Genomic DNA, 115,343 nt, shown 5'->3' on the forward strand with positions numbered 1-115,343 from the left:
TTGCTGAAGGAGGCGAGGTTGACCTTGACGCGCTGGAGCGGGGTGAGCGGCAGACTCCGCTGCGAACCGCGCGCGTACCGGCGCTCCAGGTAGTACTGGCCCACGCTGAAGACGCTGGTCATCACGATGTACCAGATCGACGCGACGAAGAGCATCTCCATCACGGCGTACGAGGTCGAGCCGATCTGCGACGTCGAGCGCAGCAGTTCGTTGTAGGTGACCGCGTACACCAGCGACGACGTCTTCAGCATGTTGATGAACTCGTTGCCGGTCGGCGGAATGATCACGCGCAGCGCCTGCGGCAGGACGATCCGTCGCATGGTCTTCGCCTGGGTCATCCCGAGCGCGTGCGACGCCTCCGTCTGACCCTCGTCCACCGACTGGATGCCCGCCCGGCAGATCTCCGCCATGTACGCGGCCTCGTTCAGCCCGAGACCCAGCAGGGCGCACATGAACGGCGTCATGACGTCCGTCATCTCGTCCTTGTAGATGAACGGGATGTTGAGGATCGGGAAGATCAGGGCCAGGTTGAACCAGAGCAGCAGCTGTACGTAGACGGGCGTGCCGCGGAAGAACCAGATGTAGAGCCAGGACACCCAGCTGGTCACCGGGTTCTTGGAGAGCCGCATGACGGCCAGGACCACGCCCAGGACCACGCCCAGCACCATCGCGAGCACGCTGATCAGCAGGGTGCGGCCGGCGCCCGTCAGCACGGTGCGGTCGAACAGGGTGCCCGAGACCGAGTTCCACTGGATGTTGCCCTGCGAGAAGGCGAAGACCAGCGAGGCGAGCAGGAGGATCACGACCACGCCGCTGACCCAGCGGCCGTAGTGCCGGACCGGGACGGCCCTGATGAGATCCGGGGGCGGGCCCGCGGCCGGGTCCTTCGAGAGGGAGGTGGAGGTGGAGGCGGTGGCGGTCGACGGCGATCCGTCGGCGGGTGCCACCGATGTCTTCGTCCGGGGCACCTCTGCCTGAGACGCCTCTGCCTGAGGAGCCTTCGCCTGCGGCACCTTTGCCTGGGGCGTCTTGTCAAACTTGTCAGTCACGGTGACTGCCCTTCAAACACGTCGGCTTCAGCGGAGCGTGCGGTCGTGTGCCGCCCGTGCGGTCACTTGCCGCCGTTGACGACGGCCTTGTCGATCGCTCCGCTGGTCGCGCCCCACTTCTCCAGGACCTTCTGGTACGAACCGTCCTTGATGATCGCGTCCACGGCTTCCTTCAGCGCGTCCCGGAGCCCGGTGTTGTCCTTGTTCACCGCGATACCGAACGGGCCGGCGTCGACCTGCTCGCCGATGACCTCGAACGCCTTGCCGCCATCCGCCTTGCGGGCGAGGTCGACCGCGACCGGGTAGTCGTTCACGCCGGCGACGGCGCCGCCGGACTTCACCCGGGTCTGGGCCTCGGTGTCGTTCTCGAAGGACTGGATGGTGATGGCCTTCTTGCCACCGTCCTTGCACGCCTTCGACTGGTCCTGGAGCGCCTTCTCGTACGTGGTGCCGCGCTGGACGGCGGCGGCCTGGCCGCACAGGTCCTCGATGGACTTGAGGCCCTTCGGGTTGCCCTTCTTCGTGTAGACCGCGGTACCGGCGAGGAAGTAGTCGACGAAGTCGACGCCCTTGCCGAGCTTCTTGCCCTTGTCGTCGAGTCCCTGCTGGCGCTGCTTGGTGTCCGTAATGGAGGACATGGCCATGTCATGCCGGCCGGTGTTGAGGGCCGTGATGAGGCCGTCGAACGAGCCGGAGGTGAACGTGAACTTGACGCCCAGCTGCTTGCCGAGCGCCTCGGCGATGTCCGGGTCGACGCCGATGATCTTGCCGCCCTCGACGGACTCCATCGGGGCGTACTCGGCGTTCGTGCCGACCTTGATCACACCGGACTTCTGGTACGACGCCGGCAGCTTGTCGAAGAGGGGCGCGTTGGACTTCTTGGTGTCACCGCCCGTCGACCCGCCGTTCGTCTGATCGCCGCAGGCGGTCAGCAACATGGCACCCGCGACCGCGATCGCGCCGATCGCGATGCCTCTGGACTTCGCGGCGGCCGTGCGACAGGTGAAGCGTACGGTCATGATCGGGGTCCTCCGGCAGGTAAGCGGGCTGCTAAGTGGCTGAGCACACATCTTCGAGTGTCGCGACCTTGTGTGACGAGTGGCATCCTGCCATTTGGACTGGCCCATTCAGGGGACCGGGCATGTCAAAATCGGGTAACGGGACACCCCCCACTTCCAACATGGCGGTACATCAGAACCGGACCATCCGTTGGAATGCTTCCTTCCGGCCGGAGGATCTTCGGCCGATATCCGTCCCGAACGTGATTCATGCCGAGTGCCGGATGTGTCCGGACAATCGGATATGAGTCATCTCACCGTGCGGACACGGTGTCGTGGCCGACGCCGTCCGTCAGGTAGGAAGGACGATTACGCCCCTTACCCGGGGGTCAGGGCGCGTGTGCGGCGCGCCCGCGCGTACGTATCCCATTTCGCCGGGCGGGTCACTCGCCGAGGCGGAAGCCGGGCGGGCCGACCGCCGGGGCGGGAAACGCACGTGGTGCCCACCCACCCCTCCTGAACCAGGAGTGGCCACCCTCAACTGATGACGCCTTAAGGGGTTACAGACAATGGCAGCGGAGATCGTCAATCCTCTCAGCGACAGCGCTTCCAGCGGAGCGGAGGGCGCCCCCGAGGAGCCCTTCGACCCGGCCTTCGCGCTGCACCGCGGCGGCAAGATGGCCATCCAGGCCACCGTGCCGGTGCGCGACAAGGACGACCTGTCCCTCGCGTACACACCCGGTGTCGCCAAGGTGTGCAGCGCGATCGCCGAGCAGCCCGAGCTGGTGCACGACTACACCTGGAAATCGCAGGTCGTCGCCGTCGTGACGGACGGTACGGCGGTGCTCGGACTCGGCGACATCGGACCGGAAGCCTCGCTCCCCGTGATGGAGGGCAAGGCGATCCTGTTCAAGCAGTTCGGCGGCGTCGACGCGGTGCCGCTGGCGCTCGCCACCACCGACACGGACGAGATCATCGACACCGTCGTGCGGCTCGCGCCCTCCTTCGGCGGGATCAACCTGGAAGACATCTCGGCGCCGCGCTGCTTCGAGATCGAGCGCAAACTCCAGGAGCGTCTGGACATCCCCGTCTTCCATGACGACCAGCACGGCACGGCCGTCGTGACGCTCGCCGCCCTGCGGAACGCGGCGAAGCTGACCGGGCGCACGCTCGGCGAGCTGCGCGCCGTCATCTCGGGCGCGGGCGCGGCCGGGGTCGCCATCGCCAAGTTCCTGCTGGAGGCGGGCGTCGGCGATGTCACCGTGGCGGACCGCAAGGGCATCGTCAGCAGCGACCGCGACGACCTGACCGAGGTCAAGCGCGAGCTGGCCGGGATCACCAACCGCGCCGGGCTCTCCGGCTCGCTGGAGACCGCGCTGTCCGGTGCGGACGTCTTCATCGGGGTGTCCGGCGGTACGGTCCCGGAGGCGGCGGTCGCGGCGATGGCGCCGCAGGCGTTCGTCTTCGCGATGGCCAACCCGAACCCCGAGGTGGACCCGGAGATCGCGCACAAGTACGCGTCGGTCGTGGCCACCGGGCGTTCGGACTACCCGAACCAGATCAACAACGTGCTCGCCTTCCCCGGCATCTTCGCCGGCGCGCTCCAGGTGCGGGCATCCCGGATCACCGAGGGCATGAAGATCGCCGCGGCGAACGCGCTGGCGGACGTGGTCGGTGACGAGCTGGCCGCGGATTACGTCATTCCGTCGCCGTTCGACGAGCGGGTCGCGCCGGCCGTGACGGCGGCCGTGGCCGCGGCGGCACGGGCCGAGGGCGTCGCGCGCCGCTGAGCGGTCTGTGCCGCGGGCGCGGGCACGGCAGTTGAGCTGACTGCCTGGCCTGCCTGCGGTGCGGTGCGGTGTTGGCGTGGGCCGTGTCGTACTCCTTCTCCTTCGTGAGGGGGTACGGCACGGCCTTTTCCGTGCAGGGGGGCGCGGGCCCGGACGCGTGTCACACGCGCGTACGGTTCCGCCGCGTACGGCTCCGGCCCTATCGTCGGGTCATGTTTGCCGCCTATGCCACCAGTCTTGATTTCGCCAACCCCCTCAAGGGTCTTGAGCTGGGTGAACGTCCCGCTCCCGAGGCGCGCCCCGGCTGGACCACCGTCACCGTGAAGGCCGCCTCCCTCAACCACCACGACCTGTGGACGCTGCGGGGGGTGGGATTCGGCGAGGACAAGCTGCCGATGATCCTCGGCTGTGACGCCGCCGGGCTCGACGAGGACGGCAACGAGGTCGTCGTCCACTCCGTCATCGGCCAGACCGGCCACGGGGTCGGGCCGCGCGAGACCGCGTCGATCCTCACCGAGCGCTACCAGGGCACCTTCGCCGAGCAGGTCACCGTGCCCGCCTGGAACGTACTGCCCAAGCCCGCCGAGCTGAGCTTCGAAGAGGCCGCGTGCCTGCCGACCGCCTGGCTGACCGCGTACCGCATGCTCTTCACCAACGCCGGTGTGCGGCCCGGGGATTCGGTCCTCGTCCAGGGAGCAGGCGGCGGGGTCGCCACCGCGGCGATCGTCCTCGGCAGCGCGGCGGGGCTGCGCGTGTACGCCACGAGCCGCGACGCGGCCAAGCGGCAGCGGGCCGTCGAACTGGGCGCGCTGGAAGCGTTCGAGCCGGGCGCCAGGCTGCCGCATCGCGTGGACGCGGTCATCGAGACGGTCGGCGCCGCGACCTGGTCGCACTCCCTCAAGTGCCTGCGGCGCGGCGGCACGTTGGTGATCTCGGGAGCGACGAGCGGCGACAGGCCCGAGCACGCCGAGCTGACCCGGATCTTCTTCCTGGAACTCAAGGTCGTCGGCTCGACGATGGGGACCAAGGACGAGCTGGAGGATCTGCTCTCGTTCTGCGCGGCGAAGGGCGTACGGCCGGTGATCGACGAGGTGTTGCCGCTGGACCGGGCGCGGGAGGGCTTCGAGAAGATGGCGGCGGGCGATGTGTTCGGGAAGGTTGTGCTGAAGCCCTGAAGCCCTGAAGCCCTGAAGCCCCGAGTTCCCGAGTTCCCGAGTTCCCTGCGTGTCAACTTTGGTTGACGGTCGGGTTCTGTCAATGTACGTTGACGCCATGACCGAAGCAACGGATCTCGCACAGCGGGCGGGCGACCGTGACCCCCGGGTCGGGCTGAGGGCGGTCGCCGCGCTGCGGCGGCTGCTGGAGCAGCTCGAATCCGTACAGGTGCGCGGCGCCCGCCAGCAGGGCTGGTCGTGGCAGGAGATCGCGGACGAACTGGGCGTCAGCCGGCAGGCCGCGCACAAGAAGTACGGGAGGCAGTGATGTTCGAGCGCTTCACGCAAGACGCCCGTGGCGTGGTCACCGGGGCCGTTGAACGCTCCGGGCGAACCGGCGCGGACGAGGTGACCGAGGAGCACATGCTGCTGGCTCTGCTCGACCAGACGGGCACGCGTGCGTCCTTCGCGCTCGCCGCGCTGGGCGTCGGCGACCGGCGGGAGTCCCTCGAAGGCGCGCTCGCCCAGGCGCGACGGCGGGGCGGCCTGTCGCAGGCGGACGCCGCGGCGCTGGCGGAGATCGGCATCGACGTCGGGGAGATCGTTTCGAGGATGGAGGAGGCGCACGGGGCGGGTGCGATGAAGGCCGGCGGCGCGGGTGGTCCGGGCGGGGCGAGCTGGAGGCCGAAGTGGTGGTGGTCCGGACGCCGGCCGTTCACACCGGCCGCGAAGGCCATGCTGGTGAAGTCGCTGCGGATCTCGCGTGGCCGCGGTGACCACCACATCGGTGGCGAACACATCCTGCTGGCCCTGACGGCGCGTCCGGGCGTGGTGGCCGAGGTGCTGGCGGACCACGGGGCGACGTACGCGGCGGTGGAGCGGGCGATGTTCGGCGCGGCGGGCGGGAGCGGTGGCGGGGGCTTGGCGCAGGCGGGGTAGCCCCCTGCTGCCAATTCGGGCCAACTCGGCGTAGTCCTCATGAGAGTTCTGCGGCGGGTGGCGCTGCTGCCTCACCGCGAGGTGACCGCGCGGGAAGGTGCCGCGCCACACGAGGTCCTGCTGCCTCGCTCCGGCGGAAAATCACCCGTGCACGTCCACCGCATGCGGGATCATGAGGCATGCGACCGGATGGCTGGCACCTCACCGAAGACGTTGACGAATTTCTCGCACGAGCCGGAGACTTCCTGCGCTCGCGTCCCGCTCTTCACACCACGCCGCTGACGGTGATCGAGGGAATGCGAATGAGCGGGGCCGGCGCGCGCGGCGCCGAAGCCCCCGTATTCGGCCGGCTGGAGCAAGGGGGAGAGGTCCGCGCCATCGTCTATCGCAAGCCGCTGGGCCGCCTGCACCTCACCCCCGTCGTCACCCGCGACCAGGCCGACCTGCTCGCCGCTCGCCTGGCCGAGCTCGATCGCCTGCTCCCCGGCGTCGTCGGGGACCACGACGCCGCCACCACTTTCGCCGAGGCATGGCAGCGGCGCACAGGCGCGGAGCCGGTACTCAGCGTGCCGCTCCATCTCTACCGTCTCGGCACGCTCACCCCACCCGAGCCGTTCCCGGAGGGCCGAGTTCGCGTCGCGGGCGAGGAGGACCTTGAGCACGTCATGCTCTGGTGCCGTGAGTTCGCTGCCACCGTCGGAGAGGTCGTCCCCGAGGCCTGGGCCGACACGCGTTTCGCCGACAGGCACTTCTCGTTCTGGGAGACCCCGGACGGCACTCCGGCCTCCATGGCGGCCGTGACGTCGGTGATCGGCGGCCAGGTCCGGGTGGACCCCGTCTACACCCGGGCTCACCTCCGGGGCCGTGGCTACGCGGGCGCCCTGACGGCCGAGGTGAGCCGGGCCGCGCTGGCCGCGGGTGCGAAGGAGGTCGTGCTGTACACGGACCCGGCCAACCCCACCAGCAACGCCCTCTACCAGCGCATCGGGTACGTCCCGGTCACCGACTTCGCCGTGTACGACTTCTCGTATGCCGCGTGATTACCGCTCACCCGGGGGCCGGTGCGTCATCGGACCGCCGGCCCCCCCCGCGATGATCCGGGTCACCCCGTCGGCGGCATCCGCAGCAGTGCTCCTATGTGGGCCGCCGCCGTCGACAAGTGACGCCGGGCCTCGCCCAGTTGGGACTCCGTGACCCCGTGGTCCCTCGCCGCGTCGCGGATGTCGTCGCGGAACCGGTCCAGCAGCCGGTCCAGGTCCCGCGCCGGGTCGCCCGTCTCCGGGGTGTCCTTCGCCCAGCCCGCCGTGCCGTCCGCTTCCGCTTCCGCGTCCCGATTCGCTTCCGCGTCACCTTCCGCTTCCGCGCTCGCGGGGTCCGGCTTGGTGTACGGCGGCCAGGCCGTACCCGCCAGGCCGCCCAGCTGGCCGGCCAGTTCCGAGAGGCCTTCCCGTACCCCCGTCGGCCAGTCGCCCCGGACGAAGTGGTCCTGCACCTGGTCCTGGACCTGCTTCGCGATGCGCTGCATCTCCTGACGCGCCGTCTCCTGCGCCTCCTTCGCCTGCCGGCGGGCCTGCTGCGCGTCCTCGCGGGCCCGGCGCGACTCGTCCTTCGCGCGGCGGGCCTGCTCCTTCCACTCCTGCCTCGCGCGCCGGAGCTCCTCCTTCGCCGTGCGCCAGGACTCGTTGTCCGCGAAGGCGCTGTCCCAGTCGGTCCCCGAGCCGTCCTTCGACGCGGAGGAAGCCGAGGACGCGGAGGACTTACGGGTCTGGGAAGCCGCCGCGCGCATGTCGCTGCGCAGCTGTCCCGCCGCGCCCCGTACGTCGTCGCGGATCTCCGCCGCCAGTTCGGAGACCGACTCGCGGATCTCCAGCTCCAGATCGGCCAGTTCGCCGCTGCGCCCGGCCAGCTCGGCGCGGCCCGCTTCGGTGATCGAGTAGACCTTGCGGCCGCCCTCGGTGGCGTGCGTGACCAGGCCCTCGGCCTCCAGTTTGGACAGCCGCGGGTAGACGGTGCCGGCGGACGGCGCGTACAGGCCCTGGAAGCGTTCCTCCAGAAGCCGGATCACTTCGTAACCATGCCGCGGAGCCTCGTCCAGGAGCTTGAGCAGGTAGAGGCGAAGTCGGCCGTGGGCGAAGACTGGAGGCATGTCAGAGCTCCTTCGTGTCGGTCGCGGTCGCGCCGGCCTGTGCCGTGCCGGTCCCCGCGGTGCCGGTCTGTGCCGTGCCGGCCGGAACCCGCTCGTGCGGGGCGTCCTCCGACGGCGGCCTCCTCAGCAGCGCGATCGCTCCGGACACCGTCGACGCCTTGAGCGTGCCCGTGCCCGCACCCAGCGTGCCGGTGATCCTCTTCGCGCCCCACTGCCCGCTGACCCGCAGATCGTCGAACGCGTTGGAGACGGAGCCGCTCGCCGTGTTCGCCTCGACCCGCGCGTCCGTCGGATGCGGCAGCCGGATCGCGATCTGGCCGGAAACCGTGGCCAGTTGGATGTCCGTGGGCCTGTCCGTCGGATCGAGATCGACGACCATGTCGCCGGTGACCGAATCGGCCCGTACGGACGGGCCCGCGCCCTCGACGACCGTCAGATCGCCCGAGACCGACTTGAAGTGGAGATCGCCGGTGACCGCCTGGGCTTCCAGGCTGCCGGAGACGGTGTCGGCGTGGACCGTGCCGGACACGCCCACGAGCGTCGTGTCGCCGGTGACCCCGCAGACGTCCGTACGCCCCCGCAGCCCGGAGACCACGGCGCCGGCGCCGACCACTCCGACCTCGACCGCCGTCCCGGCCGGGACGGCGAGGGAGACGACCGCGCTGCGGTGCCGGCCCTTGCGGTCGAGTTGGCGGTCGAGCCACTTGAGGAAGCCCTTCCAGGGCAGGTCCTCGTAGGCGACCGTGAGCGTGCCGTCGTCCAGGGTCACGACCAGCGGCGGGCCCTCGATGTGGGAGATCTCCAGGCGCGCGCCGCCCTGTTCGGTCAAGGCGGCTTCGTCCGTGCCGACGACGTTGACCGTCCCGTTGACGATGCGCACATTGAGCGCCTTCAGCGGATCGTCGAAGGTGAGCTTCTCCGGCTCAGCGACTTCCCACGTCGACTTTGCCATGGTGCTGACCTCCTTGGTCGGCCATGACGCAACATATCGCGTCTTCTCCAGAACACGATATATCGCGGTTTCCCGAAGTCAAGGCCGGAGGCTCAACTGATGGGTCACCTGGCGGACATAGCACCCGTATCCGGGTGAAGCGGCCTACTGTGAGAGACATGAACGCGACATCCGTGGGGGCTCTGCTGCTCTGCCGGGCCGAGCCCGCGGTGGTACGGCCCGCCGCCCATCTGCTCCGCGAACGGCTGCTGCTCGCCCCGGCGGGCCAGGGCTGGAGCGTGCTCGTTCCCGAGGGCAAGCCCTGGCTGTACGGGAGCGAACCGGTCGAACGAGTGGTCACGGGCTGGGCCTCCGCACTCGCCGTCGGCGTCAACTGGCCGGTTCTCGCCCTGTGGTGGGACGCGGACCGGTCCGGCTACACCCTGGCGGCCGGCTTCCGCCGTACGGTCGGTTACGTGTGGCTGTCGGACGGCACGCCGGTCGGCGAGGACGAGGCGATGCGTACGTTCGCGGCCCGCCTGAACCTCGATCCCGTACTTGACCTCCAGGCGCTGGACCCGCTGACCCGCCAGGATCCTGAGTCCGACGCCCGGGCCCGGCTCCTCGCACTGGCCGCGTTCCTCGTCCGTACCGGCCTCGCCCTTCCGGCCGGTCTCACCCCGGGGGAGCCCGCCGACCGGCTGCGCGAGGTGGCGCGCGTCCAGCCGGGGGTCGGACAGATCGAGTGGACGGGCTGGCGCGATTCCGTACGGGCCGAACTGGACGTGGTGGAGGACGGCCCGCTCGGCCCCTGGCTCCGCGGCCCCCGGGCGCGCCTGCTCGGTGCCTGCCAGGTCGGGGCCGGGGTCCCGCTGACGGTCTGGGCGGCACGCCGGCGCAGCGGGGGCTGGGCCTTCGCGGGTGCCCTGCTGATCGTCCACGGCGCGCTGGGTCTCGCGTACGACCGCCTGCGCGCCTGACCGCCTGACCGTCCGCGCGCCTGACCGTCCGCGCGCCTCACCGCCCGCGCGCCTGGAACGTGTCCGCCGTCAGTCCTCGTCCTCGTCGTCGTCCAGCCGTGCCAGCCAGGTCGCCAGGCGCTCGACCGGGACCTCGAAGTCAGGGTTCAGGTCAACAAACGTACGCAGCTGTTCGGCCAGCCACTCGAAAGTGACCTCCTCCTCGCCGCGCCGCTTCTCCAGTTCCTCGATACCGCGGTCGGTGAAGTACATGGGAATCAGCTTAATGCCTGGTGAGGACCTTGTGGCCGACGGTAACGAGGCCGGTACCGGGAGCGCAGAACCGTACGGGCGCGAATCACCGTCCTCCGCCATGAACCTCGCATCGGCACCGTACTGGCGCTAGCCTGCGGGGAATTGGGGGATCGGGGGATGGTATGGGTGAGGACGAGGTCCGCATCACGCGCATCGAAATGCCGGACGGCACGCCCGTATGGGCGCGGATTTCCGGCGCCGAAGAACTGGCGCGGCCCTCCGGGGGTCTGGTGTATTCGGACACCGGATTCGCCGAGCAGGTGCAGGCCCGGGTCGAGAGTCTGCAAGGCGTGGTGACCAGCGTCGCGCGGTCCCTCGTCGTGCCCTTACGCGCGGTACGGCCCGACGAGGTCAGCATCGAGTTCGGCATCGAACTCACCGCCAAGTCCGGCAAGGTCGTCGGACTGCTCGCGGACGGCGAGGCCAAGGGGGCGATCAAGGTCACCCTCACCTGGAACGGTGGCGGGCCGCCCGCCGACCTGCTGGCGCCACCGGTGCTGCCCCCGCAGGCCGCGACCTCGCCGGGAGTTCCGCCAGGAGTTCCGCCCCGCCCCACCGCCGTCCCCCCGGCCCCGCCCGCTCCGCCATCGCCTCCTCCGCCTCCCCCCTCGTCCCCGCCGTCGTCCGGGGGCGCATCCCCCGGCGCATCGGCGCATCCAGACGGGCTCACGCCTCCGGCCGGGAGCGCGCCATGATCGACGGGCTCGGCAGAGGGGCGCCCGGAGGCTCGGGCGAGACCCGGCGTGCGCTCATGGACCTCGTCATGGCGGCGACCGTGCGCATCCATGGCCCGGAGGGCGGGTATGTCCCTGATGGGCCGGGTGGGGCTTTCCTGGGGAGCGGCTTCTTCATCGCCCCGAGTTGGGTGCTCACATGCGCCCATGTGGCGATGCAGGGGGAGGGGCGGGACGTGACAGTGATCTTCGAAACCGGTCCCGGCAGCGGCGAGTCATCGGTGACGGGCACTGTGGTCGCGGCGCTTCCCGAGCGGCCCGGCGGCACCCTGGACACCGGTTCGGCCGGTTCGTACGGCTCCACGGATTATCAGGCCGGTCAGGCAGGTCAAGCCGGTCAGGCCGGCTCGTTCCGTACGGCGGGCAGCTGGCCCGCCCCCGATCTCGCGCTGATCCGCCTCGGCAGGCCCGTCGACCACGCCTGTGTGTACGTCACCGAGCGCCCCGCGGCCTTCTTCGGCGGCGGCGAGGTGTTCTACTCCGGCTGGACCGAGGTGGGCGGCCGGCTGAAGCGGCTCAACGGGCAGTGCTCGGTGCAGGGCACGCTCGGCGGCTGGGCCGATCCCGACGAGCAGATGCGGCTCGGCGGGGATGTGCTGCCACCGGGGGTGTCCGGCGGGCCCACCGTCGACGTGGCCCGGGGCGAAGTGGTCGGGGTGCTCAAGTCGCAGCTGGTCGGCGGCATGGGCGGGACGTCCATCGGCATCGAGCGGCTGCGGTCGCTGCCGGTGCCCGCCACGATGGCCGGGGCCGAGTCCGACGACGACTACCAGGCGGTGTTCCACGCCCACGACCGCTACCACGCCGACCGGCACATCAACCGGGTCGGCACGGGCCGGACCTGGGCCGACGTGCAGAGCTCCCTCGACGCGGGCATCGACCGGGCCCTCAGCCCCCAGCAGCGCGTCAACCTCCTCGGCCGCCTCGCCGAACTGCCGCCCCCCGTCTCGACCCGGGGCCTGCTCGATCTGCTCGTACGGCTGCCCGGTGTCCACTCCGTCGACCGCTATCCCGCGCCGCGCAGCTGGCGGGACGGGCTCGGCGCGCTGTACGAGACCCGGGGCGGCGAGGCCGCGCTCGAACTTCTCCTGCGCTACTGCATGAGCGTCATCTCCGCCGAGCGTCCCTACGTCACCCGGTCCACCGCCGCCGCCGAGGAGGCGCTGTGGAGCTGGGTGAGATGGGTCGCCGACGACCGGCTCTCCCGGGAGTTCCGCAACGAGATCACCCTGCTCTGGTCCGCCGCCCGCCACCGTACGGACCGTGAACAGCGGCGCGCGGCCCCGGCGTACGGAGAGCGGCCCCAGGACGGCGAGAGCCCCTTCGTCCTGCTGGAGCTGGAGCCGCGCGGCTGGGAGCGCGACAGTTACGACTGGCGGGTCGGCGTCGCCCGGCACACCGGCGAGGTGCAGCCGGTCGGCGAGGACAGCAGGGGCACCCCGGGCCACGCCCTCCCGGCCCGGCTCACCGCCTCGCTGACCGAGGCGTTCCGGCGGTGCGACGAGCCGGACAGCCCCGCCGTCCTCCAGGTCGCCGTCGTCCAGTCGCTGCTCGGACTGGAGGTCGACTGCTGGCAGCTGTCGCCCGACGAGCCGCCGCTCGGCGTCAGCCGCCCGGTGATCGTCCGCCGCTCGGACCACGAGCCGCCGCTGACGGAGGCCGAGACCCGGGAGCGCCGGGCGCGCTGGAGCCGCACGATGAACGAGGCGATGCGGGCCGAGATCGTCGACTGCGACGACGGACTGCGAGTGCCGGTCGCGACCGAGGAACACCTCCGCTCGCTGGCGTACGAGACCGTGCCCGTGCTCTGCCGGTACGCCGACCGGCCCGACGGCGAGACCACGGCCGGCCTGGCGAGGGTGGTGCGCGGCGGCTTCCACATCGCCCTGCTGCGCCGGGGCAAGGACCGGCCGGACGTGGTCTGCGCGGACTTCCACCGCCGCGCCGCCGACACCGTCGCCGAGGCCAGGACCGCGGATCAGCTGCCACGGAAGATCCAGGAGCTGAGACAGGGTGTGCGCGCGGGCCGTACGGAGACGTACTGGTCGGACGGGGTCGCGCTGTTCTACGACGATCCGCACCATCCGCTGCCCGGTTCCGGCCAGTTGCTGGAGGCGCCGTGAGCCGCTCAGGTCCTGTCCTGCGTCCTCTCCTGCGTCCTCCTGCTACGGGGGCCGGTCGGCCTCTTACCGAGGCCCCGGCGGATCGCTACGGTGAGGCACGTTCGGCGGTTCCCAGCGGACGAGTGATGACGAGGAACGCGCTATGAGTGAATCCAGCGAGTGGCTCATCTACCGAGGGGCCGGCGAACCGCACGACGGCATCACCCAACTCCCTCCGCCGCCGCCCTGGCGGGATTTCGGCGGCCTGGGCGACGGCGACGGCGCGCGCGAGGACACGGTCGAAGGCGGGCGTGGCGGTGGCGCGGTCAACGGCGATGCCTCGGCCGACCGGCGGCTCGGCGGCTACCGGCACGAGGCCGAGCTGCACCGGCCGGGCGCCGAAGAGCTGGAAATGGTCAACGCGGCGCTGTACTTGAGGCGTCCGCTGCTGGTCACCGGCAGCCCCGGCGCGGGCAAAAGCACCCTCGCGCACTCCGTCGCGCACGAGTTGGGGCTCGGGCGGGTGCTGCGCTGGCCCGTCGTCAGCCGCTCCACCCTCCAGGACGGCCTCTACCACTACGACGCGATCGCCCGGCTCCAGGACGTACAGATCGCCGCGCACAGCGCCGCCGCCGGATCGGAGGCCCAGGACCCGTCGGCCGGTATCGGCAGCTATATCCGCCTCGGTCCGCTGGGCACCGCCCTGCTGCCCTCGGACCAGCCACGCGTCCTGCTCATCGACGAGATGGACAAGAGCGACATCGACCTGCCGAACGACCTCCTCAATGTGCTGGAGGAGGGCGAGTTCAGCATTCCCGAGCTGGAGCGGATCGCCGACCGGCTGCCGGACGGCGAGGCCGAGGTGCTCACGCACGACGGCAGGAAGGTGACGGTGAAGGGCGGCCGGGTGCAGTGCAAGGCCTTCCCCTTCGTCGTCCTCACCAGCAACGGGGAGCGTGACTTCCCGGCGCCGCTGATGCGCCGCTGTATCCATCTGGAGCTGGGCCGCCCCGACCGCCAGCGGCTCGCGACCTTCGTACGGGCGCACCTCGGCGACGAGGCCGCGCGCGCGGGCGACGACCTGATCGTCCACTTCCTGGAGCGTTCGCGCAGCGAACTGATCTCCACCGACCAGCTGTTGAACGCCATCTACCTCACGGGTGCGGCCGCCCCGGCGGGCCGTGACCGGCTCGCCGACCTGCTCATCCAGCGACTGGACCGGCCGAGGTGATGCGCTGATGTCCGACGTCACGGCGGGGCGGGGTCCGGACGGCGAGCCGGAACCGGGACGCGGGCCTGCCCCGCCGGAGGGGCAGGCGGACAGCGCGGCGGACAGCAGCCCGGCGGGCAGCCCGGCGGACGGTCGGACAGGTGATCAGATGTGGACGGATGACCGGGACGGTGTGGGCGGTCACACCGGTGGTGCGCACGGTCCTGCCGGGACGGACGGTCGCGAGCGGGCGCACGGCCCTGCCGGGACGGACGGTCGTGCGGGGGCGGGCGGTTCTGCCGGGACAGAGGGGCGTGCGGGGGCGGGCGGTTCTGCCGGGACAGACGGTCGTGCGGGGGCGGGCGGTCCCCCCGAGGCAACCGAGGCACCGGATCGGCTTCCCGCGGATGGTCCGACTCGGCCGAACAACGCCGTCGGCGGGGGCGAGAGCGCGGCCGGGCCGTTACCGTACGACAGTGCTCTGCTGACCGCACTCGTCGTCCGGCTGCGCGAAGCCGGCCTCGACCCCGACACCGAACAGCTCTGCGACGCTCTCTGGCTGGCCCGATGGACCGGCCGGGGACAGGAACAGCAGCCGTCCGGCGAGGACACCGAAGCGGAGCCGCGCACCGATACGCAGCTGAAGGGTTCCGGCTGGCCGGCCGTCGCACCGGCCGCCGGTCCCGACCGTACTCAGGAGACCGAGCCGGTGGACGAGCCAGCAGAGAAGCCGGACCCGGGGCCCGACGACCGCCGGATCGCCCTCCATCCCGTACCGCGCCACCACACCCGGCGCGTCGGGGCCGGGGGCGCCACCGCGATCACCCTGGGAGTGCCGGCCGCTCCCGCGCTGCCCGCCCCGCTCGAACTCCAGCGTGCTCTGCGTCCCATTCAGCGCTACTGCCCTGCCGCGCCGCCGCTGCGACGTACCCTCGATGAGGTGGCGACAGTTGAGCTGAGCGCGCGGGCCGGCGGGCTGATCATCCCGGTCTTCCGCGGGGCGTCCCGGGGCGAGGCGGTTCTCCAGTTGGTGATGGACGCGTCGTCGTCCATGCGTGTCTGGGAGCGGCTCTTCACCGAACTCCACGAGGTTTTCGGCCAGTTGGGGGCCTTCAGGGACGTACAGGTGCGCTATCTGCACCAGGCTCCCGACGGAGCGCCGGCCGTCAGCAGGAGCCCCGACCCGGCCGCCGCGCCGCTGAACTCCGCCGACCGGCTCAGCGATCCGACCGGGCGCCGCGTCACGGTCGTCGTCAGCGACTGCGCCGGGCCGCTCTGGCACAGCGGGCGCGCCCACCGGCTGCTGCACCAGCTCGGCCGACAGGGGCCCACCGCCGTACTGCAACCGCTGCCGCAGCGCATGTGGAACCGCACCCGGCTGCCCGTCACCTACGGCGTGCTGGCCCGTGGCGAAGGGCTGACCGGGGCCACCGTACTGAAAGTGAGCGGCGAGGCCGCCTCGGCGCCCGCCGCGAGTCCGGGAGCCCTCGCGATCCCCGTCCTGCCACCGGTCGCGGGCGCGCTCGGAGCCTGGGCCCGGCTGCTCTCCGGCACCGGCGCGGGCCGGATCTCCGGCGCGGTCGGCTGGGTGCGCTCCGACCAGCCGGCGGCGCCCGTGCCCCGGGCCGGAGCCCGGATGTCCTCGCTCCAGATGGTCAGCCGGTTCCGCTCGGCGGCCTCCCCGGTGGCCGGGCAGCTGGCCGTCTATCTCGCCGCGGCGCCCCTGTACCTGCCGGTGATGCAGCTGGTGCAGCGGACGATGCTGCCCGACTCGGGACCCTCCGAACTCGCGGAAGTGCTGCTCAGCGGACTGCTCACGCGCAGCAAGGGCGACGGTACGGACGACGGCCCGTGGTACGAGTTCGCGCCCGGCGTGCAGGAGGCGCTGCTGGGGCCCCTGGGGCGGGACGAGGCGCTGCTGGTCCTCAAGCACTGCTCGGAGTACATAGAGCAGAGATTCGGCAGGGGCGGACCGAACTTCCCCGCCCTCGCCCTCGCGCAGTTGGGCGACGGCAGCCACGGCCCCCTCTACCCGCGCGGTCTCGACGAGGACGACGCGTTCGGCGGCGAGAGAGAAGAGGGCGAGGAGGGCGAGAACGGGCGCAGCGGCGGGCCGGGCGGCGGTGGTCCGCGGGTCCCGCATCCCTTCGCCGAGGTCGCCGCGCGAGTTCTGGAGCGCTTCATGCCGCTGCCGGAACAGTTCGCGCTCTACGGCAACAACGGCGGACCCGACGCCCACACCCAGACCACGAACGCCGCGGTGGAGAGCGCGCGCGGACTGCTCCGCCAGTTCGAGTCGGACAGCATGGTGCAGTACCTGATCGACGCCGTACAGCTGCTGCGGAGCGCCACCGAACGCGAGGAGTCGGCCGCCGGTTCCGGCTCCGACCCCGAGCTGTGGGCCGAGTACGCCCGCTGCCTGCTGCGGCTGTGGGAGGTCCAGGGCGGCGGCGACCTGCTGCACGACGCCCAGCGCGCGGCCGAGCGCTCCGCCGCGCATCCCCGGGCGGTACGTGAACGGGCCGTGCTGGCCCAGGTGTTGCACGCCGCGGCCGACGACCGGCGCAGGCACGGCGACCGCCGCGGCGCCCTGGAACTGCTGCGCCGCGCCGACCGCGAGTACACCGTTGCCTGCGCGGCGCCGGGGCTGGAGCCGGGGGAGGCGCTGCGGCTCACCCTGGAGCGGGTGCGGGCCCTGGAGGCACAGTGGCTCCTCGGCGGCGACAGCGCGCTGCTCCAGGGCGCGATCGGCATGCTGGAGGCGTTCGCCGACGTCTGGCCCGACCAGGAGAACCGTCCCGCCGGGCTGCCGCTGGCCCATGGCCGCACCCTGCTCCGGCTCTCCGGCGCGACCACCGACGTCGAACAGGCCCAGGTGTACGCGGGACAGGCCGCGCGGTCGCTGCGCAAGGCGATGGCGCCGGGCGGCGGCCAGCACACGGTGGGCACCCATGCCCGGATCCTGCTCGACCTGGTGGACGCCCTGCTGCGGTCCGGCGAAGGGCTGGACGAAGCGGGGACGCTGGTCGAGCAGGCGCTGGTGACCGTACGCGACGAGCGGCTGCTGGCCTCGCTCAGGAGCCGGGCGGCGCGGGTGCGGCTCGCCCGCTACGAACGCTCCGGCGACCCGGCCGACCTCGAAGAGGCCGCCGAGTACTTCGGCCGCGCGGCACGCGGCACCGCGCGCGACTCCCGGGCCCACGCGGATCTGCTCGCCGAATGGGGCAGGACGCTGCTGGTGCGCGCGGAGCTGCCGGACGGAGCCGAGTTCACGGGCGCGGCGGTCCGCGTCCTGCGCGACTGCCGTACGGAAACGGCCACCGGCACCGCGCGGCAGGCCGAGCGGCTGCTGATGCTCGGTCAGGCGCTCATGCTGCGGCACCGGTTGAGCGGTGACCGGGTGGATCTGCGGGAGGCCGAGCATCTCTTCGGGCTGGCGGCCCAGGAGGCGCGCGAACCGCTGACCGAGGCCCGCTGCTGGCTGGAGCTGGGCCGCTCGCATCTCGACGCGTCCCGGACGTTCCACCGTCCGGCCCGGCTGGACGACGCGGCCGAGGCGTTCCGGGACGCGGCGGACGCGGCCAGGGTGGCGGAGGCGGAGGCGGAGAATTCCGGACAGCAGCTGGAAGCGGTCGCCTTGCGGGCCGAGGCGAACCACTGGCGCGGCACGACCTACGAGGGAGCGGGACGGCCCCGGGCCGCGCGTGAGGCGTACCGGGCGGCCCGTGCGGAATGGCGCAAGCTGCCGGACGGCGGTGGCGAGGCGGCCCGGTCGACGGCGGACCGGCTCGCCGAGCTGGAGCGCTGAACGGAGCTGGAGCGCTGAACGGAGCGGGGACGAGGGGCGGGCGCGCGGGGCGGGCGCGGCGGCAACGCGGAGCGACCGGGCACAGGAACCGGGCACAGGAACCGGGCACGAAACCGGGCACGAAACCGGGCACGACGGCAGCGGGGAGACGTGATGAGCGACGTGGCGTACAACGAGGAAGACGACGGGCGGGACGGTCCCGTCGGGGGCGGCGTGGCCGACGGGACCGGCGACCCCGGTCAGCTGCCGGATCTGCTGGAGCTGGATCTGGCGACGCTGCGGACCCTGGACCACCCGGTGCTGACGGAGGTGGTGGAGGATCTCCGCGGCCGCTCCGAGCAGCCCCGGGAAATGCTCTGGGGTTTCAACAACGCCTTCTGACACGGGGACCCGGTACGGCTTCGCGGTACACCGTTGTACGGCTTCGTGGTACGCGGTTGTGCGGCTGGGTGGTGCATGACTGTACGGCTTCGCGGTGCACGACTGTGCGGCTTCGCGGCGCATGGCTGTACGCCTTCGTAGTACACGGTTTCGGTCCAAGGCGCCGTCGAACAGGACAACCTGGCCCGAGACGGGTTTGTCGCCCCGGTGATACCGGGAAACACGCCCTCGGCTAGGGCGAGTTGTCCGCGTTCCGTCAGACAGGGCCCCAGTCGGCGACGCCGTACAGCATGGGGGTTCGCAGTGTCTCGACGGGCGGTACCGCGTGGTCCGGGGGCACCGGGAATCGCGGGACCGCAGCATATGCCGGTGGCGACCGGTGGCCCGCGAACGGTGCCGGAAGCGCCTCTGGCCACCACCCGCGAACGGCCCGTGCCCATCGGGCAGTTCATCCCCGTCAGTCAGGTCGTCCCCGTCACTCAGGTCATCCCCTTCGGCCAGTTCATCGTCAAGGCGCACGGCCGGTGCAATCTCGCCTGCCGCTACTGCTATCTGTACGCGGGCCCCGACCGCACCTGGCGCGAGCGCCCCGCCGCCGCGTCGCCCGCCGTCCTGGACCGCACGGCGGACCGCATCGCCGAACACGCCGCCGCCCACTCCCTGAGCGAGATCTCCCTGGTCCTGCACGGCGGGGAACCCCTGCTCGCGGGCGCCGGCCGGCTGGCCGCCTTCGCCGGGCTCGTACGCGACCGGGTGGGGCCCGGCCGTACGGTCCACGCGACCGTGCAGACCAACGCCACCCTGCTCACCGAGGCCCGGATCGCCACCCTCGCCCGGCACTCGATACGCGTCGGCATCAGCCTCGACGGCGGTCTGCCCGCCCACAACACCCTCCGGGTCGACCACGCCGGACGCCCCTCCCGGGCCGCCGCCGCGCGCGGCGCCCGACTGCTCGCCGCGCACCACCCCGAGGCGTACGCGGGCATCCTCACCGTCGTCGACCCGAGGACCGACCCGGTCGAGATGTACGAGTCGCTGCTGGCGCTGCGGCCACCCGCCCTCGATCTGCTGCTGCCGCACGGCAACTGGACCACACCGCCCCCCGGCCTGCCCGGCGGCGACCCCGACAGCCGGACTCCGGGCGCCAACCACCCCACCCCGTACGGCGATTGGCTGTGCGCCGTCTTCGACCGCTGGTGGCGGGCGGGCCGCCGGGAGACCCGGATCCGGCTCTTCGAGGAGTGCGTCGCGCTGCTCCTGGGGCTGCCCGGGGCCACCGAGTCCCTCGGTCTCGACCCCGTCAACGCGATCGTGGTCGAGACCGACGGCGCCATCGAACAGGTCGACTCCCTCAAGTCCGCCTACGACACGGCCGCCGCCACCGGTCTCGACATCTTCCGGCACACCTTCGACGACGCCCTGCGCCATCCCGGGGTCGCCGCCCGGCAGGCCGGAGCCGGGGCGCTCGCCGCCGTCTGCCGCGCCTGCCCGCTGCTCACGGTCTGCGGCGGCGGCCACTACGCCCACCGCTACCGCGCCGGACACGGCTTCACCCACCCGTCCGTGTACTGCGCCGACCTCGACCGGCTGGTCCGCCATGTGGCCGCCGCGCTCACCGAAGCGGCCACGACGGTGGCGGCCACGACGGCGACGGCGCCCGCGAGAAAGACACCCGAAACCGCGAGAAAGACACCCGCGACCGCACCACCCGCAGTCACGACCGCGACCTCACCCATCGCGGTCACGACCGCGACTACAACAACCGCAGCCACGACGGCCACGGGAGGTGCCCGGTGACGTCAGTGCCCTCTCTGCCCACTACCTCCTCTACCTCCTTCACCTCCTCAATGACCCCGGCGCCCCCGCCGATCTCCCCGCGTCCCGCTGTCCCCGAGGGGATCCTGCGCGAACTCGGCCGCACCGAAGGCGGACCCGACGCCCTGGCCCTGCTCGTGCGCGACCAATACACCCGCCGTCTCATCCTGCTGCGGGCCCTGCTCGACGCCGCCGAAGCCGCACCGGCGGCCGTCTGCCCGCCCCACGCGCTCGAACGGCTGCGCGCCGACTGGGCATTGCTGGAGGACGCCGAGCGCGCCGACCGGGCCGCCGCGCGGGCCGTCCTGCTCTACCCGCTGACCGGCCCCTGGGCGGAACGCTGCCTGCGCGGCCTCACCGCCCGGCCCCGCAGCGCGTACCGCGGCGAACTCGCCGCCGATCTCGCCCACTTCAGTGCCCTCGCCGCCACCGCCGCGATCCGCGCCCGGCTGCCCTTCACCGCGCGCCTCACGGCACATGACGGACTGCTCGTCCTGCCCACCCTGGGCGCGCTCCGCACCGGCGCCGAACGAAACACCCTCGCCCGAGCCCGAGTCGAACTCGCCTATCGCGACGACCACTTGACGGTACGTCAGGAGAACGCCCCGCCCGTCACCGTACAGACCCGCCCGGACGGCGCCCGGTCCGCCGACCCGCGCTGGCTGCCCGTACTCACCCTCCCGCCGCTGCGGCCCGGCGCCGTGCCCGTACCGGTGGACGACCTCCACCCGTACCGCACCGCGGGCAGTGGCCTGGAACGGCACGGGCTGTCCGGGGTCAGCCGCCTCGACGACGGCGAACGCGCCGCCTGGGCCCAGTCCTGGGCGGACGTGGGGCCCCTGCTCCGCGTCGGTGGCGCGCACCGCCCCGCCGAGACGGCGGCCCTGCTGCACTGCCTCGTCCCGCTCTCCCGGCCGCCGGGCTCCGCGCCCACCGGCGAGGGCGCGGCACACTGCAGCGGTACCCGGCGCGAGGCCTTCGGCGCGGTCCTCAGCAGCCAGCCCGCCACCCCCGCCTTCCTCGCCTCCACGCTCGTACACGAACTCCAGCACACCAAACTCGCCGCGCTCGCCGCCCTCACGCCCATGCACCACGAGGACGCGACGCCACGGCACTTCGCCCCCTGGCGCTCCGATCCCCGGCCCTTCGACGGGCTGCTCCAGGGCGCCTATTCGCATCTCGCGCTCGCCGACTACTGGCAGCGTTTCGCCCTCGGCGCCGAGCGGCTCTCCCACCGCGACCACGCCTGGGCCGAACACGCCCGCTGCCGTGAGCAGGTCGGGGCGGTCCTGCCGGTGCTCGCGGGCTCCGGCGAACTCACCACCGAAGGGCGCGTCCTCGTCAACGAGATGATCGCGGTGTATCACCGGCTGGCCGACAGCCCGCCCCCGGCCGGACACCTGGCGCGAGCGGGGGCGTACGTACGCACGGCACGGATGATCTGGCGCCAAAGGAACGGAACGTAAAGCGGCGCGCGCCAGGATGGATTCGCAGGGCTCACGGGTATGTTAAAAGGGCGTATGACGACGCAGGGAGACCGTCTAATGCCCGCAGAGCGTAAGCCAGTTGCTCAGCCAGTTGCAGCGACCGGGCCGCGAACCGTCACCATCAGCTTCGCCGGTTTCAACCGGGCCTGGGCCGCCTGGATCGGGGACCGGCTGGAGCGGCGCGGACATACGGTCGTCTACCAGCGGTGGGACCCTCCCGTGGAGACCTCGCTGGAGGAGTCCCTGCACGATCTGCTGCTCGCTCCCGGACCCGTCCTCATCGTGCTGAGCGACTGGTACTTCCAGCTCGGCCCGCGCAGCCACGACGAGTGGAACAGGGCGCTGCGCGGGGTGGTGGCCACACACGCCGACCGGTTCGCGGGTGTCACGGTCACCACGTCGGCGCTGCCCGGCGCCACCGCCGTACTCGCCGCCGCCGACCTGACCACCGTCGGCGAGGCCGAGGCCGAGCGGCGCATGCTGATCCGGCTCGGCCTGCCCGCCGACCCGCTGTCCGAGCCCGGCGACACCCGGCGCGGCCCCCGCTATCCGGCCGACACCCCCGACGTGTGGGGCGGGGTTCCCCGCCGCAACACCCGCTTCACGGGCCGGGAGCCCCTCCTCAACGACGCGTACCACGCGCTCCTCGCGGCCGGCCGGGGCGCCGGTGTCGTGACCCTGCACGGCATGTCGGGCGTGGGCAAGACACAACTGGCCGCGGAGTACGTGTACCGCTTCGGCGCGGAGTACGACGTGGTGTGGTGGGTCTCCGCCGACAAGCGCGTCACCTGCCGCCAGAAACTCGCCGAACTGGCCCCGGCCCTGGGCCTGTCCACCGGCGTGGAGTACGGCGAGCGGCTGCGCGCCGCACGCGACTCGCTGCGCCGGGGCGACCCGTACTCCCGCTGGCTGCTGGTCCTCGACGGAGCCGACGAACCCGACCAGATCTGGGACCTGGTGCCGACCGGGCCCGGCCATGTGCTGATCACCGCGCGCAATCCCGAGTGGGGCGAGCACAACAGCATCCTGCTGGAGGTGCCGGTCTACGACCGCGACGAGTCGGTGGCGTTCGTACGCCGCCGCGCGCCGCGCCTGACCCACACGGAGGCGGACCAGCTCGCCGAGGCGCTCGAAGACCTGCCGCTGCTGCTGGACCAGACCGCCGGCTGGCTCAACGACTCGGACATGTCGGTCGAGCAGTACATCGAGCTCCTTGAGGACGGCATCGACCAGGACGTCGTCAAGGTCTCCGCCGACTTCCCGCTCGCCTTCCAGACCGCCTGGTCGATACTGCTGAACAAACTCCGCGAGACCGTGCCCGAAGCCGTCGACCTGCTCCGGCTGTGCACCTTCTTCGCGCCCGGAGCCATCCCCGTACGGCTCGTGCGCGACCTGCCCGCCGACACGCTTCCGGAGAAGCTGCGCGGCCTGGTCGACGACCCGGTGCGGTGGGCGCGGGCGATCAACAAGCTGCGGCAGTACGCGGTGGTACGCGCGGCCGGGGTCGGCGAGCGCGAGGTCCACGACTCGGTGGGCGACACCGGCGCCTCCGGCACGGCCGGCGACACCCTCTACACACACCGGATGGTCCACCAGATCGTCCACCAGGACATGCCCGACGAGGACCACAAGGAGTTCATCGAGGTGGTGCGCCGGGCGCTCACGGCGGCGGACCCCGGGCGTCCGACCGACACCCGGCTGTGGCCCCGCTACGCGGAGATCGCCCCGCATCTGAAGTGGGCCGACGCGCTCCAGAGCACCGAACCGGCGATGCACACCCTCGTCCTCAACTGCCTGCGCTACATGTACCTTTCCGGCGAGTACCAGGCGGGCATCAAGCTCGGCCGGCGCGCGCTCGACGCCTGGAAGCTGCTCCTCGGCGCCACCCATCCCAGGATCTGGGACGTGAGCTACCACTACGCCAACCTCATGCGGGCCGTCGGCGACTACGCGGGCACCGAGGCCATCGAGCGCGCCGCCGTCCAGCATCTGCGCGCCGAGCGCGGCCCGAAGGACCTGGAACACCTGCGGGCCTCCGGCGGCCTCGCCGCCGATCTGCGCGGACTCGGCCGGTACGAGGAGGCCTACGAGGTCTCCGGCTGGATCCTGGGCTGCTACCGCGAACTCCTCGGCGACCAGGACTCCCGCACCCTCAACGCCCAGAACAACCTGGCCATTTCGCTCCGGCTGCTCGGCCGGTACGAAGACTCCCTGGACCTCAACCGGCGCACGCTGGAGGCCCGGCGGCAACTGCTGCGCCCCCGGCACAGCTGGACCCTCTACTCGGAGATCAACTACGCCACCGACCTGCGGCTCCTCGGCCGCTACAGCGAGGCTGAGTCGCTCCAGTCGCAGAGCGTGCGCGTGCACCGGATCGTACTGGGCCGGGACAACCCGCAGACGCTGCGCGCCGAACACAACCTCGCGCTCTGCCTGTACCGCTCGGGCGAACGCGGCCGGGCCGCCGCGCTGTTCACCCAGGTCCTGGAGAGCTGCGAACGCGTCCTGGGCGAACGGGACCCGCTCACCATGATGTTCGCGGCCGGCCAGAGCTGCTTCGCCCGCGAACACGGCGACATCGACCAGGCCACGGACATAAGCGTGCAGGTCGTCGAGGGCTATCTGGCCATGCTGGGGGAGAGCCACCCCTACGTCGCGGGCACCCGCGCCAACCACGCCCTGATCCTGCGCAACGTCGGGGAGCGGGAGCAGGCCCATCTCCTGATCGAGGACTCCCTCGCCGACATGGAGCGGGCCGTGGGCGAGACCCACCCCTGGACGCTGGGCTGCGCCATCAACGCCTCCGCCCTGCGCAACATCGTGGGCGACGCGGAGGGCGCCGCCGAGCTGACCAACGAGACCATCGTCCGGGCCACCGAGGTCCTCGGCCGTACGCACCCGCTGACGATCTCGGCGCGGATCGCTTACGCGGCGGACCTGCGGGCGCTGCGGCACGGGCAGCGCGCCGAGAAGGTGGAGGGGGAGGCGCTGGACGACCTGGCGGCGACGCTGGGCGCGCAGCACGTCCATACGGTCGCGGCCCGGTCCCGTAACCGCCCCTACTGGGACTTCGAGCCGCCGATCATCTGAGGCGGTGTCCGTCCGGGCAGCCGTACGCAGGAGGGATACGCCGGAGGGCCCGGTACCGCGAACCTTCGCGGTACCGGGCCCTCCGGGCTGTGCAGGCCGTCCGACGTCAGGCGTCGAAGACCTCGCTGACCAGCTGCGCCTGCTCCTGCTCGTGGCGCTTCTTGGAACCGACCGCCGGGGACGACGAGTGCGGCCGCGAGATCCGCCGCAGACGCTCGCCGTGCGGGATGTCGGCGCCGACCGCCAGGTCCAGGTGGTCGATCAGGTTGAGCGCGATGAACGGCCAGGCACCCTGGTTCGCCGGCTCCTCCTGGGCCCACAGGTACTTCTCGGCGTTCGGGAACTTGGCGATCTCCGCCTGGAGTTCGGCACCCGGGAGGGGGTACAGGCGCTCCAGACGCAGGATCGCGGTGTCCGTGACGCCGCGCTTCGCCCGCTCGGCCTCCAGGTCGTAGTAGACCTTGCCGGTGCAGAAGACGACCTTGCGGACCGCGCTCGGGTCCACGCTCGCGTCGCCGATCACCGGGCGGAAGCCGCCGGTGGTGAACTCCTCCGCCCTGGAAGCCGCCGCCTTCAGCCGCAGCAGCAGCTTCGGCGTGAAGACGACCAGCGGCTTGTGGTGCGGGTTGTGGACCTGCCACCGCAGCAGATGGAAGTAGTTCGACGGCAGGGTCGGCATGGCGACCGTCATGTTGTTCTGCGCGCACATCTGGAGGAAGCGCTCGGGGCGGGCGGACGAGTGGTCCGGGCCCTGGCCCTCGTAGCCGTGCGGCAGCAGCAGCGTGACGCCGGAGGTCTGGCCCCACTTCTGCTCGGCCGAGGAGATGAACTCGTCCACGACGGTCTGCGCGCCGTTGACGAAGTCACCGAACTGGGCCTCCCACATGACCAGCGCGTCCGGCCGGGCGAGGGAGTAGCCGTACTCGAAGCCCATCGCCGCGTACTCGCTGAGCAGCGAGTCGTAGACGTTGTAGCGGCCCTGGTCCTCGCCCAGGTACTGGAGCGGGGTGTAGTCCTCGCCGGTCTCCTGGTCGACCAGGACCGCGTGGCGCTGGCCGAACGTGCCGCGCCGGGTGTCCTGGCCGGAGAGCCGGACCGGGGTGCCCTCCATCAGCAGCGAGCCGATGGCGAGGGTCTCGCCCATGCCCCAGTCGATCGTGCCGTCGTCGACCGAGGACGCGCGGCGCTGGAGCTGCGGCATCAGACGCGAGTGGACGGTGACCGTGTCCGGGATGCTGACCTGCGACTCGGCGATCCGCTTGACGACCTCCTGGGAGACCGCCGTCGTGACCGTCACCGGGAACTCGGCCTGGGCGTCCGGGACATGAGCCGGAGCCGGGTGCGAGGTGGCCTCGCGGACCTCCGCGAAGACCTTCTCCAGCTGGCCCTGGAAGTCCTGGAGCGCCTGCTCCGCCTCTTCCAGCGTGATGTCGCCGCGACCGATGAGCGACTCGGTGTAGAGCTTGCGCACCGAGCGCTTCTTGTCGATCAGCGTGTACATCTGCGGGTTGGTGAACTGCGGGTTGTCGCCCTCGTTGTGACCGCGGCGGCGGTAGCAGATGAGGTCGATCACGACGTCCTTGTTGAACGTCTGGCGGAACTCGAAGGCGAGCCGCGCGACACGGACCACGGCCTCCGGGTCGTCACCGTTCACATGGATGATCGGCGCCTCGATCATGCGGGCCACATCGGTCGCGTACATGGAGGAACGCGACGACTCCGGGGCGGCGGTGAAGCCGACCTGGTTGTTGATCACGATGTGGACCGTGCCGCCGGTGCGGTAGCCGCGCAGCTGCGACATGTTGAGCGTCTCCGCGACGACACCCTGGCCGGCGAAGGCCGCGTCACCGTGGAGCGCGAGGGGCAGGACCGTGAAGTCCGTGCCGCCCTTGTTGATGATGTCCTGCTTGGCGCGGACGACGCCTTCCAGGATCGGGTCGACCGCCTCCAGGTGCGAGGGGTTCGCGGCCAGCGAGACCTTGATCTGCTCGCCGTCCAGACCGGTGAAGGTGCCCTCGGCGCCCAGGTGGTACTTCACGTCGCCGGAGCCGTGCATCGACTTCGGGTCGAGGTTGCCCTCGAACTCCCGGAAGATCTGCGCGTACGACTTGCCCACGATGTTCGCGAGGACGTTCAGCCGGCCGCGGTGGGCCATGCCGATGACGACCTCGTCCAGCCGCGACTCGGCGGCGGCGTCGATGACCGCGTCGAGCAGCGGGATGACGGACTCGCCGCCCTCCAGCGAGAAGCGCTTCTGGCCGACGTACTTCGTCTGCAGGAACGTCTCGAACGCCTCGGCCGCGTTGAGCCGGCGCAGGATCCGCAGCTGCTCCTCGCGCTCCGGCTTGGGGCGCGGACGCTCGATGCGGTCCTGGAGCCACTTGCGCTGCTTCGGGTCCTGGATGTGCATGAACTCGACGCCGGTGGTGCGGCAGTACGACTCACGCAGCACGCCCAGGATGTCGCGCAGCTTCATCATCGACTTGCCGGCGAAGCCGCCGACCGCGAACTCCCGCTCCAGGTCCCACAGCGTGAGCCCGTGCTCGGTGATGTCCAGGTCGGGGTGCTTGCGCTGGCGGTACTCCAACGGGTCGGTGTCGGCCATGACATGGCCCCGGACCCGGTAGGAGTGGATCAGCTCGAAGACCCGCGCGGGCTTCGTGACGTCCTCGTCGTGCGAGGCGTCGATGTCCTTGAGCCAGCGGACCGGCTCGTACGGAATGCGCAGCGACTTGAAGATCTCGTCGTAGAAGTCGTTCTCGCCGAGGAGCAGGTTCGCCACGATCCGCAGGAACTCGCCGGAGGCGGCGCCCTGGATGACCCGGTGGTCGTACGTCGAGGTCAGCGTCATGACCTTCGAGATACCGAGCTTGTTCAGGGTGTCCTGCGAGGTGCCCTGGAACTCGGCCGGGTAGTCCATCGAGCCGACGCCCATGATGACCGACTGACCGGGCATCAGACGCGGCACGGAGTGGACGGTGCCCAGGCCGCCGGGGTTGGTCAGCGAGACGGTGACGCCGGTGAAGTCGTCCATCGTCAGCTTGTTGTTCCGGGCGCGGCGGACGATGTCCTCGTACGCCTGCCAGAACTCGAAGAAGTTGAGCGTCTCGGCCTTCTTGATGCCCGCGACGACCAGCTGGCGGTCACCGTTGGGCTTCACCAGGTCGATGGCGAGGCCGAAGTTGATGTGCTCGGGCTTGACGAGCGTCGGCTTGCCGTCCTTCTCCGCGAAGGAGTAGTTCATCGACGGCATGGCCTTGATCGCCTGCACCATCGCGTACCCGATGAGGTGCGTGAAGGAGATCTTGCCGCCCCGCGCCCGCTTCAGGTGGTTGTTGATGACGATGCGGTTGTCGAAGAGCAGCTTCACCGGGACCGCGCGCACGGACGTGGCCGTGGGCAGCTCCAGCGAGGCGTGCATGTTCTTCGCGACGGCGGCCGACGGGCCGCGCAGCGTCACATACTCCGGGCCCGCGGGGGCCTCGCCACCGTTCGCGGCGGGCTTGGCCTTGGCAGCGGCGGGAGCCGCGGCGGGCTTGGCCGGAGCGGCCGGCTGCGCGGGCGCCGGAGCGGCGGCCGCGGGCTTGGCGGGTGCGGCCGGAGCCGCCGCCTGACCGGTGGCCGGAGCCTGAGCCGCGGGCTTCGCCTGCGCGGCCGGGGCCGGCGCGGCGGGTGCGGCCGGACTCGCGGGCACCGCAGCCCCCGCGGCTGCGGGCCCTGCGGGCTTGTCCGCCGTGCCGGGCGTGCCCGGCTTGTAGTCGGCGAAGAAGTCCCACCAGGCACGGTCGACCGAATTCGGATCCTGGAGGTACTGCTGGTAGATCTCGTCGACGAGCCATTCATTGGCACCGAAGGCAGCGGCAGGGTTCTTCCCCTGCCCGTCTTCGTCGGTCGAGATGCTCGCGTTACTGGGGGACTGAGACGACACGGCGTGAACCGCCCTCTTCCGCTTCACAAGGTGATGGACAGCGGGAATCAAGGCTACGCCTACGAGGCCGAGAGGTGCAGGCCGGGCATGCCTTCGTCATGCACGTCACATCTGACGGCGGGTTTCAGCGTATGAAATGGCGGGAAAATAGCCGGGTTCCGCCGTGCCGGGCACCCACAAAGCGCCGGCAGCGCCCCGGTCCGCGGCCTGTTGCCCCGCCCTCCCCGACTCCGTACCCGGAGATCGTGCGCTTACGGTTCGAACTGTACGTCAACCGTGCGCGTGCGGGACTCCCGGAAGGCTGACCCGGATCAAGCAGCCGTGTGTTGATTCGGCCACACCGATCCGCCCGCCGTGCAGGTCAACCGCCCAGCGCGCGATCGCCAGGCCCAGTCCCGTACCGCCGTCGCTGCCCGGACCGTGCGGGGAGGGCGCCGTACCCCGGTTGAACCGCTCGAAGACGCGGTGCCGCTCCTGCTCGGGGATGCCGGGGCCCTCGTCCTGGATCTCCAGCAGCAGCGACTCGGGGTGACTGCCGCACCGCGCGCGGACGGTGACCCGGCCGTGCGGCGGGCTGTGCTTGACCGCGTTGTCGATGAGATTCGCCACGACCTGATGCAGCCGCTCGGCGTCCGCGTGCGCGGTCAGCTCGGGCGGAGAGACGTCCAGGTGCAGATGGACGTCCGTACGGGTGTGGTTGCCGGAGCCGGAGACCGGGCCGCGCTGCGAGGACGCCAGATTGGCCTCCTTGAGCACACCGGACAGATACGGCCACACCTCGAAGCGCCGCGCCTTGAGCGGTACGACGCCGTTGTCGAGCCGGGACAGATCGAGCAGCGTCTCCGTGAGCCGGCCGAGCCGCTCGGTCTGTCTCAGGGCCGTCAGCATCATCTCGGGGTCGGCGGCGGACACCCCGTCCACGACGTTCTCCAGGACGGCGCGCAGCGCCGCGATGGGCGTCCGCAGCTCGTGCGAGACATTCGCCACCAGCTCCTTGCGGTGCCGGTCCACGGCCTCCAGATCGTCGGCCATGCGATTGATCGTGGAGGCCAGGTCACCCAGCTCGTCCCTGCGGTCCGCGCCGCTCACCCGGCGCGTGTAGTCGCCGTGCGAGATGCCCTTGGCGACGGTGTTCATCTCGTCGAGCGGGGCGGTCAGACCGTGGGCGACGAACTGGGTGATCAGCAGGGTGGCGATCACCGAGAAGACGGTGATGAAACGCAGCTCGGTCTCCGTACGCACGGCCACCATCAGCAGGCCGGTGGTGATGAAGACGGAGACGACGACCAGGGTCCCGAGCTTGGCCTTGACGGAGAAGGGCCGGATCCCGGTCCCGTCCGAGCCCCCGGTCCCGAAGAACCAGGGATCCCTGTCGTCCTCGTATCCGCGGTGGTCGTCCTCGTACCCGCGGTGTCCTTCCTGGCTGTCGCCGCCCCCCGGCACGGTCATGGAGCGGGGGTCTCCAGCGCGTAGCCGACGCCATGGACCGTACGGATCCGCTCGGCGCCGATCTTCCGGCGCAGCGCCTTGATGTGACTGTCGACCGTGCGGGTCCCCGAGGCGTCCGCCCAGTCCCACACCTCGGCGAGCAGCTGCTCCCGGGAGAGCACCGCGCGCGGGGTGTTCGCCAGGCAGACCAGCAGGTCGAACTCCGTGGGCGTCAGATGGACGTCGTCGCCGCGCACCCGCACCCGGCGCTGCGCGTGGTCGACCTCCAGCTCGCCCATCCGGAGGATGCCGCTGCGCGGTGTCACCGCGGCGAGCGCCGCGCGCTCCACGCGGCGCAGCAGCACATGCACGCGGGCCGTCAGTTCCCGCATGGAGAACGGCTTGGTCATGTAGTCGTCGGCGCCGACCCCGAGCCCGACCAGCATGTCGGTCTCGTCGTCCCGGGCCGTCAGCATCAGCACCGGCACCGGACGTGCCGCCTGCACGCGGCGGCACACCTCCAGGCCGTCGAAGCCGGGCAGCATGATGTCGAGGACCATCAGGTCCGGTTGCCACGCCTCGGCGGCGTCGACGGCCGCCGGGCCGTCCACCGCCGTCTGTACGAGAAAGCCTTCGGCCCGCAGCCGTGCGGCGATGGCGTCGACGATCGTTGCATCATCCTCGACGACCAGGACCCGGCGCTGGGCGCCGGGTGTGGCCGCGACGCCGTTGTGGCTGGTATGTGTCTGCTCCATAGCCCCGCCCCTGGTACGCGTTCCGCGATCCTTGATCTGTGATCTGCATGAAGTTTGCAGATCTGTGTGTCGGGAGCAGCGTAGAGGCAGCGAGAGGCTCCCGGCTACGCAGTGCGAACAGCGAGATGGACCACGTCGGGTACGCCCCGGGCAACCTGGATCTCTTCCGCCCTTACCCCGGTGAATCCGGCATGCCGCAATGCGTCACCAAATGCGGCGGATGGCTGGGCCGACCAAACGGCCAGGACACCGCCTGGTTTCAGTCGCTCTCGGCAGGCGGCGAGACCGTCCGGCGCGTAGAGATTTCCGTTGCCGTCGGTGACGGTCCAGCCGGGTCCGTTGTCGATGTCGAGGCAGAGCGCGTCGTAACTGTCCGTGGCCGTTCGTACATACGTCACGAGGTCGGCGCGGAGGATCGCGGTGCGCGGATCGGCGAGCGCGTCGCCCGAGATCCGGGCGAGCGGCCCGTCGTGATGCCAGTCGATGACGGCTTGTTCCCGCTCTACGACAACGATCCGGCCCCAGCGAGGATCGGCGGCGGCATGCGCGAGCGAGAAGCCCACGCCCAGGCCGCCGACGAGGACGGACGGGCGCCCTTCGGGGTGTCGGGGGTGTCCGGTGGTGCGCTCCGGGGAGAGCGCGGCCAGTGCCGCGTCGATCAGCAGGCGCTCCGAGCGGCCGTCGGACGTGTCCATCAGGAAGCAACCGTTGGCGATGATTTCCAGCCGTTCGCCGTGCTGCCGCAGGACGATTTCGCCGTACGGTCCGTCACGACGGTCCAGCGTGACGGGTCCCGTGTCCGCGTCGGGGACGGGCGCGGGTGTGGGTGCGGGCGCGTGCACGGATGGGACCTCCTCGGTGGGCGGCTGGTGTCGCGGACATCCTGCCGGGACGGGGCGGATGGGGACAATTCGTTTCGGCCGTGGCGGCCGAGGGGCGGGACGCCGGAAGAGCCGTAAAGGTTGAGCAATGTGTCTGACTTCACACGCTCGGTGATGCTCGCTGGTGGCCACATGCCGGGGTGGGGCGGACCGTGCCGCTGTCCGGCCCCCTTCTTGAGGTGTTCGCCGTCACGGGGAGGTGTGCCGTGCCTGGCCGAGTCGCTTCGACTTTTCGGTACCAGTGTCCGCGCGGTTCGACGGAGGCGAGTGTGACCGGAGCGGGATCCTCCCCAGGCAGGAGGAGACCCTGGTGAGTGACCCCTACCTGGCGTGGCGCCGACCCTCATGATCACCCGGGTGTGGATGGTCCTTTCCGATGATCCGGCCGTACGGCGTGATCGCCAGGATGGGAGTCGCTCGCGCATCGCGAGTCCGACTCCTATCCCTGGAGCTCCACCATGAACGTCCGTACGCGCACCGCGCTGGCCGCCTCCCTCGTGCTCGCCCTCGCGGCCGGACCGCTCGCCGCCTCCCCTGCCTTCGCCAATTCGGCCTCCACCGCCTCCACTTCGGGCACGGGCGCGGATGCGGGCGCCGATGTGTACGGGAGCCCCGACGCCGAGGCGCTGGGCGCGGCGATCGCCGGACTGCCGGACGCGGACGCCACCGCGGCCCTCGTCCGCGTCGGCGGCACGGGCGGCAGCTGGCACGGCTCCAGCGGCGTCGCCGCGGTCGACAGCGGGCGCAAGGCGCTGGAACGGGGCCGCTTCCGGGCCGGTTCGACGACCAAGGTGTTCACCGCGGCGGTCGTGCACCAGCTCGCCGCCGAACGCCGGATCGATCTCGACGCGCACATACAGGACTACCTGCCGGGCCTGTTGCCGGGCATCCCGGACATCACCGGCCGCCAACTCCTCAACCACACCAGCGGACTTCAGGAGGCTCACGCCGACGACCAGTCCTTCGAGGAGGCGTACGAGCGCCGCTTCGACACCGTCACCCCGCGGCAACTGGTAGCGGCCTCGGCCGCCAAGGGCCTCGAATTCGCGCCCGGAACCGAGCAGCACTACGTCGGCGTCAACTACACGCTGCTGGGCCTGCTGATCGAGAAGGCGACCGGTGGCTCGTACGAGCAGCAGGTCTCCCAGCGCATCCTGCGGCCGCTCGGCCTGCGCGACACCTACTTCCCCGGGGCCGACCCGTCCATCCGCGGTGCGCACAACCGCGGCTACCAGGCGGTCGAGCGCTCCGACGGCACGGAAGAGCTGCGCGACGTCACCGAATGGAATGTCACGGACGTCTGGGCCACGGGTGACCTCATCTCCACTACAGCGGACCTGGAGCGCTTCCTGGGCGCACTGCTCCGTGGCCGGGTGGTGCCCGGGGCGCAGCTGAAGGAGATGTTCGCGATGCCGGCGGACATCACCCTGCCCAGCGGTCCCGACACCATCGCGTACAGCGCGGGCCTGACCCGATTCACCCTGTCCGACCTCAGCGTGGGCTGGGGCAAGACCGGTGGCCTCTACGGCTACAACACCATGATCGTCGCCTCCCCCGGCCTGTCCCGCACCCTCGTCTACTCGGTCAATGCCACCGACGCCAGGGGCAGGGGGATGAACAAGGTCGCCGGGCGCGTTGTAGCGGCGGCGTTCGCCCGCTGAGAAGCGGGCCCGTGCGGGGCCCCGGCCGGTAACGCCGGCCTGTGTGGAAGGTGACCGGTACTGGACCTCCGAGATGCGATCGCTCAGAGCGAACGCGACCGGGGGAACAACTTCGGACTCACAAGCATTGAGCCGGTATAGCTCAACTTGACTGCCGAAGGGGAGATCATGGCTGCCACTTCCACACCGCTCACGCTTCCCGTGCTGCCGCTCGACGACGAGGTCGTCCTGCCCGGGATGGTGGTGCCGCTGGACCTGTCCGACAGCGAGGTCCGCGCCGCCGTGGAGGCCGCGCAAGCGGCTGCCCGCGTCGGCGACGGTGGCACCGGCAAGGGAGCGGGCAAGCCGCAGGTGCTGCTGGTGCCGCGCATCGACGGGACCTATGCGGGCACCGGCGTGCTGGGCACCGTCGAGCAGGTCGGCCGGCTCTCCGACGGCGACCCCGGCGCGCTGATCCGAGGCCGGAGCCGGGTGCGGGTCGGTGCCGGTACGAGCGGGCCCGGCGCGGCCCTCTGGATCGAGGGCCTCGCCATCGAGGAAATCACCCCCGACCCCCTGCCCGGCTCGGTGACCGAGCTGGTCAAGGAGTACAAGGCGCTCGCCACGGACTGGCTCAAGAAGCGCGGCGCCTGGCAGGTGGTCGACCGGGTGCAGCAGATCGACGACGTGTCCGCGCTCGCCGACAATTCCGGCTACTCACCGTTCCTCTCCACCGCCCAGAAGGTGGAGCTGCTGGAGACCGCCGACCCGGTGGCCCGGCTGAAGCTCGCCACCGACCAGCTGCGCGAACACCTCGCCGAGCAGGATGTCGCCGAGTCCATCGCCAAGGACGTCCAGGAGGGCGTCGACAAGCAGCAGCGCGAATTCCTGCTCCGGCGCCAGCTCGACGCCGTACGCAAGGAGCTGCGCGAGATCAACGGCGAGGACGGCGAGGACGAGTCCGACGACTACCGGACGCGCGTCGAGGCCGCCGACCTCCCCGAGAAGGTGCGGGAAGCCGCGCTCAAGGAGGTCGACAAGCTGGAGCGCTCGTCCGACCAGAGCCCGGAGGGCTCCTGGATCCGCACCTGGCTGGACACCGTCCTCGAACTGCCGTGGAACGAGCGGACCGAGGACGAGTACGACATCCGGGGCGCCCGTTCCGTCCTCGACGCCGAGCACGCGGGCCTGGAGGACGTGAAGGAGCGCATCACCGAGTACCTGGCCGTGCGCAAGCGCCGCGCGGACCGCGGCCTCGGCGTGGTCGGCGGCCGTCGCGGCGGCGCCGTACTGGCCCTGGTCGGCCCGCCCGGCGTCGGCAAGACCTCGCTCGGCGAATCCGTCGCGCACTCCATGGGACGGAAGTTCGTCCGCGTCGCGCTCGGTGGCGTACGGGACGAGGCGGAGATCCGCGGACACCGGCGTACGTACGTCGGCGCCCTGCCGGGCCGTATCGTCCGGGCGATCAAGGAGGCCGGTTCGATGAACCCGGTCGTCCTGCTGGACGAGATAGACAAGGTCGGCTCCGACTTCCGCGGCGACCCCGCCGCGGCGCTGCTCGAAGTCCTCGACCCGGCGCAGAACCACACCTTCCGCGACCACTACCTGGAAGTCGAACTGGACCTCTCCGACGTGGTGTTCCTCGCCACGGCGAACGTCCGGGAGGCCATCCCGGAGGCGCTGCTCGACCGTATGGAGCTGGTCACGCTCGACGGCTACACGGAGGACGAGAAGGTCGTCATCGCCAGGGACCACCTGCTGCCCAGGCAGCTGGAGCGCGCGGGCCTGGAGTCCGGCGAGGTCACCCTGGAGGACGACGCGCTGCGCAAGCTGGCCGGCGAGTACACCCGCGAGGCGGGCGTACGGAACCTGGAACGGTCCATCGCCCGGCTGCTCCGCAAGGTCGCGGCCGAGCACGAACTGGGCGAGCGGGACCTGCCGTTCACGCTCGGCGCCGAGCACCTGCGAGGGCTGATCGGCCGACCCCACCACGTGCCCGAGTCCGCCCAGGACCCGTCCGAGCGCCGCACGGCGGTCCCGGGCGTGGCCACGGGCCTCGCGGTCACGGGCGCGGGCGGAGACGTCCTCTTCGTCGAGGCGTCGCTGGCCGACCCGGAGACGGGCGGCTCCGGCCTGACCCTGACCGGTCAACTCGGCGACGTGATGAAGGAGTCGGCGCAGATCGCGCTCTCCTTCCTCCGCTCGCGCGGCGCCGAGGTGGAGCTGCCGGTGGCCGACCTGAAGGACCGGGGCGTGCACATCCACTTCCCGGCGGGCGCGGTGCCCAAGGACGGCCCGAGCGCGGGCATCACGATGACGACGGCACTGGCCTCGCTGCTGAGCGGCCGCCTGGTCCGGACGGACGTCGCCATGACCGGCGAGGTCTCCCTGACCGGCCGCGTCCTGCCCATCGGCGGCCTCAAGCAGAAGCTCCTGGCCGCGCACCGCGCGGGCATCACGACGGTCGTCATCCCGAAGCGGAACGAGGCGGACCTGGACGATGTCCCGGCCGAGATCCTGGAGAAGCTGGAGGTCCACCCGGTGACGGACGTCCGCCAGGTCCTGGAGATCGCGCTGTCCCCGGCGGAGGTGAGGATGTCGGCGGCGGCCTGATTCCGTACGCGTACGAGGCGGCTCGGGTCCACACGCTCAGGCGGTGGGCCCGGACCCGTGCGTTCAGATGCGGCGGCCCTGGTTCGACAATGGGCGCCACGTAGCGTGTCGCCTCGCATACTCTGTGTTGTCAACTGCTGTGCGCGGCAGGTGGCTTGACGCTCGATCGGAGGGTATGACGATGGTTGGACCGATGTGCTGGAACGGTGGTGACGGGGACAGGGACGGCGGTGACGGTCACCCCGGCCGGCCCTGGACGCCGCCCGCGCCGCCGCCCCTCGGACGGTGAGATGCCGCCCGGCGACGGAAGCCATCGCAAGTGACGCTCAGTTCTGAGCGGGACGGCCGCGTCGGCGAAGACCCGGCGCGGCCCCTCCTCGAAGCCGGAGCCCTGACGCCCGAATGGGCGGACGCGTTCAGGGCCGTGCCGCGATCGCTGTTCCTGCCGGATCTCGTCTGGTCGCACGACATGGCCACCGGCCGCAGCGTGCCCGTCTCGCGGAATGGCGACCTCGAAGGGTGGGAGCACGCCGCGTACGCGAACGTCCCTCTCGTCACGCAGTGGGATGACGGAGCGCACACCGGCACCAACCCGGGGAATGTGCCGACCAGTTCGGCGAGCATGCCGTCGGTCGTGGCCGCCATGCTGCGCGACCTGGAGGTGGGCGACGGTACGCGGGTGCTCGAAATCGGCACCGGTACCGGTTGGAACGCGGGACTGATCGCCCGCCGCCTGGGCAGCTCCCACGTGGTCAGCGTCGAGATCGACCCGGCGGTGGTCGAGCAGGCCCGAAGCGCGTTGCAGCGGGCCGGACTCAGCCCCGAGGTGATCCACGGGGACGGCCGGGACGGTTGGCCGGAGGGGGCACCGTACGACCGCGTGATCGCCACGGCGGGAGTGCGAGCAGTCCCCTCGGCCTGGTTGGAGCAGACGCGGCCGGGCGGGATCATCCTCGCCCCGTGGGGCACCCACTACAGCGACCAGGACGCGCTGGTCCGGCTGACCGTGGGGGACGACGGCCAGGCGGTCGGACCGTTCCTCCGGATGGTCGAGTTCATGAAGCTACGGGACCAGCGCCTCGACTGGAACCGCTTCCGCGAACACGTCCCCGAGTTCCCCGGCGACGCCGACGTGTCCAGCACACCGGCCACCATGGCGGACCTGGGGGACCGCTACGAGTCCGTACGGTTCGTGACAGGACTGTGCGTGCCCGACTGCGCCCATGTCGTCAACCGGACCGGCAAGGACACCGGGAAGGCGTGGTTCTTCGACCTGACGAGCCGGTCATGGGCAGCCGTCGAGTTCCGCGATGGCGAGCCGGACGCCACGGTCCACCAGTCCGGGACGCGTCGGCTGTGGGACGAGGTGGAGCGAGCCCTGACCTGGTGGACCGAGCGCGGCAGGCCCGGCGTTGACCGCTTCGGCCTCACGGTCGGCCCGGACGGAAGCGCCCGCCCGTGGTTCGAGGACCCGGCGGCAGTGCTGACGTTCAGCTGACAGCCCAAGAACGGACCCAGCTGTCCGGCCGCCTTGGACAATGCGGCCATGCGAATTCGAGCAGTGCGCCTGGATGAACTGCCTCTCCTCCAAGGCATCGAGACAGCCGCCGGGCGGTGTTTCCGAGGCATCGGCATGCCGGAGATCGCCGATGACGAGCCGCTCTCGCTCGGCGAACTCGCCCACTATCACCAGTCCGGGCTGGCCTGGGTCGGGGCCCACGGCAACGACATCCCGGTCGCCTACCTGATCGCCGACCGCGTCGACGGCAACCTCCATGTCGAGCAGGTGTCGGTGCACCCGGACAGTGCGCGTCGCGGTATCGGCCGGTCCCTATTGGGTCATCTGGCGGACTACGCTGCCGGCGAGGGGGCGCCTGCGCTGACGCTCACCACGTTCACCGAGGTCCCGTGGAACGCCCCCTACTACGCGCGCTGCGGCTTCCAGCTCCTGGACGACAGCGGGCTTACTCCTGGTCTACGGAAGATCCGCGAACGCGAGGCCGCACACGGCCTGGACCAGTGGCCTCGGGCCTGCATGCGCCGGGCTCTGTGACACCGCGGTGCTGTCTCTTTGCGGCGTGAGATCGATAACGACGAGTGCGGACGACCGCTGCGGATCATCCGCCGCGGCACCGGGTCGGTAGGTGTAGGAGTGCGGTCGTGGCTCCCCAGTCGTATGCAGACAAAGGGGCGGCCTCGTCCAACAGGGGCCGTACGGCTTCGAGGTGGAAGCTGCGGGAGAGTTCCAGTTCGGGGATGAAGGTCGGTGCCGGCCACGGTCATCCGATCCTTATCTCGTAACGCAGCCGCTGGAGCGACGCGGGCATGGTCATCATGTCGACCTGGACGGGCCGGTCGTCGGCGTCCAGCGTGACGCGTGTCAGATGCAGCACCGGCTCGTCCGGCCCGGTGCACAAGGTCTCCCGCTCCTCCGCGTCGGCCGCCCGGGCGGTCACGTCCTCCCGGACCCGTACGCCCACGTACCCCAACTCGGCGAGCAGGGTGACGGCTCCGCCCGGAATCCTGGCGGTTCCGGCGAGACGTGTGCCGCGCGCGATGGAGGCGGGGTAGTACGTGTCGGTCAGCTCGCAGGGCCGGTCTTCCAGATACATCACCCGCCTGCGAACGACGACGACTTCGTTCTCGGCCACCCCGAGCAGCTCCGCCACCTCCGACGGCGCCGGGACCTCTCCCGCGTGGACGATCCGCTGGCCGCCCCGTCGCCCCCGCGCGGCCAGTTCCGCACCCCACGCGTCGGGCCTGCCCGGGGTCTGGGGTGTCAGGTAGGGCATCGAAGTGCTGACCCACTCACCGGTGCTCATGACGTCCTCCCGCGCTGCCTCGACCTTGCCGCTTTACACAGTAAGTGGGTACCCGGATGTCACCACTTGTGGCGATCAGTGCACAGCCCGCGGTCCCCGGCCTGACGGTGTCGGACATGACGACGCGGCCCCGACCGGGCGTTCAGGTTCCGGTCGGGGCCGCGCGCGGCCGGTGGGGGTCAGCCGTTGGCCAGGGCCTGGACGCGGTCCAGGGCGCCGTTGAACCTGTCGTGGTCGCCGACGATCGGGCCCGTCGAGGTGTACTGCCAGATCGTCTGGACGCCCCAGCCCGCCGGCAGCTCGCCCACCGAGGTGTTGTAGCGGGCGATCCAGAGCGGGTTGGTGGAGCCGAAGCCCGCGTAGTTGCCCGTGCAGGTCTTCCACCAGCTCGTCGCCGTGTAGATGACGGCGTCCCGGCTGGTGCGGGCCTTGTACGTGGTGAGGAAGTCGCGGATCCAGGCGACCATCTCGCTCTGCGACTTGCCGTAGCAGGACGCGCCGTACGGGTTCCACTCGATGTCCAGGACGCCCGGCAGCGTCTTGCCGTCGCGTGACCAGCCGCCACCGCCGTCCACGAAGTAGTTGGCCTGGTTGGCGCCGCTGGAGTCGTTGGGGGTCGCGAAGTGGTAGGCGCCGCGGATCATGCCTACGTTGTACGAGCCGTTGTACTGCTGGGCGAAGGAGGGGTTCTTGTAGTAGTTCCCTTCCGTGGCCTTCACGTAGGCCCACTTCACGCCGGTGTTCCACAGGGCCGGCCAGTCGACGCTGCCCTGGTGGCCGGAGACGTCCACGCCTTCCGTCTGGACGGCGCGGTCGGAGGTGGGGCGGCCGCCCTGGCCGTCGTGTGCGACGACGCCCATGCCCATGTAGGCCGAGCCTCGGTTCGGCAGCGGGCCGGCGAGCGGGCCCGCGGACCCGTCGGCGGGTGGGTCCGCGGGTGGGTGGTTCGGGGCGGCGGCGCTCGCCGTGCCCGGGAGAGTGAGGAGAAGTGCGAGAGTTGCGAGGAGAGCGCCGGTCGCGGCGGCGTACGAGCGGCCGGTCGTTCCGGATCTGCGCACGGGCATTGCGTGCCTCCGAAGACCTCGGTGGGGGGACTCCTGACGGGTCGGCATGCGGTGGGGACGCACATACCAGCAATGACGCTACGCACGTAGACCCGTCGGACGGAAGGCAGCCACGCTGCTGCCGTTGGTATAAACCTGCGAAATACTTATCGAGCTGCGGCAACAGCCGCAGCCGAAAGAAACCTTCAGGAGCGGAAAAGCGCGCGATGGGTGCTGACGTGCACGGGAGCGATACGGAAAATGAACCTTCCGCCGGTCGGGGGAATGGTGTGGACCACGAATTCCTGGCGCTGGAGCGGGAACTGGCGGTCTTTCTGCGCCGCGCCCGCGCCAACTCCGGCGAGATGGCGCGCGAGGTCCACCCCGAACTGGAGCCCGCCGCATACGGGCTGCTCGTACGGCTGGAGGAGACCGGCGGCCAGCGCGGCACGGAACTCGCGGGGTACTTCGGGATCGGCAAGGCCACGATGAGCCGTCAGCTGCGCGCCCTGGAAGCCCTCGGGCTCGTGAACCGTGAGCCCGACCCGGCCGACGGACGGGCCTCGCTCATCCGGATCACCGACGAGGGCCGGGCCCGGTTCCAGCGGGTCCGGGGCGCGCGCCGGGAGGCGTACGTACAGAAGCTGGCCAACTGGGACCGTGCCGAGATCGCCGAACTGGCCCGCCTCCTCCACCAGCTCAACGTCAGCGCGGAGAGCTGACGGGCGGGGGTACGGACGGGGGGAAGGGTTGGGGGGCCGGGCTGGGGGAGGAGGGGCCTCGAATCGGAGGTGCCCGCCGTGATCGCTCCCCCTCACAGCTCCACGTACGTCACCGTCGCGTCGTCATTCCTCTTCCCCCTGCGGAACCTCAGCCCCTCCGGGTCCGCCGCCTCCGCCGCCCTGACCCGGTCGATCAGCTCCTGCGCGCCGCTCTTGCGCACCAGGGTCAGGCAGTCCGCCCAGTCGCCCTCGCGGAAGATCTCCACCCAGCGCGTGGCACCGTCCGTCAGCGCCAGCAGCGAACGGACCTCCGAGGCCGGTGTGCGGCCCGTCACCGCCTTCGCGGCGACCGCCGGGTCCGCCGCCGCCGTGAAGAACCCGCCCTCCGCGTTGCGCAGCGCGTCCGCCGAGGTGACCGTGCGCAGCCGCTCGCGCGGGATGTGGTCCAGCCGATCGTCCAGGACCGCCCGTACGTCACCGTCCGGCGTCTCCAGCAGCAGCGTGGAATCGGACAGGACCAGGTGTTCGACGGTGTCCCGGTCCCAGCGCGCCAGGACGACCGTCGCCTGCGGTGTACGCACGTGAGAAAGGTCACAGGTGTCGCGGTGGGCCTCCGCGGTGCGGGCGATCGACGCGGACAGGACCTCCGTCAGCGTCAGTTCCCGGCGTGAACCGGACAGTTCCGCGAGCGCCCCGCCGAGCCTCGCGGTGAACCACGGCACCCCGTGCACACATCCGTCGTCGCCCGCCGGCGGCGTGACGCCGTCCAGCACGACCAGCGCACCACCTTCGCCGCCCGCCGGTACGGACACGGTCGTCCAGTCCTCATTGGGCCGTACGGGCGTGCCGGGGGCAGTGGCGAGTTCGATGCGCATACCGTCCAGTCTGCACGACCCCGCCGACCGCTCGCATGAATCCTTCACGCAGCCTCCACTCCGTGTCGCGGAGACCGTACGGCCAGGTCAACCGATGTCATTCGGTCAGAGTGTGCGTCACGTGGCGCGGGGGCGAGGGATGCGCCAGGCTTGAAGGCACCGTTCCGGGGAGCTGCGGGCGGGCATCCTGCCAAAGCCTCGGCGGAAGGTCCACCCGGCACGCCAGGTTCGGGTGGGGCGGGAGATGGGAAGACTTGTTGGTCAACTCCATCGTGATGTTCACTCGTTCAGGTGGCGGGGCGGTCGATGCGCGTCTCCCTCCTGATGGCGCTGGAATGGTCTGAGGCCGTGCCAGGGGTGGCCAGAGGTGGGGTTCTCTCGTTGTGACCGGCCGTCACCTCTGCTTCATGGGCGGACGAGTCAAGAATGCGAGCACCGGTGCAGAAGAAGCGGCCTCGGGGTAACGGTGTCACGCACGGGGAGGCCACCACGGCCGGGACCGGCGAGGCAGGCACGACCCAGGCAGGCACGACCCAGGCGGGCACGACCGCCGGGACGGGCGCGACTGGAACGGACACAGCGGTGACCGGCACGGTTGGAACGGACACCGCAGTGACGGGCACGGCTGGAACGGGCACGGCCGCGGCCGGTGCCGGTATCGGTGCCGGGTCCGGCACGGTCCCGGGAGGACGGCGGGTGCGGGTACGCAACCGGCTCGTCGCCGGTGTGGCCGTCCTGGGCATCACCGTCGTCGCGGCGGGCGCCCCCGCCGTACTGAACGCCTCCACCGAGCTGAACGACGCCCAGAGTCTGGTCGACCTCGCCGAGCTCAACCGGCAGGCCGTGACGCTCACCCAGTCCCTCGCGGACGAACGCGACGAGGTCATCGTCTACATCGCGGCCGGCCGCGACGAGCAGCCGGGCGGGCGGAGCAAGGGCAAGTACCAGCTCTCCGAGACCCGCAGCGCCCGCGTCGACCGGAAGATCGACGAGATCCGCGACGCCGCCTCCGTGTCGCCCGGCCTGCTGCACGACCTCTCCACCGTCCCCTCCATCCGCCGCACCGCCCTCACCGGCAAGGGCTCGGCGATGGAGGCGTACCGCGCGTACTCCGAGGTCATCGCCAAGCTGCAGACGCTCGCCGACGAGCTGGCCGAGAACACCCCGGCCGAAGCCGCCGACGGCAGCCGCGCCGCCGGCGCCCTCGGCCGTGCCGTCGAGCAGGCGTCCGCCACTCGCGGACTGCTGCTGGCCGCGCTCGCCGTGCCCTCGGGCAGCGCCGGCACCCCGACGTACGACCCGGTCACCGGGCTCCCCGTCGCACCCGCCGACAGCGCGGACACGAAGAAGAAGGACCAGCTCCGCGACGAACTCAGCGCCGACGCCCAGAAGTCGCGCGTCCGTGAACTCGCCGCGCTCGCCGACTTCGACCAGACCGCCAACACCAAGGCGCGCGACTCCCTCTCGGCCACGGTCACCGGGCCCGACGTCAAGACCGCCGAGGCGTATCTGACGCAGCTCACCGACCGCCCCGAACTCTCCTCGTCCGACCGCGGTGCCAACCAGGAGAAGGTCGAATCCGCGCTCTCCGCCCGGATCGACCACATGCGCGGCGTCGAGTCCGGCCTCGGCTCCAGCCAGGTGGAGCGGCTGGAGAAGCTGCGTGACGACGCCGTCACCGGCCTTGAGCTGCGGATCGCGCTGCTCGGCGGCTGTCTGCTGATCGCCGTCGGGGTGTCCGCCGCCGTCGCCCGTACGCTCACCAGGCCGCTCGCCGTCGTACGGATCGGAGCAGCCCGGCTCGCCGAGGCGCCCGAGACCGAGGAGCCGATCCGTTTCACCGGGCGCAACGACGAGTTCGCCCAGGTCGTACGGTCCGTCAACAGCCTGCACGGCAAACTGGCCGAGCTCTCCACCCGTACCGAGAAGCTGGACAGCGACCGCACCGACCTGATCGGCGCGCGGCAGAAGGTCGCCGACCAGCGTGCCGAACTCCAGGAGCGGGTGGCCGAACTCACCACCCAGCTCGACCAGTTGCGCCACACCGTTCACCACACCTTCGTGAACCTCTCGCTGCGCACGCTCGGCCTGGTGGAGCGCCAGCTCGGGGTCATCGAGGGGCTGGAGGACCGCGAGCAGGACCCGGAGCGGCTCGCCACCCTCTTCAAGCTCGACCACATGGCCACGGTCATGCGCCGGCACAGCGAGAACCTGCTGGTGCTCGCGGGCCACGACCACGGACACGGCCCCACGGGCCCCGTCCCGCTCGTGGACGTCCTGCGCGCGTCCGTGAGCGAGATCGAGCGGTACGAGCGCGTCACGATCCAGTCGCTGCCGACGCACACGCAGGTGGTCGGCTTCGCCGCGGACGACCTCAGCCATCTCGTCGCCGAACTGCTGGAGAACGCCACCGCCTTCTCGCCGCCGGACGCCGAGGTGCAGCTCTCCGGCTGGCTGATGGAGAGCGGCGAAGTGATGCTCTCCGTGCAGGACCAGGGCATCGGCATGTCCGGCGACCGGCTCGCCGGCCTCAACGCGCGGCTCGCCGACCCGGACGCTCGCGAGAGCGACGCGCCCGAGGGCGAGGGGCTCGGACTGCGCGTCGCCGCGCTGCTCGCGGCACGCCATGGTGTACGGGTCGAACTGCGCGAGCACCACAAGGGCGGCGTGGCCGCTGTCGTCGTACTGCCGCAGGCCCTGCTCCCGGAGCCGCCGGCCGCCGTGCCGTCCCAGGCCCGGACGGCGGCCGCCGTGCCCGCCGCACCTGCCTCCACCGAGCCGGTCTCCGCCGCGCCCGAGGCCGGCTCCGACGCCCTTCCGAAGCGTTCGGCCGACGACCCGCTGGTGGCCGCTGCCGAGGCGGCGATCCGCAGATCGGAGGCGAAGGCCGCGGCGGAAGCGGCCGCAGTGGCCGGAGCGGCCGAAACTCCGGGGGCCGCTGCCGAGGTGTCGTACGAGCAGGTCGAGGCGCCCGAGGCGCGGCCCGGCCCGTACGCGATCGGCCCCGACAGCCACGCGCGCGTCCCCGACGGCGAACCGGAGACCACCGGCGCCGACCAGGACACCTTCGCCATGCGGCTGCCCCCGCAGCCCAGCGATGCCACGCCTCCGGCCGGAGCCACCGAGGTGGCACCGGACGCGGACACGGCTGGGGACGCGGGTGCGGACGCGGGTCCGGGACCGGCTGCTGTGGGCGCGGAACGCGTCACCGACAAGGGGCTGCCCAAGCGGACCCCCAAGATCGTCGAACCCGCCACCGCGCCCGCCGGGCGCAGCGGCGGAGTCGACGCCGAGGCGCTGCGCCGCAGGCTCGGCGGCTTCCACCAGGGGGCCAAGGAAGGCCGGCGCGACGTCGAGGCCGAACTGACAGATCAGACGGATCAGGCCGATCGGACCGACCAGACCGATCGGACTGACCAGGCTGATCGGATCGACCAGGCTGATCGGGTCGACCAGACCGATCGGACCGAGATCACGGGGCAGACCGAACTCCCTGAACTCACCGACCGGTCCGGCCTTACGCAACACACAGCGTCGACAGAGCAGACTGATGTACCAACCGAAGCGACGGGGGAGACAGTCGAGGAGGCACGCAGTTGACTGCGACCGGCACATTCGGACTGAGCAGTGAAGCCCGTAACCTGCACTGGCTGTTGAAGAACCTCGTCGAGGAGGTACCAGGAGCCCGTTCGGTCGCCGTCGTCTCGTCCGACGGACTCCTCCTGCTCTCCTCGGACGCGGAGCAGAACGCCGAGGCGGCCACCACCGAGCGGCGGAAGGGGCCGCGCGGCTCCAGCGCCGACCTGGCCACCATCGTCTCGGGTATCGGCAGCCTCACCGTCGGTGCGGCGAAGCTGATGGACGGCGGCGGGGTCAAACAGACCATGGTCGCCATGGAGTCGGGCAGCGTCTTCGTCATGGCGATCAGCGACGGTTCGCTGCTCGGGGTGCATGCCACACCGGACTGCGACATGAGCGTGGTGGCCTACCACATGGCGCTCTTCGTGGGCCGGGCCGGCCATGTGCTGACCCCTGAACTCCGCGACGAGCTGCGCAAATCGATGGAGAGTGCCTGATGTCGGCCGCCGCGGGGTCTGCCCCGCGCAAGCTGCCCGTACGCGGCGGCGATCGCCGTCCGGCGCGGGTCCGTCCGTACTCGCTCACCGGCGGACGTACCCGCTTCGGGCACGTCCTGCTGGTCGAGACGTTCGTCGCCGCGCTCGAAGCGGCCGACGAACGAAGAGAGCTGTCCAACGGCGGGGGAGCGTCCCGCCTGATGCCGGAGATGCTGGCCATCGTCGAGCTGTGCCGGCGCATGCGAACCGTCGCCGAGGTGTCGGCGCTGCTCAAGATGCCGCTGGGGGTGGTCCGGGTGCTGATCAGCGACCTGGCCGACCAGGGCAAGATCCGTGTATATGGAACCGGGCACGGCACCGGCCAGCCCGATCACGCGCTGCTGGAAAGGGTATTGAGTGGACTCCGCCGTCTCTGACGCCACAGGTGTAACCGAGGCTTCCGGCCTCACAGGGACCTCTCGTACCTCTGAGGCTTCTGATACCTCTGAAGCCTCGCGTACTTCCGAAGCCTCGCGTACCTCCGAAACTTCTCGGGTATCCGGCGCGTCCGGCTTCTCGACCTCGACGGCGGCCCCCGCGCCGGAGCACGCCCCCGCGCCGGAGCGAGCCGCCGGGCCCGGACGCGGCGCCGACTCCGAGCCGGAACCCGAGCCGGAGCCCGAAGAGGTGCTCCAGGCCTGGCAGTCGGACCGTACCCGCGCGCCGATCTCCACCAAGATAGTGATCGCCGGCGGCTTCGGCGTCGGCAAGACGACCTTCGTCGGCGCGGTCTCGGAGATACCCCCGCTCCAGACCGAGGCCACGATGACCCAGGCCAGCGCCGAGACCGACGATCTCAGCGCCACGCCCGACAAGGTCACCACGACCGTCGCGATGGACTACGGACGCATCACCCTTGACGACGACCTGGTGCTGTACCTGTTCGGTACGCCGGGCCAGCAGCGCTTCTGGTTCATGTGGGACGACCTGGTGCGCGGCGCGATCGGCGCCGTCGTCCTGGCCGACACCCGGCGGCTGCCCGACTGCTTCCCCGCGCTCGACTACTTCGAGAGCTGCGGACTGCCGTACGTCGTCGCCGTCAACCACTTCGACGGCACACCGGAGTTCGAGCCGGCGGATGTGCGGGATGCCCTGTCGATACCGCCGAGCGTCCCCGTACAGATCATGGACGCCCGTCGGCGGCACACGGCGGTCGACTCCTTGCTCGCTCTGGTACGTCACGCGCTGACGGTTTCCGCCGAGTAGCCGGGGAGGCGGGTAGCGTCTGCCTGCGTTGGTCTTCGGTCAACGCCAGTTGTCAGCCGCGCGCGCCAAGCCGCACCACGTACGCAACGGAGAACCCGCCATGCGGAAGATACTCATCGTCGGAGCAGGCCAGTCCGGGCTTCAGCTCGCCCTCGGACTCCAGTCACGGGGGTACGAGGTCACCCTCATGTCCAACCGTACGGCGGACGAGATCCGCTCCGGCCGGGTCATGTCCACGCAAGTCATGTTCGACACCGCGCTCCAGCACGAGCGCGATCTCCAGTTGAACTTCTGGGAATCCCAGGCTCCGACGATCGACGGCCTCGGCGCCTCGGTCGCCGCCCCTGACTCCAGCCGCCCCGTCGACTGGGTCGGCAAGCTCGACGGGTACGGCCAGTCCATAGACCAGCGCGTCAAGATGGCGGGCTGGATGGAGACCTTCACACAGCGCGGCGGCCAGTTGGTGATCCACGGCGCGGCGGTCTCGGACCTGGACTTCTTCGCCCGTACGTACGACCTTGTCATGGTCGCGGCGGGCAAGGGTGAACTTGTCTCGATGTTCGGCCGCGACGTGTCCCGCTCCCCGTACGACGCCCCGCAGCGCGCGCTCGCGGTCTCCTACGTCCACGGACTCGGCCCGCGCCCGGAGCACCCGGACTTCGACGCGGTCCGCTGCAACCTGGTGCCGGGCGTCGGCGAACTGTTCGTGATGCCGACCCTCACCACCTCCGGCCGCGCGGACATCCTCTTCCTGGAGGGGATACCCGGCGGGCCGCTCGATGTGTTCCAGGGCGTCAAGGACCCGGCCGAGCATCTCTCGCTCACGCTGGAGCTGATGGAGCGCTTCACGCCCTGGGAGTACGAGCGCGCCCGGAAGGTCGAACTGACGGACGCGGGCGGCACCCTGGCCGGGCGCTACGCGCCGACCGTACGGAACCCGATAGGGCGGCTGCCCGGCGGCGGTCTCGTCCTCGGGGTCGCGGATGTCGTCGTCGCCAACGACCCGATAACCGGCCAGGGCTCCAACGCCGCCGCCAAGTGCGCCGCTTCGTATCTGGACTCGATCGTGGCGCACGGCGACCGGCCGTTCGACGAGGCGTGGATGCGGTCGACGTTCGACGGCTACTGGGACATCGTGCGGCACGCGACCAAGTGGACGAACGCCATGCTGGGCGTCCCGCCGGAGCATGTCCTCGCACTGATCGGCGCGGCGGGCCGGTTCCCGGCGGTCGCCCACCGGTTCGCGAACGGCTTCAACGACCCCTCCGACTTCGAGAACTTCTTCTACGAGCCGGAGAAGACGTACGCGTACCTGGCGCAGGCCGAGGCGGAGGCGACGGGTACGGCCTGACCCGCTGTGGGGGTGCGCGGCGTGCGGGCGGTCGGCCGGGCTGGAGTTCGCTCCGGCCGTTCGTTCTCAGCCCTCAGCCCTCAGCCCCCAGCCCCCAGCCCCCAGCCCTCCTCCCTTCAGCCTTCACCTCTCAGCCTTCCGAGGGACCCGAAGTCTGGCCGTAGCCGGTGTCCGAGCCGTCCATGGCGCCTGGGGGCAGCTCCGGCGGTTCGTACGCCGCCGGAGCCAGGGACGCGGCGCCCGGGTCCGGGCGTACGGCGCCGAGCAGCGGGTTCGCCGCGATGGGGGAGACCTTGACGCGGGTTCCGGGGCGGGGCGCCTGGATCACCATGCCGTCGCCCAGATAGATCGCCACATGGGTGGCTTTGGGGAAGTAGACCACCAGGTCGCCGGGGCGCAGCTCGCGGAGCGAGACCCGGGGGAGCTCGCTCCACTGCTCCTGGCTGGTACGGGGGATGGTCAGCCCGGCGCGCGCCCAGGCCTGTGAGGTGAGCCCCGAGCAGTCGAAGGAATCGGGCCCCTCGGCGCCCCACTCGTACGGCTTGCCGAGCTGCTTGACGGCGAAGTCGAGGGCTTCGTCGCCGTCTTGGGAGGGCGTTCTCCGGGTCCCGGGCTGCGCTCCGGACTGAGCGCCCGCCTGGGAATCGGCCTGCGGCCCGGCCTGGCCGCTGCTCTGTGCCTGCTTTCCAAGGGCGCCGGAGGAGACCAGTTCCCGCTGGGCCTTGGCCGTACCGGCCTTCTCCAGAGCGGCCACCGCGGCGATCTGCTCGCTGCTGAGGGAGGCGAGCAGTTTCTCGACCTCCAGGAGCCGCGACCTGACCATGTCCCGCTGTTTCTGCTGCTTGACGGCGAGCTTCTGCTGGGCGTCGAGGGCCTGGCGGGACTCCGCCGCCAGAGCGTCGGCGCGCTTCTCCCCGCCCGTGAGCCGGGACATGGTCGCCGCCCGGCCGCGCGCGGCGTGCTCCAGCAGATACCCCTCGTCCAGGGCGTGCTGAGGATCGCGGGCGAGCAACAGCCTCAGATAGCCGGAGAGTTCGGACTGCCCCTGGTACTGCTCGCGCGCCAGCCGGCCGACGTCGTCGTGGCTGCGTGCCAGTGCGGTACGGGCCTGGGTGAGCCCGGTGGAGAGCTTCTTGACCTCGGCGCGCTGCCGGGTCAGTTCGGTCTTGGTCGCGTTGTACGCCTCGGTGGCCTCTTCGGCCTCGCGGTAGAGCCGCTGGAGCTCGGTCAGCATCCCGGCGATGGTGGCGGGAGGCGAGGCGGCGGGCGCAGAAGCGGGGTGTGTCGACGTACTGGACGCGGACGGACCGGACGCGGACGTACCGGACGCGGACGTACCGGGCGTCGATGCGGCGGCCGGTGACGCGGCGGCCGGTGACCTACCGGGCACCGTGTCGTCACCGGGCTCCGCCGCGGCGTGCGAGGCGAACGGCACCGCCGCCAGGACCGTCACCGTAGCCAGTGCCGCCGTACAGGCGGATCGCAGCACTCTGCCTGACACACCATCACCTCCGGTTGCGGGAAGGGCTGTCCAGCTGTACAGCCCTGGGCGCCAGCCCTAGGTGATGATGGAGTGATATGAGAAGTGAATACCGCATTAAGGGGCAAAGTGGCGCAACAGCATCACCCCCCGGAGGGACGGCGGTCGGTGCGGTGGTCGGTCCGTTACGGTGCGGAGGTGCCGCCCGGCTTCGACCAGGGCCACTTCAGGGCGCGGCGCTCGCGGCCCTCGGGAACGTACTCGTACTTCCAGCCGCGCTGGATTCCGAGCCGCTTGGTGTAGCCGGCCGGTGCGCGCCGGTAGGTCAGTACGGTGGCCGGTCCGCCGTCCGCGTCCGGTACCGGGATCTCGTACCACTTGGGCGGCTGCCCGGTCGGCCCGGTCAGGACGGGCAGTACGCGCCCGTCCATCGGTCCGCCGACAAAGGGGGTCTCCGTGCTGTTCATGACTCCACTCAAGACGAGGTCCGGCGAGACGAAGCTAGATCATGCTCTCAGGGGGCGTCCACGGGACGGCCTTCCGCCCACAATGCGGCCACGTGGCCGGCGAAGCGGTCGTACAGTCCGTCGTCCCCAAGCCTCCGCAGGTGGAGCATGGGCGATTCGTGACCGAGCAGGCTGGACAGATGCGGAGTCACGAGCATCTCGTCATCAAAGGTGAAGACGGATAGCGCGATGTGATCGTCGGAGAATCGAGCTTCAATCCCTGGAACGTCTCCAAGCCTCTTGAGGGCGTCCAGCGTGATGCGGATGCGTGTCCCGACGGTAAGGGGCACGCCTTCGATCTCCTCGCGGCGACGGGTGATGTCCGAGTCCGGGTCACCGATCAGGAAACGTACCGAGCACCCTGACGACGCCTTTTCCTTCAGCCGTTCGGCCAGTCGCGGGTGCTCCTGCCAAATGAAGTAGTTGGTGTACCCGGCGAACGTGATGGACGAGGCCGCGCCGTCGATCAGCCTCGCCCATACCGACGTTGGGCAGGCATTCCGGTAGGGATACGCGGACACGATCTCGCGTTCAGGTCCCACCTTGACGGCGCTACGGATCGCTTTCGGCCACAGCACTTCCGCGTTCACTCCCAACGCCTCCGCCACGACTTGACGGGTCTCGGGATGAGGCACCCGTGTCGGATCGGAGAGCCATCGATCAACCGTCTTGCCGGCCACTCCGACTGTACGTGCGAGCTTTGAACGCGTCATGTTCGCGTCCGAAATGGCATCGCGTAACGCTGTGTTCAAGGCTTCTCCCCGGGACGTTTGGGCTACTTGGGACGGTATCCCGTGGATGGCTGAGAAGTCCTCGGTATGTCGGTTCAGACGTCCTTTCAGGTGGACGACGGTTTGTTCAGCCACTCATTGACGTCAGTATCTCGGCGCCGTCGGTAGACGGCCCGGGACCTGGCCGACGTTTGAAGGAGCGACGACATGGCGGAGATTGCCCACTCTCCATCGGAACCGGATGCCGAGCCGCTGACGCGTTCGGCAACATCCAGGCCGTCGGGGCGCATGACGCTCGATGCCGACCCGTCCCCCAAGGAGCCGAAGCCGCATCGGGGGTGTGACGTGTGCGAAGCCCTGTACAAACAGTGGCTCATGTCGATGAATCGATGTGGTCCCGCGTACGACCCCTCCCATGCGGTCGACCTGGGGATCGAGATCGGCCGGCACCCGCACGGGCGGGGGGCGAAGCATCGGTGACGGCCGTATTGAGGGCCCTGATCGCTCGATCTCGGGCCGCCTACCGCGAGCGCCTGAAGCACGCCGACGAGTGCGATTCGTGCCGTTACGGCGACTTCGACGCCGACGGCTGTGAAACGGCGCTGGAGCTGCGAGCCACGTGGCGCGACGCGCGCACCCTGGCGCTAGAGGCTCGCGACGCGCGCACCGCCTAGAGACCTCGCCGACTCGCTCACGTGACGCTTCCCCGGGCGCCGTTCCCGGAGGGTTCAGAGCGTGCGGGTGAAGGCGAGCAGCCGCTCGGCGACCGACTCGGGCTCCTCCAGCAGCATCGCGTGCGTCGCGTCGATGTCCTCGACGGTGACCGAGTCCGGCCGATCCCGTACGAGTTCCGCCAGGTCCCGGTCGAGTCCCCTCGCGTGCGACGCGATCAGCTCCTCGAACCACTCCATCCCCGGCATCGGCGGCTGCGGGCGCCGGCCCCGGACGCACAGCACGGGACACGGCACCCGCCGTATCAGCGCGAGGACGTCGAGGGCGTCCAGCGCGTCGAACGTCTCCAGCGCCTGTTCGCGTAGGGGCAGCGTCTGGAAGCGGCCGTCGGGCAGCTCGCGGACCGCGCCGCGCGTCGCCGCCTCGGCGCGGGCGTACGGGATGCCGAACCGGCCCGCGTAGAGCGCCTGTTGCTCCACGTACTCGGCGGGCGCGATCAGCCCGGCGGTCGATCGCGTCATCTCGCCGATCCGGGCCAGGCCCTGGGTGACGGTCGTACGGTCGAGGTCCGGGTACTGCTCGGGGCGCCCCCACCAGAACCCGTCGAGATTGACGGCGCCGGGACACGCCCCGCCCTGCCGGCCGGTGTTCTGGACGGCGTACCGGAGCGCGATCATGCCGCCCAGCGAGTGGCCGACGGGGACGGCGTACGGGATGCCGTACGGCTGGAGCGCCCGCTCGATCGTGGCGGCAGTCGTCTCGAACGACCACGGTCCGGGGTTTCCGGAGCCGCCTTCGGAACGGCCGTGCCCCGGCAGATCGACGGCGAGCACCCGGCGATGGTGCGGGACGAGCAGCGGCGCGACGATCTCCCAGTCGGCGAGCGAACGTCCGAAGCCGTGGAGGAGGACAAGGGGCGGGCCGTCGCCGTCGCCCCCGTGGTCGCGGACATGGAGGGCGTGAGCAGGCAGGGGCAGAGGAGGTGTGGGAGTGGGAGTGGGCATGCGCCTACGCTACGGCGCCGGACGCGCCGCGAGATCGTTCTGCGGGAGGACGGAATCGGGCCGTGTGCGGGCCCATAATGGATATACGCCGAACACGCCGCGGGGATCGGGCGACGCACGACGGCCTTGATTCCACAGGGAGTTCAAGGCGGGTGACCTGCATCCGCGTGCATCCGTGTTCACGCGCGTTCCGCCGCGAGGGCGAGGTCCACCAGCGAGAGATCCGCTCCACGATCCGCCACCAGCTGGAGTCCCACCGGGCACCCGTCCGCCGTGAAGCCGGCCGGAATGCTCGCCGCCGGGTGCCCGCTCAGGTTGAATGCCCAGGTCAGCGCGGTGGAGTAGAGCTCACCCGGACCTTCGTGACCGTGTGGGCGGTTCGGTGTGACCGGGGTGAGCAGCAGCGGCGTACGGGCGAACAGGGCGTCGAGCCGCCGGTCGTTCTCCGCCCGTACCGCCGGCGCCCGGATGCCGGTGCCTCCCGGCCGCGACCCGCCCCGTATCGCCAGCCACGCCTCGCGGGGATCGAGCAGAGTGAACGGCCGCTCCCGCCGCACGAGTTGTACGATCCCGGCCGCCGCCAGCCGCTCCACCGCCGCCCGTACCACCGCCGCCACCTCCGGGTCCGGCTCGGCGAACCCCAGGTCGGGGGAGAAGACGGCGGGCACGGGCAACGGCGTAGTGAATACGGGCCCCGGCGCGGGCACGAGCCCCGGCACGGCCTCGGACGGATCGTCCGGGGCGAGGACACACCTCAGATACGCCGCCGCCTCCGCAGCAGACCTGGCCAGTACGCCCGCCGAGGCCAGGCCCGTACGGTCCGGTGACGGCAGCAGGCCGTTCGTCGTCTTCAGGCCGAACACCCCGCACCAGGCGGCCGGGATACGGACCGAACCGGCGCCGTCGCTGCCGGTCGCCAGCGGAACCATGCCCGCCGCGACCGCCACCGCCGACCCTGCCGAGGACCCGCCGGGGGTGCGGTCGGCGCGGTACGGGTTGACCGTACGGCCGTATCTGCCCTGCCCCCAGGTCTGCCAGTACGTGCCGGGCCCCGGCACCGCCGTCGAGCCGACCGGTATCGCCCCGGCCGCGATCAGCCGCCCCGCCGCGTAGGACCGGATGCCGGACGGCCCCTTCACCCCGAACGGCACACCGGACAAAGAGAGTTGACGGTCCACGGTCCGGGCCCGCTCCAGGGCTTCCTCGCCCCAGACCTCGACAAAGGCACACAGTCGCGGGTCGAGCCGTTCGATCCGCGCGAGCGCCCGCTCCACCGCCTCGGTGCCACCCACCGTCTCCCTCAAGGGGGACCCCCTCCCACGCCTGCCCCTGAACCGGACAGGGCTCAGTCTCCCAGCGCCTCCTCCATCACCGCCCGCGCGATCGGCGCCGCGTCGCCCCCGCCGCTGATGTCCGCCCTGTCGGCCTCGGCGTCCTCGACCACCACCGCCACCGCGACCGCCGGCCGGACCGCGTTGTCCGCCTGCGCCCAGGCGATGAACCAGGCATACGGCGTACCGGAGTTGCCCACCCCGTGCTGCGCCGTCCCCGTCTTGCCGCCGACCGTCGCGCCGTCGATCGCCGCGCTCGTACCCGTACCCTCCTCGACGACATCGACCATCATCCGTCGTAACTGCTGTGCCGTGGCGGGGTTCATCGCGCGCGCGTACGTCCGCTCGTTCGTACGGGACTCGACATCGCCGTCCGAGGCGAGGATGCGGCCCACCAGATAGGGGTACTTGAGGTCCCCGCCGTTCGCGACCGCCGACGCGACCATCGCCATCTGGAGCGGTGTGGCCCTCGTGTCGTACTGCCCGATCGAGGACAGCGCCAGCTGATCGTCGCTCATACGGGTGTCGAAATGGGACGCGGCGACCCCCGACGGGATGGTGATCCCGGTGTCGTTGAAGCCGAACTTCTCCACCGTGTCCACCATCCCGGACAGCCCGGTCCGCACGCCGAGTCCGGCCATCACCGTGTTGCAGGACCAGGTGATGGCGTACTCCAGCGACGCATTGCCGCACCCCTCGGCCTCGTTGGGGAGCGTGGTGTCCGTCCCCGGCAGGACGTACGGCTCGGGGATGCCGGTCGGGGCGCCGGGATCGGTGACCGTCCGGGAATCGAGCGCGGCGGCCGCCGTCACGATCTTGAAGGCCGAACCGGGCGGATAGGTCTGCCGGATGGCCCGGTCGAGCATCGGCTGGTCGCTCTCGCCGTTCAGCCGGGACCAGGCTCCGGTGACGCTCCGGCCCGTGCCCGACAGTTGCCCGGGATCGTACGAGGGGCTGCTGACCAGCGCCAGGATCTTGCCGCTGGAGGGCTCGACGGCCGCGACCGCGCCTCGCCGGCCGGCGAGGCCTTCGTACCCGGCCCGCTGTATCGACGCGTTGATGGTGGTGGAGACCTGGCCGCCCGGCTGCCGGCTGCGGGTGATCTCGTTCCAGAAGGGCAGCGGGGCGAGCGTCGAGGCCGTGCCGGAGAGGACATCGTCCTCGGCGTTCTCCAGCAGTGTCGTGCCGTACGTCTGGGAGGCGTAGCCGGTCACGGGCGCGTACAGCGGGCCTTGCGTGTACGTACGCTCGTAACGCAGTTGCTGGCCAGTGTCCTTGGACCCGGTGACGGTCTTTCCGCCGACGAGGATGTTGCCGCGCGGCTGGGAGTAACGGGCCACGGTGTCACGGCGGTTGGCGGGGTTCTTGTCGAGGGAGTCCGCTTCGATGACCTGGATCCTGGCGGCGTTGAGCAGGAGGGCGGCCAGGAGCAGCAGGCAGAAGAAGGCGGTTCGCCGGATGTAGCGGGTCACCGCTCGTCCTCCCGGCTCCTCCAGGACTCCCGGCTCCTCCAGGACTCCCGGCTCCTCCAGGACTCCCGGCTTCTCCAGGACTCCCGATTCCTCCAGGACTGCCCATTCCTCCCGGGCTCTCCGCTCTCCCAGGGGGGTCCGTCTTTCCAGGGGCCCCCGGCCGTCGGCGCGATGACTCCCGTCTCCACGTGCGCCGGGCGCGGGCTGCGGGCCGAGTCGCTGAGCCGGATCAGCAGCGCCACCATGATCCAGTTGGTGACCACGGAAGAGCCGCCCTGGGCGAGGAAGGGCATCGCCATGCCGGTGAGCGGGATCAGTCCCATCACGCCGCCCGCGATGACGAAGACCTGAAGGGCCAGGATCGAGGCGAGGCCGACGGCGAGCAGCCGGCCGAAGGGATCGAACAGCGAGAGGCCGGTGCGGAACCCGCGGGCGACCAGCAGTGCGTACAGCATGAAGATGGCCGTCAGGCCGACCAGGCCCAACTCCTCGCCCGCCGTGGCCAGGATGAAGTCCGACTTGGCGGCGAAACCGATGAGGATGGAGCGGCCCCGCCCGAGGCCGGTGCCGAACATCCCGCCCGCGGCGAACGCGAAGAGGGACTGCGCGAGTTGACCGGGACCGAGGCCCGCGTCGATGGACGCGAAGGGGTGCAGCCAGTCCTGCACGCGGCTGTTCACATGGGGTTCGAGCGACCCGACGGCGAACGCGCCGACCGCGGCGAGCAGCAGCCCGACGGCGATCCAGCCGGTACGCCCGGTCGCCACGTACAGCAGGATCACGAACAGCCCGAAGAAGAGCAGCGAGGTGCCCAGGTCCCGTTCGAGAACGAGGACCATGACGCTGAGCAGCCAGATCGCCACCAGGGGGCCGAGGACCCGGCCGGTGGGGAGCTGGAGACGCCAGACCGTACGGCCGGTGTACGCGAGGGCGTTCCGGTTGGCGGCGAGGTACGCGGCGAAGAAGACCGCGAGCAGGATCTTGGCGAACTCGCCCGGCTGGAAGGAGAATCCGCCGACCCTGATCCAGATCTTGGCCCCGTTCACGGCGGGGAAGAAGATCGGCACGATCAGCAGGACCAGCGCGGTGGCGACCGAGAGGTAGGCGTACCGCTGGAGTACGCGATGGTCGCGCAGGAGCGCGACGACGGCGATGAACAGCGCCACGCCCAGTGTGGACCACACCAGTTGGGTGGACGCGGCCCGGTTGCCAGGGGTCTCCAGGTCGAGCCGGTAGATCAGCACCAGACCGAGGCCGTTGAGGAGGACCGCGATGGGCAGGAGCAGCGGATCCGCGTACGGGGCACGGAACCGGACCGCGATGTGCGCGAGGAGGGCGAGCACGCCCAGCCCGGCTCCGTATCCGGCGGCGTCGGGCGGCGGGGCGCCGTTCTTGCCGAAACCGACACCGATGTACCCGAAGACGGAGATGAGGACGGCGCAGACGAGGAGCGAGAGTTCCACACCCCGGCGCTTGGAGAGGCGTGACTCGGGCGGGGGAGAGTCCACCGTCGGTGCGGTCATGCGTTGAACGTAGCAAGGTGACATGTCTTATGTCCGCAATGCATGGCAATGCAGGGCTCGGTGCGGCTTTCTGGGGCTGTGTCAGTCGGGCGGGACCATGGTGTGATCGGCCTCCGCGTGATCAGTCTCCGGGTGGTCGGCTTCGAGACGGGTGGGAGGTACGTACTCGGGAAGCGTCACCCGGGCGATCGCCCCGCCGTCCGGGGCGGCGCCGAACACCAGCTCGGCGCCGATGGCCGCGGACTGCCCGACGGCGATGGTCAGCCCCAGCCCGTGTCCCTTGCCGCCGCTGCCGCTCTCCGTACGGAACCGCTGCGGCCCGTGCTCCAGCAGGTACGACGGATAGCCCGCGCCGTGATCGCGTACGGTCACGGTCGGGCCGTCCACGGTCAGCACCACCGGGGGCCGGCCGTGCTTGTGGGCGTTGGCGACGAGGTTGCCGAGGACCCGCTCCAGCCGCCGCCGGTCGGTCTCCACGGAGGCGTCCCTGACGACCCGCAGGTCCGTCGTCACGTCCATCGCGGTGTTCGACGCGCGCACCACCCCCTCGGCCAGCGGCGCCAGCGCGTGGACCGCCAGATCGACCGTCTCCGTACGGGCGTCGAGACGCGAGATCTCCAGCAGGTCCTCGGTCAGCGTCCGCATCGTCCGTACCCGCTCCCGGACCATCTCGGCCGGCCGGCCCTCGGGCAGCAGCTCCGCCGCCGCGGTGAGACCGGTCAGCGGGGTGCGCAGTTCATGGGCCACATCGGCGGTGAAACGCTGCTCGCTCAGCAGTTTCCCCTGGAGCGTGGAGGCCATGGTGTCCAGGGCGCCGGAGACCGTGGCCACCTCGTCCTGCGGCCGTGAAGGGCCCTTCGTACGGGGGTCGTTGACGCGTGCGTCGAGGTCGCCCGCGCTGATCCGGCGGGCCACCTGCGCGGTCAGATGCAGCCGGCGCGTGACACGGGTGACGGCGAACGCGCCGACGAGGAGGGTGGCGCCGATGGCGAGTGCGGAGGAGCCGAGGATCGACCGGTCCAGGTTGGTGATGGTGGCCTGGCTGAGCGTGTAGTCGACCCGGACGGCCAGCACTCTGCCGTCGGCGGGCCCGGCCGCCCACATGGTGGGCCGGCCCTGGAAGCCGGCGACCATCGTGCCGCGCCGTCCGTTCAGGGCGAGCGCGCGCAGCGATTCCGGCAGGCCGCGCGTGTCCAGACCGGAGAACCGGGGGAGCGGCTGGCCCGCCTCGTAGAGCCCGGCGACGTTGTCCAGCCGGGACAGGGCCTTCTCGCGCGCGGAGTCGACGGTCTGACGGGTCACCGAGACATGCACGAGCACGCCGAGGAGGGCGGCGAGGGCGCAGCACATCACCGTGATGAAGACGGCGGCCTTCCAGGTGAGGGTGGCGGTCCAGGAGGGCAGCCGGGGCCGGGTGGGCGGCCGGGACCTCATGAGGCGCCCACTCGTGGGGTGACCGCTGTTGGTGTGGTGGGAGCGATCCTTCGGGGAGCGATTCCGGTGGGAGCCGTTCCGGCGGGGACGATCTCGTCCCGGGCGGGGAGCATCACGCCCTGCCGCGCGTCCCAGGACCAGGCCGTCCGGTACTCGTACCCGGGCATGCCCGCCGAGACCACCCGCAGGATCAGATCCCGGTCCGCCAGCTCGACGCCGACGACCTGGTCGGAGGTGGACATGATCCGGGTCAGGCCGCCGTCCTCGGCGGTGTAGCAGCGGACGGCCAACTGCTGGTCGGGCATTTCGACGCCCACGATCAGCTCGTCGCGGCCGTCACCGGTCAGATCGTGGTGGTACGCCCTGAGGACCGGGCACAGCGTGGGCTTCGCGGACCGGGGTCGGGACTCCAACCGGTCGCCGGGCGGCTTTCCGGGTTCCGGACCGGAGAGCTTCCAGGGGCCGTCCCCCACGCACTCGGCGAGCCGGGCGGCGGTCTGCTCGGGAAATCCGTCGGGGCCGTCGATGTCGTCCGGGTGGGCGCCGGCCTCCGCCCGGACGACGGTGACGGGACTCAGTGCGCCGAGGGCACCGGGCGTGACCACGATGCCGGGGACGCGTGCCGTGTCGCGCTCCCCGAAGTCGAGAGGCGGCGCGGAGGTGGTGGGGAGTCCGGGCCAGAGGCGTACCGGGCCGATGGCGGTCGGGGTGGGACCGGCGCTCTTGAGCCTGCCCTCGTCGCTGCACGCGGACAAGGAGAAGGACAGCGTGGCGGTGGCGGCCGCCAGTGCTGTGCCGACTGTGGCGCGGCGAGGGGACAAGGCGCTCCTGGAACGATCGGTCGTTCCATCACCTTATGGGGAGATAAGCCGTTTTCTCTGTCTTGTGGACCGCGAGGCTCAGCGCTGGTACGGGTTCTGCTGCTGTCCGTTGCCCTGCCCGTAACCGGGTCCGTTGCCCTGGCCCTGTCCGTTCCCCGGCCCGTACTGCTGTCCGGCGCTCTGTCCGGAGTTCTGGGCGAGCAGCTGGTCGGCCTGGTCCTTGGCCAGTTGCTGCTCCGACCCGCAGAAGGTGCACTGTGTCGCGTACTTGGTGGAGAACGGGAAGAGCGGCACGAAGAACAGGGTGAACTTGGTGACGCGCTTCTTGAGGGTGTGTGCCGACGGGTTGCCGCACTGGCCGCAGATCAGCGTCAGTATCGCCAGTTGGTAGAGATAGCCCTTGGTGCCGAAGATGATCATGTGCCGGGTTCCTTCCGTGAGCGGGGCCCTGGGAGGGCGGTGAGTGCTGGTGAGAGTGTGCCGCACGGGGATGACGGGAGGGCGGGCCGGACGGGAATCCCGCCTTGTCGCCGAGCCGTCCTGCGCTTGGACCGACCGGCGATTGGGGGGCGCCGGCTCAGGGCAGCGCCCCGGCGCTGTCGGGATCGAGGAGCGGGCCGAGGAGATCTCCGTACCGTTCCAGTCGGCCCGCGATGTCGTCAAGGCGGAAAACCAGCTGCTCGGCGGCCGTACAGCTCTCGATCTCGTCCCAGGTCACGGGCGTGGAGACGGTCGGCTCGGCCCTGGCCCGCAGGGTGTAGGGCGCCGCCGTCGTCTTCGCGGCGGCGTTCTGGCTGTGGTCGACGAAGACCTTCCCCGGCCGCAGTGAACGGCGCATCCGGTGCACCACCAGTTCCGGCAGCGCCGCCTCGGCCTCGACGGCCAGGCCCTTCGCGTACGCGGAGACCTCGGCGCAGTCGGCGGTCACCAGCGGTACGAGGACGTGCAGGCCCTTGGAGCCGGAGGTCTTCACGTACGCGTCGAGACCGTCCGAGCCGAGTCGTTCCCGCAGCCAGAGCGCCACGCGGCAGCACTCCACGGCGGTCGCCGGCGCCCCGGGGTCCAGATCGAAGACGAGCCGGTCGGCGCGGTCCGGCGTCCGGGCCCGCCACTGGTGCGTATGGAACTCCACGACCAGGTTCGCCGCCCACATCAGTGCCGCCAGCTCCTCCACCACCACCTGCTCGCCGGTGTCGGCGGTCTTTCTGGGCACCTCGGCGATCCGTACCCAGGAGGGGGTGCCGGGCGGCGGATTCTTCGTGAAGAAGCGCTGGCCGTCCGGGCCGTCCGGATAGCGCAGGAAGGAGACGGGACGGTCGGCGAGATGGGCCAGCAGGGGGCCCGCCGTCCGGGCGTAATAGTGCAGAACCTCGCCCTTGGTGGTGCCCGTGGCCGCGTAAAGGACCTTGTCCAGATTACTGAGCGCCAAGCGCCGCCCCTCCACCACTGTGATCGGCGTCATACGATGAGAATCCCATAGATTCCACGGATATCGGATGAAAGGGATGAAACGTGCGATCCATCTGGAACGGCGCGATCTCCTTCGGGCTGGTCAGCATCCCGATCAAACTGGTGAACGCCACCGAGAACCACTCGATCTCCTTCCGGCAGATCCACAAGGAGGACGGCGGCCGCGTCCGCTACCGCAAGGTCTGCGAGCTGGACGACCAGGAGCTGACGGCGGCGGAGATCGGCAAGGCGTACGAGAGCGACGACGGGTCCATCATCCCGATCAGCGACGCGGACCTGGCCGGGCTGCCGCTGCCCACGGCGAAGACGATCGAGATCGTCGCGTTCGTCCCGGCGGACTCGATCGACCCGCTCCAGATGGACACGGCGTACTACCTCTCGGCGAGCGGCGTACCCGCGGCCAAGCCGTACACCCTGCTGCGTGAGGCGCTGAAGCGCAGCAAGAAGGTCGCCGTCGCCAAGTTCGCGCTACGGGGGCGGGAACGGCTCGGAATGCTGCGCGTGGTCGGCGACGTCATCGCCATGCACGGCCTGCTCTGGCCGGACGAGATCCGCGCCCCGGAGGGCGTCGCGCCGGAGGCCGACGTCACCGTACGGGACGCCGAACTCGACCTGGCGGACGCCCTGATGGACACGCTCGGCTCGGTCGACCTCGACTCGCTGCACGACGACTACCGGGAGGCCGTCGAGGAGATGATCGCCGCCAAGGCGGAGGGCGGACCGGCGCCGGAGCTGGCGCCGGCGGAGGCCGGGGGAGGGAAGGTCATCGACCTGATGGCGGCGCTGGAGAACAGCGTGCGCGCGGCGAAGGGGGCGCGCGGAGAGGAAGGCGCGGGGGGAGGGGAAGGGGGCGCGGAGGTGACGCATCTCCCGGAGAGGAAGCGGAAGCAGGCGGCGAAGAAGACGACGGCCAGGAAGAGCGCGGCGAAAACGGGCGCGGCGAAAACGGGCGCGGCGGAGAAGACGACGGCCAAGAAGGCCACCTCGGCGAAGAAGGCGGCCTCGGCGAAGAGCGCGGCTTCGACGAAGAAGGCCACCGCGACCAAGAAGACCGCGTCGTCGGGACGGAAGCGTGCGTCGGCCTGAGCTCAGGGGCGGACATTCGGATGGCGGGCCGCGCCGGCATTCGGGTGGCGGACCGCGCCCGACACTGCTGCGATACGCGAGCCCTAGGCCGGAAATACCTGTTCACAGCCACCCCGTCGAAGCTGGTAAGGTTTCCTTCGTCGCCAAGCAACACAGCGATACGCCCCCGTAGCTCAGGGGATAGAGCATCGGCCTCCGGAGCCGGGTGCGCAGGTTCGAATCCTGCCGGGGGCACCTTGCGAGAGGTGTCCGAAGACCCCGGCCTCAGCGGAAACGCTGAGGCCGGGGTCTTCTTTTTTGTATGCGGTTCTTTGTGTGCGGCCGGATGCGGTGCCGCCCCCCAATTGCCGGTCGGTCTTATCGGGAACGGCTCACGATCAGGTGGGTGAGGCCGTCCAGGATGCGCTGGAGCCCGAAGCTGAAGGCGTGTTCGGGGTTGTACGTGCCCTGGTGAGCTTCGCCTGCCGCACTTCCGACCCGGGCCGCGAGGGGGAACCGGGCGGGATCGAAGACCCTCGCCAGAAGTGGCGCGTTGGCGGCCCACCACTGTTCGTCGGACATGGCGCTGTCGCGGGCGGCGGCCTGGGTGTCCAGGTCGGCGCGGGCGACGGACTGGACGAAGCCGAGGAGGAAGGTGAGGGCCGCGTCCATCTCGACATCGTCGAGCCCGAGGCCGTCGAACGCGCCCAGTTCGTGTTCGTACTTGGTCATGAGTCCGGGGCCGAGCGGCGGGCGCGTGGTGGGCAGGGTCGCCACCCAATGGTGGCGCCTGCACAGGTCGCGGTTCTCGCGTGCGACGGCCTCCACCCTCGCGCGCCACGGGGCGGCTGTGTGATCGGTACGCGGCATCTGTAGATAGGCGGAGTCCAGCATGAGGGCGAGCAGTTCCGCCTTGCCCGGGACGTACGTGTAGAGCGTCATAGGCGTGACGCCCAACTGCTGGGCGACGCTGCGCATGGTCAGGGCGTCCAGCCCGCCGGCGTCGGCGAGTTCGATGGCGGCCTGGACGACAGCGTCAACCGACAAGCCCTGCTTGGGGCCGCGCCGGCGGTCGCTCTGCCCGGACTCGCGCCACAGCAGTTCCAGGGTGCGGGCCGGGTCGCCCGCACCGCTTCGGCCCTTGGTCATGCGCTCGCTCCATGTTCCACCGGGGGGCTTTGCCGTCGCCGCCCTCACTACTCTGTACGGTGTATAGAGTACAGCGTACAGAGATTGATCTCGAGCTTTCGGAGGAGCCCCATGAAGATCACTTCCACTGCCGTCTCCCTGACCGTCGACGACGTCCCCGCCTCTGCCGCGTTCCTGACCAGGCACTTCGGTTTCCAGGAGGCCATGGCCGCTGAAGGCTTCGCCTCTCTGGTCCGCGAGGACGCCGTCGACGTGATCTTTCTGAAGCGCGGCATCGAGGTCCTGCCCGAGGGAGTCAGGGACCAGCATGCCGCAGGCGTGATCATCGCTTTCACCGTGGCTGATCTGGATGCCGAATACGAGCGACTGCGGAGCGAAGGCGTCTCCATCACCATGCCGCTGCGCGAAGAGCCGTGGGGTGAGCGTCTCTTTCAGGTCACCGATCCGAACGGTGTGATTCTCCAGCTCGTCAGCTGGGTCTCACCCGACAGTCAGTGACGGCCTTTCCCGGGGCCTGGCCGGGGTCCGGGCCGGGGTCCTCGCCGGACGGGGCCAGGCCGCCGTCAGGTCGCGGAAGTTCGCGAGCATACGGTGGGCGAACTCCGTGTGTGCGGACTCGGGTTGGAACTGCACGGCCCACAGCGGACGTGTCCGGTGCCGGAGTCCCATCAGTACGCCGTCCTCGGCCCAGGCGGTGGCCGTCAGGTTCGGTGGCAGGGGCTCCTGTACGGACAGCGAGTGGTGGCGGACCGCGGTGAAGTTCTGCGGCAGTCCCCGGAACAGCTCGCGGCCGTCGTGCCTGATCATGGACAGATGGCCGTGCCGGGGCCGCGGCGATGCGGTCACCAGGGCCTGCTCGCCGATCGCGATGCCCTGATGCCCGAGGCACACCCCCAGTACGGGGATGCCGGAGCGCGCCAGGAGTGCGGTGCCGATGCCGAAGGCGCGCAGGGTGCCGGGGTGTCTCGGTTCCAGCCTTGGTCCCGAACCCGAACCCGGTCCCGGCCCTGGTCTCAGTGCCAGTCCCGATCTCAGTCCTCCCGGCCCCGGGGACACCACGACGTTGTCGAACAGTCGCAGGTCCAACTCGGCTCCGGCCGCGGCGCTGTTGAGTACCACGACCGGATCTTCGCCGTTGATCTCGGCTATCAGCCGGAACAGGTTGTGCGCGTACGAGTCGTCATGATGGATGAGCAGAGTTTTCACCCGGCCCACCTCCTTTTCGTCTTTCCGGCGCCTTACGGGTCAAGCGCGACCCGCCACCCCCCCCCAGCACGCCCATTCCCGTGACCAGAACTCCCTTTCCGCGGAGCAGGACGTCCTTGGATACGCGATTGCCGCACCACGTGTTCAAAGGGCGAGGGTCCGGCGGGACTCGCGTCGGGGGCTCGCGCCGAAGGTGGGCCGCCGGTGCCGACCGGCGTGTGGCCGCCGGTGCCTGGGCGGGCCGACGCGTGCTCACACGTGTCCACGTGTGTGTGCGTGTGGCGCGGGCAATGCGGACCCATATGCTCCGCGCCAATCTGGGGCCCCCAGAACCCCGGCTCCGCCCGCCTTTTCCCCTCGTCGGCCCAATGCCGCCTAGGCTCCGGCTCTCCGCAGTCCGCGCCCGCCGCCGAGATGCCAGCCGCCGGATTCGGACAATCGGCGTCCGCGTTCTACTCCCCGTCAGACCGGTGTGTTCAAATGCTGAAGCGGCACATGGAGACGGAATATCCGTAAATGTCCCGTAGTTGCGATGATCCACACTGCGGAGGTAAGTGGATGATGGAGAGACAAGTTTCCACAAGCGCATCATTTGGCTTGTCTCTCCGGCTCTTACGCAAGGAGCGCGGGTTATCCCTGGGTGACTTGGCTCGACTGGTCAATTACAGCAGTAGCCACCTGAGTCGGGTGGAGACAGGGAAGAAACGGGCTGCCGAGGGGCTGGCGCGGCGGTGCGACGAAGTCCTGGAGGCGGAGGGCGGCCTGCTCGATTTACTCGTACGACCACCGCGGCGACAGAAGGGGCGGACAAGTCCCGCTCAACTTCCCAGGAGCGTCGCCGACTTCACGGGACGCTCCGACGTACTGGCGGAATTGGACGCCACGCTCGCCGAGGTGGACCGCCAGCGCGACGGTCAAGCCGTCGTCACGGTGGTCGACGGGGCGGCGGGAGTGGGGAAGACGGCCACCGTTGTGTACTGGGGGCATCGCGTCCGGGCGAGTTTTCCCGACGGTGTGCTTTTCGCGGACCTTCAGGGATTCGGCCCGGGGCAACGGTCCGCCAGTATTCAGGAGGTGTTGCGGAGTTTCCTGACGGCTCTGGGAGCCCCGTCCGATTCTCTGTCGATGGAGTTACAGCATCTGGCCGCCAGTTATCGCAGCATGTTGATGGGAAAACGGCTGCTGATCGTGCTCGACAACGCACTCAGTGCCGAACAGGTCCGCCCGTTGCTGCCGGCTTCTTCCGGATGCATGACGGTGATCACCAGCCGGAGCCGCCTCGCCGGACTGGTCGCCCGGGACGGCGCGTACCGCGTCACCGTGCCGCTTCTGACCGAGGCCGAATACGACGGGCTGCTGGCCCGGCTCGCCGGCGCGGCGCTGCCCGGGAAGGTGAACGCGATATGCGAGTACCGCTATCTGCCCCTGACCGTTCGTATCGCCGTGGAACGGATGGAGACGGTCGGCGGCATCGAAATGTATGAGCGATGCGACCCGGACGCGTTGCTCCGGTATCTGTGCGCGATCGATGACGAGACCAGCAATCTGTATACCGTCCTTTCCTGGTCCTATCGCTCCCTCCGCCCGGAAGCCGCCCGGGGGTTGAGGGTGCTCGGATCGAGATCCGGCAGTACCGTCACCGTCTCGGAGGCGGCGAAAATCCTGGGGACCGATGCCGTGAATGCCCAGAAGGTGCTCGACTCGCTGACGGACATCCACCTGTTGGAACACGTCTCGCGCAACGAATACCACTTCGAGGGAGTGGTGAAGGCTTTCGCCCGTGAGTGCGCTCGGCGGGAGGGTTATCTCGCCGTGCGGGCGGGATAGGGCCCGGGAGCCGAGCCCGGGGCCGCGGGCCTCATGATCCGGGACTCGGGAGCCGGGAGCCGGGCCCGGGACCCGGGAACCCCACGCTCACCGAGAGGCCGTCCTTCGGTGCCGTGTCCGCCGTATCTCGGTACGCCGTCGCCCCGGCCACGGTCATGGCCGTGATGTGCCTGCGACGGAGCCGAACACACCATGGCCTCAGCCAGTTCGGCGACTACCCAGCAGGAGGGTTTTACATGACTTTTCGGATCAGCAAGGAGTTCCACTTCTCAGCCAGCCACCAGCTGGACGACCTGCCCGACGGCCACCCGTGCGGCCGGATGCACGGCCACAACTACGTGGTGGAGCTTGAACTCTCGGCGCCCACCGACGGGTTGGACAAGACCGGCTTCGTACGCGACTACGGCGAGCTCAAGTCGTTCAGCCAGTGGCTGGACACCGAGGTCGATCACCGGCACCTCAACGATGTGCTGACCGACCGCAATCCGTCGGCCGAGAACCTGTCGCAGTGGCTGTACGAACGGTGGCTGCCGCAGTTCCCCGAGCTGAGCTCGGTCCGGGTCTCCGAGACGGCCAAGACATGGGCGGAGTTCCGGCCGTGACGCGCAGCCCCACCCCGGGGAAGCCGGACACCCTCGGGGCGGAAAGCCGGGGAGGTGATGCCGTGGTGGGTCCGAAGCTCGTCGTGAACGAGATCTTCGGCCCCACTTGAAGGCCGTACAGGGAGAAGGACCGTCCGCCGGCCGGCAGTGCGCCTTCGTCCGGCTGGGCGGCTGCAACCTGTCGTGCCGCTGGTGCGACACGCCGTACACCTGGGACTGGACCGGCGTGGGCGACAGTGGAGTCGCCCATGACCCCCGCCGTGAACTGACCCCGATGCCCTGGACCGAGGTACGGGACCGGCTCCTCGGCTACGGCGTGCCGCTGATCGTGATCTCCGGTGGCGAACCCCTCAGCCAGCAGCGCCGGTTGCTGCCCCTGCTGCGCGCCCTGAAGGCGGCCGGAAAGGCCGTCGAGATCGAGACGAACGGCACCGTGGTCCCCCAGGCCGAGGTGATCGAGCTGGGTGTGCGGTTCAACGTCTCGCCCAAACTGGCTCATTCGGGCGACCCGGAGTCGCGCCGACTGGTGCCGGAGGCGCTGAGCGCGTTCGCGGCGGTACCGGAAACCGCCTTCAAGTTCGTCTGCCGGGATACGGGCGACCTGGACGAAGTGGCGTCCGTCGTCGACCGGTACGGGACGAACCCCGTATGGATCATGCCCGAGGGGCAGCTCCCGTCGGAGGTGGCCGGGCATCTGGCCGCCCTCGGGGACGAGGTCGTGTCCCGCGGCTGGAATCTGACTACCCGACTGCATGTCGCCGTGTGGGGCGACAGGAGAGGTGTGTGAGCACCGTGAGCGGAACAACGGATCTGGAGCCGGCTGTCACCGACGAGGGCCGGGAGGCGGCCGATCCCCTGGAGGACATCGCGCGCAAGCTGCTCATCGAGATCGGTGAGGACCCGGACCGCGACGGGCTCAAGGAGACCCCGGCGCGCTTCGCCCGCTGGTGGAGGGAGTTCTCCAGCTACGAGGCGGGGAACGTGGACACGATGTTCCCGCTCCGGACGCAGGGGCAGATCGTCCTGATCCAGGACATCAAGGTGTGGTCGCTCTGCGAACACCACCTGCTCCCGTTCTCCTGCTCGGTCACCATCGCCTACCGGCCGCACGGCGATGTGCTCGGGCTGTCCAAATTCGCCCGGATCACCCAGCGCCACGCCCACCGGCTCCAGGTGCAGGAGCGGCTGGTGCGGGACATCGCGGACGAGATCACCAAGGTGACCGGCTCCAGCGATGTCGCCGTCATCGCCACGGGCGAGCACCTGTGCATGAGCATGCGCGGCATCCGCACACCGGCGGCGATGACGTCCTCGGTCTTCTCGGGGATCTTCGAGGAGTACGGGCCGGCCCGCCAGGAACTCGTGGCGACGGTCTTCCAGTCCCGTAAATGACACGAGTCCCGCACATCGCACCTGACTCGCGAACCACACCATTTCCGCAGATGACACCAGTTCCGTACATGGCAGTGGTGCGACGGCTCGGCGGCGCGGCAGCGGGACGGTCCGGCGGTACGGCGACGCGGCGTCATGCCGACGTCGCCGTACCGCCGGGCGTCCGGCCGCGACGCGGCCGTCCACGATCGGAGGAGGAGTACGCACGTGACAGTTCGTGAAATCCGCACCGGGCTGAGCCTGGAAGATGTGCTGCTGGTGCCCCGGCGCACCTCGGTGGTGAGCCGTTCGGCGACCGACATCAGCACCGAGCTGACGGCCGGCATCCCGTTGCGGGTCCCGGTTCTCTCCGCCAACACCCCCTGGTGCACCGGGCAGCGGATGGCGGTCGCGATGGCCCTGTTCGGCGGCCTCGGCATCGTCCACCGGATGCAGATGGCCGGGGCCCAGGCGGCCGAGGTCGCCGCCGTCAAGGCCTCGCCCGTACCGGACGACGCGGCCGACGCCACGGTCGACGGGCGGGGGCGGCTGCGGGTCGGTGCCGCCGTCGGTGTGACCGACGACTATCTGGAGCGGGCGGCCCAGCTGGTCGAGGCGGGCGCCGACGTACTGGTCACCGATGTGGCGCACGGCCACGCGGACTACGTACTCGAAGCCGTCGAGAAGCTGAAGGCCCGCTTCCCCGAGACCGCCGTGATCGCCGGGAACGTGGCCACCGCCGCCGGCACCCGGGACCTGATCGACGCGGGCGCCGACGCCGTCAAGGTGGGCATCGGCCCCGGCGGCATCTGCACCACCCGGATCGTCGCGGGCAGCGGGGTGCCCCAGCTGACCGCCGTGCTCGACTGCGCGGAGGAAGCCTCCCGTACGGGCATCCCGGTGATCGCGGACGGTGGCATCAAGGCGCCGGGCGATGTGGTCAAGGCCCTTGCGGCGGGCGGGCATTCGGTGATGCTCGGCAGCGCCCTGGCCGGCGCAGAGGAGAGCGAGGCCCGCCTGGTGGAACGCGACGGGAAGCGCTTCAAGGTCAGCACCGGTTTCGTCACCTTCGGCATGAAGCTCACCCTCAAGCGGGCGCGCGGCGAGTCGGTCAGCCGCGAGGAGCTGGAGGAGTACACCCCCGAGGGCGTCGAGGCCACCTGGGCGCACTCCGGCTCGGCGGCCTCCACCCTGCGGCCGTTCATCGGCGGCCTGCGGTCGGGCATGAGCTACTCCGGCGCGCACACCCTGGCCGAGCTGCGGGAGAAGGCGGAGTTCATCCGCGTCACGCCCGCCGGGCTCTCCGAGAACCGCCCGCACGCGCTGGAGCGTACGCAGCAGGTCGCCCTGGACTACTCCGTGGAGGCCACCGAATGACACGTCCTGAGACGACACGTCCTGAGACAGGCCCGGAGAAGGGCCCGGTGACCGCGCCGCCGAGTTCACAGTCGAGCCCTTGGGTCAACGGGCGGTACGGCAGCGAGCGGATGCGCCACCTCCTCGGCGACCTCAACCGCTACCAGCTCTTCGTACGCGTGGAGGGCGCGCTGGCCGCCGTACAGGGCCGGCTCGGGGTGATTCCCGCCGAGGCGGCCGAGGTGATCGGCGAACGGGCCCGCGAGCACGTGTGCGACCTGGACCGCATCGCCGCCATCGAAGCGGTGAGCAGGCATGAACTCTACGCGGTGGTACAGGAGTTCGCGGAGAGCTGCGCCCCGTACACCCGCTATGTGCACCACGGCGCGACCAGCAGCGATGTGATCGACACGGCCCTGGCCCTGCAACTGGACGACGCCATCGGCCTGCTCGGCGAACGGCTCGGCGCGCTGATGGCCGCGCTCCAGAAGCAGATCGAGAAGGAGGGGCGGCAGGTGATGATCGGCCGTACCCACGGCCAGCACGCCCAGCCCGTCACGCTCGGCTTCAAACTCGCCGTCATCCTCGACCAGTTGACGCGCTGCCTGGAACGACTCGAACAGCTCCGTGGACGCGCCGTCATGGGCAAGATGGCCGGTGCCGTCGGCTCGCTGGGCGGTCTGGGGCCGCAGGGGGCGCGCGTCCAGAGCGAGGTCCTGGCCCGGCTGGACCTGCCGGAACCCCAGATCTGCGCCCAGGCCGTGGCGCGGGACCGGATGGCGGAGTTCGTCTGCTGGACGGCGCTCACCGCCGCCTGCCTGGAGAACCTGGCGACCGAGATCCGCAATCTCCAGAGAACCGAGATCGGAGAGCTCGCGGAGTCCTTCGCCGAGGGCGACCAGATCGGCAGCTCCGCGATGCCGCACAAGCGCAACCCGGTGCGCAGCGAACGGATCTGCAGCCTGGCGCGGCTGGTCCGGTCGCTGGTCGGACCGGCCCTGGAGAACGTGGTGACCTGGCACGAGCGGGACCTGGCGAACTCCGCCAACGAGCGCTTCACCCTGCCCGAGGCCTGCGTCCTGCTGGACGAGATGCTCATCACCGCGACCGCCGTGATGGAGGACCTGCGGGTCTATCCGCAGCGGATGCGGGAGAACCTCGACCGGTCCCGCCACAGCCATCTCAGCGAGGCGGTCATGCTGGCGATGATCGACCGCGGTACGGACCGGCTCGACGCCTACCGGATCCTGCAGCGCGCCAGCGCGGTCGCCGCCCGGGACGAGCGCGACCTGGTGGAGGTGCTGGCGGACGACGAGCGGGTCACCGCCGCCCTGCCCCGGCACGAACTCATGGCCCTCGCCGAGGCCGCCGCGGACATCGGCTTCTGCGAGGAGCTGACGGAAGAGACCGTACGACGGTCCGAGGAGGCGCTCGAAGAGGCGTCGCAAGGAGGCCTGACATGCCTGGCACGGTGATCGTCGGCGGCCAGTGGGGTGACGAGGCCAAGGGGAAGATCTCCAGCTATCTGGCGGTACGGGACGAGCCCGCGGTGGCCGTCCGGGCCGGCCTGGGTCCGGGCGCCGGACACACGGTCGTGCACGACGGACGCACCCTGAAACTGCGGCAGTTGCCCAGCGCGGTGATCCATCCGGGCACCCGGCTGCTGCTGGGCGCCGGGGTGCTCGTACGGCCCGAGGTGCTGATCGAGGAGATCGAGGGACTCGACGCGCGGGGGCGGGTCGGCGTGGACTTCCGCGCCACCGTCATCGATCCCGGGCATGTGAGCGCGGAAGCCGCCGACCAGGTCCTGCGCGATCGCGTACGCAGTACGGGCAGCGGGCACGGCCCGGCACTCGCCGCGCGGGCCATGCGCTCGGCCCGCAGAGCCGAGGACGTCCCGGAGCTGGCCCCCTACCTGACCGACACCGTGAAGGAGGTGAACGACGCGGTCGACGCGGACGAGCGGATCCATGTCGAGGGCACCAACGGCTTCGGCCTGTCGGTGCTGTACGGCAGCTACCCGTACACCGTCGGGAAGGACAGCACGGCGAGCACGGCGGCCGCGGACGCGGGGCTGGGGCCGCTGGCGATCGACGAGGTGGTGCTGGTCTTCCGGGCCTATCCGACCCGCGTCGGCGCGGGCCCGTTCCCCACGGAGATGGAGGACCGGGAGGCGGAGCGGCTGGGGATCGTGGAGTACGGCACGGTGACGGGACGGCGCCGCCGTAGCGGCACGTTCGACCTGGACCAGGCGCGGGAGGCGGTACGGGTCAACCGGCCCTCGCGGGTGGCGCTCACCTTCCTCGACCATGTGGACGCGGCCGGACTCGGTGTGCGCACGGACGCGTTGCCCGAGGCGGCGGCGGCGTTCGTGGCGATGGTCGAGGAGGGTCTCGGCCTTCCGGTGGACCTGATCGGTACCGGCCCGGACACCGCCGACGTCATCGACCGGTGGAACGGCCGGCCGCCCGCCGGCACCGGCCGGAATGTGCCGATCGGCGTCGGCGGCCGGGGTGGCCTGGGTACTGTGGGAGGCGACCGATGAAGCCCGCACCGGTATGGCGCCGGGACCGACTGCTGACCATCAGCTGGGAGGCCATGGGCCGGATGCTCAGCACTCTGGCGAAGGACATCGAGGCGAGCGGCTACGCGCCAACAGTGGTGGCGGGCATAGCGCGTGGCGGACTGCCACCCGCCATCGCCCTGTCGAATCTGCTGGCCGTCGAGGACTTCCGTATCCTCGGCATCCCCCGCAACACCTCCAACTCCCGTTACAGCGAACGGGGTGAGGCGGTACTGGACTACGTGGTGCCGGACCGGCCGCTGACCGGGGCCCGGGTGCTGCTGGTCGACGACATCATGGGAGACGGCGGGACCATGGCCCTGGCGGTGAGCACCGCGCTCTCGCTCGGCGCGGCCGAGGTCCGTACGGCTGTCGTGGTACGGAACCTGGGGGCGGCGAACGCGGCCGACTACACGGCGGCCGAGGTGGACGACTGGACGGTGTTCCCCTGGGAGGCACCGCCCGCGGTCGGCGAGAACGCCGTACCGCTGCCGGGGTCGGAGTGACGGGCGGGGGCGGCGGGACCGCCCCGGGTGGTGTGCCGCGGACCGGGTCCGGGATCTCCCGGTCCGGGGCAGGGACCACCGTCGTACTGGACCGGGACGGCACGCTCCTGGACTTCTACGAGATGTTCCACCGCTTCGTCCTGGATCTGCACGAGCAGCAGAGCGCCACACCGCCGCCCCGCGAGGAGATCCTCGGCTTCGCCTACTGGTCCGCGATCACCAGCGGGAAGCTGCGCATCGGCTCCGTACGGGTGCTGGACCGGGTGGACGAGGTCGCGCGCCGGTACATGCCGCACGGGAAGCTGTATCCGGGCGTGGTCGAGATGCTGACCGCGCTGTCCGGGGCGGGCGTACGGCTCGCGCTGGTCAGCTCCTGGGTCGGCACCGAACCCACCGTCTCGCTGCTCGAACGCTACGAGGTACGGGACTGCTTCGGGCCGGTGCTCACCCGCGACGACCTGGTCGCCCGGGGCGAGGGGGCCAGCGACGCAGACACCAAGGTCGAGCTGGCACGGCGCGCGCTGGACGAGGTCGGCCACGAGCCCGGCCACCGGCTCTATGTCATAGGTGACACCTCCTCCGACATCGCGCTGGGCCGCCGGCTCGGCGCGGTGGTCGTAGGGGTGCGTACGGGCAACGGAGGAACGATGGCGGCGCAGGGAACGCCCGACGGGCCGGATGTGCTGCTGTCGTCGGCCGCCGAGCTGGACACGCTGGTGCTCGGAAGCCAGTAACCAGTCGCCTCGCATACGACAACGACGGGCCGGGCTCCCCTTCCAGGAGGAGAGCCCGGCCCGTGGTCGTCGGTTCCGTGGTCGTCGGTCGCGGCGGGGGCGCGCGGCATGTGGTGCGGCACATGGCGCGGCCGGCCGGCTCGTGCCGCGGAACGGAGAACTCGGTCGGCGCGACGGCGAACCCGTGTCGCGGAACCGTGAACTCCCTTTACCGGGCGCGACTTGGTCTACGGAACGGCGAACTCGGTCACGTCGTCGAGGTAGTCGGTCGGGTCGGGCACCCCGGCGTTCCTGAAGGCCTCCCGGCGTTCGTAGCACGTTCCGCAGGTCCCGCAGTGCCGGTCGCCGCCCTTGTAGCAGGACCAGCTGACCTCCAGCGGGGCGCCGAGGCGCGTCCCGTGCGTGGCGATGTCGGCCTTGGACCAGGTGATGAACGGCGCCTCCACCCGGGGGGTGGCGAACCCTTCGTTGGCCACCGTGACCAGCTCGCGCAGCGCGCTGATGAACGGGGGCCGGCAGTCGGGATAGATGAAGTGGTCGCCCGCGTGCATGCCGAGCGCCACGATCGCGGCACGGTGGGCCACTCCGACCGAGACCGCGACGTTCGCCAGCACCGCGTTGCGGTTCGGTACGACGGTGGCGCGCATGGACTGCTCCGCGTAGTGCCCGTCGGGCACCTCGACCTCATCGTTCGTCAGCGCGGAGCCGTGCAGCAGCGAGCCGAAACCGCGCAGGTCGACCACGTGGTGCTGGGCTTCGTAGTGGGCCGCGATGGCCCGCGCGGAATCGATCTCGCGGTGGTGACGCTGCCCGTAGTCGATGGTGACGGCGATCAGTTTGTGGCGCAGGGCCGCGTAGTGCGCCATGAGCGTTGTGGAGTCCATGCCTCCGGACAGCACCACCACTGCCGTGAACGGATCGGGAAGCTTGTCGTCCTGGTCCATCGGGAACCTCCGGATGGGGAGTAGGGGAGCGCGGACAACGGCCGAGCGGGGAACGGCCGATCGGCCGAGCGCATGAGGTCATCGTGGCGTCGGCCGGGCCGCGGGGGCATCACGGGCTATGCCGTAGGGCGTTGGGGCAGGTACCGAGATACGCCGGCCGGGATCCGAAGAGACCCACACGGATCCGAGAGACCCACACGGGTCCGAAGAGACCCACACAGGTCGAAGGGTTCACGCGAGCGATCCCGTGTCGACCAGCAGCGGCCACAGCCCCGCCGTACGGAACAGACTCGGGAAGTCCTTGCGCCCCGTGATGCCGAGTTTGCGGTAGGCGCTGGACAGGTGGAGTTCCACCGTGCGCCGGGTGATGTGCAGGGTCGTCGCGATCCGCTCGTTGGTCAGGCCGCGCACGGCGTCGATCAGGATCTGCTTCTCCCGCTTGGTCAGCGTCAGCACACCGCCCAGCGGCGAACGATGGGACGAGCGCCCCTCGGCCGCCGCCAGCCGCTGGCGCAGCCGCATCGCGAGCGGCCGTGCCCCGCACCGGTCGGCCATTTCGAGCGCCGTGCTCAGCTCGACCACCGCCTCGTCGTGGCGTCCCTCGTCGAACAGGAGGCAGGCCAGGTCGGCGGCGGCCTGGGCGAGATCGAACTGGGCGCCCGTCTCCGTCAGCAGCAGGACCGCCTCACGCAGCGGCTTCTCCGCCTCCACGCCCTTCTGTACGGCTCCGAGGACGCGCAGCGCCACGCCGAGTTCGCGCGGCGTGTTGACGGCCTCGGCGGACCGGACCAGCTCCCGCGCCATGGAGCGGGCGTCCTCGTCCCGCCCGAACTGCGCCAGCAGATCGGTGCCGTGCACGTACCAGTGGACGCCGCCGGTGGCACCGGCCGGGGCACCTCCGCCGACGGCCGGGGCGCTTGCGATGCCGGCCTGTACGCCCCGGCCGTCGCACGCGGAACCGAGGTCGTGCGCCGGTGAGCCCGGACCGTGACCGCGCGCCGGGGCGCCGCTCTTCCACGCCTCCGTCAGGTCCCTGGAGGCGCCCGCCAGATCACCGCCGCCGGCCCGCAGCCGGGCCCGGGTGACCAGTACGTCGCGGTAGAGCCAGCCGGGCGGCAGACTGCCCAGGCACCCGTGTTCGCGCAGCAGGGCCCGCGCCTCGCCGTCCAGCCCCATGCTGATCTTGACATCGGCCAGCATCCCCACGACCCAGACCAGGATGGGGTGCTGGTACCGCGTCTCGTACCGGACCAGCGCGTCGAGGCACTCGCTGAGCTCGTCGTGGGCCGCGCGCAGCCGGCCCCGCACGAGGGCCATCCGCGCGGTGACGGGCAGCAGGAACGTCCGGTGCATCGGGTGCTCGGGGCAGAGCGCGCAGTCCTGATGGCGCCGCAGATGGGCGGCCGCCTCCTCGTCGCGCCCGTTCCAGACGAGGATCATCAGGGCCGTCATCATGAGGAGCGGGGAGAGGCACAGCCCCCGGTCCGTCCTCAGCGCTTCCCTGGCCTGGCGCACGGCATCGTTCGGGCCGGTGCGGTTGTACGCGGCGTCCTCGCCCAGGTGGCTGCGGAGCGCGGCCACCACGGTGGCCGCCGCGCGTACCTGCTCGGGCCCGCACAGGTCGGCCCCGAGAGCCGCCGCGTCCCCTCCTGGCGTGTGTCCCTTCGGTACGAGGAGCTGTTCACCGGGCTGGGTGGAGATCAGCGGCGGATAGTCCTGGAGGTAGTCGAGGATCCGGTGCAGCAGGGGCCAACCGGACAGCCGGCTCCGCGCGAGGACCGCCGTGGTCGCCGCCCGTACCCCTTCCCCGGGCTGGGCGCGGAGGTACAGCGCGGTGCTGACGCGCGCCAGCAGCGGGAAGCGGATGTCGTCCTCGGCGGATCCGGCAGGTCCGGTGGCCGACGCGGAGTTCTCCGTCGTCGTCCTCGACGTCCTCGTCGCTCTCGTCGTCTCCGCGGCCTGTGTCGCCTCCGCGGTCTCGGTGGCCTCCTCCAGCGTCCTGACCGCCTCTTCGAGACCGCCCACCAGATCGATCCGCATCCTGGCGTCCGTCAACTCAAGGAGCGCCGAACGCCGTTCGGCGCCGGACGCCACCTGCACGGCGCGCTCCAGGTAGGCGCAGGCCCTCTCCGGGTCCCGCGCGGCCAGAGCCGCCCGCCCGGCCAGCAGCAGTACGGGAACGGGCCAGGGGTCGTCCAGCGCGACGGTCGAGGCGGTCAGGTGATTGGCGATCTGTTCCACGGGAGCGTGTTTGTCATGAAGGTAAGCAGCGGCCGAGAGATGGGCGGCGTTGCGGCCCATAAGGGTCATACGACCGAGGAGAGCATTACGCATGACGTGATGGCGCAGAAAGAGTTTGTCGTCGTCCTCCACGAGTCGGGTGCGGACCAATAAGTCCGCGGCGGCGAGGGTTTCGTGCAGGGACAGCCCGCAGAGATGGGCGACGAGCAGCGGGTTCGCGGCGGAGTTGCTGCCGGCGATCGCGATGGCGGTGGCCACCTTTACCGCGTTCGGATCGATCCTGGCGAGCCGTGCCCCTATGAGATCGGCGACGGAGGAGGGCGCCACTTCGCTCACCAGCGTGCGGCCCTGAGTATCCGCCGCCTGATCATGTATGAGCCGTACGACTTCCATGAGCATGAACGGATTTCCGGCGCAGACCCGGTGACATTCGGTGACAAGTTTAGGAGCGGGAGCACGTCGCAGTGAACGCTTAATCAGGGTGGCGGCCTGTGTCCGGGTGAGCCCCTCCATTCGTCGTTGTCGCGCACCGGCGAGCAATTCGTACAGCTGTCCGGCCCCCTCTCTGCTCTCCCCTTCCCGTACCGATGCCACCAGCAGCAGCCGCGCGGCCGGAGGGGAGAGGAGCGCGTGCCGGAGGAATTCCAGTGAGGCGGTGTCGGCCTGGTCCGCGTCGTCCACGGTGACGACCAGCGGCATGGTGGTGGTCAGACCGGCGACGGTGGCTTGTACGTCGGACGGGGCGGGCGCCACGTCGGTCCACGGGGCGAGTTCGGGGGTGCCACCGCGTTCGGGCGCCGGCAGGGGAAGAGCCGTGAGTTTCCTGACCAGTTGGCGGGCGAGACTCAGCGGACGGTCGCGGTCCTCGGGTGCGCACACCAGGTCGACGGTGAGGCACCCCTTGGCGCGTGAGGCCGCCGAGAACGTGCGGAGCAGCGTGGTGCGCCCGATACCGGGTTCGCCGGTGACGAGGCATCGCACCGGCCCGCCTCGCTCGGAATCCTTCAAAGCCTGACGGAGCTGTCGCATCTCGGTTTGACGGCCCGTCATGAACAATCGATGTCCATTTTCCTTGCGTTGCATGAACTTCCTCCGTCACAGATCACTCCCCCGTTATTCGAAGCACCAACTGTCTGCTCGTGTCAGAGGTCTTCCGAAACGGATTCGTGTGTGCCTTTACGAAGAGGCAAACAGGGCAACGCGGTTCCGGTCGGGGCGGCGAACCCGGCGGAAGGATTTGGTATGGACCTCACGTTGGCATAGGCCCCGGAAGGGGGTTGGCCTCGGAGGGAGTTGGGTCCGGAGGGAGTTGGGTCCGGAAGGGGGGCCTCGGAAGTGAGTTGACTTCGGAAGTGAGTTCGACCCGGAAGTGAGGCGGATGCGGAAGTCGCGAGAATCATGGAATCGCGGGGCCACGGATGCGACAGTGGTTTTGACGACGGGTTTCGGCGACGGGTTTCGGCGGTGGGCCGCGATCTTCGCGGTCACGGTGGCGGGACAGTCCCGGTGGACTGCCCCGCACACCCTTACCTTTCCCTTCCCCCTCACGCACCCTGCCCACCCCCATGAGGCAGGTGTGCGTGCGGTCATGGGGACCGATACCGCGAAGAGCGGAGGGTCCAGCACCATGACGGGAGAAACGCTAGCGCCGGAGTCCTTGGACGTGTGACGGTCAAACGACCGACAATTGGAGGAGGGACCGCGACGGGTGAAGCGCCGAGTGCCGAACGAGCGGGACGAGATGACCACCGGGCTCGCGGGGGAGCCTTCCGCCGTCGAGTCCCCGGAAACCGGCGTACGGTCGGAACCGGGCGTTCCGCCGGGAGTTCCGCCGGGCGCGGACGACGGCCCTCCAGGCGGCGCCGACGGCTCTCCAGGCGGCACCGGCGGCCCTCCCGCCCCTGGTCACGCCCCCTCGGGGCGCGGCGTTCCGGGCCCGGCCGAGCGGGAGTTCGTCCGGTTCGCCTACCGCTACGCCTACCGGATCCGGCTGGTGGTGGTGTGCTCGTGCGCCGTACTCGCCGTACCGGCGATGCCCGTCGACAGCATGGCCGCCACGTCGGCCGTCTCCGCCGTCGTACTCGTCTGGAGCGCCCTGCACTACCGATTAGGGATGGCGGGAATCCGCCCCCGACTGATTCTGGCCACGGACCTGGCCGTACTGATCGGACTCTGCCTCACTCAGACACTGACGATTCCGGACACCCAGACCATGTACGGCAGCACCTGGCTGCTGGTGGTGGTCAGCATCGTCGCGGTCGGCTACCAGCTGATGTACCCGCCCGCGCTCGCGGTCGCCTTGGCGCTCCTGCTGGCCGTCGCCGACCTGGCCGGTGTCGTGCTGGACCGGCCGGACGGGTGGGACTACGCGCTGCCGAACGTGAGTTGGCTGCTGGTGCAGACCGCGCTCTCCCAGGGCATGTACCAACTGGTCCTGCGCGCCAGCAGAACCGCCGACGCCGTCGGCGCCGAGACCGCGGCCGCACGGCGACGGCACGAGGTGGCGCAGGCGCAGCGGTCGGCGGAGCGCGAGCACTTGGCGACGCTGCACGACACCGCCTGCGCGACGCTGCTGATGGTCTCGGCCCACGGCCGGTCCATCCATCCGCACATACTGCGTACTCAGGCGGGCAAGGACCTGCGGCGCCTGGCCTCGGAGCGGGTGACATCCGGTGAGACGGATGTGGCCCAGGAGCTGCGCGCGGAGATCGGCGACCATCTCCTGTCCGTACGAGCCGAGTTCGACGGCTCGCTCGGCCTGATGTGGCGGCCGGCCGCCGTGGCGATCCGGGGGAGCCTGGGAGAGGCGCTGCGCAATGTGGCCCGGCACGCGGGCGTCGACTCGGCGACCGTGACGGCGCGCCGGGAGGGCGACACCATCACCGTCACCATCAGTGACGGCGGCGTCGGTTTCGATACGGCCCAGGTGCCGCCGCACTGCCGGGGGCTGGCGCGCTCGGTGGTCGAGCGCATGGCCGCCGTCGGCGGCAGAGCCACGATCGACTCCGGGCTCCGGCGGGGCACGGCCGTACGGCTGGAGTGGCCGCATGTCTGACGCGCGGGGGCACGGTGCGTCGAACGACCCGAGGGACGCGACAGACCCGAGGGCCCTGAGGGCCCCGACGGCCCCGACGGACGGGGGAGTGGGCAGGGAAACGGGCAGGAAAACGGGCGGGGAATCGGGTGGGGACAAAGATGCGGGCGGGCGATCCGATCCGACGACCGACCGGATCGCCGACAGCATGCGCGGCGCGCTGCGGCTGGCCGGACTGATCATCCTCTCGGTGATCCACTTCGCACTCGCGCTGCCCGCCCTCCTCGCCAACCTCGGCAATTACCGGCACGCCTGGGTGCAGCTCACCGCGTTCGGACTGCTGACACTCGTCATCGTGGTGGACGCGCTCCTCGGAGCGGCCGGCCGTCGCAGGCCACGGTGGTGGGTGGTGACGGGACTGGTCGCCGCGCTGGCGGTGGCGGTCGTCGCCACGAGCCAGCTGCCGAGCACGTACTTCCTCGCGACCCCGCACTGGACGTTCCTGGAGATCGGCTGGTTCGGGGTCCTGCTGCTGTTCGACGCCGGGCTGAACGCGACGCTGCTCTTCGTCGGCGGCCATGTCGCGGTCACGCTCGTACAGTTGCTGCTCGCCGGGACTCCGTCACGCCAGGTCGCGGCGGGGATGGCCGTCAGCGCCCTGGCCATCTGCGCGTTCCAGATCGCCGCGGCGGTGATGGCGAGGCTGCTGCGGGACTGCGCGGCGACGGCCGGTGCCACGGCGCGCGAGCAGGAGCGGGTACGTACCGAGGCCGCGGTCTCCGCGCAGGTCCACGCCGACCAGCGGTCGCGCTACCGCGATCTGGGCCGCTCGGTGCTACCGCTGCTCACCGGGCTGGCCGACGGGTCGCTCGAACCGGGGGACGAGCGGGTCCGGCGCCGGAGCGCCTTCGAAGCCGCCCGGCTGCGTCGGCTGTTCGCCGAACGGGACCACGCGGCCGACCCGTTGATCCATGAACTCCGGGCCGGTATCGGTGTCGCCGAACGCCACGGCGTCGATGTGCAGCTCGCCGTGCGGGGAGCGTCGGCCCCGGTGCCCCGGCACCTGCGCCGCGCGCTGACCGAGCCCGTACTGGCCGCGCTCGCGACGGCGCGGCACAGCGCACGCGCCACCGTCGTGCGCGGCGGCGGGCTGGTGCGGGTGAGCGTGGTGACCGACGCGCCCGGGACGGACATCCCGGAGCCCGCCGAGCCCGGCATCCGGGTGCGTACGGTCCGGAGCGAGGGACGGCTCCTGGTCGAGGCGTCCTACGCGCTTCACGTGGAGAGCGGTCCCCTGGGCGAGCCGCGCAGAGAACCCCAGGCGCAGACCCGGGCCCGGGCCCGTACCCAGCCTCAGGACCAATCCCGGGCCCAGGCTTAGGAGTTCATGCCGAGAGGGTTCACGCGGCGTGCTCGGTGCACAGGCACCCGACGCCCCGCTCGATCCACTCCTGGCCGGCCCACTCGGGATGCCGCTCGACCAGCACCGCCCGGACCTCGGCGACGATCTCGTCCTCGCCCATCGCGGAGTCGCGCCGCCGCCAGGTCTCGTCTCGCAGCTCACGCAGGTAGTCGCGGACGTCGGTGAGCACCTGCGGGCCGCCCAGGTCGCCGTGGCCGGGAACCACCACCCGGGGCGCTGCGGCGGCCAGCCGGTCCATCACCGTCAGCCAGCGCAGGCCGGAGACGTCCGTGTCGTACGGCGGGAACCACGGGAAGATGGCGAACTGCCCGGTCTCGGCCAGATCCCCGGTGAACAGCACGCCGGCGTCCGGCACGTCGACCACCTGGTCGCCCTTCGTGTGGCCCCGGCCGGTGGGCCGCAGCCGTACGGTCCGGCCGCCGAGGTCCAGGTCGTACGCGTCGTCGTAGACCACATCGGGAGTGGGTATCCGTACGCCCTCCAGGCGCTGGGCGATCGGCCCGCCGAAGCCCCGGAACATCTCCAGGTAGCCCGGCCCCTTCGTCTTCAGGTCCTCCGCCTGTGCGCGGTTGACCAGGTAGGTGGCCCGGCCGGCGAACGCCTGCGCGCCGAAGGCGTGCTCGGGGTGGAAGTGCGTCGTGGTCAGGTACAGGCGACGGCCCTTCGCCACCTCGGAGGCGAAGGCGAGGACCTGCTCGGCGTTGTCGGTGCCGATACCTGTCTCGACGACCAGTACGGCCCGAGTGCCGCCGATGATGCCGATGTTGGGTACCAGATCGATCCGGCGGTTCGGGATCACCAGCAGGCCGGCGGCGATCTCCTCGGCGTCGCCGACCCGCACGGCGGGATCGGTCACCGGTTCGTCCACGATCAGTGCGTCCAGTGCGTCGTTCATACGCCGATTCCACTGCCGGGTCACCGCAGCCGTCCAAGACTCTTCAGGTGGCGTCGATACCGTACGGGTATCGTCGCTGGTCATGGAATTACGCACGCTGCGCTATTTCGTGGCCGTCGCCGAGGAACTCCACTTCGGCCGGGCCGCCGCCCGGCTGCACATGAGCCAGCCACCGCTGAGCCGGGCGATCAAGCAACTGGAGAGCGACGTCGGTGCCGGGCTGCTGCAGCGCTCCGCCGCGGGCGTCACGCTCACTCCCGCCGGGACGGCGCTGCTGGACGAGGCGCGTACGCTGCTCGGCCGGGCCGACCGGGTGCGCGTGCGGGTGGCCGCGGCGGCCGGCGCCGCGAACATCACCGTCGGCATCCTGGGCGACGGTTCCGACCGGGGTGCGACGCGGCTGGCCGCCGCGTACCGCCGGCGGCATCCGGGCGTCGAGGTCCGTGTCCGCGAGACCGACCTGACCGATCCGACCTGCGGGCTGCGCGCGGGACTGGTCGATGTCGCCCTGACCCGCGGGCCGTTCGACGAGACCGGCCTGACGGTGCACGAGTTGCGCGCCGACCCGGTGGGCGCGGTGCTGCGCGCCGACGATCCGCTGGCCGGCCGCGACCGCCTGAAGCTGGCCGATCTGGCCGACCGGAGATGGTTCCGGTTCCCGGACGGCACCGACCCGGTCTGGCAGTCGTACTGGAACGGGGGCGAACCTCGCGAGGGTCCGGTGGTACGTGTCGTCCAGGAGTGCCGGCAGGCCGTGCTCTGGAACGGCACGGTCGGGATGACCCCGCTCACGCACGACTCACCGGAGGAGCTGACCGCGGTTCCACTGAGCGACATGGCGCCGAGCCGCGTGGTGGCGGCGTGGAACGAGGGTGACGCGAACCCGCTGATCCGGTCGTTCGTCCGGATCGCGACGGCCGCGTACCGCGACTGAGCGCCTCGCGGCCGTCGTGGTCGGCGACCGCACGGCTCGGCCTGGGCCGTGCCTCCCCAACTCGCGGGCCGGTACCTCTACAGCTCGTCCAGCGACGTCAGTCCGTCCTGAATGGCCCGCGCGACCAGATTCGCCTTCGTCGTCGCCGGCCGCCCCGCGTTGGCGTACTTGATCCGTACGCGCTCCAGGTAGGTGTTCACCGTACGGACGGAGAGGCCCAGGCTCTCCCCGACCATGGCCTTGGACTCCGACTGGAACCACTCCAGGAGCACCTCCACCTCACGCGGAGTCAGCGCGGGCCGGCCCTTCCTCGCGTCGCTGCCGAAAGCACCGGCCAGCGCCGGTGGTGTGTAGGGACGGCAGTCGGCCGCCGCCAGCGTGGCCGCCATGAGGTGATTCTCCCCCTCGGCCTTCGTCAGGTACGTGAACGCCCCCAGATCCAGGCAGGTCAGCGCGGTCTCCTGACTGTCCTGCATCGTGTAGACGATCACTTGCCGTTCCTGCGCGACCAGTTGCTTCAACTCGGGGTAGGCGGGCACCCCGTGGGAGAGCTGAAGGTCCAGCACCACCACATCCGCGTCCCGGCCGGCCCCGCACATGGCCACGGAGAGGCCGGGCCCCTTGGCCGTCACCGTGATCGGCCGCTGTGACGCGGCGTACCAGGACTCGATCCCGGCGAGGACGACGGGATGGTCGTCGATCAGCGCGACGCTCACTGGTTCGTTTTCCGGCATGCCCCATGGTCCCTCCTGGGCCCTGCCTGACAAATAGCCCCTTCGACCGGTGCTCCGGCGGACCTGGCCGAGGGCGAATCTGGCTGGAAAATCTCCTGTGATAGCTTGCCGAGGCCAGTCGAACCCATGTACGTGGGTCAGGGAATCCGGTGGAAATCCGGAACTGACGCGCAGCGGTAAGGGTGACGGGCGTGGCATCGGCCACTGGACAGCTGAGTTGTCCGGGAAGGCGTCTCGTCCGGGGGATCCCGAGTCCGAAGACCTGCTGGCGGCCTCCGTCCTCGACCTGTGGCGGGGGAGCACCGTACGACCGGGCTCCGCGCATGGGCCCTCGACGCAGAGGAACTTCCGTGCCGATCGCGCGCTCCGCCCGCACCCGCACCCGTGCCACCGTCCGTCACGCCACCCTTTTTCTCGCCGGGGCACTGCTCCTGACGGCCTGCGGCGGCGGGGGCTCCTCCGACGACGCGTCCACGTCCGACGCGTCCACGTCGGGCAGTGACGCCGCCGGATATCCCCGCACCCTCGACAACTGCGGACAGAAGGTACGGGTCGACGTGGCGCCCAGCCGTGCCGTCTCGCTCAACCAGGGCACGACGGAGATCATGCTCTCCCTCGGTCTCGCCGACCGGATGGTGGGCACCGCCACCTGGACCGACCCGCTGATGAAGGGGCTGGAGAAGCCCAACGCCCGCGTGAAGCGGCTGGCGGACAACGCCCCCTCCTTCGAGAAGGTCCTGGACACCGAGCCCGACTTCGTGGCCTCGTCTTTCGAATCGACGCTGGGCAAGGGCGGTGTGGCCACGCGCCCGCAGTTCGAGGATCTGGGCGTACCCACGTACGTCTCCCCGTCCGACTGCACCAAGGACAACAGCGGCGACGGCGACGGAGCCCGTTCGACGCCGCTCAGCATGGACGACGTCTACGGCGAGGTACGCGACCTGGCCAAGGTCTTCGGTGTCGAGGAGCGGGGCGAGAAGGTGGTCGCCGGGCTCAAGAGCCGGATGGCGAAGGCCACGGCCGGGATCGATGCCGCGAAGGGCGGGACGGACGAGAAGGCCGCGGACGGCGAGAAGGCCGGAAAGCCCACCCTCCTCTACTGGTTCGCCAACTCCGAGTCGCCGTACATGGGCGGCTGCTGCGGCGCTCCCGGCATCATCACCAACGCCGTCGGGGCGAAGAACGTCTTCGACGACAACCACGAGGAGTGGCCCCAGATCAACTGGGAGACGGTCGCGGACCGTAACCCGAGCGTTCTGGTGATCGGCGACCTCACCCGTAAGTCGGAGACGGCCGAGACCGCCGAGAAGAAGATCGAGTTCCTGGAGTCCAATCCGGCCACCCAGAACATGGACGCCGTCAAGCACAAGCGCTACGTCCTGCTCAGTGGCCAGGCCATGAACCCGACCATCCGAACGGTCGAGGGCGTCGAGAAGGTCGCGGCGAAGCTGCGCGAGATCGCGCCCGCGAAGTGACGGTCGAACGTACGGAGCGGTCCCGGGAGGCCACGGGGGTTCCGGCGGCCCCCGAGGCACGAGGTGCGGACGGACCTGATCCGGACGTACCTGATCCGGACGTACGCGGCTCAGGCGTACGCGGCTCAGGCGTACGCGGATCAGGCATACGCGGCACGGGTGTACGCGCCTCAGGCATACGCCGGTTGCGGCACGGCCTCCTCTGGGCCGGCGGGATCGCCGCGCTGTTCCTCTCCGTCGCCGTCGCGATCACCATCGGCCCCGCGAACATCCGCGTCGGCGACGTCTGGTCCGTGGTGGCCACCCATATCGGCTGGGGGGATTCCGGCCTCACACCGATCCGGGACGGGATCGTCTGGAACCTACGGCTGCCCCGCACCCTGCTCGCCGCCGTCTGCGGCGCCGGACTCGCCGTGTGCGGGGCGGTGATGCAGTCCCTGCTCCGCAACCCGCTCGCCGACCCCTTCGTCCTGGGCGTCTCCTCAGGGGCCTCGACCGGCGCGGTCGTGGTCGTCGTGCTCGGCGTCGGCGGCGGGGCGCTGTCCATCTCGGGCGGCGCGTTCCTCGGAGCCCTGTGCTCGTTCGCGCTCGTGCTGCTGCTCAGTCATACGCTCGGCGGCACGGTGGACCGGGTGGTGCTCTCCGGAGTCGCCGCCATGCAGCTCTTCTCGGCCATGACCTCCTTCATCGTGATGACGGCGGCGGACGCGGAGACCACGCGCGGGGTGCTGTTCTGGCTGCTCGGATCGCTCAGCGGCGCCGGGTGGACCGACGTGTGGGTCTGCCTCGCGGTGCTCGCGGTGGCGCTGCTGGTGTGTCTCGGGTACGCGCGGACGCTCGACGCGTTCGCGTTCGGCCAGGACGCGGCGGCGACGCTGGGCGTCTCCGTGGCCCGTACCCGTGTGGTGCTGCTGTGCGTGACGGCGCTGCTGACGGCGGCGCTGGTCAGCTCGGCCGGGGCCATCGGCTTCGTCGGCCTCGTACTGCCGCACGCCGCCCGCGCGCTGGCCGGTCCCGGCCACGGCCGGCTGCTGCCGGTCACCGCGCTGACCGGGGCGGTGTTCCTGGTCTGGGTCGACACCCTGGCCCGTACGGTGCTCGACCCGCAGGAGGTGCCGGTGGGTGTGGTGACCTCGTTGATCGGCGTACCGGCGTTCGTCCTGGTCCTGTACCGCGGCCGGAGAATCCAATGAAGCGGACCGCGAACACAGAGACGAGTACAGGTACAGGTACAGGTACGGGTACAGGTACGGGTACAGGTGCGGACACGGACCCGGACACGGATACGGCGACCGCCTCGGGTCTGCGCGCCGACCGCGTCTCCCGTACCGCCGGCGGACGCCTGATCGTGGACGGGGTCAGCCTCGCGCCGCCGCCCGGGTCCATGGTCGGGCTGCTCGGACCGAACGGCTCGGGAAAATCCACCCTGTTGCGCCTGCTCTCCGGCGTCCTCGCCCCCGCCTCCGGCGTCATCACCCTCGACGGCCGCCCGCTCGCCGAACTCGGCCGCAGATCGCTCGCCCGCCGCGTCGCCGTGGTCGAGCAACAGGCCGACACCCAGGTCGAGTTGACCGTACGCGATGTCGTACGGCTCGGTCGCGTCCCACACCGCCGCGCCTGGTCCGCCGCGGCTGCCGGGGACGACGAGGCCATTCGTACGGCTCTGGAACGCACCGGCCTGGCAGACCGGGCAGGACAGTCCTGGCACACGCTCTCGGGCGGCGAGCGCCAGCGGGTCCAGATCGCCCGCGCGCTCGCCCAGGAGCCCCGTGAACTCCTGCTGGACGAACCGACCAACCATCTGGACATCCAGCACCAGCTCGACCTCCTGAACCTGGTCGCCGAACTCCCGGTGACCAGCGTCATCGCGCTGCACGACCTGAACCTGGCGGCGATGTACTGCGATCAGCTCGTCGTGCTGAAGCAGGGCCGTGTCGTGGCCGGCGGCAGCTCGTGGGACGTCATCACCGAGCGCCTCATCGCGGATGTGTACGGGGTGCGCGCCGCCGTCACCCAGGACGGGCCCGAGGGGCGCCCGTACGTACGGTTCCTCGGCACGGTGCCCACGCCAAGGTCGACGTCAACGCCAACGTCAAGGCCGGCGTCAACGGCCTGAACGCGGCGGCCCGGCGTGGCGGTCGCAGTCCCAGCCGCGGTCGCAGTCCCAGTCGCGGCCCCAGCCCCAGCCCCAGTCGCAGAGTGCCGCCCCGCTGAATCGTGCACATCCTTGTTGCCTAGGATGTGCAAGTGCGCAATTACTGCATCCGAACCGCGACCCCCGACGACCTCGACACCGCCCGTGCGGTGATGCTCGACACCGTCTACCGCGACTTCGGTACGGGATACGTCCCACGCTGGCACGCGGACATCATCGACCTCGCGGGCGCCTACCTCGCCCCCGCCCGCCACACCCTGCTGGTCGCCGTCGACGAGAGCACGGGCGTGGTCGCCGGGACCGCCGCGCTGGACGCCCGGGGGCCGGCCCACCCGCCCAACCCCCGCTGGCTCGCCGAGCGTTACCCGTCGGGGGAGACCGCCCAGCTGAGGCGGGTGTACGTACGCCCGGACCATCGCCGCCAGGGGCTGGCCCGCAGGCTGGTGCGCGCACTCCTGGACTTCGCCGCGACGGAAGGCGGCTACCGCTCGGTCTATCTGCACACCGACCCCGCCGTTCCCGGCGCCGAGGCCTTCTGGCGGGCGACGGGGAAAGTGGTGTGCGATGAGCGCGAGGAGCCCGGCGGTGGGCAGGGGATCGTCCACTTCGAGGTCCCGATGGCTTGATGGAAATCATTTTCATGTAGTCTCTCGTTCCGCCCCACGTCAGCCCTGCCCATCGCGCCATCACGTCATCACGTCATCACGTAGAGACGCGTAGAGACGAGAACGAGGACCATGCGATCTGTCCGTCGCCGCCGGTTCGCCGCCGGCCTGCTGCTCGCCCCCCTGCTCGCCCTCCCGCTCACCGGCTGCTTCGCCTCCGGCGGCAGCTCCGACGGCGCGTCGTCCTCGGGCTCCGGCAGTGGTGGACGGCTGCGGATGGCGCTGGCCTTCCCGCCCACCGAGAACTTCTCCCCGTACGGCGCCGACGCCACGATCCTGAGCCGGCTCGGCGTCACCGAGGGACTGACCCGCCTCGACGGCAACGGCGCCGCGAGCCCCGCGCTCGCCGAGTCCTGGAGCCGTGAGAACGACGGCAGTTGGCTGTTCACGCTCCGTGAGGCCCGCTTCCAGGACGGTACCGAGGTCACCCCGGAGTCGGTCGCCGCCGCCCTCACCCACGCCGCGAGCGCCACCCCCGTACCCACCGCGCTCTCCGAGGTCAAGCTCACCGCGACCCCGTCCGGCGACCACCGGGTCCGCGTCACGACCGCTGAGCCGGACCCCGCACTGCCCTTCCGGCTGGCGGGCCCGAGCATGGCTGTCCTGTCCCCGAAGGCGTACGCGAAGGACGCCAAGAGCAACGGCTCCACGAGCAAGAAGCGGGGCGGCGCCGTCAACCCCGTCGGCACGGCCACCGGCCCCTTCGAACTCACCAAGGTCACCGGCTCCACCGGCGCCACACTCGACCGCTTCGACGACTACTGGGGCGGCCGGGCCCACGCCTCCGGTATCGATGCCAGGTTCATCGCCGACGGCACGGCCCGCGCCAACGCCCTGCGCAGCGGCGAGGAGGACATCGCCGAGGCGATACCGGTCGCGCAGGCCGCCTCCCTCACCGAGGGCGCCGCGCACGAGGTGGCCACCACCCGCAACACCAGCCTCCACCTCAACACCCGGTCGGGTCCCTTCGCGGACCCGGAGGTCCGGGCCGCCGCCCGCCGGGCCATCGACACCTCCGTACTCGCCAAGAATGTCTACGAAGGACACGCCGACCCCGCCCAGGGCATCTTCGGCCCCGCGCTGACCTGGGCGAAGGGCAAGCGCGAGAAGCCCGTCGGACGGGCGGAGGCCGCCACCGGCAAGGACATCAAGGAGATCAAGGACGTCAAGGGCGCCACCGTCACCATCGCCACGTACGACAACCGGCCCGAGCTGCCCGAGGTCGCCCAGGTGCTCCAACAGCAGCTGGAGAAGGCCGGGTTCACGGTGAAGCTGACAGTCCGCGAATACGCGCGCATCGAGAGCGACGCGCTGGCCGGGAAGTTCGACGCCTTCGTCTCCGCGCGCAACACGATGCTCGACACCGGTGACCCCGTCTCCGCCCTCTCCACCGACTTCACCTGCGACGGGAGTTACAACCTGGCGCTGCTCTGCGACAAGGGGGTGGACCGGGCCGTCGCCACGGCGGACTCCCTCGCGGACCCCGGCAAGCGGCAGGACGCGGCGATGGCGGCGGAGGCCAGGATCCTCGGTACGGACGCGGTCGTACCGCTGGTGCACCAGCGGATCATCGTGGGCGCCGCTCCGTCGGTACGGGGCGTGACCCTCGACCCGTACGAGCGCGGCCTCGCCACCGCGAGCACCCGGCGCTGATCCCGGCATGGACCGCCCGGCCCCCTCGCACAGCCCGGCCCGCCCGGCCCCCTCCTCGTACCGCTCGGCCGCCGTGCGACTCGTGCGACTCGTGCAATTCATGCGATTCGTGCGGCTCCCCGGCCTGACCGTGCTCTGGCGCGCCGCCCTCGCGGCCCTCCTGCTCTGCGGCATCGGCCTGCTGCCCTGGCTCTCGCGCACCGACCCCGCGCTCACCGTCCTCAAGGCGCGCTCGGCCGAACGAGAGCCCACCGCCGAGGCGTTGGGCGCCGTACGGGACCAACTCGGCCTGGACGCCGGTCCCGTGACCCTGCTCGGGCAGTGGTTCGGTGGGCTGGCGCGCGGTGACGCGGGCGAGTCGTGGATATCCGGCGCCCCCGTACTGCCCTCGGTCGTCCAGGCCCTGGGCATCTCGCTGCTGCTCATGGCCGGGGCGATGGCGGTCGCCCTCGTGACGGCCGGGGCCGTCTGCGCCCGCCCCCTGTGGCTCGGGTCGCGGCGACGGTTCCGGCGCCCGCGCGCGGGGGGTGCGGCGGCGATGCTCGCCGCGCTGCCCGAGTTCCTGACCGCGTCCGTACTGGCCACGGTGGTCGGCGTGCAGCTCGGCTGGCTGCCCGCGCTCGGCTGGTACGGGCCGCGCTGGATGGTGCTGCCCGCGCTCTCGCTGGGCCTGCCCGCCGGGGCGCTGCTCGGCCGGCTGCTCGTCGACGCGCTGCCCGGGGCCTTCGGCGAACCCTGGGCACTGGCCGCCGCCGCGCGCGGACTGACGGGCCGACGGATCGCCCGCCAGGCGCTGCGGCGCTGCTTCCCCGGCCTGCTGCCGAACCTCGGACTGTTCGTCGTCGGCCTCACCGGCGGCTCGGTCGCCGTCGAGCAGATCTTCGACATCCCCGGGCTCGGCCGGCTCACGCTGCAAGCCGCGACCGCCCAGGACCTGCCCGTACTCCAGGCGGGCACCCTCGCCCTCGTCCTGCTCGCGGCGGTCGCGGGAGGGCTCGCCAGGGGCGCGGCGCAGCTGATGCTGGGCCCGGTCCTGCGCGACGGCGCGCTCCAGTCGTCGCACCGGCCGGCACCGCCGTCCCACCGGGCACAGCCCCTCGTGTACGGGCTGCTCCTGCTCGGCGTCGTCGCGTCCGGCCTGGTCCGCGATCCGCTGGGGCTGGACACCGTCGCCCGGCTTCAGTCCCCTTCCTGGGCACACCCGTTCGGCACCGACGCGCTGGGCCGCGACGTGCTGGCCCGCGTCGGGCACGGCGCGCTCACCACCCTCGCCCTGGCGCTCGCGGTGACCGCCGTGGCCCTGCTGGCCGGAATCCTGCTCGGGCTGGTGCCGAGGGTGTCGGGCGCCGCCGTCGACACGGCCAACGCCGTACCGCCCGTGCTCGCCGGGCTCCTGGTCGCGGGGATCGCGGGCAGCGGCCCGTACACCCCGGCGCTCGCCGTGGCCGCCGTCGCCTGGGCGCCCCTGGCCGCGCACGCCTCCGCCCTGCTGGAACAGGAACGCGCCACCACCCACCTCATCGCCACCCGCGCGCTCGGCGCGGGACCGCTGTATGTGCTGCGGTACGAACTGCTGCCCGCCGTCGTCCCGCCCGTCGCCCGGCACGCGCTGCTGCGGCTGCCCGGAGTGGCGCTGGCCCTGGCCGCCCTGGGCTTCCTCGGGCTCGGCGCGCAGCCGCCGTCCCCGGAGTGGGGCCTGCTGCTCTCCGAGAACCTCCCGTACGCGGAACGCGCGCCGTGGGCGGTCCTGGCCCCGGCCGCCGTACTCGCGCTGCTGGGAGCGCTCGCGGTATCGGCGGCCGGAGGGGTGCGTGGGCGAGGAGCCGTACGCCGGGGACGGGCACTGCGGCCGGAACTGTCGATGGTTCCGGCCGGGCGGCCCGAGACAGAGGTGCGCGAACCGGCGAAGGCCGGCAGCTCTGCCGGCTTCTCCAACTCAGCACCGAAGGACTCCCGATGAGAGAGCTGTGTACGCGGCGCACGTCCGAGCCCCCGTCGGATACGCAGCCTCGGCCAAGAGGGTGGTCCCGGCCCTGGGCCCGGTTCGGTTTCGGGCAGTGGGCCGAACTGTCCCCGCTCCTGCGCCTGTTGATCCTCACCCAACTCGCCTTCAACGTCGGCTTCTTCGGTGTCCTGCCCTTCCTCGCCGAACACCTGGGCACGGCGATAGGCATGGCCGGCTGGCTGGTCGGTCTCGTACTGGGACTGCGTACGTTCAGCCAGCAGGGCCTGTTCGTGGTCGGCGGCGCCCTGGCCGACCGGTACGGCGTACGCCCGGTGGTACTGGCGGGCTGCGCGCTGCGGATCGCCGGATTCGCGTGGCTCGGGTACGCCGAGCGGACCTGGGCGGTCATCGGTGCCGTGCTGCTGATCGGCTTCGCGGCGGCGCTGTTCTCGCCCGCCGTGGAGTCCGAGGTCGCCCGCCAGGCGGTGGCACGGGAGGAGGCGGGCGACGGCCCGCGCACGGGCGTACTGGCGCTGTTCACCGTGGCGGGGCAGGCGGGCGCGTTCGTCGGCCCGCTGCTGGGCGCGCTGCTGCTGGGGGTGGACTTCCGTACGGTGTGCCTCGCCGGGGCGGGGATCTTCGTCCTGGTCCTGGCCGGGCACTGGTGGTTGCTGCCCCAGCGCATCCCGGGCCGGACCCGCGTCAGCGGCCCCGGCGCCGTCCGGAACCTGGCGCGCAACCGGCGCTTCCTCGCCCTGTGCCTGGCGTACGGGACCTATCTGCTGGCGTACAACCAGCTCTACCTCGCCCTCCCGGCGGAGGTCGAGCGCGCGGCGGGCTCCCAGGCCCCGCTGGCCTGGCTGTTCGCCCTCTCCTCGCTGCTGGTCGTGACCACCCAACTGCCCGTCACCCGCTGGGCGGCGGACCGGCTCGACCTGCGCCGCTCCATGGCGGCCGGACTGGTGCTGCTCTCCGCCGGCTTCGCCGTCGTGGCGGCGGCCCGCCCCGCCGACTGGACGGGAACCACGGGCCTGCTCCCGGCGGCCGGCTTCGTCGTCCTGCTCACCCTCGGCCAGATGCTCATCGCCCCGGCCGCCCGAGCCTGGGTCCCCGACCTCGCGGAGGAAGGCCGTCTCGGCCTCTACACCGGCGCACTCTCCTCGGTATCCGGCCTGATCGTCCTGACCGGCAGCGCGGCCAGCGGCTCCCTCCTCGACGCACACCTCCCGCCCGCCGCACCCTGGCTCCTACTCGCCGCGATCCCCCTGGCAGCGATCGCGGTACTGCCGCGCCGCCCGTAGCGGCCCGTGAGCTGCCAGGGCATTCGCGTCGCTCTGCGGCCGCCGAGCACGGCTCGGTGACCGAGGCGGAGACCCCGGGCCGCCCTGGATCAGCTGCAATGTGATCGCTGGTCGGGCGTGGCTGTGGGGAGTCGGCCACGGCTCAGCGGTTGAGGTCCAGTACCGGAACGCCGAGCCCGTCGTATGCATCCGGCGTGACGGTGGCGACAAGGCTGCCTTCAGGTCGGCTGAGGGTGGCACGGGCGGCGTGCACGGCGGCGGCCACCCCGTATGGCACGCCGCGTTGGTACAGGCCGGCGATGGCGTGGGCGGTTTCGTAGTCGGCGTCGAGCGTGTGGAGGGTGTCAAGGATTCCGATGTAGTCCACGATCCCTGGACGTGCTCGTTCGGCTTCCAGGGCGCAGACGATCGGTACCCACAGGCGGACGTCACCTTCGCCGGCGGCGACGTGAATCAGACCGGACACCTGCTTGTTGCCCCCGAGCGCGAGCAACGTGTCCGTGTCGAGCACGAAGTGGTCAAGGTTCACGCGGCCTCGGCCCCGGCCTCGGCGTCACCAGAGCCCGAGCCTGCCGAGCCGCGTAGGGCGTCGCGGTGGGCAGTCTGGGCGGCACGCATTCGGGAACGCAAATCACCGGCTTCGTCCGCGCTGAGGCGGTGACCGAACTCGGCCGAGAGGAAAGCTCGTGTGCGCTCCGCACGCTCCCGCAGCTCTTGAGGGGTGAGGGAGGCTTCAGCGAATTCTTCAAGGAGGCCACGCATCGTTGTGCCGCGGGCAACGGCGATGGAGGCGAGACGGTCGCGCGTCTTCGTGTCGACCTTGATAGTGGTGTCCATGGAGCGAGTATACCGGCGGGAATACCCGTGGTGAGGGTGATGGCGGCCTCCACGGCCTCCATGCCCCCGTGACGCCGGACTGGGTTGGTGCGCAGCTGGTGCGGTCCGGCCCTGCGGGGGCGGGGGTGGTCTGGGGTGTTGTGGCTGGGGGTGGGTGTTTGTGTGGGGGTTCGGGCGGAGGGGGTCGGGGTGGGCCGGGTCGGGATTGTGGCGGGTGGGGGCCGCCCCTCAGGTTTGATGGTCGCGTCGCGGTGCCGGGTGTCAAGGGCGCTCCTGCGTCGCGTCGGCTGCGCCGATTCCGCTGCGCTGCACCCTGGACACCCGTCCCCGCGTCGCAAGTGCGGGATGGGGGGGGGCGGCCCGGGGGGAGGGGTCCCCGGGGAGGGTGCGTGTGGGGTCGGGCCCGGTTCCCGGCCTGCGGGCCGGTAGGCCCTGCGGGGCTGCGCGGCAGTTGCATGGGGAGGCCCGGCCCGGCTCAGCGACACACCGCCGGTGGACAGCCAGGACTCATGCCCCGCTGGACCAACACCATTGCTGAGTGCACCTGTTGACCAGACCGGGGAGTGATCCACCGGCCGGGAGTTATGTCCGCTTTGCGGGGGTGCTGGGAGGTCTCTCGTACTGGAATGCCCGTGAGGCGGGACTCCCGGTACGAGAGGGCGTTTACGAGGCCGCTTCCGCCCCTTTGGCCACATCTGCCGCGTTGAAGGCCTGGCCTGGTCGCCCGAGAGGCAAGAAGGGATCGGGGTGCGCGACTCAAGACCGCGACCGGTCCGAGCAGCCTCCACCTCCGAGTAAGGCAGGGAGTATCGGCGTGCCGGCAGGCATCCATCTGGCCTGGTTAACAGGTGTGCTGGTCAATGGTGTCGGTCCGGCGGGGCATGAGTCCTGGCTGTCCACCGGCGGTGTGTCGCTGAGCCGGGCCGGGCCTCCCCATGCAACTGCCGCGCAGCCCCGCAGGGCCTACCGGCCCGCAGGCCGGGAACCGGGCCCGACCCCCCACGCACCCTCCCCGGGGACCCCTCCCCCGGGCCGCCCCCCCCATCCCGCACTTGCGACGCGGGGACGGGTGTCCAGGGTGCAGCGCAGCGGAATCGGCGCAGCCGACGCGACGCAGGAGCGCCCTTGACACCCGGCACCGCGACGCGACCATCAAACCTGAGGGGCGGCCCCCACCCGCCACAATCCCGACCCGGCCCACCCCGACCCCCTCCGCCCGAACCCCCACACAAACACCCACCCCCAGCCACAACACCCCAGACCACCCCCGGTGAACGCACGTACCGTGAGCGGGCCTTGCCGGGAGGCCACCGCTCTCGTCGGGCCAAAGTGGCGCTGCGGAAGGGGCGTTCACCAGGTCGGCCGCTGGTACGCGGGGGCAGCGTACGGGTTCGGGACGTGGACAGTACGCGTAACGCCCTGTGACCGTAAGCGGTTAGAGAGTGAGTGGCGGGGCGAACACGCGGAAGGGTGGCCGGACATGACGGATAGCACGGATGGCACGGATGGCACGGATAGCGCGGGTGGCTTTGGCGGTACGGACGGGAGCGACGGGGGTACGGGGAACGGCTGCGAACCGGACTCGTCCGACAGCCTCAAGGCGTTCGGGGAGGTCGTCAAGGCCTTCCGTAAACGGGCGGGGCTGACGCAGGAGGCGCTGGCGCCGCTGGTGCAGTACGCGGCGCATACGGTGGCCTCGATCGAGCAGGGCAGGCGCTTCCCGCCACGGGGTTTCGTGGAACGGGCGGAGGACGTGCTGGACGGGTTCGGGGCGCTGCGGGGAGCGGCGCGGCATCTGTCGCGGCAGCCGGGGCTGGCGAGTTGGTTCCGGCAGTGGGCGCATCTGGAGACGGAGGCGGTCACTCTGTACACCTACGAGTGCCGTCTGATCCCGGGCCTGTTGCAGACGGAGGCGTACGCGCGGAAGTTGTTCGTCGACCAGCTTCCGCCCCTGGGCGAGGACCAGATCGAGGCCCAGTGGGTGGCGCGAGAAGAGCGGCAACGCCTGCTCCGGGAGCGGCCGAACACCGCGTACGGCTTCATCCTGGAAGAGCAGCTGTTCCTGCGCCGCACGGGCGGGACGGAGGTCATCCTGGAGCTGATCGATCACCTCCTCGAACTCGCTGAGCTGAGGAACATCGAGATGCAGATCATGCCGCAAGTACGGGAGAGTCACGCTGGCCTGGACGGTCCCATTCAGCTGTTGGAGACGCCGGAGAACAGGTGGTTCGGCTACTGCGAGGGGCAGGAAAGCGGCCAGTTCATCTCCGACCCGAAAGTAGTCAGCACGCTCCAGATGCGGTATGCCAGGATGCGTTCACAGGCTCTCTCCCTGGAGGACTCCCTGAGCCTGTTGCGGCGGATGCGAGGAGCGACATGAGCACCACAGAACTGGCCTGGTTCAAGAGCAGCTACAGCGGCGGCTCGGGTGACGACTGCGTAGAAGTAGCCCTCTCCTGGCACAAGTCCAGCCACAGCGGCGGCTCGGGCGATTCCTGCGTCGAGGTGGCCACCTGCCCCAACACCGTCCACGTACGGGACTCCAAGGACAAGGCGGGCCCGCAGCTCGCCCTCTCGCCCGCCGCCTGGACGGGCTTCGTCTCGTACGCCTCCCAGGCCTGACCCCTGACCCCTGCCCCCTCACGCCACCGCGCCCGTGGCGCCCCACGCCGTGCTGCCCTTACGTGACGTCTACGTGACGTCGTCGTTCGGGCGTGACATCCGCAGCGCCAGTTCCCGCAGCAGTTCCTCCGAGGTGATGTCCGTACGTCCGGCGTCGTGGACCTCGGCCAGCTCGGCGAAGACATAGGTGAACGCGCCGATCAGCTGCATGATGGCGGGCAGCGACGCCTCGGTCACCGCGTGCGCGGCTTCGAGTGGGGTGGCGTCGGGGGAGACCTTGAACGAGGGGAAGACCTCGGCGAGGAGCGAGCCGATCTGACCCCGGCCCGAATCCCTGCCGCCCGGCCCGTCGCCCAGCGGGTCCCCGTGCTCGCCCAGCGGGTCCCCGTGCCCCTCGCCCTCCCGGAGCCCGTGCCCGTCGTCCTCCCGGTCGGCGGTACGGATCCACTCCGCGGACTGCGTGAGAATACCGATGGCCCTGAGAATGACTTCGTTCTGCTCCATGCCGAGAGCCTAGCGAGAGCCCGGCGGGAGAGGTCCGAGCGAGACAGGGGGCGCACTCGCGCCAACCGCGCCGGTGTAAGTGGGCAAAACCGGGACGCGGCAACGGAGTCGGACCTACTCTCGAGTTGTGTCCGCCGCATCGGGCCGGGTGCTCGTTGTCGACGACAACAGGGTCATCCGGCAGCTGATCAGGGTCAATCTCGAACTTGAGGGGTTCGAGGTCGTGACCGCGGCCGACGGTGCCGAATGTCTGGACGTGGTCCATGAGGTCAGACCCGATGTGATCACCCTCGATGTGGTGATGCCGCGCCTCGACGGACTGACCGCCGCCGCCCGGCTGCGCGCCGATCCCCGGACCAGCCGGCTGCCGATCGCGATCATCAGCGCCTGTACGCAGTACGAGACGGAATCCGGTGTCGCCGCCGGGGTCGACGCCTTCCTCGCCAAGCCCTTCGAACCGTCCGAGCTGGTCCGTCTCATACGACGGCTGACCCACAGCGAGGGCATCAGGGACGACCCGAGGGACGACCCGAGGGACGACCCGCCGTCCGTGGACGGCAGACACGGCGCCGGGCGGGCGGAAAGTGCCCGGGGCTGACCGCATCGCGAAACCGGTTCGCTAAGAGGCCCCCCTCCTCCCATACGCTGGTGCCGTGACCCCCGCTGATCTGTCCCGCGCCGTGTTGGACGCCGTATGCCGCGCGGTCGAGGACGACACGCTCCCGGGGCCCGTGCCCGAACGGGTCGTGGTCGAGCGCCCCCGCCCCGGCGGTGTCGGCGACTACGCCAGCAATGTCGCGCTGCGCATGGCCGGGCGCACCGGATTCACGGCCCGCGAGGTCGCCGAAATACTGCGTGCCGAGATCGTGCGCTCCGGGGTCCTGCACCCGCGCATCGCCCGGGTCGAGGTCACGGGACCCGGCTTCCTGAACTTCACCCTCGCCGACGACAGCCACGGCGAGCTCGTCCGTACGGTGCTCAAGGCCGGTACGGCGTACGGGCACGGCGACGCGCTCGCCGGTACCACCGCGGCCTTCGCCCCCGCCGACGAGCTGCGCGCCGAGGTCTGGACGGACACCGTCGTCCGGCTGCTGCGTTCCCAGGGCGCCACGGCGGCCGTCATACCGGGCGGCACGGAGAGCTGCACGCCCGTGCCCGTGCCCGCCGCCGACGGTTTCGCCATCGGCGGCCTCTTCGACCGGCTCGGCCCCGACGCCGCCCGCTGGGCGCTGCTGCGGGCGGCCGTCCACGATCATCCGCACACGGGCGACGAGCTGCTCGTACAGCGCGAGAGCAATCCGTTCTTCCGGGTGCGCTACGCGTACGCCCGCACCCGTGCCCTGGCGCGGAACGCGGCCCGGTTCGGCATCACCCCCGACGAGGTCCGCATCACCCCCGATGAGGCGGAGCGGACGGGGTACGAGGAATACGAGGAGCGCACGGCGTACGAGGAGTACGAGGCGTACGCGACCCCGCACGCCGCCGCCACTACCGCCATGCTCATCACCGCCGTCGGCGATCATCCCGCCGTCCTCGAAGCCGCTGCCCGGCTGCGCGCGCCCGATCGGCTCGCCCGCCATCTCGAACACACCGCGGAGGCGTTCCTGCGCTTCCAGGAGACCGCCAGTCCGTTGCCCGTCGGTGACGAGAAACCCTCGGCCGCCCACCGTTCCCGGCTCGCGCTCGCCGAAGCCGCCGGGGCTGTGCTGGCCGGCGGCCTGTCCCTGCTCGGTATCGACGCACCGGAACACCTCTGAGGTGCACAGGAAACTTCTGAGGCGTACCAGACACCTCTGAACACCTCTGAGACGCACCAGAACACCTCAAAAAGACCCAAGAGAGCCAAGAACATGAGCCGTTCCGCACACCCCGCAGGCCCCCGCCACGCGGATGTCTACCCCGAGGGGCACTACTCCGCCCCCGCCGCCGACCTCAACGCCCTGGACGAGAAGGTCTGGTCGCGTACGGTCCGCCGGAACGGCGACGGCGTGGCCACCGTCGCGGGCATCGAAGTGACCCGGCTGGCCGAGGAGTTCGGCACCCCGGCGTACTTCCTCGACGAGGCCGACTTCCGCGCCCGCTGCCGCGCCTGGGCCGATGCCTTCGGCAAGGACGCCGACGTGTTCTACGCGGGCAAGGCGTTCCTGTCCCGGACCATCGTCCGCTGGCTGCACGAAGAGGGGCTCAATCTCGACGTGTGCTCCGGCGGCGAACTCGCCACCGCGCTGGCCGCCGGGATGCCCGCCGAGCGCATCGCCTTCCACGGCAACAACAAGTCCACCGAGGAGATCGAGCGGGCCGTCTCCGTCGGCGTCGGGCGGATCGTCCTCGACTCCTTCCAGGAGATCGTGCGGGTCGCGCACATCGCGCGGCAGCTCGGCAAGGTCCAGCCCGTCCAGATCCGGGTGACCGTGGGCGTCGAGGCCCATACGCACGAGTTCATCGCCACGGCCCACGAGGACCAGAAGTTCGGTATCGCGCTCGCCGACGGGCAGGCCGCGGAGGCCGTGCGGCGGGCCCTCACGCTCGACGGCATCGAGCTGACCGGCATCCACTCGCACATCGGCTCGCAGATCTTCGACATGGCCGGTTTCGAGGTCTCCGCCCGCCGGGTCGTGCAGCTGCTCGCGGCGGTGCGCGACGAGCACGGCGTGGAGCTGCCCGAGATCGACCTCGGCGGCGGCCTCGGTATCGCGTACACGTCCGAGGACGACCCGCGTGAGCCGCACGAGATCGCCAAGGCGCTCAGCGACATCGTCACCCGTGAGTGTGAGTCCGCGGGGCTCCGTACCCCCCGTATCTCCGTCGAGCCGGGGCGCGCGATCGTCGGCCCCACGGCCTTCACCCTGTACGAGGTCGGCACCATCAAGCCGCTCGAAGGGCTGCGTACGTATGTCAGTGTGGACGGTGGCATGTCCGACAACATCCGTACGGCCCTGTACGACGCCGAGTACACCGTCGCGCTCGTGTCGCGCCGCTCCGACGCGGAGGCGATGCTGACACGCGTCGTCGGCAAGCACTGCGAGAGCGGCGACATCCTCGTACGGGACGCGTTCCTGCCCGCCGACCTGGCGCCCGGCGACCTGCTCGCCGTCCCCGCCACCGGCGCGTACTGCCGCTCGATGGCGAGCAACTACAACCACGCGCTGCGCCCGCCGGTCGTGGCGGTCAACGACGGTGCGGCACGCGTGATCGTCCGGCGGGAGACGGAGGAAGATCTCCTGCGTCTCGATGTCGGGGACTGAAATTCATATCTCGCGATCTGGACAGGGGACAGAAAGTCCCGTCCATTGCGTGAGACTGGTTGGCATTCATGCTTTTAACGGCTGGGTTCAATGAAAGGCATAGGTCGGATGATGCGTACGCGTCCGCTGAAGGTGGCGCTGCTGGGCTGTGGTGTGGTCGGCTCAGAAGTGGCGCGCATCATGACGACGCAGGCCGACGACCTCGCCGCGCGGATAGGCGCCCCGGTGGAACTGGCCGGGGTCGCCGTCCGGCGCCCCTCCCGGGTGCGCGACGGCATCGACCCCGCCCTGATCACCACCGATGCCACCGCCCTGGTCAAACGCGGTGACATAGATGTCGTGGTCGAGGTCATCGGAGGCATCGAGCCCGCCCGTACGCTCATCACCACCGCGTTCGAGCACGGTGCCTCCGTCGTCTCGGCCAACAAGGCGCTGCTCGCCGAGGACGGCACGACCCTCTACGAGGCCGCCGCCCGGCACGGCGCGGACCTGTACTTCGAGGCGGCCGTCGCCGGCGCCATCCCGCTGATCCGGCCGCTGCGCGAGTCACTCGCGGGTGACACCGTCAACCGCGTGCTCGGAATCGTCAACGGCACGACCAATTTCATCCTCGACCGGATGGACACCGCGGGCGCCGGTTACTCGGAGGCGCTGGACGAGGCCACCGCCCTCGGCTACGCGGAGGCCGACCCGACCGCCGACGTCGAGGGCTTCGACGCCGCCGCCAAGGCCGCCATCCTCGCCGGGATCGCCTTCCACACCCGCGTACGCCTCGACGACGTGCACCGCGAGGGCATCACGGAGGTCACCGCCGCCGACCTCGCCTCCGCCCAGCGCATGGGCTGCACCGTCAAGCTCCTCGCCATCTGCGAGCGCGCCGCCGACGGCCGGTCCGTCACCGCGCGCGTCCACCCGGCGATGATCCCGCTCAGCCACCCGCTCGCGTCCGTACGTGAGGCGTACAACGCGGTCTTCGTCGAGGCCGAGGCGGCCGGGCAGCTGATGTTCTACGGACCCGGCGCCGGCGGCGCGCCGACGGCCTCCGCCGTGCTCGGCGACCTCGTCGCCGTCTGCCGCAACAAGCTCAACGAGGCCACCGGGCCCGGTGAGTCCGCGTACACGCAACTGCCCGTGAGCCCCATGGGCGAGTCCGTGACGCGCTACCACATCAGCCTCGACGTGGCCGACAAGCCGGGCGTTCTCGCCCAGGTGGCAACGGTCTTCGCCGAACACGGCGTGTCCATCGACACGGTCCGTCAGAAGGGAAAGGACGGCGAGGCAGCCCTCGTCGTCGTCACCCACCGCGCGCAGGACGCAGCCCTCTCCGGGACCGTCGAAGCACTGCGCGAGCTCGACACCGTCCGCGGTGTCGCCAGCATCATGCGTGTTGAAGGGGAGTAAGGGACCCATGACCAGCATTGGCACCCACCAGTGGCGGGGCATCATCGAGGAGTACCGGGACCGCCTCCCGGTGGCGGACACGACACAGGTCGTGACGCTCCGCGAGGGCGGTACGCCGCTCGTGCCCGCTCAAGTGCTGTCCGAGCGGACGGGCTGTGAGGTGCATCTCAAGGTCGAGGGCGCCAACCCGACCGGCTCCTTCAAGGACCGTGGCATGACCATGGCCATCACCCGCGCCAAGGAGGAGGGCGCCCAGGCGGTGATCTGCGCCTCCACCGGCAACACCTCGGCCTCGGCCGCGGCGTACGCGGTACGGGCCGGAATGGTCTGCGCCGTCCTCGTGCCCCAGGGCAAGATCGCGCTCGGCAAGATGGGCCAGGCGCTGGTCCACGGAGCGAAGATCCTCCAGGTCGAGGGCAACTTCGACGACTGTCTGACGCTGGCCCGCTCGCTCTCCGACAACTACCCGGTGGCGCTGGTCAATTCGGTCAACCCGGTCCGTATCGAGGGCCAGAAGACCGCGGCGTTCGAGATCGTGGACGCGCTGCGCGACGCCCCGGACATCCATGTGCTGCCCGTCGGCAACGCCGGCAACATCACGGCGTACTGGAAGGGGTACACCGAGTACGCCGCCGACGGCATCGCGTCCCGTACCCCGCGCATGTGGGGCTTCCAGGCCTCTGGCTCCGCGCCCATCGTGCGCGGCGAGATCGTCAAGGACCCGCACACCGTCGCCACCGCGATCCGGATCGGCAACCCGGCGTCCTGGCAGTACGCCCTGGCCGCCCGCGACGAGTCCGGTGGCTTCATCGACGAGGTGACGGACCGCCAGATCCTGGCCGCCTACCGCCTGTTGGCCTCCCAGGAGGGCGTCTTCGTCGAGCCCGCCTCGGCCGCCTCCGTAGCCGGTCTGCTCAAGGCCGCCGACGAGGGCAAGGTCGACCCCGGCCAGCGCATCGTCTGCACGGTCACCGGAAACGGCCTCAAGGACCCGGACTGGGCGGTCGCCGGAGCGCCCCAGCCGGTCACCGTGCCGGTCGACGCGGTCGCCGCCGCGGAGCGCCTCGGCCTCGCCTGACCGGCTCAGGGGTGGCGCTTCGGGCGCCGCCCCCCGGCCCGTCCGTGCCCAGGGTTCCGGCACGATCCGGACCTCGTCCACCGGTCTTCGCGGGCCCCGCGAAAGCCGGTGCGAGCGCCTCGCAGCCCGTGCCCCGGGCGAAGCAGGGACAAGGCAGACATCGGCGCACGTGAGGTACGCGACACGCATCGTGCGCCTCCTGTGCGCCCTATGTCGCCACGCAACCTTCCTTCGATAGGCTGTACCTCACTCGCCCGCCGCATATGCCGCGGTGTTGTCGCCCACGTGGCCCTCGGGTGTTCCGTACCTCCTCGAACATCTCGCACACACCACATCTCGCACATCACCACATTTCGCAGTCAAGGAGAGTCGTCAGAGCGATGGCCGGTCCCGCGTTCCGCGCCGCCGCCGTACGGGTGCGCACCCCCGCCACCAGCGCCAATCTCGGTCCGGGCTTCGACGCCCTCGGCCTGTCGCTGGGGCTCTACGACGACGTGGTCGTCCGCGTCGCCGATTCCGGCCTGCACGTCGACATCGCGGGTGAGGGCGCCGAGACGCTTCCCCGTGACGAGAACCACCTGCTCGTGCGCTCCCTGCGGACGGCCTTCGACCTGCTCGGCGGACAGCCGCGCGGCCTGGAGGTCGTCTGCGCCAACCGCATCCCGCACGGCCGTGGCCTGGGCTCCTCCTCGGCCGCCATCTGCGCCGGGATCGTCGCGGCCCGCGCCGTGACCATAGGCGGCGACGCCCGGCTCGACGACGCGGCGCTGCTGGAGCTGGCCACCGAGATCGAGGGCCACCCCGACAACGTCGCCGCCTGTCTGCTCGGCGGTTTCACCCTGGCCTGGATGGACGGGGGAGCGGCCCGTGCCATCAGGATGGACCCCGCGCGTTCCGTCGTTCCGGTGGTTTTCGTCCCCGGAAAGGCCGTCCTCACGGAAACCGCCCGCGGACTGCTGCCGCGCACGGTCCCCCATGTGGACGCGGCGGTCAACGCCGGCCGCGCCGCCCTGCTGGTGGAGGCCCTGACCAGGCGTCCCGAGCTGCTGCTCGCGGCCACCGAGGACCGTATCCACCAGGACTACCGTTCCCCGGCGATGCCGCAGAGCCTCGCGCTGGTCAACCGACTGCGCGCGGACGGCGTCCCCGCGGTCATCTCCGGTGCGGGCCCCACGGTCCTCGCGCTGGTCGAGGACGGTACGGCCGACAAGGTCGCACGGCTGGCGGGCGAGGGATGGGCGGCCAACCGGCTCTCCCTCGACGCCGGGGGAACGAGCGTCCTGCCGCTCGGTTCGTAGCCACACGGGATTGCCGGTGAGTGAGAGGGGGAATGTTTGTTGGAGCCGGTAGTGTTAACCTCAAGTCTGCACCCGACGTCTTTGAGGCGCGGTGCTTCGTGTCCCACATCGGGACCACCCTTCTTCCGGGAGCCTCCTCAACTGCCTGAGCAGCCTGCCTGAGCAGTTTTGAGCACGCACCGGAACCGGCACGACACCCCCCGTTTTTTCCCGCGGAGGGCCGAGCAGGGGGACCTCGGGCCGGACCCATTGCACGTCCGCATGTTTCTCCGCCGTACCCGGCGGGACCACCGCCCCGGCACGGTCCACAAGATGGGATCGCAGTCGGACAGCACAACCGGTCGCCGAGCCAGAAGGCCGACGTCCGCTCCAGGGAAGGACCCTTCGTGAGCGACACCACCGATCTGATGGGCGTGACTGCCGACAGCAACGTCGACAGTGCCGCGCCCGCCGCAGGTGCTGCCACTGGCACCACCGCACGGCGCCGCCGCTCCGGCACCGGCCTCGAGGGCATGGTCCTGGCCGAGCTGCAGCAGGTCGCGTCCGGCCTCGGCATCAGGGGCACCGCGCGGATGCGCAAGAGCCAGTTGATCGAGGTAATCAAGGAAGCGCAGGCGGGCTCCTCGTCAGCGCCCAAGGGCGCCGAGGCAGGCGGCTCGGACGCCGCCGAGACCAAGCCCAAGCGCCGCGCAACTTCCAAGGCCCGTACGGGTGAAGGCGCCGTCGAGGACAAGTCGGACAAGGCCGAGAAGGCCGCGTCCCAGCAGCAGATCGACATCCCCGGCCAGCCGGCCAGCGACGACCAGCCCGCGGGCGAGCGCCGTCGCCGCCGGGCCACCGCGCAGGCGGGCAGTCCCGACACCAAGACGGAGACCAAGGCCGAGGCCCAGGGCGACGTCAAGGTCGAGGCCCAGCCCGACACCAAGGCCGAGACCGCCGTATCGGCGTCCGGCGCCGGCACCGCCCAGAACGACGGCGACGGCCGGCGCGGCGACCGCCAGGACCGCGGCCAGCGGGGCGAGCGCGGCGACCGCGACCGCGGGGACCGCCGGGACCGGCAGCGCGGCCGGGGCAAGGGCGACGACCAGCAGGGCGGCCAGGGCGGCCAGCAGCAGGGCGGCGGCCGCCAGCAGCGCGACAACCGCGGCGGCGGCCAGAGCGGCAGTCAGAACAACGGCCCGCAGGACGACTTCGACGACGAGGCGGGCGGCCGGCGTGGCCGGCGCGGACGTTACCGCGACCGCCGCGGACGTCGTGGCCGCGACGAGTTCGGCCCCGGCGAGCCGCAGGTCGCCGACGACGATGTGCTGATCCCCGTCGCGGGCATCCTCGACATCCTCGACAACTACGCGTTCATCAGGACTTCCGGCTACCTGCCGGGCCCGAACGACGTGTACGTCTCGCTCGCCCAGGTCCGTAAGAACGGCCTGCGCAAGGGTGACCACACCACCGGCGCGGTGCGCCAGCCCAAGGAAGGCGAGCGCCGCGAGAAGTTCAACGCGCTGGTCCGCCTCGACACGGTCAACGGCATGGCGCCCGAAACCGGCCGCGGCCGCCCGGAGTTCCAGAAGCTGACCCCGCTCTACCCCCAGGACCGGCTCCGTCTGGAGACCGACCCGGGCGTGCTGACCACGCGGATCATCGACCTGGTCGCACCGATCGGCAAGGGCCAGCGTGGTCTGATCGTGGCCCCGCCGAAGACCGGCAAGACCATGATCCTCCAGTCGATCGCCAACGCGATCACGGTCAACAGCCCCGAGTGCCACCTGATGGTCGTCCTCGTCGACGAGCGGCCCGAAGAGGTCACCGACATGCAGCGGTCGGTCAAGGGCGAGGTCATCTCCTCGACCTTCGACCGCCCGGCCGAGGACCACACCACCGTCGCCGAGCTGGCCATCGAGCGCGCCAAGCGCCTCGTCGAGCTGGGCCACGACGTGGTCGTCCTGCTGGACTCCATCACCCGCCTGGGCCGTGCGTACAACCTCGCCGCGCCCGCCTCCGGACGCATCCTGTCCGGTGGTGTCGACTCGACCGCGCTCTACCCGCCGAAGCGCTTCTTCGGTGCGGCGCGCAACATCGAGGACGGCGGTTCGCTGACCATCCTGGCCACCGCGCTGGTCGAGACCGGCTCGCGGATGGACGAGGTGATCTTCGAGGAGTTCAAGGGCACCGGCAACATGGAGCTCAGGCTCGACCGGAAGCTCTCGGACAAGCGCATCTTCCCGGCGGTGGACGTGGACGCGTCCAGCACCCGCAAGGAAGAGATCCTGCTCGGCAGCGACGAGCTCGCCGTCGTCTGGAAGCTGCGCCGGGTGCTGCACGCGCTCGACCAGCAGCAGGCGATCGAGCTGCTCCTGGACAAGATGAAGCAGACGAAGTCGAACGCGGAGTTCCTGCTCCAGATCCAGAAGACGACGCCCGGCGCCGGCAACGGCAACGACTGATCCGGATCGTCCGAGAACCGCCCCGTCGCTCAGGCGACGGGGCGGTTTCGCGTTGCCGCGCCCCCGTTCCGGTCCATCGCGCCCACGTCTCGCCGCATCGAACCCCGCCGAGACGTTCGCCACACGGTCCTGGCCGGGCCCAGGGGCGCCTGTGGTGCCCCCGTGACCCCAAAGCCCCAGGTGAAACGCCGGAACGGCCACCGAGGGCCGTACAGGCCTGTCTGCGGTGCCCCCGGCGAGCGGCACAGAGTGCTGTGCCACCCTGCTTGGTGCTTCACTGTCTGTACACGTGTCAATGAGGGCGTGTTTCAACATCACGGCAGGAGGTAGCGGGAAAAGGACTACGGAAAAGGGAGACCATGACCGACCGGAGCAACAGCCGAATACGTGGTGGCGGCAAGCGCCGCAGGGCGCCCGGCAAGCGCCGCCGCGCCACCACCGTCGCCGCATGGTCCGCAGCGGCCCTGGTACTCGTCGGCGGGTCCGGGCTCGGTTACGCGTATTTCAAGCTCGACGGCAATTTGAAGGGCGTCGACATCAACGCCCAGCTGGGCGGGGACCGCCCGGCGAACACCGACAACGGCTCCCAGGACATCCTCGTTCTCGGCTCGGACTCCCGCGCCGGCGCGAACGCGAAGTACGGCGAGGACGGGGGCGGCGCCCGCTCCGACACGGCGATGATCGTCCACATATACAAGGGTCACAAGAAGGCCAGTGTCGTCTCCGTACCGCGTGACACCCTGATCGAACGCCCCGCCTGCACCGACTCCGACGGCAAGACCGTCTCCGGTGAGCAGGAGGCCATGTTCAACACGGCCTACGAGGCCGGGGGCCCCGCCTGTGCGGTGAAGACCGTCGAGAAGATGTCCGGCATCCGCATGGACCACTACATCGAGGTCGACTTCACCGGTTTCAAGAAGCTCATCAACGACCTCGGCGGCGTCAAGATCACCACCACGGAGTCGATCAACGACCCCAAGAGCCATCTGAGGCTCGACCCCGGCACCCACACCCTCGACGGGGAGAAGGCCCTCGGCCTCGTACGGACCCGCCACAGTGTCGGCGACGGCAGTGACCTCGGCCGTATCCAGCTCCAGCAGGCGTTCATCAAGGCGCTGATGAACCAGGTCAAGAGCGTCGGCGTGTTCAGCGACCCCAAGAAGCTGTACGACGTGGCCGACACCGCCACCAGCGCGATCACCCCCGACTCCCAGCTCGACTCGGTCAACAAGCTGGTCGGTTTCGCCGGGGGACTGAAGAACCTCGGCACCGACGACGTCAAGATGATCACGCTCCCGGTGCAGTACGACCCGAACGACGGGAACCGCGTCCTGCCACTCGACAAGGCGTCCCAGCAGGTCTGGACGGCCCTGCGGCACGACAAGCCGATCCCGGCCTCCGCGACCAAGGACTCGGCCGGGGACAAGGGCGACGCGGACGACGTGGTCAAGAACCACTGACCCCATCCGCGAGGACGGGGCGGTATTCGCGCGGAGGGGGCGGCCGGAATAGATTCGGCCGCCCCCTCGTTTTGGGAGATACGGCCGGTCCTGGCAGACTGGTACGTCGGCCCCGGTTCACGTACGAGCAATCCGCGAGTACGACCCGGCGCCCTCCCGAAACTAGGAGAATCCCTTGAAGCGCGACATCCACCCCACGTACGTCGAGACCCAGGTCAGCTGCACCTGCGGTGCGTCGTTCACCACCCGGAGCACCATCGAGTCGGGCACCATCCGCGCCGACCTCTGCTCCGAGTGCCACCCGTTCTACACGGGCAAGCAGAAGATCCTCGACACCGGTGGCCGCGTGGCCCGCTTCGAGGCCCGCTTCGGCAAGGCCGCCGCCAAGAAGTAGCGAGTCATCTGCGCCGGTTCTCGGCGCCCCTTTTCCAGGGGCGTCGAGACCGGCGCTTTGCCGTGGCCGCGTTTCCCGAAGCACTTCGTACGAAGAACCCAGGAGCCCCCGATGTTCGAGGCGGTCGAGGACCTGATCGGCGAGCACGCCGATCTGGAGAACAAGCTCGCGGACCCGTCGGTCCACGCCGACCAGGCGAACGCGCGCAAGCTCAACAAGCGTTACGCCGAGCTCACCCCGATCGTCTCCACGTACCGCTCCTGGAAGCAGACCGGCGACGACATCGAGACCGCCCGCGAGTTCGCGGCCGACGACCCCGATTTCGCCGTCGAGGTCAAGGACCTGGAGAAGACGCGCGAGCAGCTCACCGAGAAGCTCCGGCTGCTGCTCGTACCGCGCGACCCCAGCGACGACAAGGACGTGATCCTGGAGGTCAAGGCGGGCGCGGGCGGCGACGAGTCCGCCCTCTTCGCCGGTGACCTGCTGCGCATGTACCTCCGCTACGCGGAGCGCGTCGGCTGGAAGACCGAGATCATCGACGCCACCGAGTCCGAGCTGGGCGGCTACAAGGACGTCCAGGTCGCGGTGAAGACCAAGGGCGGCAACGGCGCCACCGAGCCCGGACAGGGCGTCTGGGCCCGGCTGAAGTACGAGGGCGGGGTGCACCGCGTGCAGCGCGTGCCCTCCACCGAGTCCCAGGGCCGCATCCACACCTCGGCCGCCGGCGTGCTCGTCACCCCCGAGGCCGAGGAGGTCGACGTCGAGATCCACGCCAACGACCTGCGGATCGACGTCTACCGCTCCTCGGGACCCGGCGGCCAGTCCGTCAACACCACCGACTCCGCCGTCCGCATCACGCACCTGCCGACCGGAGTCGTCGCCTCCTGCCAGAACGAGAAGAGCCAGCTCCAGAACAAGGAACAGGCTCTGCGTATCCTGCGCTCACGGCTGCTCGCCGCGGCACAGGAAGAGGCGGAGAAGTCGGCCGCCGACGCGCGGCGCAGTCAGGTCCGTACGGTCGACCGGTCCGAGAAGATCCGTACGTACAACTTCCCGGAAAACCGGATCTCGGACCACCGAGTCGGTTTCAAGGCGTACAACTTGGACCAGGTGCTCGACGGTGAGCTGGACGCCGTCATCCAGGCCTGCGTCGACGCCGATTCCGCCGCGAAGCTCGCCGCCGCCCAGTAACCCCCCAGCAACCACTCTCGCAGTCCGGAGGAACCAGCGTGCAGCCACATTCTGGGGGGCACAGCGACCCTCAGCGGCTCCGCCGCGGGCCCGTCCCCCGCAGCCTGCTGCTCGCCGAGGTGGCCCAGGCCACCCAGCGGCTGGCCGACGCGGGCGTGCCCTCACCGCGCTTCGACGCGGAGGAACTCGCCGCGTACGTGCACGGCGTCAAGCGGGGCGAGCTGCACAACGTCAAGGACGCGGACTTCGACGCCCGTTACTGGGAGGCCGTCGCCCGCCGCGAGGCCCGTGAACCGCTCCAGCACATCACCGGACGTGCCTTCTTCCGCTACCTGGAACTCCAGGTGGGCCCCGGGGTCTTCGTACCGCGCCCCGAGACCGAATCCGTCGTCGGCTGGGCGATAGACGCCGTCCGGGCGATGGACGTCGTCGAGCCGCTCATCGTGGACCTGTGCTCGGGCTCCGGCGCGATCGCGCTCGCCATGGCCCAGGAGGTGCCGCGCTCCCGCGTGCACGCGGTGGAACTGTCCGAGGACGCCCTCCACTGGACCCGGAAGAACGCCGAGGGGTCCAGGGTCACCGTGCACCGGGGAGACGCCCTGAGCGCCCTGCCCGACTACGACGGCCAGGTCGACCTGGTCATCTCCAACCCGCCGTACATCCCGCTGACCGAGTGGGAGTACGTCGCCCCCGAGGCCCGTGACCACGACCCGGAGATGGCCCTCTTCTCCGGCGAGGACGGCCTCGACACGATCCGCGGCATCGAACGCACCGCGCACCGGCTGCTGCGGCCCGGTGGCCTGGTCGTCATCGAGCACGCGGACACCCAGGGCGGACAGGTCCCGTGGATCTTCAGCGAGGAATCCGGCTGGGCGGACGCGGCGGACCACCCCGACCTGAACAAGCGGCCGCGATTCGCCACGGCGCGTAAGGCGATGCCGTGACGGCGCGAATGGTCGTCCCGTTCGCAACACGCCCTGGGGCGGGGGCCGGTGCCCGGTCCGGCCTGGGTGCCCCGCTTGCCCCGGCGAGTGAGCCGAAGGGGCGCGCCGCTGTCGTAAGGGAGAGCGCGCGCAGGTTTGTGAGGTACGAGCGAACCGAGCACGGTCGACTGTCGACAGTGGCTTGCGGCGCCCCGGAGGCGAACCGAGCCCACAGAAAAAGGGAGTCAGGCTGATGGCACGGCGATACGACTGCAACGACGCGACCGACCGTTCCACAGGTCTGCGCGAGGCCGCGTCGGCCGTACGCCGCGGTGAGCTGGTCGTGCTGCCCACCGACACCGTGTACGGGATCGGTGCGGACGCCTTCGGCTCCGAGGCCGTGTCCGATCTGCTGGACGCCAAGGGACGTGGGCGCAACATGCCCACCCCCGTCCTGATCGGCTCCCCGAACACCCTGCACGGCCTGGTCACCGACTTCTCCGAGCAGGCCTGGGAGCTGGTCGACGCGTTCTGGCCCGGCGCCCTCACCCTGGTCGCCAAGCACCAGCCGTCCCTCCAGTGGGACCTCGGCGACACCCGTGGCACGGTGGCGATCCGGATGCCGCTGCACCCCGTAGCCATCGAACTGCTCACCGAGGTCGGCCCGATGGCCGTCTCCAGCGCCAACCTCACGGGGCACCCGTCCCCCGAGGACTGCGACGCCGCCCAGGAGATGCTCGGGGACTCGGTCTCCGTCTACCTCGACGGCGGCCCGACGCCTGGAATCGTTCCTTCGGCGATCGTGGACGTCACCGGCGAGGTTCCGCTGCTGCTGCGGGCCGGCGCCATCGACGCGGAGGAGCTCCGCAAGGTGGTACCCGACCTTGAGGTGGCCAATTGACCGCCCCTGAGGGGCGTGGCATAGCGGAGACCGCACACACCGGCGGCACCTTCCGCATCCTCCACGTCAGTACCGGCAATGTCTGCCGTTCGCCCATCACCGAGCGGCTGAACAGGCATGCCCTGAGCGTCCGTCTCGGCGAGCGGCTCACGGGCGGCCTGATCGTGGAGAGCGCGGGCACCTGGGGGCACGAGGGCGCCCCCATGGAGGCCAACGCCGAGGCCGTGCTCAGCGACTTCGGCGCCGACGCGTCCGGCTTCGTCGGCCGCGAACTGCTCGACGAACACGTCATCCGCGCCGACCTGGTCCTCACCGCGACCCGCGACCACCGCGCCCAGGTGATCTCCATGGGCCACTCCGCGGGGCTGCGTACCTTCACGCTCAAGGAGTTCACCAGGCTGGTACGGGCCATAGACCCGGCGACGCTGCCCGACCCCCTCGACGACGGCGTGGTGGAACGTGCGCGCGCGCTGGTGCGGGCGGCGGCGGCGCTGCGGGGGTGGCTGCTGGCGCCCACGGCGGACGCGGACGAGGTGTACGACCCGTACGGGGCACCGATCACGTTCTTCCGCTCGATCGGCGACGAGATCCATCAGGCGCTGGATCCGGTGGTCACGGCGCTTACGGGGGTCTCGACGTAGCGTCTCGCCTCCCGGCGGTGCGCCTCCCGGCGGTGCGCCTCCCGGCGGTGCGCCGTGGTGCGCCGGTGCGCCGCCTGCCCATCGCCGGGCATCCGTTCTCGGGGCGGCCTACATTTGGATAGACGCACCCTTCGAGGTCCGGAGTTCGCCATGCCGGTCGTCAGCGCATCCTCTGCGACATCGACGGACACCCTGCTCCGGCAGGATCCCGAGATGGCCGAGATCATCCTCGGCGAGGCCACCCGGCAGGCCACCACCCTTCAGCTGATCGCCGCCGAGAATTTCACCTCGCCCGCCGTCCTCGCCGCCCTCGGTTCCGCCCTCGCCAACAAGTACGCGGAGGGTTACCCCGGCGCCCGGCACCACGGCGGCTGCGAGTTCGCCGACGCCGCCGAGCGGGTCGCCATCGCGCGGGCCACGGCGCTCTTCGGCGCCGAGCACGCGAACGTACAGCCGCACTCCGGCTCCTCCGCCGTCCTCGCGGCCTACGCGGCCCTGCTGAAGCCCGGGGACACGGTGCTGGCCATGGGGCTGCCGTACGGGGGGCATCTCACGCATGGCGCGCCCGTCAATTTCTCGGGCCGGTGGTTCGACTTCGTCGGGTACGGGGTCGAACCGGCGACGGGGCTCATCGACTACGCCCAGGTCCGCCGGCTGGCGCGGGCTCACCGGCCCAAGGCGCTCGTCTGCGGCTCGATCTCGTATCCGCGCCATATCGACTACGCCGCGTTCCGGGACATCGCGGACGATGTCGGCGCGTATCTGATCGCGGACGCCGCCCACCCGATCGGGCTGGTCGCCGGGGGAGCGGCGCCCAGTCCCGTGCCGTACGCGGATGTCGTGTGCGCGACGACACACAAGGTGCTGCGCGGGCCGCGGGGCGGCATGGTCCTCTGCGGCGTGGAGCTGGCGGAGCGGGTGGACCGCGCGGTGTTCCCGTTCACACAGGGGGGCGCGCAGATGCACACGATCGCGGCCAAGGCCGTCGCCTTCGGTGAGGCGGCGGCGCCGGCGTTCACGGCGTACGCGCATCAGGTCGTCGCCAATGCGCGCGCTCTCGCGAAGGCGCTGGCGGCGGAGGGTTTCCTGATCACCACGGACGGTACGGACACTCATCTGATCACCGCGGATCCGTCGCCCCTGGGGGTGGACGGCAGGACGGCCCGCGGCCGGCTCGCGGCGGCCGGGGTCGTGCTGGACACCTGCGCGCTGCCGTACGCGGACGGGCGCGGCCTGCGGCTGGGGACCGCCGCCGTGACCACTCAGGGCATGTCTGAGGCGGAAATGACGCGGATCGCGACTCTCTTCGCCTCGGCGTTGCGCGAGGGCGGTGACGAGGCGCGTGACGTCCGCGACGGGGTGCGGGAACTGGTGAGGCTTTTTCCGCCGTATGGGACCGTTTCCTGACTGCGAGGGACGGTTGCGGGAAGCCGTGAAACCATGGCGCTCGGTCGGTCGTCCCTGTTCGTATGGCGACTCGGTTTCCAACAGGGGCTCTCGCGCGGGCTAGTGTGTGGGGCTGAGATGGCCAGCGATTCCTGTGGGGCAGCCCGTGCGTGATTACCTGCTGACGCTCTGCGTGACGGCTGCGGTGACTTATCTGCTGACCGGTCCGGTGCGGAAGTTCGCCATCGCGGTCGGAGCGATGCCGGAGATCCGCGCACGTGACGTTCACCGCGAACCGACGCCGAGGCTCGGCGGCATCGCCATGTTCTTCGGCCTGTGTGCCGGACTGCTCGTGGCCGACAACCTGCAGAACCTCAACGGGGTCTTCGAGCTGTCCAACGAGCCGCGCGCGCTGCTGTCCGGTGCCGCGCTGATCTGGCTGGTCGGTGTCCTGGACGACAAGTTCGAGATCGACGCCCTGATCAAACTGGGCGCGCAGATGATCGCCGCGGGCGTGATGGTCATGCAGGGTCTGACGATCCTGTGGATCCCGGTGCCCGGCATCGGCATGGTCTCGCTGACCGACTGGCAGGGCACCCTGCTGACCGTCGCGCTGGTCGTGATCACCATCAACGCGGTCAACTTCGTGGACGGCCTCGACGGTCTCGCGGCCGGGATGGTCTGTCTCGCCTCCGCGGCCTTCTTCCTGTACGCGTACCGGATCTGGTACGGGTACGGCATCGAGGCCGCCGCCCCCGCCACGCTCTTCGCCGCCATCCTGATGGGGATGTGCGTGGGCTTCCTGCCGCACAACATGCATCCGGCGCGGATCTTCATGGGCGACTCGGGATCGATGCTGATCGGTCTGGTGCTCGCCGCGGGCGCGATCTCGGTGACCGGACAGGTCGACATGGACGCCCTGGCCGTCTTCGAGGGCTCCACCCGGCAGGCCACCCACGCGGCGCTGCCGGTCTTCATCCCTCTGCTGCTGCCGATGACGATCATCGCGATCCCGTTCGCGGACCTGGTGCTGGCGGTCGTACGCCGGGCCTGGAACGGCAAGTCACCGTTCGCCGCCGACCGGGGCCACCTCCACCACCGGCTGCTGGACATCGGGCACTCGCACAGCAGGTCGGTCCTGATCATGTACTTCTGGTCGGCGCTGATCGCGTTCGGAGTGGTCGCCTACTCGGTGCACTCGGCGTCGATGTGGATCCTGCTGATCGTCGTCGGGCTGAGCGCGGTGGGCCTGGTGCTTCTGCTACTGCCGCGCTTCACACCGCGGGCTCCGCTCTGGGCGCAGGCCATCGTGCCGCCGCGTTACCGGCGCCGGGTCCCTGAGGCGTCCGAGACGCCTGAGGCGTCTGAGGCGTCGGAGGTCGTCGGTGGGGAGGCCGTTTCCGGGGCCGCCGGCGGGCCGTGCGAGCCGCAGGCGCCGACGGCGGAGCCCGAGGAACGTACGCCTGTTCCCGCCGGCGTCAACGGCGCTACCGCGCTGGGCGCCCGTTCGCGTGTTCCCGACCGCTGGAAGGCCGGTTTCCGGAATTGACCGGCAGGTTATTCTTCGCGCCGATGGTCATTACCAGACAAGTTGCCGCGCTGCACTGCACACACGCGCGCGTTCACTCTCATGTGTGACAGTTGGCACACCACCATGGTAAAGACCTCATCAAATAGTTTGTGATACTGTTCACGAGACCCGGCGACAGAGCCGAAGGACCGTAGTGCGACGGTCCGTTGGCCCGAGAATCTTCCTCTCGGACCGGGCCTACTCTCGTCCATGACGACGCCATCTGCCCCACTGCCCCACCCATTCAGCGGAGCTGCCGCCATGCCGTCCAACGACGTCCGGAACCTCCTTCACACCGCCGTACCCACTGCCGCCGTCGGCGTTGTCGCCGCCGTGGTCAGTGGTGTGGTCGCGGGTGGGAAGGGAGCTCTGGGAGCCGCCGTCGGCACGCTGGTGGTCATCCTCTTCATGGGTATCGGTCTGGTGGTCCTCCAGCGGACGGCGAAGTCGCTCCCGCAGTTGTTCCAGGCGATGGGGCTGATGCTCTATACGGCCCAGCTGCTGTTGCTGTTCATCTTCATGGCCCTGTTCAAGAACACCACCCTGTTCCACCCGAGGGCGTTCGCCATCACCTTGATCGTGGCGACCGTCGCTTGGGTTTCCGCTCAGGCGCGTGCACACATGAAGGCCAAGATCCTCTACGTCGAACCCGAGTCTTCGACCGCCGGTAAGGCCGAGAAGACGGGGTCGTCGGCGTGAGAGGTAGGGCCGGGATAAGTACCCGCACCGGACCCTGCTATCGTCCGGTTTCAACTGCGGCATTGCGGGCGCGGGCATCCGAGCTGACGCCTGTTCTCACGCGAGGCTTGAAGCCCGAGAGCTGCCGCTCCCACACCTGTAAGACCTGTCCGGTGCCGAACCGCGGCCCTGCGCCGCACCGACACAACGAGGTTGCCGTACCTATGCGCCACTCTGAAGGAGCCCGCGGTGAGTGCTGAC

At 70.7% G+C, this 115,343-nt stretch carries 95 protein-coding genes, 1 tRNA gene, 2 pseudogenes and 1 riboswitch (1 of these 99 cut by a window edge); of the genes and pseudogenes, 66 read left to right on the plus strand and 32 right to left on the minus strand.

Translation table 11 applies throughout. The annotated features are described in order from the left end of the window. A protein-coding gene (locus tag ACIQD6_RS03770; protein ID WP_401878118.1) for an amino acid ABC transporter permease crosses the window boundary here: on the minus strand, window positions 1–854 show its 5' portion. Its footprint begins 25 nt before the window's first position; 854 of the gene's 879 nt are visible here — the first part of the coding sequence; its start codon is at window positions 852–854; the stop codon falls past the left edge of the window. Window positions 855–1,111: 257 nt separating this feature from the next. Further along, window positions 1,112–2,068 (minus strand): ABC transporter substrate-binding protein, encoded by a 957-nt coding sequence (locus ACIQD6_RS03775; protein ID WP_401877602.1) that lies wholly within the window; start codon window positions 2,066–2,068, stop codon window positions 1,112–1,114. A 548-nt stretch (window positions 2,069–2,616) separates the two neighbouring features. Here ACIQD6_RS03775 and ACIQD6_RS03780 point away from each other — a divergent pair. The 5 genes from ACIQD6_RS03780 (at window position 2,617) to ACIQD6_RS03800 (ending at window position 6,970) form a co-directional block, all read left to right on the plus strand. Next, a complete protein-coding gene (locus tag ACIQD6_RS03780; protein ID WP_401877603.1) occupies window positions 2,617–3,837 on the plus strand; it encodes an NADP-dependent malic enzyme in 1,221 nt (406 codons plus the stop codon). 212 nt (window positions 3,838–4,049) lie between these two features. Beyond that, a complete protein-coding gene (locus ACIQD6_RS03785; protein ID WP_401877605.1) occupies window positions 4,050–5,012 on the plus strand; it encodes a zinc-binding dehydrogenase in 963 nt (320 codons plus the stop codon). A gap of 97 nt (window positions 5,013–5,109) precedes the next feature. Further along, window positions 5,110–5,319: a helix-turn-helix domain-containing protein gene (locus ACIQD6_RS03790; protein WP_401877606.1), complete on the plus strand. Its 210-nt coding sequence runs from the start codon at window positions 5,110–5,112 to the stop codon at window positions 5,317–5,319. Beyond that, window positions 5,319–5,930, plus strand: coding sequence for a Clp protease N-terminal domain-containing protein (locus ACIQD6_RS03795; RefSeq protein WP_401877608.1), 612 nt, complete (start codon window positions 5,319–5,321; stop codon window positions 5,928–5,930). Before ACIQD6_RS03790 ends, ACIQD6_RS03795 begins: the two co-directional genes overlap by 1 nt. A gap of 179 nt (window positions 5,931–6,109) precedes the next feature. Further along, window positions 6,110–6,970 carry a GNAT family N-acetyltransferase gene (locus ACIQD6_RS03800; protein WP_401877609.1) on the plus strand — a complete coding sequence of 287 codons (861 nt, stop codon included), beginning with the start codon at window positions 6,110–6,112 and terminating at the stop codon, window positions 6,968–6,970. Window positions 6,971–7,032: 62 nt separating this feature from the next. On the opposite strand, the gene ACIQD6_RS03805 is transcribed toward ACIQD6_RS03800, so the two are convergent. Continuing rightward, a complete protein-coding gene (locus ACIQD6_RS03805) occupies window positions 7,033–8,076 on the minus strand; it encodes a helix-turn-helix transcriptional regulator (protein WP_401877610.1) in 1,044 nt (347 codons plus the stop codon). 1 nt (window position 8,077) lies between these two features. Next, complete coding sequence (locus ACIQD6_RS03810; RefSeq protein ID WP_401877612.1) at window positions 8,078–9,028, minus strand: DUF4097 family beta strand repeat-containing protein; 951 nt, start codon at window positions 9,026–9,028, stop codon at window positions 8,078–8,080. A 158-nt stretch (window positions 9,029–9,186) separates the two neighbouring features. On the opposite strand from ACIQD6_RS03810, the gene ACIQD6_RS03815 reads away from it, so the two are divergent. Continuing rightward, a complete protein-coding gene (locus ACIQD6_RS03815) occupies window positions 9,187–9,987 on the plus strand; it encodes a hypothetical protein (RefSeq protein WP_401877614.1) in 801 nt (266 codons plus the stop codon). Between the two features lie 69 nt (window positions 9,988–10,056). Here the strand turns inward: ACIQD6_RS03815 and ACIQD6_RS03820 are convergent, their stop codons facing one another. After that, window positions 10,057–10,239, minus strand: coding sequence for a DUF6104 family protein (locus ACIQD6_RS03820; RefSeq protein WP_266729752.1), 183 nt, complete (start codon window positions 10,237–10,239; stop codon window positions 10,057–10,059). Window positions 10,240–10,403: 164 nt separating this feature from the next. Between ACIQD6_RS03820 and ACIQD6_RS03825 the strand changes: the two genes are divergently transcribed. The 8 genes from ACIQD6_RS03825 to fxsT all read left to right on the plus strand — a co-directional run bounded on the left by ACIQD6_RS03825 (window position 10,404) and on the right by fxsT (window position 24,908). Beyond that, entirely contained in the window at window positions 10,404–10,976 is a 573-nt protein-coding gene (locus tag ACIQD6_RS03825) for a CU044_2847 family protein (protein ID WP_401877615.1), read from the plus strand. Beyond that, a complete protein-coding gene (locus ACIQD6_RS03830; protein WP_401877617.1) occupies window positions 10,973–13,138 on the plus strand; it encodes a trypsin-like peptidase domain-containing protein in 2,166 nt (721 codons plus the stop codon). Before ACIQD6_RS03825 ends, ACIQD6_RS03830 begins: the two co-directional genes overlap by 4 nt. Before the next feature lie 142 nt (window positions 13,139–13,280). Beyond that, window positions 13,281–14,348 carry an AAA family ATPase gene (locus ACIQD6_RS03835; protein ID WP_401877619.1) on the plus strand — a complete coding sequence of 356 codons (1,068 nt, stop codon included), beginning with the start codon at window positions 13,281–13,283 and terminating at the stop codon, window positions 14,346–14,348. Between the two features lie 7 nt (window positions 14,349–14,355). Continuing rightward, the gene (locus ACIQD6_RS03840; RefSeq protein WP_401877621.1) at window positions 14,356–18,135 is read left to right on the plus strand and encodes an SAV_2336 N-terminal domain-related protein; all 3,780 of its coding nucleotides are present in this window, start codon (window positions 14,356–14,358) and stop codon (window positions 18,133–18,135) included. Between the two features lie 153 nt (window positions 18,136–18,288). Continuing rightward, window positions 18,289–18,516, plus strand: coding sequence for an FxSxx-COOH cyclophane-containing RiPP peptide (gene fxsA, locus ACIQD6_RS03845; RefSeq protein ID WP_401877622.1), 228 nt, complete (start codon window positions 18,289–18,291; stop codon window positions 18,514–18,516). Window positions 18,517–19,002: 486 nt separating this feature from the next. Further along, the gene (locus ACIQD6_RS03850; RefSeq protein ID WP_401878121.1) at window positions 19,003–20,313 is read left to right on the plus strand and encodes an FxsB family cyclophane-forming radical SAM/SPASM peptide maturase; all 1,311 of its coding nucleotides are present in this window, start codon (window positions 19,003–19,005) and stop codon (window positions 20,311–20,313) included. A gap of 50 nt (window positions 20,314–20,363) precedes the next feature. Continuing rightward, the gene (locus tag ACIQD6_RS03855; protein ID WP_401877623.1) at window positions 20,364–21,797 is read left to right on the plus strand and encodes an aKG-HExxH-type peptide beta-hydroxylase; all 1,434 of its coding nucleotides are present in this window, start codon (window positions 20,364–20,366) and stop codon (window positions 21,795–21,797) included. A 78-nt stretch (window positions 21,798–21,875) separates the two neighbouring features. After that, window positions 21,876–24,908, plus strand: coding sequence for an FxSxx-COOH system tetratricopeptide repeat protein (gene fxsT / locus ACIQD6_RS03860; protein WP_401877625.1), 3,033 nt, complete (start codon window positions 21,876–21,878; stop codon window positions 24,906–24,908). Between the two features lie 106 nt (window positions 24,909–25,014). On the opposite strand, the gene ACIQD6_RS03865 is transcribed toward fxsT, so the two are convergent. The 4 genes from ACIQD6_RS03865 to ACIQD6_RS03880 form a co-directional block, all read right to left on the minus strand. Next, window positions 25,015–28,836: a multifunctional oxoglutarate decarboxylase/oxoglutarate dehydrogenase thiamine pyrophosphate-binding subunit/dihydrolipoyllysine-residue succinyltransferase subunit gene (locus ACIQD6_RS03865; protein ID WP_401877627.1), complete on the minus strand. Its 3,822-nt coding sequence runs from the start codon at window positions 28,834–28,836 to the stop codon at window positions 25,015–25,017. Window positions 28,837–29,106: 270 nt separating this feature from the next. Next, complete coding sequence (locus ACIQD6_RS03870; RefSeq protein WP_401878123.1) at window positions 29,107–30,162, minus strand: ATP-binding protein; 1,056 nt, start codon at window positions 30,160–30,162, stop codon at window positions 29,107–29,109. Window positions 30,163–30,281: 119 nt separating this feature from the next. After that, complete coding sequence (locus ACIQD6_RS03875; RefSeq protein WP_401877629.1) at window positions 30,282–31,019, minus strand: response regulator transcription factor; 738 nt, start codon at window positions 31,017–31,019, stop codon at window positions 30,282–30,284. Window positions 31,020–31,123: 104 nt separating this feature from the next. Further along, on the minus strand, window positions 31,124–31,861 hold the full coding sequence (locus tag ACIQD6_RS03880) for a spermidine synthase (RefSeq protein WP_401877631.1): 738 nt from the start codon (window positions 31,859–31,861) through the stop codon (window positions 31,124–31,126). 497 nt (window positions 31,862–32,358) lie between these two features. On the opposite strand from ACIQD6_RS03880, the gene ACIQD6_RS03885 reads away from it, so the two are divergent. From ACIQD6_RS03885 to ACIQD6_RS03900, 4 genes are all read left to right on the plus strand, one after another. Next, window positions 32,359–33,561: a serine hydrolase domain-containing protein gene (locus tag ACIQD6_RS03885; protein ID WP_401877633.1), complete on the plus strand. Its 1,203-nt coding sequence runs from the start codon at window positions 32,359–32,361 to the stop codon at window positions 33,559–33,561. Window positions 33,562–33,729: 168 nt separating this feature from the next. After that, window positions 33,730–36,153 carry an endopeptidase La gene (gene lon / locus ACIQD6_RS03890; RefSeq protein WP_401877635.1) on the plus strand — a complete coding sequence of 808 codons (2,424 nt, stop codon included), beginning with the start codon at window positions 33,730–33,732 and terminating at the stop codon, window positions 36,151–36,153. 319 nt (window positions 36,154–36,472) lie between these two features. Further along, window positions 36,473–37,651: a methyltransferase domain-containing protein gene (locus tag ACIQD6_RS03895; protein ID WP_401877637.1), complete on the plus strand. Its 1,179-nt coding sequence runs from the start codon at window positions 36,473–36,475 to the stop codon at window positions 37,649–37,651. A 48-nt stretch (window positions 37,652–37,699) separates the two neighbouring features. Next, the gene (locus ACIQD6_RS03900; RefSeq protein ID WP_401877639.1) at window positions 37,700–38,206 is read left to right on the plus strand and encodes a GNAT family N-acetyltransferase; all 507 of its coding nucleotides are present in this window, start codon (window positions 37,700–37,702) and stop codon (window positions 38,204–38,206) included. Between the two features lie 226 nt (window positions 38,207–38,432). Here the strand turns inward: ACIQD6_RS03900 and ACIQD6_RS03905 are convergent, their stop codons facing one another. Together ACIQD6_RS03905 and ACIQD6_RS03910 are read right to left on the minus strand one after the other, a co-directional pair. After that, on the minus strand, window positions 38,433–38,975 hold the full coding sequence (locus tag ACIQD6_RS03905; RefSeq protein WP_401877641.1) for a GntR family transcriptional regulator: 543 nt from the start codon (window positions 38,973–38,975) through the stop codon (window positions 38,433–38,435). Window positions 38,976–39,154: 179 nt separating this feature from the next. Further along, window positions 39,155–40,039 (minus strand): lysozyme, encoded by an 885-nt coding sequence (locus tag ACIQD6_RS03910; protein ID WP_401877643.1) that lies wholly within the window; start codon window positions 40,037–40,039, stop codon window positions 39,155–39,157. Window positions 40,040–40,257: 218 nt separating this feature from the next. On the opposite strand from ACIQD6_RS03910, the gene ACIQD6_RS03915 reads away from it, so the two are divergent. Then, window positions 40,258–40,740, plus strand: a complete 483-nt coding sequence (locus ACIQD6_RS03915; protein WP_401878126.1) for a MarR family winged helix-turn-helix transcriptional regulator — start codon at window positions 40,258–40,260, stop codon at window positions 40,738–40,740. Between the two features lie 92 nt (window positions 40,741–40,832). On the opposite strand, the gene ACIQD6_RS03920 is transcribed toward ACIQD6_RS03915, so the two are convergent. Then, the gene (locus ACIQD6_RS03920) at window positions 40,833–41,615 is read right to left on the minus strand and encodes a protein phosphatase 2C domain-containing protein (RefSeq protein WP_401877645.1); all 783 of its coding nucleotides are present in this window, start codon (window positions 41,613–41,615) and stop codon (window positions 40,833–40,835) included. Between the two features lie 426 nt (window positions 41,616–42,041). On the opposite strand from ACIQD6_RS03920, the gene ACIQD6_RS03925 reads away from it, so the two are divergent. The 5 genes from ACIQD6_RS03925 to ACIQD6_RS03945 all read left to right on the plus strand — a co-directional run bounded on the left by ACIQD6_RS03925 (window position 42,042) and on the right by ACIQD6_RS03945 (window position 48,287). Beyond that, complete coding sequence (locus ACIQD6_RS03925) at window positions 42,042–45,215, plus strand: nitrate- and nitrite sensing domain-containing protein (RefSeq protein ID WP_401877647.1); 3,174 nt, start codon at window positions 42,042–42,044, stop codon at window positions 45,213–45,215. Continuing rightward, window positions 45,212–45,691 carry a roadblock/LC7 domain-containing protein gene (locus ACIQD6_RS03930; protein WP_401877649.1) on the plus strand — a complete coding sequence of 160 codons (480 nt, stop codon included), beginning with the start codon at window positions 45,212–45,214 and terminating at the stop codon, window positions 45,689–45,691. Before ACIQD6_RS03925 ends, ACIQD6_RS03930 begins: the two co-directional genes overlap by 4 nt. Further along, window positions 45,691–46,107 carry a DUF742 domain-containing protein gene (locus ACIQD6_RS03935; protein ID WP_401877651.1) on the plus strand — a complete coding sequence of 139 codons (417 nt, stop codon included), beginning with the start codon at window positions 45,691–45,693 and terminating at the stop codon, window positions 46,105–46,107. Before ACIQD6_RS03930 ends, ACIQD6_RS03935 begins: the two co-directional genes overlap by 1 nt. 250 nt (window positions 46,108–46,357) lie before the next feature. Further along, window positions 46,358–46,936 carry a GTP-binding protein gene (locus tag ACIQD6_RS03940; protein WP_401877653.1) on the plus strand — a complete coding sequence of 193 codons (579 nt, stop codon included), beginning with the start codon at window positions 46,358–46,360 and terminating at the stop codon, window positions 46,934–46,936. 100 nt (window positions 46,937–47,036) lie between these two features. Then, window positions 47,037–48,287 (plus strand): styrene monooxygenase/indole monooxygenase family protein, encoded by a 1,251-nt coding sequence (locus ACIQD6_RS03945; RefSeq protein ID WP_401877655.1) that lies wholly within the window; start codon window positions 47,037–47,039, stop codon window positions 48,285–48,287. A gap of 130 nt (window positions 48,288–48,417) precedes the next feature. Here ACIQD6_RS03945 and ACIQD6_RS03950 read toward each other — a convergent pair whose 3' ends face one another. The 3 genes from ACIQD6_RS03950 to ACIQD6_RS03960 form a co-directional block, all read right to left on the minus strand. After that, window positions 48,418–49,788 carry an NlpC/P60 family protein gene (locus ACIQD6_RS03950; RefSeq protein WP_401877657.1) on the minus strand — a complete coding sequence of 457 codons (1,371 nt, stop codon included), beginning with the start codon at window positions 49,786–49,788 and terminating at the stop codon, window positions 48,418–48,420. Window positions 49,789–49,952: 164 nt separating this feature from the next. Beyond that, complete coding sequence (locus ACIQD6_RS03955; RefSeq protein ID WP_401877659.1) at window positions 49,953–50,234, minus strand: hypothetical protein; 282 nt, start codon at window positions 50,232–50,234, stop codon at window positions 49,953–49,955. A 47-nt stretch (window positions 50,235–50,281) separates the two neighbouring features. Next, window positions 50,282–50,953, minus strand: coding sequence for a DUF5919 domain-containing protein (locus ACIQD6_RS03960; protein ID WP_401877661.1), 672 nt, complete (start codon window positions 50,951–50,953; stop codon window positions 50,282–50,284). Between the two features lie 258 nt (window positions 50,954–51,211). On the opposite strand from ACIQD6_RS03960, the gene ACIQD6_RS03965 reads away from it, so the two are divergent. Then, a complete protein-coding gene (locus ACIQD6_RS03965) occupies window positions 51,212–51,484 on the plus strand; it encodes a hypothetical protein (protein ID WP_401877663.1) in 273 nt (90 codons plus the stop codon). Between the two features lie 248 nt (window positions 51,485–51,732). Here ACIQD6_RS03965 and ACIQD6_RS03970 read toward each other — a convergent pair whose 3' ends face one another. The 8 genes from ACIQD6_RS03970 to ligD form a co-directional block, all read right to left on the minus strand. Then, a complete protein-coding gene (locus tag ACIQD6_RS03970; protein WP_401877665.1) occupies window positions 51,733–52,680 on the minus strand; it encodes an alpha/beta fold hydrolase in 948 nt (315 codons plus the stop codon). A 179-nt stretch (window positions 52,681–52,859) separates the two neighbouring features. Beyond that, window positions 52,860–53,984, minus strand: coding sequence for an amidase family protein (locus ACIQD6_RS03975; protein WP_401877667.1), 1,125 nt, complete (start codon window positions 53,982–53,984; stop codon window positions 52,860–52,862). 41 nt (window positions 53,985–54,025) lie between these two features. Further along, window positions 54,026–55,483 carry a penicillin-binding transpeptidase domain-containing protein gene (locus ACIQD6_RS03980; RefSeq protein ID WP_401877669.1) on the minus strand — a complete coding sequence of 486 codons (1,458 nt, stop codon included), beginning with the start codon at window positions 55,481–55,483 and terminating at the stop codon, window positions 54,026–54,028. Next, on the minus strand, window positions 55,480–57,006 hold the full coding sequence (locus tag ACIQD6_RS03985) for an FtsW/RodA/SpoVE family cell cycle protein (protein WP_401877671.1): 1,527 nt from the start codon (window positions 57,004–57,006) through the stop codon (window positions 55,480–55,482). The genes ACIQD6_RS03980 and ACIQD6_RS03985 overlap by 4 nt, the downstream gene beginning before the upstream one ends. Window positions 57,007–57,087: 81 nt before the next feature. Further along, window positions 57,088–58,440: an ATP-binding protein gene (locus ACIQD6_RS03990; RefSeq protein ID WP_401877673.1), complete on the minus strand. Its 1,353-nt coding sequence runs from the start codon at window positions 58,438–58,440 to the stop codon at window positions 57,088–57,090. Next, window positions 58,437–59,261, minus strand: coding sequence for a hypothetical protein (locus tag ACIQD6_RS03995; protein ID WP_401877675.1), 825 nt, complete (start codon window positions 59,259–59,261; stop codon window positions 58,437–58,439). The genes ACIQD6_RS03990 and ACIQD6_RS03995 overlap by 4 nt, the downstream gene beginning before the upstream one ends. Before the next feature lie 78 nt (window positions 59,262–59,339). Beyond that, window positions 59,340–59,681: a zinc-ribbon domain-containing protein gene (locus tag ACIQD6_RS04000; RefSeq protein WP_401877677.1), complete on the minus strand. Its 342-nt coding sequence runs from the start codon at window positions 59,679–59,681 to the stop codon at window positions 59,340–59,342. 157 nt (window positions 59,682–59,838) lie between these two features. Continuing rightward, on the minus strand, window positions 59,839–60,723 hold the full coding sequence (ligD, locus tag ACIQD6_RS04005; protein WP_401877679.1) for a non-homologous end-joining DNA ligase: 885 nt from the start codon (window positions 60,721–60,723) through the stop codon (window positions 59,839–59,841). Between the two features lie 50 nt (window positions 60,724–60,773). Between ligD and ACIQD6_RS04010 the strand changes: the two genes are divergently transcribed. Both ACIQD6_RS04010 and ACIQD6_RS04015 read left to right on the plus strand, forming a co-directional pair. Further along, entirely contained in the window at window positions 60,774–61,817 is a 1,044-nt protein-coding gene (locus ACIQD6_RS04010) for a Ku protein (protein ID WP_401877681.1), read from the plus strand. Window positions 61,818–61,979: 162 nt separating this feature from the next. Then, window positions 61,980–62,051: transfer RNA gene (locus tag ACIQD6_RS04015), tRNA-Arg, on the plus strand. A 123-nt stretch (window positions 62,052–62,174) separates the two neighbouring features. Here ACIQD6_RS04015 and ACIQD6_RS04020 read toward each other — a convergent pair. Next, window positions 62,175–62,945, minus strand: a complete 771-nt coding sequence (locus ACIQD6_RS04020; protein ID WP_401877683.1) for a TetR/AcrR family transcriptional regulator — start codon at window positions 62,943–62,945, stop codon at window positions 62,175–62,177. 111 nt (window positions 62,946–63,056) lie between these two features. On the opposite strand from ACIQD6_RS04020, the gene ACIQD6_RS04025 reads away from it, so the two are divergent. Next, window positions 63,057–63,443, plus strand: coding sequence for a VOC family protein (locus tag ACIQD6_RS04025; protein ID WP_401877685.1), 387 nt, complete (start codon window positions 63,057–63,059; stop codon window positions 63,441–63,443). A 3-nt stretch (window positions 63,444–63,446) separates the two neighbouring features. Here ACIQD6_RS04025 and ACIQD6_RS04030 read toward each other — a convergent pair. Further along, window positions 63,447–64,151, minus strand: a pseudogene (locus ACIQD6_RS04030) (anthranilate synthase component II); the annotation flags it as partial. A 561-nt stretch (window positions 64,152–64,712) separates the two neighbouring features. Here ACIQD6_RS04030 and ACIQD6_RS04035 point away from each other — a divergent pair. The 10 genes and pseudogenes from ACIQD6_RS04035 to ACIQD6_RS04080 all read left to right on the plus strand — a co-directional run. Beyond that, a pseudogene (locus ACIQD6_RS04035) lies at window positions 64,713–64,916 on the plus strand (multiprotein-bridging factor 1 family protein); the annotation flags it as partial. Window positions 64,917–65,024: 108 nt separating this feature from the next. Continuing rightward, on the plus strand, window positions 65,025–65,978 hold the full coding sequence (locus ACIQD6_RS04040) for an NB-ARC domain-containing protein (protein WP_401878174.1): 954 nt from the start codon (window positions 65,025–65,027) through the stop codon (window positions 65,976–65,978). A gap of 236 nt (window positions 65,979–66,214) precedes the next feature. Continuing rightward, the gene (locus ACIQD6_RS04045; protein WP_401877687.1) at window positions 66,215–66,580 is read left to right on the plus strand and encodes a 6-pyruvoyl trahydropterin synthase family protein; all 366 of its coding nucleotides are present in this window, start codon (window positions 66,215–66,217) and stop codon (window positions 66,578–66,580) included. A 106-nt stretch (window positions 66,581–66,686) separates the two neighbouring features. Further along, window positions 66,687–67,367 carry a 7-carboxy-7-deazaguanine synthase QueE gene (locus ACIQD6_RS04050; protein ID WP_401877689.1) on the plus strand — a complete coding sequence of 227 codons (681 nt, stop codon included), beginning with the start codon at window positions 66,687–66,689 and terminating at the stop codon, window positions 67,365–67,367. Beyond that, the gene (gene folE / locus ACIQD6_RS04055; protein ID WP_401877691.1) at window positions 67,364–67,972 is read left to right on the plus strand and encodes a GTP cyclohydrolase I; all 609 of its coding nucleotides are present in this window, start codon (window positions 67,364–67,366) and stop codon (window positions 67,970–67,972) included. Before ACIQD6_RS04050 ends, folE begins: the two co-directional genes overlap by 4 nt. Window positions 67,973–68,179: 207 nt before the next feature. Further along, window positions 68,180–69,328, plus strand: a complete 1,149-nt coding sequence (locus tag ACIQD6_RS04060) for an IMP dehydrogenase (protein WP_401877693.1) — start codon at window positions 68,180–68,182, stop codon at window positions 69,326–69,328. Beyond that, window positions 69,325–70,782 carry an adenylosuccinate lyase gene (gene purB, locus ACIQD6_RS04065; protein WP_401877695.1) on the plus strand — a complete coding sequence of 486 codons (1,458 nt, stop codon included), beginning with the start codon at window positions 69,325–69,327 and terminating at the stop codon, window positions 70,780–70,782. Before ACIQD6_RS04060 ends, purB begins: the two co-directional genes overlap by 4 nt. Next, a complete protein-coding gene (locus ACIQD6_RS04070) occupies window positions 70,767–71,852 on the plus strand; it encodes an adenylosuccinate synthetase (protein WP_401877697.1) in 1,086 nt (361 codons plus the stop codon). Before purB ends, ACIQD6_RS04070 begins: the two co-directional genes overlap by 16 nt. Then, complete coding sequence (locus ACIQD6_RS04075) at window positions 71,849–72,376, plus strand: phosphoribosyltransferase (RefSeq protein ID WP_401877699.1); 528 nt, start codon at window positions 71,849–71,851, stop codon at window positions 72,374–72,376. The genes ACIQD6_RS04070 and ACIQD6_RS04075 overlap by 4 nt, the downstream gene beginning before the upstream one ends. A gap of 32 nt (window positions 72,377–72,408) precedes the next feature. Next, window positions 72,409–73,110 (plus strand): HAD family hydrolase, encoded by a 702-nt coding sequence (locus tag ACIQD6_RS04080; RefSeq protein ID WP_401877701.1) that lies wholly within the window; start codon window positions 72,409–72,411, stop codon window positions 73,108–73,110. A 227-nt stretch (window positions 73,111–73,337) separates the two neighbouring features. On the opposite strand, the gene queC is transcribed toward ACIQD6_RS04080, so the two are convergent. Both queC and ACIQD6_RS04090 read right to left on the minus strand, forming a co-directional pair. Next, the gene (queC, locus tag ACIQD6_RS04085; protein WP_401877703.1) at window positions 73,338–74,054 is read right to left on the minus strand and encodes a 7-cyano-7-deazaguanine synthase QueC; all 717 of its coding nucleotides are present in this window, start codon (window positions 74,052–74,054) and stop codon (window positions 73,338–73,340) included. 231 nt (window positions 74,055–74,285) lie between these two features. After that, window positions 74,286–77,378, minus strand: a complete 3,093-nt coding sequence (locus ACIQD6_RS04090) for an AAA family ATPase (RefSeq protein WP_401877705.1) — start codon at window positions 77,376–77,378, stop codon at window positions 74,286–74,288. Between the two features lie 625 nt (window positions 77,379–78,003). Between ACIQD6_RS04090 and ACIQD6_RS04095 the strand changes: the two genes are divergently transcribed. Next, window positions 78,004–79,350, plus strand: a complete 1,347-nt coding sequence (locus ACIQD6_RS04095) for a sensor histidine kinase (RefSeq protein WP_401877707.1) — start codon at window positions 78,004–78,006, stop codon at window positions 79,348–79,350. Then, window positions 79,343–80,710: a hypothetical protein gene (locus tag ACIQD6_RS04100; protein ID WP_401877709.1), complete on the plus strand. Its 1,368-nt coding sequence runs from the start codon at window positions 79,343–79,345 to the stop codon at window positions 80,708–80,710. Before ACIQD6_RS04095 ends, ACIQD6_RS04100 begins: the two co-directional genes overlap by 8 nt. A gap of 19 nt (window positions 80,711–80,729) precedes the next feature. Here ACIQD6_RS04100 and ACIQD6_RS04105 read toward each other — a convergent pair whose 3' ends face one another. Further along, window positions 80,730–81,647 (minus strand): MBL fold metallo-hydrolase, encoded by a 918-nt coding sequence (locus ACIQD6_RS04105; protein WP_401877711.1) that lies wholly within the window; start codon window positions 81,645–81,647, stop codon window positions 80,730–80,732. Between the two features lie 82 nt (window positions 81,648–81,729). Between ACIQD6_RS04105 and ACIQD6_RS04110 the strand changes: the two genes are divergently transcribed. Then, window positions 81,730–82,581 carry a LysR substrate-binding domain-containing protein gene (locus tag ACIQD6_RS04110; RefSeq protein ID WP_401877713.1) on the plus strand — a complete coding sequence of 284 codons (852 nt, stop codon included), beginning with the start codon at window positions 81,730–81,732 and terminating at the stop codon, window positions 82,579–82,581. Window positions 82,582–82,658: 77 nt separating this feature from the next. Here ACIQD6_RS04110 and ACIQD6_RS04115 read toward each other — a convergent pair whose 3' ends face one another. After that, window positions 82,659–83,315: a DNA-binding response regulator gene (locus tag ACIQD6_RS04115; protein ID WP_401877715.1), complete on the minus strand. Its 657-nt coding sequence runs from the start codon at window positions 83,313–83,315 to the stop codon at window positions 82,659–82,661. Between the two features lie 98 nt (window positions 83,316–83,413). Continuing rightward, window positions 83,414–83,600, plus strand: a riboswitch (cobalamin riboswitch). Window positions 83,601–83,665: 65 nt separating this feature from the next. Between ACIQD6_RS04115 and ACIQD6_RS04120 the strand changes: the two genes are divergently transcribed. The 7 genes from ACIQD6_RS04120 (at window position 83,666) to ACIQD6_RS04150 (ending at window position 92,509) form a co-directional block, all read left to right on the plus strand. Beyond that, on the plus strand, window positions 83,666–84,790 hold the full coding sequence (locus tag ACIQD6_RS04120) for an ABC transporter substrate-binding protein (RefSeq protein ID WP_401877717.1): 1,125 nt from the start codon (window positions 83,666–83,668) through the stop codon (window positions 84,788–84,790). Between the two features lie 146 nt (window positions 84,791–84,936). Further along, window positions 84,937–85,983, plus strand: a complete 1,047-nt coding sequence (locus ACIQD6_RS04125; protein ID WP_401878129.1) for a FecCD family ABC transporter permease — start codon at window positions 84,937–84,939, stop codon at window positions 85,981–85,983. After that, window positions 85,980–86,906, plus strand: a complete 927-nt coding sequence (locus tag ACIQD6_RS04130; protein ID WP_401877719.1) for an ABC transporter ATP-binding protein — start codon at window positions 85,980–85,982, stop codon at window positions 86,904–86,906. Before ACIQD6_RS04125 ends, ACIQD6_RS04130 begins: the two co-directional genes overlap by 4 nt. 131 nt (window positions 86,907–87,037) lie before the next feature. After that, complete coding sequence (locus tag ACIQD6_RS04135; protein ID WP_401877721.1) at window positions 87,038–87,571, plus strand: GNAT family N-acetyltransferase; 534 nt, start codon at window positions 87,038–87,040, stop codon at window positions 87,569–87,571. A gap of 111 nt (window positions 87,572–87,682) precedes the next feature. Then, complete coding sequence (locus ACIQD6_RS04140; protein ID WP_401877723.1) at window positions 87,683–89,263, plus strand: ABC transporter substrate-binding protein; 1,581 nt, start codon at window positions 87,683–87,685, stop codon at window positions 89,261–89,263. A 100-nt stretch (window positions 89,264–89,363) separates the two neighbouring features. Then, window positions 89,364–91,223, plus strand: a complete 1,860-nt coding sequence (locus tag ACIQD6_RS04145; RefSeq protein WP_401877725.1) for an ABC transporter permease subunit — start codon at window positions 89,364–89,366, stop codon at window positions 91,221–91,223. Next, window positions 91,220–92,509: an MDR family MFS transporter gene (locus ACIQD6_RS04150; RefSeq protein ID WP_401877727.1), complete on the plus strand. Its 1,290-nt coding sequence runs from the start codon at window positions 91,220–91,222 to the stop codon at window positions 92,507–92,509. Before ACIQD6_RS04145 ends, ACIQD6_RS04150 begins: the two co-directional genes overlap by 4 nt. 142 nt (window positions 92,510–92,651) lie before the next feature. On the opposite strand, the gene ACIQD6_RS04155 is transcribed toward ACIQD6_RS04150, so the two are convergent. Together ACIQD6_RS04155 and ACIQD6_RS04160 are read right to left on the minus strand one after the other, a co-directional pair. Continuing rightward, complete coding sequence (locus ACIQD6_RS04155; protein ID WP_401877729.1) at window positions 92,652–93,020, minus strand: hypothetical protein; 369 nt, start codon at window positions 93,018–93,020, stop codon at window positions 92,652–92,654. 14 nt (window positions 93,021–93,034) lie between these two features. After that, window positions 93,035–93,346 (minus strand): hypothetical protein, encoded by a 312-nt coding sequence (locus tag ACIQD6_RS04160; protein WP_401877731.1) that lies wholly within the window; start codon window positions 93,344–93,346, stop codon window positions 93,035–93,037. 1,480 nt (window positions 93,347–94,826) lie between these two features. Between ACIQD6_RS04160 and ACIQD6_RS04165 the strand changes: the two genes are divergently transcribed. Together ACIQD6_RS04165 and ACIQD6_RS04170 are read left to right on the plus strand one after the other, a co-directional pair. After that, complete coding sequence (locus ACIQD6_RS04165) at window positions 94,827–95,726, plus strand: Scr1 family TA system antitoxin-like transcriptional regulator (RefSeq protein WP_401877733.1); 900 nt, start codon at window positions 94,827–94,829, stop codon at window positions 95,724–95,726. Then, a complete protein-coding gene (locus ACIQD6_RS04170; protein ID WP_401877735.1) occupies window positions 95,723–95,968 on the plus strand; it encodes a DUF397 domain-containing protein in 246 nt (81 codons plus the stop codon). The genes ACIQD6_RS04165 and ACIQD6_RS04170 overlap by 4 nt, the downstream gene beginning before the upstream one ends. A gap of 69 nt (window positions 95,969–96,037) precedes the next feature. Here ACIQD6_RS04170 and ACIQD6_RS04175 read toward each other — a convergent pair whose 3' ends face one another. Beyond that, on the minus strand, window positions 96,038–96,472 hold the full coding sequence (locus ACIQD6_RS04175) for a hypothetical protein (protein ID WP_401877737.1): 435 nt from the start codon (window positions 96,470–96,472) through the stop codon (window positions 96,038–96,040). 79 nt (window positions 96,473–96,551) lie between these two features. Between ACIQD6_RS04175 and ACIQD6_RS04180 the strand changes: the two genes are divergently transcribed. The 16 genes from ACIQD6_RS04180 to ACIQD6_RS04255 all read left to right on the plus strand — a co-directional run bounded on the left by ACIQD6_RS04180 (window position 96,552) and on the right by ACIQD6_RS04255 (window position 115,103). Further along, entirely contained in the window at window positions 96,552–97,070 is a 519-nt protein-coding gene (locus ACIQD6_RS04180; RefSeq protein ID WP_401877739.1) for a response regulator, read from the plus strand. 55 nt (window positions 97,071–97,125) lie between these two features. Continuing rightward, window positions 97,126–98,229: an ArgS-related anticodon-binding protein NrtL gene (nrtL, locus tag ACIQD6_RS04185; RefSeq protein ID WP_401877741.1), complete on the plus strand. Its 1,104-nt coding sequence runs from the start codon at window positions 97,126–97,128 to the stop codon at window positions 98,227–98,229. A gap of 93 nt (window positions 98,230–98,322) precedes the next feature. Continuing rightward, the gene (gene lysA, locus ACIQD6_RS04190; protein ID WP_401877743.1) at window positions 98,323–99,717 is read left to right on the plus strand and encodes a diaminopimelate decarboxylase; all 1,395 of its coding nucleotides are present in this window, start codon (window positions 98,323–98,325) and stop codon (window positions 99,715–99,717) included. A 108-nt stretch (window positions 99,718–99,825) separates the two neighbouring features. Continuing rightward, window positions 99,826–101,118: a homoserine dehydrogenase gene (locus ACIQD6_RS04195; RefSeq protein ID WP_401877745.1), complete on the plus strand. Its 1,293-nt coding sequence runs from the start codon at window positions 99,826–99,828 to the stop codon at window positions 101,116–101,118. Between the two features lie 7 nt (window positions 101,119–101,125). After that, a complete protein-coding gene (gene thrC / locus ACIQD6_RS04200; protein WP_401877747.1) occupies window positions 101,126–102,196 on the plus strand; it encodes a threonine synthase in 1,071 nt (356 codons plus the stop codon). Between the two features lie 380 nt (window positions 102,197–102,576). After that, the gene (gene thrB, locus ACIQD6_RS04205) at window positions 102,577–103,494 is read left to right on the plus strand and encodes a homoserine kinase (RefSeq protein ID WP_401877749.1); all 918 of its coding nucleotides are present in this window, start codon (window positions 102,577–102,579) and stop codon (window positions 103,492–103,494) included. A gap of 386 nt (window positions 103,495–103,880) precedes the next feature. Next, a complete protein-coding gene (gene rho, locus ACIQD6_RS04210) occupies window positions 103,881–105,938 on the plus strand; it encodes a transcription termination factor Rho (protein ID WP_401877751.1) in 2,058 nt (685 codons plus the stop codon). A 359-nt stretch (window positions 105,939–106,297) separates the two neighbouring features. Beyond that, window positions 106,298–107,398: an LCP family protein gene (locus ACIQD6_RS04215; RefSeq protein WP_401877753.1), complete on the plus strand. Its 1,101-nt coding sequence runs from the start codon at window positions 106,298–106,300 to the stop codon at window positions 107,396–107,398. A gap of 175 nt (window positions 107,399–107,573) precedes the next feature. Then, the gene (gene rpmE / locus ACIQD6_RS04220; RefSeq protein WP_401877755.1) at window positions 107,574–107,792 is read left to right on the plus strand and encodes a 50S ribosomal protein L31; all 219 of its coding nucleotides are present in this window, start codon (window positions 107,574–107,576) and stop codon (window positions 107,790–107,792) included. 111 nt (window positions 107,793–107,903) lie between these two features. After that, on the plus strand, window positions 107,904–108,983 hold the full coding sequence (prfA, locus tag ACIQD6_RS04225; RefSeq protein WP_401877757.1) for a peptide chain release factor 1: 1,080 nt from the start codon (window positions 107,904–107,906) through the stop codon (window positions 108,981–108,983). A 104-nt stretch (window positions 108,984–109,087) separates the two neighbouring features. Continuing rightward, complete coding sequence (prmC, locus tag ACIQD6_RS04230; protein ID WP_401878132.1) at window positions 109,088–109,927, plus strand: peptide chain release factor N(5)-glutamine methyltransferase; 840 nt, start codon at window positions 109,088–109,090, stop codon at window positions 109,925–109,927. Window positions 109,928–110,159: 232 nt separating this feature from the next. After that, window positions 110,160–110,807 carry an L-threonylcarbamoyladenylate synthase gene (locus ACIQD6_RS04235; protein WP_401877759.1) on the plus strand — a complete coding sequence of 216 codons (648 nt, stop codon included), beginning with the start codon at window positions 110,160–110,162 and terminating at the stop codon, window positions 110,805–110,807. Next, window positions 110,804–111,448 carry a protein-tyrosine-phosphatase gene (locus ACIQD6_RS04240; protein ID WP_401877761.1) on the plus strand — a complete coding sequence of 215 codons (645 nt, stop codon included), beginning with the start codon at window positions 110,804–110,806 and terminating at the stop codon, window positions 111,446–111,448. The genes ACIQD6_RS04235 and ACIQD6_RS04240 overlap by 4 nt, the downstream gene beginning before the upstream one ends. Before the next feature lie 150 nt (window positions 111,449–111,598). Then, entirely contained in the window at window positions 111,599–112,855 is a 1,257-nt protein-coding gene (gene glyA, locus ACIQD6_RS04245) for a serine hydroxymethyltransferase (RefSeq protein WP_401877763.1), read from the plus strand. A 145-nt stretch (window positions 112,856–113,000) separates the two neighbouring features. Continuing rightward, a complete protein-coding gene (locus tag ACIQD6_RS04250; protein WP_401877765.1) occupies window positions 113,001–114,383 on the plus strand; it encodes an MraY family glycosyltransferase in 1,383 nt (460 codons plus the stop codon). Window positions 114,384–114,665: 282 nt separating this feature from the next. Continuing rightward, window positions 114,666–115,103, plus strand: a complete 438-nt coding sequence (locus ACIQD6_RS04255; RefSeq protein ID WP_401877767.1) for a hypothetical protein — start codon at window positions 114,666–114,668, stop codon at window positions 115,101–115,103. Window positions 115,104–115,343 lie beyond the last annotated feature (240 nt).

The sequence above is a fragment of the Streptomyces sp. NPDC088400 genome (assembly GCF_044753355.1).
GTDB lineage: Bacteria > Actinomycetota > Actinomycetes > Streptomycetales > Streptomycetaceae > Streptomyces.

What these genes read in the sequence shown, in the direction of transcription:
- ACIQD6_RS04075 (WP_401877699.1), top strand. Translation starts at nt 71,849, where the DNA reads ATGAAGCCCGCACCGGTATGGCGCCGGGACCGACTGCTGACCATCAGC.
- ACIQD6_RS04130 (WP_401877719.1), top strand. Translation starts at nt 85,980, where the DNA reads ATGAAGCGGACCGCGAACACAGAGACGAGTACAGGTACAGGTACAGGT.
- ACIQD6_RS04170 (WP_401877735.1), top strand. Translation starts at nt 95,723, where the DNA reads ATGAGCACCACAGAACTGGCCTGGTTCAAGAGCAGCTACAGCGGCGGC.
- ACIQD6_RS03790 (WP_401877606.1), top strand. Translation starts at nt 5,110, where the DNA reads ATGACCGAAGCAACGGATCTCGCACAGCGGGCGGGCGACCGTGACCCC.
- ACIQD6_RS04105 (WP_401877711.1), bottom strand. Translation starts at nt 81,647, where the DNA reads ATGAACGACGCACTGGACGCACTGATCGTGGACGAACCGGTGACCGAT.
- ACIQD6_RS04195 (WP_401877745.1), top strand. Translation starts at nt 99,826, where the DNA reads ATGATGCGTACGCGTCCGCTGAAGGTGGCGCTGCTGGGCTGTGGTGTG.
- ACIQD6_RS03835 (WP_401877619.1), top strand. Translation starts at nt 13,281, where the DNA reads ATGAGTGAATCCAGCGAGTGGCTCATCTACCGAGGGGCCGGCGAACCG.
- ACIQD6_RS04255 (WP_401877767.1), top strand. Translation starts at nt 114,666, where the DNA reads ATGCCGTCCAACGACGTCCGGAACCTCCTTCACACCGCCGTACCCACT.
- ACIQD6_RS03830 (WP_401877617.1), top strand. Translation starts at nt 10,973, where the DNA reads ATGATCGACGGGCTCGGCAGAGGGGCGCCCGGAGGCTCGGGCGAGACC.
- fxsT (WP_401877625.1), top strand. Translation starts at nt 21,876, where the DNA reads ATGCCCGCAGAGCGTAAGCCAGTTGCTCAGCCAGTTGCAGCGACCGGG.
- ACIQD6_RS04145 (WP_401877725.1), top strand. Translation starts at nt 89,364, where the DNA reads ATGCGATTCGTGCGGCTCCCCGGCCTGACCGTGCTCTGGCGCGCCGCC.
- ACIQD6_RS03905 (WP_401877641.1), bottom strand. Translation starts at nt 38,975, where the DNA reads ATGAGCACCGGTGAGTGGGTCAGCACTTCGATGCCCTACCTGACACCC.
- ACIQD6_RS03985 (WP_401877671.1), bottom strand. Translation starts at nt 57,006, where the DNA reads ATGACCGCACCGACGGTGGACTCTCCCCCGCCCGAGTCACGCCTCTCC.
- ACIQD6_RS04215 (WP_401877753.1), top strand. Translation starts at nt 106,298, where the DNA reads ATGACCGACCGGAGCAACAGCCGAATACGTGGTGGCGGCAAGCGCCGC.
- ACIQD6_RS03970 (WP_401877665.1), bottom strand. Translation starts at nt 52,680, where the DNA reads ATGCCCACTCCCACTCCCACACCTCCTCTGCCCCTGCCTGCTCACGCC.
- ACIQD6_RS03815 (WP_401877614.1), top strand. Translation starts at nt 9,187, where the DNA reads ATGAACGCGACATCCGTGGGGGCTCTGCTGCTCTGCCGGGCCGAGCCC.
- ligD (WP_401877679.1), bottom strand. Translation starts at nt 60,723, where the DNA reads ATGACGCCGATCACAGTGGTGGAGGGGCGGCGCTTGGCGCTCAGTAAT.
- glyA (WP_401877763.1), top strand. Translation starts at nt 111,599, where the DNA reads ATGCCGGTCGTCAGCGCATCCTCTGCGACATCGACGGACACCCTGCTC.
- thrC (WP_401877747.1), top strand. Translation starts at nt 101,126, where the DNA reads ATGACCAGCATTGGCACCCACCAGTGGCGGGGCATCATCGAGGAGTAC.
- queC (WP_401877703.1), bottom strand. Translation starts at nt 74,054, where the DNA reads ATGGACCAGGACGACAAGCTTCCCGATCCGTTCACGGCAGTGGTGGTG.
- ACIQD6_RS03840 (WP_401877621.1), top strand. Translation starts at nt 14,356, where the DNA reads ATGTCCGACGTCACGGCGGGGCGGGGTCCGGACGGCGAGCCGGAACCG.
- fxsA (WP_401877622.1), top strand. Translation starts at nt 18,289, where the DNA reads ATGAGCGACGTGGCGTACAACGAGGAAGACGACGGGCGGGACGGTCCC.
- ACIQD6_RS03780 (WP_401877603.1), top strand. Translation starts at nt 2,617, where the DNA reads ATGGCAGCGGAGATCGTCAATCCTCTCAGCGACAGCGCTTCCAGCGGA.
- lon (WP_401877635.1), top strand. Translation starts at nt 33,730, where the DNA reads ATGGCTGCCACTTCCACACCGCTCACGCTTCCCGTGCTGCCGCTCGAC.
- ACIQD6_RS03925 (WP_401877647.1), top strand. Translation starts at nt 42,042, where the DNA reads ATGCGAGCACCGGTGCAGAAGAAGCGGCCTCGGGGTAACGGTGTCACG.
- ACIQD6_RS03795 (WP_401877608.1), top strand. Translation starts at nt 5,319, where the DNA reads ATGTTCGAGCGCTTCACGCAAGACGCCCGTGGCGTGGTCACCGGGGCC.
- prfA (WP_401877757.1), top strand. Translation starts at nt 107,904, where the DNA reads ATGTTCGAGGCGGTCGAGGACCTGATCGGCGAGCACGCCGATCTGGAG.
- ACIQD6_RS03945 (WP_401877655.1), top strand. Translation starts at nt 47,037, where the DNA reads ATGCGGAAGATACTCATCGTCGGAGCAGGCCAGTCCGGGCTTCAGCTC.
- ACIQD6_RS04100 (WP_401877709.1), top strand. Translation starts at nt 79,343, where the DNA reads ATGTCTGACGCGCGGGGGCACGGTGCGTCGAACGACCCGAGGGACGCG.
- ACIQD6_RS04115 (WP_401877715.1), bottom strand. Translation starts at nt 83,315, where the DNA reads ATGCCGGAAAACGAACCAGTGAGCGTCGCGCTGATCGACGACCATCCC.
- ACIQD6_RS03820 (WP_266729752.1), bottom strand. Translation starts at nt 10,239, where the DNA reads ATGTACTTCACCGACCGCGGTATCGAGGAACTGGAGAAGCGGCGCGGC.
- ACIQD6_RS03990 (WP_401877673.1), bottom strand. Translation starts at nt 58,440, where the DNA reads ATGAGGTCCCGGCCGCCCACCCGGCCCCGGCTGCCCTCCTGGACCGCC.
- ACIQD6_RS03825 (WP_401877615.1), top strand. Translation starts at nt 10,404, where the DNA reads ATGGGTGAGGACGAGGTCCGCATCACGCGCATCGAAATGCCGGACGGC.
- ACIQD6_RS04090 (WP_401877705.1), bottom strand. Translation starts at nt 77,378, where the DNA reads ATGCAACGCAAGGAAAATGGACATCGATTGTTCATGACGGGCCGTCAA.
- purB (WP_401877695.1), top strand. Translation starts at nt 69,325, where the DNA reads ATGACACGTCCTGAGACGACACGTCCTGAGACAGGCCCGGAGAAGGGC.
- ACIQD6_RS04235 (WP_401877759.1), top strand. Translation starts at nt 110,160, where the DNA reads ATGGCACGGCGATACGACTGCAACGACGCGACCGACCGTTCCACAGGT.
- ACIQD6_RS03810 (WP_401877612.1), bottom strand. Translation starts at nt 9,028, where the DNA reads ATGGCAAAGTCGACGTGGGAAGTCGCTGAGCCGGAGAAGCTCACCTTC.
- ACIQD6_RS04000 (WP_401877677.1), bottom strand. Translation starts at nt 59,681, where the DNA reads ATGATCATCTTCGGCACCAAGGGCTATCTCTACCAACTGGCGATACTG.
- ACIQD6_RS03935 (WP_401877651.1), top strand. Translation starts at nt 45,691, where the DNA reads ATGTCGGCCGCCGCGGGGTCTGCCCCGCGCAAGCTGCCCGTACGCGGC.
- ACIQD6_RS04025 (WP_401877685.1), top strand. Translation starts at nt 63,057, where the DNA reads ATGAAGATCACTTCCACTGCCGTCTCCCTGACCGTCGACGACGTCCCC.
- ACIQD6_RS03775 (WP_401877602.1), bottom strand. Translation starts at nt 2,068, where the DNA reads ATGACCGTACGCTTCACCTGTCGCACGGCCGCCGCGAAGTCCAGAGGC.
- ACIQD6_RS04175 (WP_401877737.1), bottom strand. Translation starts at nt 96,472, where the DNA reads ATGGAGCAGAACGAAGTCATTCTCAGGGCCATCGGTATTCTCACGCAG.
- ACIQD6_RS03855 (WP_401877623.1), top strand. Translation starts at nt 20,364, where the DNA reads ATGACCCCGGCGCCCCCGCCGATCTCCCCGCGTCCCGCTGTCCCCGAG.
- lysA (WP_401877743.1), top strand. Translation starts at nt 98,323, where the DNA reads ATGAGCCGTTCCGCACACCCCGCAGGCCCCCGCCACGCGGATGTCTAC.
- ACIQD6_RS04045 (WP_401877687.1), top strand. Translation starts at nt 66,215, where the DNA reads ATGACTTTTCGGATCAGCAAGGAGTTCCACTTCTCAGCCAGCCACCAG.
- ACIQD6_RS03965 (WP_401877663.1), top strand. Translation starts at nt 51,212, where the DNA reads ATGGCGGAGATTGCCCACTCTCCATCGGAACCGGATGCCGAGCCGCTG.
- ACIQD6_RS03875 (WP_401877629.1), bottom strand. Translation starts at nt 31,019, where the DNA reads ATGGAGCAGACACATACCAGCCACAACGGCGTCGCGGCCACACCCGGC.
- ACIQD6_RS03900 (WP_401877639.1), top strand. Translation starts at nt 37,700, where the DNA reads ATGCGAATTCGAGCAGTGCGCCTGGATGAACTGCCTCTCCTCCAAGGC.
- ACIQD6_RS04140 (WP_401877723.1), top strand. Translation starts at nt 87,683, where the DNA reads ATGCGATCTGTCCGTCGCCGCCGGTTCGCCGCCGGCCTGCTGCTCGCC.
- ACIQD6_RS03885 (WP_401877633.1), top strand. Translation starts at nt 32,359, where the DNA reads ATGAACGTCCGTACGCGCACCGCGCTGGCCGCCTCCCTCGTGCTCGCC.
- ACIQD6_RS04110 (WP_401877713.1), top strand. Translation starts at nt 81,730, where the DNA reads ATGGAATTACGCACGCTGCGCTATTTCGTGGCCGTCGCCGAGGAACTC.
- ACIQD6_RS04020 (WP_401877683.1), bottom strand. Translation starts at nt 62,945, where the DNA reads ATGACCAAGGGCCGAAGCGGTGCGGGCGACCCGGCCCGCACCCTGGAA.
- ACIQD6_RS03920 (WP_401877645.1), bottom strand. Translation starts at nt 41,615, where the DNA reads ATGCGCATCGAACTCGCCACTGCCCCCGGCACGCCCGTACGGCCCAAT.
- ACIQD6_RS04165 (WP_401877733.1), top strand. Translation starts at nt 94,827, where the DNA reads ATGACGGATAGCACGGATGGCACGGATGGCACGGATAGCGCGGGTGGC.
- ACIQD6_RS03800 (WP_401877609.1), top strand. Translation starts at nt 6,110, where the DNA reads ATGCGACCGGATGGCTGGCACCTCACCGAAGACGTTGACGAATTTCTC.
- ACIQD6_RS03910 (WP_401877643.1), bottom strand. Translation starts at nt 40,039, where the DNA reads ATGCCCGTGCGCAGATCCGGAACGACCGGCCGCTCGTACGCCGCCGCG.
- thrB (WP_401877749.1), top strand. Translation starts at nt 102,577, where the DNA reads ATGGCCGGTCCCGCGTTCCGCGCCGCCGCCGTACGGGTGCGCACCCCC.
- ACIQD6_RS03805 (WP_401877610.1), bottom strand. Translation starts at nt 8,076, where the DNA reads ATGCCTCCAGTCTTCGCCCACGGCCGACTTCGCCTCTACCTGCTCAAG.
- ACIQD6_RS04160 (WP_401877731.1), bottom strand. Translation starts at nt 93,346, where the DNA reads ATGGACACCACTATCAAGGTCGACACGAAGACGCGCGACCGTCTCGCC.
- ACIQD6_RS03955 (WP_401877659.1), bottom strand. Translation starts at nt 50,234, where the DNA reads ATGAACAGCACGGAGACCCCCTTTGTCGGCGGACCGATGGACGGGCGC.
- ACIQD6_RS04150 (WP_401877727.1), top strand. Translation starts at nt 91,220, where the DNA reads ATGAGAGAGCTGTGTACGCGGCGCACGTCCGAGCCCCCGTCGGATACG.
- ACIQD6_RS03785 (WP_401877605.1), top strand. Translation starts at nt 4,050, where the DNA reads ATGTTTGCCGCCTATGCCACCAGTCTTGATTTCGCCAACCCCCTCAAG.
- ACIQD6_RS04070 (WP_401877697.1), top strand. Translation starts at nt 70,767, where the DNA reads ATGCCTGGCACGGTGATCGTCGGCGGCCAGTGGGGTGACGAGGCCAAG.